Here is a 115,343-nt window from a genome sequence, read left to right as displayed (position 1 = left end):
CGGGTAATCATACGTTTGCGTTCAAACTCACGTATTTTTTCCATGTATTGCTGTAAACCTTGTTTAGTTAGCACACTACGACGTCCATCAAGCACTTGAGCACCGAACTCATCCGCCAACTTACGTGCAGCGTTGTGCATCATATTGAACACTTGATGAGGGTCGCCCTCAATGGGCAGGATCATAAACAAAGAAACACCCTGCGTGTTGAACGTTTCAAGACTATCAATATCGAAAATTCCAGGCTTAAACATATTAGCCAAGCTAAATAATACCGGCCCTTTACCATTTGAATTGACATGACGATGAAAAATATCTTGGTCACCAAACTTAAAGCCAAGCGTTAATAACATTGGCAACAAGGCCGCGCCAGCTATTGGGTCTTCCTCGGGGGCTTTCACGTTGAGTACGAGTACTTCTTGCTCAACTTGCTCAGAAGCGCCGCCATTTTGGGTGCGGCTGCCAGAAGCAGTTTGCATACTGTTATCTTGGCTGTCTGTACTGGCACTTTCTGCGCTTCCTGCATTGGCTGCACTATCGTCAAAATCGATACGCATTTGATCATCGCCAAATTTAGGCTCTTGGCGCTTACGAGAAATAGGTTTGCTGCGCTTTCCTTTCATAAAGCGCTTAGCTTGTTCACCTAGGCCGCTGGCAATAACGACTTCAGCACCTTCGCTTGCCTGATTTTGGGTCTCTTTGTGGCCTGTTTGCGCAGTATTACCCGACACAGATTGTGTTGCCGGTGAGTCCAAACTGAAATCATCAATTTCTGGTGAGTTGTGTTCAGGCGTTGGTTGGCTATTGCCCGCTTCAGGAGACACTGGTGTACTGTCTACCGCACTATAACTTACAGAAGGCTTGTTGGTAGCGGCAGTTTCAACTTCGCTAGCAGGTTCATCATCGCCTTCTCGTAATAGAAACCCTGGCGGTTCTGGGAATGCATCTGAACTAAATCCATCATCTTCACTGGCAGGGGCGGAACTGCTTTGAAGGTGTGGCTTTGGATTAGACACCACCGAACCATAAAGCTTAGGTTTATCGGCTACCTTTTCTTTGGGTGTATTAGTGTCGGAAGCGGAATCTTCAGCGCTCGCTCCACTACTCGCGGCATTAGCTTCTTTCTGCGTAGAATCGGCTAAAGGATCACTCGTTTCATTGTAAGGCGATGTTTTATCCGATGTATTATTAACATCATGCTTAACACCTACATCGCTAACATCGCTATCATCGGTGCTATCGCTACCATAAAAACTTTTTGCTTTAGAGGTACTCGCCGCAGTGTGATTGTCATGGCTAGATGCATCACCTAGGTCTTGTTCATCGCTTGCATCGAAACTGTCTTGCGAATTTTCTTGAGCATTGCCAGAACTCACCACGCGAACCTGGCCAATACCTAATTCATCAAATCCTTCTGATTGCGACCCTTCTTCCTCGCCAGTATCTGCCCACTGACGGGGTTCAACCCGAGGTTTACTGCTCGGCTTACCGTTTTTGCGAATTTTCCAAATACCGTGCGCAAGTACTGCAATTATAAAGCAGGTACCTGCAAACAATAGTGATAGACGTAATTCATCTTCCATTTAGCTTCGTCGCCCTTTGTTATGCTTCTGCGAAAGCCATTGCTTGTTCAACATCAACCGCTACCATCCTAGACACACCAGGTTCTGCCATGGTAACACCAGTTAAATGACTTGCCATTTCCATCGCAATCTTATTGTGGGTGATATAAATAAACTGTACCGTTTGCGACATTTCTGAAACCAAGTTACAAAAACGCCCAACGTTAGCATCATCCAATGGTGCATCAACTTCATCCAGCAAACAAAATGGTGCTGGATTAAGCCTAAATATCGCAAATACCAATGATAAAGCGGTTAACGCTTTTTCTCCACCGCTTAAAAGGTGAATTGTGCTATTTTTCTTACCAGGAGGGCGCGCCATGATAGTCACCCCAGTTTCTAGCAAGTCATCGTCGGTTAAGGCTAAATAAGCAGAGCCTCCTCCAAACACTTTTGGAAACAGGGTTTTCAAATCTTGGTTCACTTGCTCAAACGTAGTAGAAAAACGGGTACGGGTTTCTTTATCTATTTTACGTATCGCGCTTTGCAATGTTTCCAATGCATCGGTCAAATCATGGTATTGAGTATCAAGGTGTAACTTTCGTTCCGATTGGGTTTCGAATTCTTCTACCGCTGCCAAATTCACCGCCCCCAAGCGAGATAAACTTCCTTGCGTGCTTTCAAGTTCTTTCTGCCATTTTGTTTCATCTGCCTCGTCTGGCAATGTTTCGAGAATAGATTTTAGCGACAACTTGCTATCTTCTAATTGCTCCAAAATGGCAGTAGCACGCACTTTAAACCCTTCAATCTCGATATTTAGCTTTTCGATGTTGCTCGTGCGCTCTTGAATATCTTTCGCCAACGCCTGTTGACCTTTTTCAGACTCACGCAGCATTTGCTCTATTTCATCATGCTTAGATTGGTACTCGGAACGCTTGCTTTCAAGTTCACTTTTTTGTGTAAGCAGTTCTTGTAATTGAACTTTTTGAACCGCCTGTGGCGCTGACAAGTCTGTAAGCTCTTTGCTTAGCGTATCCCGTCTCGATTGATAATCGGTGAGCTGCTGTTGGTTACGCGTTACCTGTTGTGCATATAAATTTTGATGACTTTCCAATTGCTGTACTTTTAATGCCATCTCATGAGCCTGATGTGTTAACGACTCTACCTTGCTGCGAAGTTGCGCCACCTTATTATCAAATTGTTCTCGGTTATTTTGCGCTTCGCTAACGCGCGCTTCGTATTCCGATAACTGCGCTTCATGAATTTCAAGCTGTCCGGATAAAGTAACGAGCTGCGCTTCTTCTTTACTTAACATGACGTTTTGCTTGCTTAATTCGTCTTTAAGTTTTGCGCTTCGCGCCGCTAATTGTTCGTTTTGCATCACCAACACAGACATAGCATTGGTATGCTGAACTAGGGTATTTTTAAGGTTCTCATAAGTGAGTTTGGCATGGTCACTTTGCTCGGCATTACGACTAACCAGCACGTTAGCTTCTTCTACTTTTGCCTGGGCTAATGCTATATTGTCTTCAATGTGGTTAAGCGTTTCACTTAATTCAGCCAGCTTTGATGCTCTATGTAACACGCTGTTTTCAACTTCCCCGCCCCGCACTACCCAATCTTTAGCACACCACAGACCTTCTTCTGAAAGTACGGACATTGTGTTTTCAATGGTGCTGACCATATTCACTGCATCAGCGTTGGTTTCACACAATAGAATATGATTGAACGCTTCTGGTACCCGTTCGCTTGGTAAAGCGGCAGCCAAGGTGTTGGGTTGTTTTACATCGGTGAAAGCTGATTGGGCAAACACCCGCTCCCCCATGGGTAAAAGCGGTATATGATTAACTAAGTCGTTTATTTCAAGAGAACTGGCAATATAAGGTTGATGCCAATAGCGCAATACGGTTTCCACACAGTCATTCAAATTTTCTGGCACATTCAACTGCTGCCACAACAATTGTAAGTCGCTATGCACCTCGGCATAGCCAGTAGCAGCATCATCTTGCAGTGCTGATAGTGCTGCAATGGTAGATTGCAAAGATTGTCGTTCGCCATCTAGCTCTCTATGCATTGTTTCTACTTGTGCTAGGGCTTGCTGACTGCCTTTAAGGGCTTCTTTGGTGTCATTGTATTGTTCCAATGCCTCGCTTACCTGGACTTCGGCTTCATCAATTTGCGCGTTCAACATCGATATACGATCGGTAATATCATCGGTGTCGAGCTGGCTAAGCTCATCGTTCAGTTCACTGATACGCTGCGAAGTACGAAGCTGCATGTTCATCGTTGACTGAATTTGACTATGACAGGTTTGCACTTCTTGCTTTAAGCGATGATAGATTTGTTCGTGCTCGCGGCTTTGTGCACTGAAGTCACGGCGTTCTTGCTCGGCATCATTAAACATGTCTTTGGCTTGTGCCAAAGCTTCATCATTCAATGCTTGCTGGGGTAACAAGGTGTCTAAACCCGATTTAGACGTGGCTAACGCTTGATTAGCTTCTTCTAACCCAGCGACCAACAAGTTCGTTTGCTCGTTCAAGGTGACGAGTTCGGCCTCAATCTGTTGTTTGCGCTGCTGACTATGTAATTCGTTTTGTTCAATGCGAGTAATCGCATTACTGGTGGTAAATAGCTGCTGCTGTACATCGTCTGCAGCTTGTTTGTTTTGCGCCAGTTGCTCTTTGTAGGTGAGCATGCCCGCTTCATCGCCATGTTGCCGTAACACTAATGCATCAAGTGCTTGCTGGTGACCTTGCAGCGTCTGCTTTAAGTTTTCAGTTTGTTCGCTATTTTTTAAAAAACGAATACCCGCTAATTGCCCCTTGAGTTCACGCACTTTCTCACGCAACATTTTATAACGGGTTGCAGCCGCGGCTTGGCGCTGAAGCTTTTCAAGTTGTTGACCAAGTTCATCACGCACATCATTTAACCGCGCTAGGTTATCTTGCGTGTGGCGAATACGATTTTCAGTTTCCCGCCTTCTTTCTTTGTACTTGGAAATACCGGCCGCTTCTTCGATGAAAACTCGCAGCTCTTGCGGCTTAGATTCTATTAGCCGAGAAATCATACCTTGTTCAATAATGGCGTAAGAGCGAGGCCCCAACCCTGTACCCAAAAACAGATCGGTTACATCACGACGACGACACTTAGTGCCGTTTAAAAAATAGGTAGATTGGGCATCGCGGGTGACTAATCGTCTTACTGATAATTCGCTGTAGGTGGCATATTCGCCACCAATTCGCCCTGCACTGTTATCAAAAAACAACTCAACACTGCACTGCCCCACAGGTTTACGTGCGCTAGAGCCGTTGAAGATAACGTCGGTCATGGCATCGCCTCGTAAGTTCTTAGCAGAACTTTCCCCTAGTACCCATCGTACGGCATCGATTACATTCGACTTTCCGCACCCATTTGGGCCGACAACAGCAGTCATTTCACTAGGAAAAGGAATTGTGGTTGGGTCTACAAAGGACTTGAAGCCCGCTAGTTTGATCTTTTTTAAACGCACAACAATACCTTACGCACTAACGCTACGTAACAAGATGCGCCCCGTTGATATGGGTTAAATGTTATAAAAGAAATATTTAGCGTATTGGCTAAGTGCATTAGGAAGCACATTTTTTTGGTTTTTATTATGCTTGGACTTTACCAAATCTAACAGCTTGTAACAATTACCATTTCGTTTGCGTTAGGGTGTTACGTATAATGAGTAAATAATTTTGTTTTAGTAAAAGTTTTTGTAGCAGTTTTAGTAAAACCATCGTAGTAAAACCGAGCAGTGGAGTAATGATGAGTTCGCGAAGTGGTATACATTATTTTTTTGAAGGGTTTTCATTAATCAAAACTAAAGGCTTAAAACGCTTTGTTTTTGTTCCTTTGGCTATCAACATTCTGCTTTTTTCCGCCGCTTTCTATTTTCTATTTGGCCAAATTGAATACGGCATAAGCTATGTGATAAACCTAGTACCTGAATGGCTGGGTTGGATTAAAACGGCAGTAAATTTCTTTTTATGGCCGTTAGCGGTGTTAAGTGTACTGCTTATATTTGCCCTGATATTTGGCACACTTGCAAACTGGATTGCTGCGCCTTTTAATGGTGTATTATCAGAAAAAGTTGAGCGGCACTTAACTGGGCAAGCGATGGGTGACGATGGATTACTCGACCTTGTAAAAGACATTCCTCGTACCTTAGGTCGAGAATTCACAAAACTCTTCTGGTATATCCCTCGTGCCATAGGCTTTTTAATACTGTTTATATTTGTGCCTGTGTTCGGGCAAATTCTGTGGTTCTTATTTTCAGCTTGGATGATGGCAATCCAATATTGCGATTACCCTTACGATAACCACAAAATTGACTTCAAACGCATGCAAAATCACCTGTCGCAGCATAAAGGCAAATCGATGTCCTTTGGCATTATGGTGAATATCTTTTCACTTATTCCCGTGGTGAACTTTATCGTTATGCCAGTCGCCATCTGTGGCGCTACATCAATGTGGGTTAGTGAACTACGTGACGAAGCATTAACGAACCGGGTTTAATACTCTATTCTTCAGTATTGGTTTTAGCGTCTGTATTAGTATCGGTAGTGGTAGCAGCATCTGCTGCCTCCCCCGCATTTATTTCACCACTCGCCTTGTGGCTTTCGTAGGCCGCAAGCCATTGCCCGGCCTCTTGGGGTTGTCCGCTTTTATGAAAAGCCTGAAACAGGTTCATTGAAATAGGTCGCTGCGCCGCGGGATTTGCTAACTGGTCTTGCCACAAAGACAAGTATAAATCGGGTATGACTCCACTATCATGGTGTTCCATAAACGTGATAACACGGCTAGGTTTGTAGCTGGTGACGTTTATTGCACCACAGGTTTTGGCAGTCCCTACCCGTAAAGGTAAAAACGCTTCTTTGGCTTTGGTTTCCCAGTGATTTACGGTGTTTTGAGGATGATAAGCAATAGCACCGTCCATAGTAAGATTAGGCGGAGCAAATGTATTTAACCCTTCGTTAGAGCAGTATCGCCTTGCGGCGTTGCGTGACAACGCATATTCGTCAATAAAACCAGCGAAGTGCGCCAGTTCGTGTACCATCACCGAGTAAGCATCGCTTATATCTAAGTACATCACCCCATTTTGAACATTAGCTTTGCCCTGCTCCGATACCACGATGGCATGGGTAACATCTCGAGCCTTAACAATTGGCGCCAGTGGCTTCACGTTGCAGGCAAGATTACCTTGCCCTTGAAAATTAGCGTTACAATCGAGCACATTATTTTCAAGCCATAACGGCGGCGCAATACATAGTGGAAGTTCACTCAACCGCTCATCGCTCACATAGTCTTTATATAACTTATCAGCACGAGCAATCGTGGCCAATGAGGTAGCGACAAGTTGTATTCGCTGATGGCACATTGTATTTGATTGCCATGAATATTGAGACACAGCAGTAGGTGTTGTTGGCCTATACCGTTTAATAACAGATGCTATCTGCTGCGCTAATTTATGACCTTCCTTAGCGGCGCGCTGAATAAATACCTTGGCGTCGTCACGATTATTTTCATCCCACAATAATCTGCCGTACTTAAAAGCACTTTGCATATCATCCATGGCCGTTTTCTGAAGCCAAGGTTTTGCTAATTCTGGTTGAGCGTGTAACAGATACCAATCAGCGAGTGCAGCTTGAGCAGGCATATAGCCTTGTTCAGCCGCTCTAATTAACCATTTCTCTCGTTTTTCTGGGTTCTCAGTCGCCATGGCAAAGGCGAGTTGCGCTTCGGCGACATTACCAAGGGCAGCTAAACGAACCAGCCGATCTGAAGCGGCCTCCTCACCTAGTAATTGGTATAACGCCCATGCTGCGTCAGCATTATTAATTGAGGCTAACTGCTCAAGCCAATATTGGGCATTATTTTTAGTTGCTACATTGATAAGAAGGTGTTGTGCTTCTTCGCTGGCATTGTCGTTGCCCTGACTTGTACCAGATTGTTCATGATTTTGCGCCGCAAGCCATAGCAGCGCGTAAACGCTTTGCTTTAACGGCCGAGCTTTATTTGACGAAAGTGGGTTACTCGCGGGAGCGCTAGCAGTTGAATCAGCGCTGGCTGAATTAGAGCTAAGTGGATCAGAACCGGCTTGTTCGGGTGCCAATGCATCAGATAAATCAGGCTCGGTTGAAAGAGGCTCGGCTAAGAGGAATTGCTTATCGTAAGCATGTATTGCCGAGGTAGCATTACGCACTAACTGCTGCGTGTAACGGCCACTGTCGCCCGCTATCAGCAACAGCGCTATTATCGCTAATGTTAATCCACGCATTGTCTAGACGCTGTTACTCTTCAGCGTCTGACGAACGTTGACGAAGACGGTTAAGCTCCATTCGAGCGTAACGATGTTCAACATAATCAAAGACGTTGGTGCTCAGCGCCAACTTAAAATAGTTAGAAGCGATACCATTGTTGCCATCTTGGCTATGGTACTTGCCTAAATAAAAGTACGCTTCACACAGCCTATCGGTTAATGCTTTTTGACTCTTTACACCGTCAAGTAGCGAATTAAGCACTGCGTTTTCATCAACCACGCCTAAAAATAAATCGGTTAGTGTGGTGGCCCAGTGTTCATTATTTAATTCTGGGCGAATAGCCGCTAAATAAGCCTGACCTTCTTCTGGCGATAAATCGTAATGGGCAAAATACGCCCACAAGGCACGAAACGGGTCAGAATTATCCTTTTGTAAAAACCAGCCTAAATCTTCTATAGCCAATTCCGATCTACCGCCGTAATACAATGCAATGCCACGGTTTAAAAAGGCGAAGTCATATTCAGGGTTAATTTCCAGCGTAGAATCGAAAGAATCGTAGGCTTGAATAAAATCACTTTGCTGAATGTAATGAATACCCATTGAATTGTAGGCTTCTGCAAAATCCGGCTTAAGGTTAATGGCCTGACTGTAATCAAACTGTGCTAATCCACCTAACCCGACGCTGTCGTATAGCATTCCACGCTGTAGGTGAAGTTCTGCTTTGTCTTCATCAGACAAGGCGCTGCTACCCAAAATTTGATTGTAACGGGCAATAGCCATTTCAGAGCGAGGATTAACTGGCGCTGGCTCTGCTAACAGTAAATTACCCATTTGTGGTTGGCGAGAAACTTCTGGAGTTTGTGCACAACCGCCTAAAATACCAACAAATATGAAAAAAAAGATGAGACTAACGTTTCGACGCATGGTAAAAAAGCATTCTTAAGTAAGAAAAACATCCCGCGTTACAGATGCGTAAGCGGCTTTATATGCCGCCAACTTTCTCGCATTTAGTGTAAAAAGTAAAGTTATAAGTCGGGAGAATGTAGGTAGTTATGGATAATAAAAAGATAAAAAAGCTAATAGAACAAGCACAAGAAGTTCAACAACACTCGCACTCACCTTATTCTGATTTTAAAGTGGGTGCAGCTGTACTTACCGAGTCAGGTGATATTTTTGCAGGCTGTAATGTCGAAAGTGCCGCTTACCCCCTTAGCCAATGTGCTGAAGCCAGCGCCATTGGAAATATGGTTAGCCACGGCCATAAACGCATTCATTCTATTGTGGTGGCGAGTCAAAATGACGAATTTTGCTTTCCTTGCGGAGGCTGTCGACAAAAAATTGCAGAATTTGCGCCAGACGATACCCCTGTGGTGATGGTCACTAAATCGGGTAAAACCCACGAAACCACCATTGGTGAATTGCTGCCTAATGCGTTTAGAGCGCACGATTTAGGCAAGTAGGTAGGTTTAGGCTTGATATTTAAGTATAAGATCTTACGCGGTTATTTTACATTTTATAAACCCGCGTAAGGCTTACGCTTTTCACCCGCGATATTCTATGTTTCTTTCCCCCTTTTTATTTTTATGCATTGCTTAATTCACGCTCAACCCAAGTGCTTTTTTAATGACTAGATCTTATCAGCACATTTTCGGCGCAGCAGAACGAGTAATCTTTAAGATCAGTCCATTTTGATTGAAGGCTAATGCTACTTGATCACCAATTTCAATGCCTGTGGCAATACGCTGGTGCGCTCTCATACTCGCGACAAGATTATCAGATAGGGTTATTTGCTTTGACGAGCAATCTACTAACGTCCATTGATTATTGATGTTCGTCAGTGTCGCTACGCTTGTTCTTACTGCATTCAACGTGGCCAACTGTTGTTCGTAAGCTCTACTATAAGCCTTATATTTTTTGCTGTAATCGTTACTATCTACATCGGCTATTTCATCGGTAAAACCGTGTACTTCAAATTCAACATCTATAGTGGCAATATCTACAGTATTGCTTACCTGGCTTTTAAAATCATAAATACCTACCAATATCACCAATACAAAAGCGGCCGCACCAAATGCAAACCAGTCTTTATGCCAACCGCCTAGAAGTTGCCAAAAGCGTGAGCCTTGGCCAAAACGTGAATATTCATGGTGTTTTGCATTATTTATCACGTTACGTTTTATGCGACTTGGCACTTTGCGTTGGTTTTTACTGTGCTGATATGCCTGACGGAAGTGTTCATTTTCGTCGTTCATGATTGTGACTCCAATGCTTTTTTAAGCTTTTCCCTTGCATAACGAAGACGTGTTTTGACTGTCTCGTGAGGGACACAACAAATTGTACTTATCTCGTGTACGCTGAACCCTTCTTGCTGCAAGGAAAATGCTTCTTTCTGCTCGAAGGGTAACCGCTTTAATAGTTGGTGAAAGTCCGGTACCTCATCTAACGGATTACTATCAGACACCAAGCTTTCAACCTGATTACAATGGTTACTTTGTTGATATTGTTTTCTAAGTTCATCTAGCAGGGTGTTGCGCCCAAGGGTGAAAAGCCAGCCCAGAAATTTTCCTTCCTGGCGATACAAGTGCTTTTTTTCTATTACCTTTAGCCACGTTTTTTGAGTTATATCTGCCGCCATATCTGCGTTACTCAACACCAGCAAATAGTAATACAATGCATTGCTATATTGATCGTATAAACGAGATAACGCTTTAGGTTCCCCCGTACGCGCATATCGTTCCATTAAGCTTTCATCGCTTAAGGGTGCACTGAACCAATCTTTTACCGATATCAGCAGCCCTGCTCTGGCATAACTCATACGCGCTCCCTTATTCACCTTGAAGAACTAAGTAAAAACCAATCAAAACATGCTATTGACGAGCGGATTCAAAACGAAAATCTAATACAACAAACATATCATGTTGAGCCACTGGCACACCATTTTCTATTTTTGGTTTATATTTCCATTTTGACAAGGCTCTACGGGCTGCACGGTCGAACACACGCTTGGGCTCGGCGCTAATAATATGAATATCTTGTACCGTACCATTTGACGCTACCGTAAAACCTAATTTCACCCACCCTTCTATACCATCTCGCAATGCCTCTTGGGGAAAAGAGGGATCTACTCGAAATTGCGGAGAAGCCTGCATATCCTTTTGTCCACTTTGAAAATTAGGATTTATATTCACCGTATTGTTGGTAAATTGAGGGGTAAACTTAAACGTTGTATCGGTGTCATTGGGCGTAGGATCTGCTTTGGGTATTTCCATAGGCGGCTGCGCTACAGGCTTCTCCATGGGTTTTATAGGCGTACGTACAATCACTTTAGGATCGTCCAACGTCAGTACAATCGGCCCAACAGTTTGATATTCCGTCACTTTACCCCCAACCTGATCGTTCTCTATCAATTTAGCCATAACGGCAAACAAAGCAAAGGTGATAACTACACTCATTGCTATGTAAATAAGGGGCTTAACGCTGAAGGGGCGAAGTACATCATGTTCTGTAAATGCGTTCATATTGCTCTCCTGTTTTCTTACATAACGAAACAAAATGGCAATAGGGGTGATTTATTTTTACGGCTAGATTAAAACTGCATGCGGGCAACCACTGGTATGACCATTCAGATTGATAAATTGACTCTTCGTCATCTGCTAATACTATATTCAGTCTCGTAGACCGGTGAAACCTAAGCAGCGTGCGCTTATCATAGAGCTCGTTTAAATAAGCACGTATTAATGAGCCTGTATCGATGAGCCAGTATCGATAAGCTCGGCTAAAAAGATACGAAAACGATAAAGCGGCCTACTAACGTTTCCCCCAAATGAATTTTGTTGCGTTGAATGTTCGTTTAAAAGCCTAACGCGTTTTTAAGCACATTTTGCGCACTATATATGGAATATAACTACCCATGACCACTAAAACTCAAGCGTTATTTACCCCTTTCGAACATAAAGGGCTTTCGGTAGACAACAGAATTGTAATGGCACCGATGACTCGTGAATTTTCTCCTGAAGGTATTCCTACCACAGAGGTTGCTGATTACTATCGCCGCCGCGCTGAAGGTGGAACAGGATTAATTATCACAGAAGGCACTACGGTAAACGATCCGGTAGCTAATATGAGCCATCGCATTCCTGTTTTTCACGGTGACAAGGCGCTTGCCGGTTGGGAAGAAACGGTAAAGGCCGTGCACAGTGTTGGTGGTATAATTATGCCTCAGCTTTGGCACGTAGGAATGGCTCGTGTTGCTGAAAAAGCCCCTTTCCCGGAACTGCCTAGTGCAGGGCCTTCAGGCTTATTTAAGCCTGGTAAGCAAGGCGCAGAGCCAATGACTCAACAACATATTGAGTCTGTAATCGGTGCTTTCGCAACCGCTGCGGCAGATGCTAAACGCATTGGTTTTGATGGTATTGAAATTCACGGGGCACACGGCTATTTGATTGACCAGTTTTTCTGGAGCGGCACTAACGAGCGCACCGATGATTGGGGTGGCAGCATGGCGAACCGTGGTCGCTTTGCGGTAGAAATTATTAAAGCGATCCGCGCCGCTACGTCGCCTGACTTCCCCATTGTGCTGCGTTATTCACAATGGAAACAACAAGATTACACAGCGCGCCTCGCGGAAACACCGCAATTACTTGAAGAATTTTTAGCCCCGCTTAGTGATGCAGGTGTAGACATATTCCATTGTTCACAGCGCCGTTACTGGGAAAATGAATTCGAAGGTAGCGATTTAAACCTAGCAGGATGGACGAAAAAGCTTACTGGCAAGCCAACAATTACCGTAGGCTCAGTAGGTCTTAACGATGATTTCTTTGGTGCCTTCACCGGGAAAGGTTCGAACACGCGTGCTATCGATGATTTGATTGAACGTTTAGAAAAAGGCGAGTTTGATTTGGTAGCCGTAGGCCGCGCCCTACTCCAAGATGCCAATTGGGCAAATAAAATCAAAAACAACCAGCTTGATGAATTAGAGGAATTCTCAGGGAAAGCCCTCGCGTCGCTTACATAAGCAGTTATACAAGCTCGTGCATAGGCAGTTCCATAGGCATTTATATTAATGCTTGTGGAACCTTTGCACGTTCACTCAATAAATTCGCTAATGATCTGGCTAACTTGCTTACTAAAATGTTTGCAAACGCACATGGGATTATTTGAGTGGCAACATCCAGAATGGCTGACAACACTACGCTCATCATTGACCGTACAACCAAGCAGTAATCTTCACTATGACACAACCCATGCCGTCTAATAAGTTAGCTAAAAATACACTGCTATTAGCCGCAGCTGCCATTGGATTTGCGCAAACCGTTCTGTTCGCAATTTTAGCACCGCTAGGTAGAGAAATTGGCCTAATAGAAGTGCAAATTGGCGCCATTATTTCTTGCTCGTCTCTCACATTATTTTTAATCAGCCCTTTGTGGGGGCGTGCTAGCGATCGCTGGGGTAGACGAATAGTACTCTTAATAGGATTGTTTGGTTATTCTGCGGGTACTTTGGTTTTCGCGGGTGTATTCCAAGCTGCACTATTAGGCCTGCTAGCTCCTTTAGCAGCGCTTGTCTTACTTATCATTACGCGAGTGGGCAATGCCACGGTAATGGCTGCTGTATCGCCTTCAGCAAGTGCCTACATGGCAGATATCACTACGGTAGAAGAGCGAGTAAAGGGGATGGGCGCGCTAGGCGCTGCAACCAATATTGGCTCAATTTTGGGGCCTGCCATTGGTGGGTTGTTGGCCAGTATAAGTTTACTTACGCCGCTTTATTTTTCTGTGGGTGTAACCGTTGCCGTCGCGGTATTAGCCATGTACTCTTTGCCCGTATTGCCTAAGCCTACACATACTTCAGCACCCAAGAAGCTTAAATACACTGATCCTAGAATATTCCCATTAATAGTAGCAGGCGTATTGTTGTTTATGGGCTTTGCCATCGTTCAGCAAACTATAGCCTTTCGGTTTCAAGACACCTTCGGACTAAACAGCACCGATACCGCCAAAATTGTAGGCTTCAGTTTAATGATTTCTGCCGCATCTGCGTTGTTGGTTCAAATGCTGGTTATTCCTCGATTAAAGCTTCGCCCTTTCACCTTATTACGGCTCTCAATGCCCATCATGATGATAGCGTTTGCTATCTTAGCTTCTGGTGAAACTAAACTTCAATTTATGTCAGCCATGTGCGTATTGGGTTTGGGGTTAGGCATAGCGGGGCCAGGGTTTATGGCTGGGGTATCGGTAGCGGTATCATCAGATGAACAAGGTGCGGTAGCAGGCATCGCTGGCGCCTGCCCGCCTTTGGGGTTCGCAGTAGGCCCGCTTTTAGGCTCATATCTTTATGCTATAGATGCCTCACTGCCCTACTGGTTTTCGTTCAGCTGTTATTTATTGGTGTTTTTCTTTACGCTAAAATTTAAAACACGCCATTAAAAAATAGTGAATGCCATTAAGTGGGCTCGCTGCTTGCTGCTATTTGTGAATTATCATGGTGAATTATATTGGTGACTTTCTACTTAAATCGTTTTACTAACGTCTATGTAAGGCTCTCAATAAACTGCAGCGTTGCTAAACAGGCGCTATTTTCTGACCACAATCTCTTCGGCTTCTGTTACCGTTTTTGCGTCGGCCCGTTCAATAACTTTAAGTAATGTAGTTTGAATAGTTTCATCGGTTCTTGCATCAGTCTTGCTGGCAAACTTCTGCTTTTGTGGAGCAACGCCTTCTTCGGCAATAAATCCCATCACTACTTCGTTTGCGCAATCAGGCGTTTCGCCATAATACGTTAAAGTAATTTGTGGGTAGCCTTGAAATCCTTTCTTTACCCTTTTAGCAATGCGTTTTGTCGATTTATCTAAATTCATAATAGCTCTGGTAGGTCATTGTTCTAATGTTCAAAGCATTACATGTAACCTGTTCAATGTCGCAGGTTATTTACTTATAAATACCTAATTCACGGTAACTGGCATAACTGTTGGCTATTAAAAGTGGGTTATTATGAACAAGAAAGCTGATACAACGACGGCAAGACCCACCAATGCACACCATGCATTACTGTGCTGATTACTACTACGGCCACCAAAATTTCGGCCTTCACTTTCCCGTCCGTTCTCACTTTCTGAGCGCCGTAGATTATTTTGTTTTGGGTATCCGCCAAACGTGACCGCTTTGCAAATAGGCCAACCTACCCAATAGCAAACTGTCCAAAAAAACAATTCAATAATTAGGTAACCAGCTGCCCTGAAGAGACCTTTGGCTACTTCCCCTACAATAACTTCTTCCATCATCATTCCCACGTGTATGTGACGCAGTTTGAGCCGCTTATAGATGCTTCTAGGTGAATTGAAAGCGACACGCCCGGTGCAATTAGCTTAAAAGCAGAATAGACAATAACTGCTTTGCTGACAAAGAGTGAGGTGTAACGAGATATGTTGCGTGCCTTTCTAGGTGTAGTCTTTCTAGGCGTAGTCTTTCTAGGCGTAATCTAGAAGCTCAGAAATGGGCGTATAAGTTGGTGCTACTAAATTGCGCTAAACGAAAGCTTTAGCGGGCATGCTTCGTTAATCCAAGGTTATGTTTTTGACGTTTTCACATCGTTTTTTAGTACCAGTACGATTAGCAATATAATTGCTAACGGCGGCACGAGTGCAGAAAAGAACGCTACGACTGCGGTAAGATTAGGCGATCGGGTTTTTCGCTTCCCTAAGTAATAGCCAAGCGCAGCCATGAGTAAAGCAAATACAACAATAACTTGCCCAAACAATGTCGCATTAATATTCATAACAAGCGTTCCATTTTATCATCTTGGTAAAATCAACCTTAGCGGAGGCGATGGACGTCTTACCATCGCCTTTACGTAAAGTTGAATATTTTTACACGAGGAGCTAAACGATAAAGAAGCGAGTGAAAGTGTAGTTTAGTTAACGTTAATGCTGCCTTTATCTATCTGTTGTACTGCGGTGTATGGAATAACAATAGTGTCAGCCACAATAGAAAACGCTGCATCAATAACAAAGAAAGGGACATTCCCAAACGTAGAACCGATATTTTCACGTCGGCTTGGTTCACCGTTTAACAAACATATATTGTATGAAAAACCACTATATACACGAGGTATTTCTTCGCAGTAACTTTTCTTACCTTGATGTTCAATTTGAACATGGTTGTTGTCAGGAGAAATTGTTTTCACAGTCGCACAAGAGCAACATGCTAAAGATAAGATGACGAGAGGTAAAACTTTCATATACTACTAATTCCATTTATTAAGTAAGCATTATCAAACTAATGCTGATTTCATCAAGAGTTTCATTGATCAACGGTTTTATCCATCAACGGTACCATTCATCAGCGATTCCATCCAACAACGGGTCCATTGTTCACCGATACTATTAATCACCGATCACAGTAGCGAACGGTAATGAGGGGTATCATTGCCCGGCCCAATACCCGATTAAGATACCCGACTAAAATTCACGACAAAGGCATGAGCCATACTTATTGTCTTATGTTACCACCGCCTGAAGTTCATACTCAAATTCAATGTAGATTTATATTTGAATGGGTGTGAATTTAAATCAAACATTCAAAATGTTTGATAAAGGTCAAATTGTTCAATAAATAAACGGCGTATTCTATTGGTGTGATAGCATCTTTTATTGAGCGAGCATCAAGTGACACATTCAACCAAAGAACAAATAGATGCGATGCATGTTGGCGTTATTGTGGCGGTAAGAGGGAGTATTGTTGATATCCGTTTTACTAATCAACTGCCAGACATCCACACCATCATTTACGCTAATGACGGTAAAATAACGTTAGAAGTGGCTTCTCAACTCTCGGCAGAAAAAGTACGCACTATTGCGCTAACACCTACCCAGGGTTTAGCTCGCGGTATGGTAGTGAAAAGTTCACAAGGCCCGTTAAAAGTGCCCGTTGGTCCTTCAATACTCACCAGAATGTTCAATGTGTTTGGTGAAGCTATTGATGGCAAACCCTTTATTAATAACACAGAGCGGCGCAGCGTTCATCAATCCCCTCCTCCCCTTGTTAGTATTTCCAGCCAGCTACAGATATTTGAAACCGGCATCAAAATCGTTGATGTTCTGTGTCCGCTTGAGCGAGGCGGAAAAGCGGGTCTATTTGGTGGCGCTGGCGTGGGCAAAACCGTTTTGCTTACCGAAATGATCCACAACATGGTAAGCCACCAACAAGGCGTAAGTATATTTTGCGGTATAGGCGAACGCTGCAGAGAAGGTGAAGAGCTTTATCGCGAGATGAAACAGGCTGGAGTGTTAGACAACATGGTTATGCTATTCGGGCAAATGAACGAACCTCCTGGAAGCCGCTTTAGAATAGGTCACAGCGCGCTAACCATGGCTGAGTACTTTCGTGATGACGAAAAGAAAGATGTGCTATTACTCATCGACAACATATTTCGATTTATTCAAGCGGGTTCTGAAGTGTCTGGCCTAATGGGCCAAATGCCATCACGAATGGGTTACCAACCCACCCTCGGCACTGAATTATCAAGTTTAGAAGAACGTATCGCCAATACACAAAACGGTGCCATTACGTCTATTCAAGCAGTCTATGTACCTGCTGATGACTTTACCGATCCAGCAGCGGTGCATACTTTTTCTCACCTATCAGCAACCTTAGTACTATCACGCAAACGCGCTAGTGAAGGCTTTTATCCTGCCGTCGATCCGTTGCAGTCAAGTTCAAAACTAGCTACGCCTAATGTGGTTGGTGATAGACATTATCAAGTAGCACAACAGGTTCGTCATATTCTCGCCCAGTACAACGAATTAAAAGACATCATTGCCATGTTGGGGTTAGAACAGTTATCTAAAAAAGACCGAAATGTTGTGGCAAGAGCCCGTCGATTAGAGCGCTTTTTTACTCAACCATTTTTCACTACCGAGCAATTTACTGGCATGCAAGGAAAGTTCGTGACTATCGAACAAGCATTAGAAGGTTGCGAACGCATTTTAAGCGGTGAATTTGACGAGCATCCCGAAAGCGCGTTGTACATGATTGGCGATATTAATGACGCGATTAGCGGTCATAAAGCACCTAAAACAGCATCAGATGAGGCACATCATGCAGGTTAATATTCTTTTACCCAATCAAATATTTGCCCAGCTTTCAGGCATCAGCAATCTGATTGTTGAAACCCCTTCAGGAAGTTTTGGCATTCTGCCTCACCGTTTAGATTGTATCACCCCATTGGTGCCCGGAATTTTAACTTATCAATGTAATAACCAAGCGCCTCAATTTGTTGCTATTGATCAAGGGGTGTTAGTGAAAACGGGAAAGCAAGTCTCTATTTCCGTTAGAAGAGCAATAAGTGGGCAATCCCTTGAAACTTTGCAGCAGGCGGTTACCCAAGAATTTATTCATCTGGATGAAGAGCAACAAGCCCTGCGGGCTGTGTTAGCTAAGTTGGAAACCGGGTTTCTTAAACAATTTTCGTCACTGTCTAAGCAGTAGCTTAATGGATAAACCAACTGTCAATGCTAAAAACACTACACCGCGCCGCTCACACAGCATGTCTCATCATGTAAATAAGAAGGTGGCATTAAAGTTACATGCTAAGCGCCATAAACACCCAGGCGTATGGTTTGGGTTGGGATTAATGGGGGTTGTGGGTTGGTCTGTGGCACTTCCCACGCTGTTGGGTATTGCATTAGGCATTTGGCTTGACGCCAGTATTAGTGATTCTCGCGCTTATACGCTTATATTTTTGCTGGCAGGGTTAACGTTAGGCTGCTTTATTGCGTGGAATTGGGTTAGCAAAGAGTATGCAGCAATGCATAGCCCTACCGTCAACATGAAGGCCAACACTAAAGCTCCCACTAAGGCAAACACTGTGCCCAAAACGAAAACAAGTAAAGAAAACGAATAAGGAGCTACTTAGCAATGATACCCATCGACAATTTAAGTTTAACCTCACTTATTTTGCCTTTTCTAATAGGCACAATGCTAGGTTGCTGTTTTTTCTATGCCCTGTGGTTTACCGTAAAAAAAGGCATGAATGCCACGCATCCAGCGCTATGGTTCTTAAGTAGCTTATTGCTACGCATGGGGACGGCAATCAGTGTTTTTTACTGGGTGGGTAATAATGATATTTGGCGTCTATCAGCCTGCTTGGCGGGTTTTGTGATAGGCAGAATATTAATGACTAAAATCACTAATAACGCCAATCCTACCGGCGCAGAGAAAGGAGCGCTACATCATGCACCTTAGCCCGGATGAAATTATTTATTGGCAATATGGCGTAATTAAAATGAGCGCTACGCTTGTTTTTACGTGGGTCATTATGGCGATACTGGTGGTTAGCGCCTATTTTATCACTCGTAACCTCAATAAAAAGAATCACCGCTCACGCTGGCAAAATGCCTTAGAAATAATAGTCATCACCATCAATGACCAAATTTCAGATGCAGGCTTAGATAAGCCGCGACGCTACATGGGGTTTCTGGGCACATTGTTTTTGTTCATTGCAATGGCAAATCTACTGACTATTTTCCCTGGATTTGAGCCGCCTAGTAGCTCCTTATCCACCACCCTTGCGCTGGCTTTTTGTGTATTTGTATCTGTGCCTTTTTACGGAATAAAAAACAAAGGGGTGAAACAATATCTACTTTCTTACACGGAACCCACGTATTTCATGTTGCCCTTCAATATTGTAGGCGAGTTGTCACGCACCCTAGCCCTTGCCGTACGCTTGTTTGGAAACATGATGAGTGGCGCCATGATCTTAGCCATTCTACTGGTTATTTCGCCGCTAATTTTTCCTGTTGTTATGTCACTGCTTGGCCTGCTAACCGGTATGGTTCAAGCCTATATCTTTTTTGTATTGGCATCGGTTTACATTGCCGCTGCCAGCACGGTTAGTGCGAAAGCCTCCCTTACCCTAACGCCACCACAACAAAAGGCAGAATAATGGACAGTCTTACGTTAATAGCAATTTGCTCAATTATCACCGCAGGTCTTACCATAGGTATTGGTGTGCTGGGGCCATCGCTTGCAGAAGGAAAAGCAGTTGCCAGTGCGCTAAACGCGCTTGCCCAACAGCCCGATGCGTCCCCCACCATTACCCGTACTTTATTTGTAGGGCTCGCCATGATTGAGTCAACTGCTATCTATTGCTTTGTAGTCTCAATGATTGTGTTATTCAGTAACCCGTTTTGGAATTATTTTATTGCCCAAAATGGAGGCTAAACCATGCCTATCGATTGGTTTACTGTTATTGCACAAATTATCAATTTTTTGATATTAGTGTGGCTGCTTAAGCGCTTTTTATACCGGCCTATTCTTGATGGCATTGATGCCCGTGAACATAAAATTGCTAGTGTTCTATCTAATGCCGAGACCCAAAAGAAACACGCAGAGAACCTTGAAGCTCAATATAAAGAAAAACTAACCAATATAGATGCTGAACGTTCAACCATTATTGAATTAGCCAAAGCAGAAGCACACAAAGCAACCTTAGCCGCCTTACAAGATGCAAAAGCACAAGCAGATGCATTATCAATAAAACGCACCAATGCGCTGAATACTGAAATTCAAATGTTACAAAACGAAGTGATTGATAAAAGCGTGAAAGAAGTGTTTGCCCTTAGTCGTAAGGTAATAAGTGAACTCGCAGACCTACAACTTCAAGATAAAATGTTCGACAAGCTTTTATCGCACCTTAAGGCCCTTAACGAAGCGCAACACCATGAGTTATGCCTAGCTATCAAAAAAAACCAAGGGCAAGCCACAGTACGTAGTATCGCCCCTTTATCACAACCACAATGTGAGCACCTAAAAGCATGTTTAGAAGACATACTAACTGACCAACCCTCCCAACGGGCTACGGAACAGACTGGCGGCGATAGCCTGACTATAACCCTCAACTTAGAGGTAGACCCTCAGTTAATTGCGGGTTTAGCACTTAGCTTTGGCGGTTGGAAACTCAGTTGGAGCGCTAATGAATTGTTGAGTGCATTGCAGTACGAGGTAGCGCTGTCTATTGATGCTCAGTATGAAGAAAATCGCGCAAATATGCCCGCCGACAACGAACACCATTCGTTAAGCGCTAACCGTTAAGGTCATAACATGAACGACGCTAACAACAATGCCTTAAAAAAACGCTATCAATATGTGTTCAATCAACTTGAGTATATTCGAGAATCGCATATTCCGGATGTCAGCTTACAAGAGATGGGCACCGTTGAAAGCGTATCCGCTGGCATTGCTATTGTGTCAGGCTTATTCGGGGCTGGCTTTGAAGAATTACTGCTTTTTCCAAACGATATTTACGGTATAGCATTTAATATTGATGAGCATGAGATTGGCGTCATTATGCTAGGTGACTACACTGCGCTGCATGCGGGTGATGAAGTTAAACGCACCGGCCGCGTAATGGATATAGCCGTGGGCAACGGGCTGATAGGCAGAGTTATCGATCCATTAGGCAATGCGCTAGACGCTAAAGGTAATATTGTTACTCGGGAGCGGTTTCCTATTGAACGACCTGCGCCAGACATTATGTCACGTTCCCCTGTTACAGAGCCTTTACAAACCGGGGTAAAAGCATTGGATGCTTTATTACCCATTGGTCGTGGCCAACGTGAATTAATTTTGGGCGACCGTCAAACGGGCAAAACAGCAATAGCTATCGACACTATTTTAAATCAAAAAGACAAAAACGTACTTTGCGTTTATTGCGCCATAGGTCAAAAGTCGGCGTCTGTAGCCAAAACCATCACTACATTACAACGCAACAGTGCCATGGAATACACGGTGGTTATGGTCACAGAAGGAAATGATCCCCCCGGGCTCGATTACATTGCACCTTATGCGGCAACCAGTATTGCTGAGTATTTCACGCAACAAGGTAAAGATGTTCTTATTGTTTACGATGACTTAACGCAGCATGCTCGCTCTTATCGTGAACTATCATTACTCCTTCGCAGACCACCTGGACGAGAAGCCTTTCCTGGAGATATTTTTTATCTGCATTCACGGCTTCTAGAGCGATCCACACACTTAAACGAAGCACTAGGTGGCGGCTCACTCACCGCCCTGCCTATCATTGAAACTGAAGAGCAAAATATGTCGGCTTATATACCGACTAATTTAATCTCTATTACTGATGGGCAAATATACTTATCGCCTACGTTGTTTTCTCTTGGTGTGCTACCCGCAATAGATGTAGGGAAATCGGTATCTCGTGTTGGCGGCAAAGCACAGAAACCAGCGTTTAGAAAGGTTTCAGGTGCCCTAAAGTTAGCGTATGCCCAATTCGAAGAACTAGAAACCTTTGCACGCTTTGGTGCACGACTAGACTCCGATAGTCTTTTGGCTATTGAACACGGGCTACGCATTCGAGCTTGTATGAAACAAGCGGAATCTCATCCCTTTTCAGTAGCCGCACAAATTGCCATTTTACTCGCCCTAACAAAGGGGTTACTTGACACCATTCCACTTAACGTAATTGATAGCGCGCAAGATTCAATCATTGATGGGCTTGGTACGCTAGCCCCAGCATTGTATGAAAAATTAGCGTCAGCACAGCCATTATCCGATGAAGAAAGCGACACTGTAATGACGATGATAAAGACAAAACTGGCAAGTGTGGCATCAACAGCAGATACTAAAACGACAACTGGCACGGAGCGCTGACGTGGGAGCTACTATGGCAGAGCCAATGAGTAAACCAAACTACAGCGCTAGAATGGGCGAGTTAATATGGGCGAGCTAACATGGAAGAGCTAACATGGGAGAGCTAAGCAGCGGTTTACAACGCAAAATTAATAGCGCCACCGACTTGAAATCGGTGGTGAGAACCATGAAGGCCATGGCAGCAGCGAATATTAGCCAGTATGAAACGGCGGTGTCAGCACTTGATGATTATTACAAAACTGTACAGCTCGGATTAGTAGCTTATTTTCATAGTAATCAGATAAATAGCAAAGCAGTAAACTATTCAACAGTGAACAAAACAACGTCTTTAGGCAAGGTAGGGTTCATCGCCATTGGTTCTGATCAGGGACTAGTCGGTAAATTCAACGATGCCTTGGTTTCTCATCTGCTAAACACTATGAAGTCGCTGCCAGGCGAAAAGCGGGTGTGGGCTATTGGTGAACGTATTCAAACTCACTTAAGTAGTTTGAAGATACCTCTAGAGCAGCCATTTGCGCTCCCTAATTCAATTAATGCAGTAACAGGGTTGGTCACTTCATTGCTGCAAGAAATAGAAGCACTACAGCAAACAAATGAACTATGTGCACTACACATTGTATTTAATCGTAGTTTACCCAACGCAAAATACGAGACATGTACTCAGAAGGTATTGCCGCTTGATAGCGAATGGCAACAAAAGCTAACAGTAACGCGTTGGCCTTCCCGCTGTTTACCTCAGTTGCTTACTGATACAAAGAGAACGTTTAGTGCGTTAATTGGCGAGTATTTATTTACTACCTTGTATAAAGCATGCACTGAATCATTGGCCAGTGAAAACGCAAGTAGATTAACGGCCATGCAACGAGCCGAAAAAAACATAGAAGAACTTCAAACCGAACTTTCCCGACAATTTCACCGCCAACGGCAGCAAGGCATTGATGAAGAGCTTTCCGATTTAGTAAGCGGATTTGAAGCCCTGTCGTTTAAGCCAAGTGTGAAAGCCCGGCCATAAAATTCCCTAAGACACGTCCGGTCGCTTTGTTAATGCCACTTTAAGTTCATCTAAGTAGCCTTCAAAAGGCTTCCACTGCTGCATACCCGTTTTATATATAGGCTGGCGTACTTGTTCTGAACTGGGGGTTTTAATTACCCTTTTGGTTTCATAGAAAGACAAACAAGCAGGTTCAAATGGCAAGCCACAATAATCAAGAATACGATGTACCTGACCTTCTAAATCTTCAAGCACATCTTCGTGCTGCACGGTAAGGATGTGGTCGGGCAATACGGTATGCCAGTGGTTCATTAGCTTCTCATAAGCGCAATAATAACGGCCAATATCATCTAATGAATAGCTAAACTCCTGCCCTTCCCCGAATAGCTGCTTAAAGCCACTAAAACAACAATCCATGGGGTCACGTCTAGCATCAATAATCTTTGTGTTGGGCAAAATGCGTTTAATAAGCCCAATATGCACAAAGTTATTCGGCATTTTATCAATAAAGAAAGGAGCTGATTGACGATAAGCCTGGGTTTGCGCCATGTATTTTTCGCCAAGGGCAATGCACGCTTCATCAGATAAATCGGCAAGATTATACGGGTACGTTTTCTTTTGATTACTTAAACTAGAGGCAATGCCTAAAATATCATGTAGCTCCATGGTGCCATCTATCATAGAGTGAGACGCCAAAATTTGCTCTAGCAACGTAGAGCCCGCCCTTGGCAAGCCGACAATAAAAATAGGATCTGGTGCATCACAACCACTAAATTCACTCATTAATTCGGCATCGCAGGCCAATGCTTGCGCTTCAAGTGCCGCTTCTGTGCGGGTAATGTCGAATCGATGCGTGCGCTTTTTAAGGCTGTTACCTTTGGCATAATAGTCAAACGCTTTGTCGGCCTGCTTGGCATCTTCAAAGCCTTTCCCTAGTGCAAAGCAAAGGTGAATTCTGTCGTCTAGCTTTGTCGTTTCTAACGCTTCTTGAAGTTGCATAACCGCCAAGGCGTTATCATCAAATCGATAAGTTTTTGTGTTGGCTAGGCTCCAATACGCATCGCCGAAATCAGGTGCGAACGCGGCGGCTTTTTCATAAGAAGCAATGGCCTCTTTCACGTCTCCCTTCGCTTTTAACGCATGACCCAGGGCTACCCACAGTGCGGGGCGATCTTGTTTATCGGCCAGTAAGCTATGGTAAATACCAATCGCTTCTTCCAACTCACCAACCCCCACTAACGCGTGGGCCAAGCTAACTTTTATGGAAAAGCTTTCTGGCTGTTGCGCTAAGCGTGCTTGTGCAACTTTAGCGGCTTGCGGAAATTTACCTAGTTTTGCCAGTAGCCCTTGATAAGCCGCTTGGGCTTTATCGTTTTCAGGGTAAAGTGCAACACAGCTTTCTAGTAAAAATTCAGCGTCGTGATACACCTTTAGCTGCACGCCTAACTCTGCCAGTAGCATCATGGCTTCAGGGTGATGTTTGTTTTTGGCTAAAAACTGACGACAGACCTGCTCTGCTTTATGCAATTGACCTTCGTGCATAAGGTCGTGTGCGCCAAGCAAGGGTTTGGGCAAGCTTTGCAGGAAACTGATGTGCTGCTGCGCTAATAGAAGGGCTTGGGGTTGATTGTCACGCTTGTATATCGCTTCAAGTTGCTGCCATGCAGCTAATAACGCTGGATTAAAACGGGTTGCTTGATAAAAAGCATTGGCGGCTTCGCTGTGGGCATTGTCACGAACATAGCAGTAGCCCAACTCTTGAAAGCCTCTACCATAATCAGGGAACAAACCGACTAACTGTGAAAGCGTAGTAATAGCATTTTTGATATTTCCGGATAGTCGGTACGCCACTGCCATGACATACATGGCTTCGCGGGTTGCATCTTCGCTGGGTTTAGCATCAAGAAACTGCTTACTCTGCGCAATAACATGCTGATGATTAGACTGCATCAAACTTTGTTTTAACGCAGAAAGGGTTTGTTGTTCTTGTGAATTCATAAATACAGCATGCCTAAAAACATAAAAAAACGGCATACCCTAAGGAATGCCGTTTTAGGTAGGTGTAACATGTTACATCAAACTCAAATTACACCAAAGTCAGATTACACCCAATGGGCTTAGTAGTAATCGTAAGAGAAACGAACACCAATAGTGCGTGGACGATTCGTTACTACCTTAGGTGTAAACTGCTGAGTATCAATATTTAATATCGCGCTTTCATCAAACACGTTATCAACATAAAGCTCGGCTTTCCAAACATCGTTAGTCACACCAACGGCTAGGTTAGCTAGCATGTAAGACTCTTGTACGTAACGGCCACCTTCAAATACGTCACCGTTAGAGTCGGCATAGGTTACCCCTTCGTAAACATCAGCATGCTTTTCAATTTTAAGGCCAGAACCTGTGCCGTAAATAAGTTGCGTTGCATCTTCCATTACGTAAGCGTCCATTACCATGCCAGCATAACGGTCACCCGTGTAGCTTACAGAGCCGTTAACATAACCACGCTTGTCACCTTCTAGCTCGAAGAAATAACGCGCGTTAATGTTACCCGAGAAGCCTGCAGAGTAAGGCAGTTCAGAACCTACACCCGCGGCAATACCTTCAAGCTCAGAATTTACGCTAGTTAATTCAGTACTTAGCAAACTGAATGCAGCGTTAATGACTAAATCGTCTGTGGCTAACCACGTAATATCAGCATCTAAACCTTGAATCTCTGCATCACCAACGTTGTCGGTAAAGACTAAGAAAGAGATGTTAGTTGGGTCGAAACGTGACGTTTGTAAATCAGTAATTTCAGAGTAATACGCTGTAGCGTTTACACGCAGAATACCGTCTAAGAAGTCACCCTTCACACCTAGCTCGTAGTTATCGAGGGTATCTGTGGTTGAATACACTGGAATACGGAAGTTTTCAAATGCGCCACTTTGGTTTTTCGCCAAACCACCACCAACACGGTTAGTTACTGGCGGACGGAAACCTTCTGAATAGTTAGCAAACAATAGAACATCATCGTTTACCTTCCAATCTAATGAGAACTTGAAGATAGTATCGTCAACGGTAAGTACACCATCGCTACCTAACAAATCAGTTTCTAGCTGGCCACTGGCAATAGCAGCATTTACTGCATCTGGATCTAAACCAACTGCGGCTAACTCATCTGGGTCAAGTGAACCAAAGGCTTGTACACGACGGGTTACATCTACTGTTGTAGTAGAACCTGTGTACTTATCATCAATTTGATACCAACGGGCACCAACACTCGCGGTTAGTGAATCAGTAATGTCGTATTCAAACTGACCAAATACGGCAATTTGTTCAACGGTATGAGTAATATCGTTAACAAAGCTGATTTCAGATGGGAACGGTCCGCCATCGCTATTAATGCCATCAGTACCTACTAGGGTTTTTTGTAGGTTATTGAAGCCGTATTGTGTTAGCTCACCATCGGTATTGGCAATTTTGAACTGCCCTACTGTTGCTACTTCTTGGTCATCATAGAACAAACCAGCTGTTACACGCCAAGGCGTATCCATGGTAGTTACAAAACGAAGCTCGTGAGTTGAACGCGTTGTCGTTGTGTCTTCTCTAAAATACTTAGTAGGATCTAGACAGCGCTGATCTTCAGCTTCAACACCCGACTCATAGTGGTTACACACGTAATACGCGGCGAAAGCACCACCATTGGTGTAGCCTGTGTAATCAGCTAATGTATCGATTTCACGATCTAAATAACCACCTGTGTACACAAGGTCTAGTTTTTCTAAACGACCTTCTAGTGTCCACGTCGTTAAGCCGAACTCATCTTTGTTTTCTTCTTGAGCAAAACGAATAGCTGAACTTTCGCCTTCTAGAGTTGGGTCGTAAGCAAATACACCTTCTGTATCTAACGTTTGTTGGGTGTGCTGAACTAGCAAATCCCAATCATCGTTAAATTCATACAACAAACCAAAACGAGCACCTGTGTACAACGCATCGTTGAAGTCATCTTCTACTAATGCATCATTCTGAGGCGATACTACAGAGGCTTCTTCATTCGAGTTAACGCCAGGGCTAGTTACACGATTAGCGTCCATAGCAACAGGATCGGCAAGTGGGCCACCAGAAATACGGTCGATAACTACCGCACTGCCAATGTATCCACCTTCACCTGGCACGTTCATTACGTTATCAATCCAGCCGCCCTGCTTATCGTTATACGCCGCAACGCGGAAACCAAGCTTATCGGTAAGTGGCATATTGAAGTAAGCCGTTACCGAGTTACTCATTTCACCGCCTTTGGTGAAACCAATGTTGGTATCAAAACCAGCACCAAAACTGTTTAAATCGGGTTTATTCGTGATCAAACGAATTGTACCTGCCTGAGAGCTTGCACCGAACAAAGTACCTTGTGGCCCAGGTAACACTTCAACACGCGCAACATCAGTGGCGTAAACGTCTAGGTTACGGCCAGCCATGGATACCGGTTGTTCATCTACATAGAAAGCAACAGACGGCTGTAATGCTTGAACTGAAGATAACATGATGTTTGATTGGGTAGTTGCCGCGCCACGAATATAAATTTCGTTTTGGCCCGGGCCTGTGCCCTGAAACACTACGTTCGGAAGGAATTCAACGTAGTCTTGAAAATTATCAATGCCTAAATTTTCGAGTGCTTTTCCACTAAGTGCAGTAACGGCGACAGGTACATTTTGGATAGATTCGGCGCGTTTAGTGGCAGTAACTTCTATGGTTTCGAGTTTCGCTGGCGCTTCAGATTCTTGAGCGAGCAACGGTGTAGATGCCAATGCAGCGACAATTGCACAGCTAAGCTGAGTTTTACGCATAATGTGTGTTTTCCCTATTAGGTGATTTTTTATTCTTTGAGCTGTGTTTACTTAAAACACTTATCAAAAATAACTTATCTATTAACCCACAATCCAAGATTAATTTCTACTCTAACTATTATTTATTCACTTATACTTTAGTTATCCCCCGTTCTATAACGTGTAATTATAAAAGCGCCAATCAGTTAAAGAATCAGCTCTAATAATTACAATCAAAGTTTATAAAAGTTGTTCCATGCTGTATATTTCTGCGTATTAACTCTAAGTCGACAGATAAGAGAAAGGACTAGTACTAGCGTGAGCGAAACTGAGAACACATCACCTTTAAATAAACCCGTGTTTTACACGTCTTCTATAATCATAGCTTGCCTGCTCATTTTTGCAGCAGCTTTGCCTGAAACTGCAGATTCACTTTTCAAAACGATTCAAGCAGTCATAGTGACAAACGGCAGTTGGTTCTATGTACTGACTGTTGCCATTGTATTGTTATTTGTGGTTTATCTGGGCATGTCTCGCTATGGCGATATAAAACTAGGCCCCGACCACGCCTTACCAGAATTTAAGTTCACTACTTGGCTATCTATGCTTTTTGCTGCGGGTATGGGTATTGGACTTATGTTTTTTGGCGTCGCCGAGCCCCTAATGCACTTTTTAGCCCCACCGACGGCGCAAGCTGAGAGTATTGATGCTGTGCGCGAAGCAATGAAAACGACCTTTTTCCATTGGGGTGTGCATGCTTGGGCAATTTATGCTGTGGTGGCTTTAATATTGGCCTATTTTGCGTATCGACAGAACTTACCGCTAACCTTACGTTCTGCCCTGTACCCGTTAATTGGTGACAGAATTTACGGATGGCCAGGCCATGTTGTCGATATTTTTGCCGTTACCTCTACCGTGTTTGGTGTTTCAACATCACTAGGGTTAGGCGCATCACAAGTTAATGCAGGCTTTAATTACTTATTCGGCTTACCTTCAAATACCACTGTTCAAATAATAATTATGGCAGCGGTTATCGGCTTAGCCGTCATCTCTGTAGCAACAGGACTAGATAAAGGTATTCGTATTCTGTCTGAAACCAATATGGTTTTAGCCATTTTACTGCTTCTTATTGTTCTAGTATTGGGCCCAACCGTATTTTTACTACAAGCCTATATGCAAAATACGGGGGCGTACTTATCTGATTTAGTTAGAAATACGTTCAACTTATTTGCCTATGATAAAACCGATTGGATTGGTGGCTGGACCATCTTCTACTGGGGCTGGTGGTTAGCCTGGGCACCTTTCGTAGGCTTGTTTATTGCGCGTATATCATACGGCCGTACTATTCGAGAATTTATCTTGGGTGTGTTACTCATCCCATCTGCCTTCACGCTTTTCTGGATGACTGTATTTGGTAATGGTGCTATCGACCAAGTACTAGTGCATGGTAAGGACATATTAGCCACCATGGTCAACGAGGATAGTGCTGTCGCGCTATTTGTATTCTTAGAGCAGTTCCCGTTCTCATCGATATTAAGCTTTATTGCCGTAATAATGGTAATCGTGTTCTTTGTAACATCGTGCGATTCTGGGGCAATGGTAGTAGACATGCTATGTTCGCATGGTCGAAACGACACACCGTTGTGGCAGCGAATTTACTGGGCTGTTGGTGTAGGTGTGATAAGTGCGGTTTTACTTTATGCGGGTGGTTTGGGGGCACTTCAAACCATGACAATTGCCTCGGCGTTGCCCTTTGCAATCGTGTTACTCATAGCGATAGCGGGGCTATTGAAAGCGCTACGGGTTGAAGCCTATAAGCGTGAAAGTTTACAAGTGCTTGCCGGAACGCCGCAGCATAATGACGGTGATAAAAACTGGAAAGACCGATTAGAAAACATAGTGACCTTTCCCGATGAAGCGGCAGTTAGGCGCTATTTACAGAAAATTGTGAAACCCGCAATGACTGAAGTTGGGAAAGAGTTCGAAACACAGCAATTTGAAATCGTGATTGATGAAACCGAAGAGGCGTTAATGTTAACCGTCACTATGGGAAGCGATCCTGATTTTGTATACGCAGTGTACCCTTCGGTTACTCATCAGCCAGAATTTGGCCCGAGTGACATGCCAGAGGTAGACGAAGGCGAAAAGCCCACGTACTATCGCGCAGAAGTTCATTTAAGTGAAGGTGGTCAAAACTACGACATTATGGGATGGTCGAAGATCTCAGTTATTAATGACGTTATTGATCAATTTCAAAAGCATCAACACTTTATCCATTTGCTTAACTAGTTTGGGTGAGGGTTGCAGATTTATTAGGAATAAAATGCGAAAAGAAGAAGAATTGTTAGTTGCTCTACGGCGCGTGATCCGCGCCGTAGACCTACGCAGCAAGCAATTGAGCAAGCATGTTGGGCTAACAGGCCCACAATTATTGGTAATGCAAAATATTCAAGAGAAGCCGGGTATTATGGTGCGAGAAATCGCTGAAAACATAAACCTGAGCCCTGCGACCATTACCAATATTCTTGATCGCCTAGAAGGCAGAGATTTAGCAACCCGTATTCGAAGTACACAGGATAAGCGCAAAGTTGGCGTATTCCTTACTGAGAAAGGAAAGGTAGCAGTTGTGAATGCTCCTCGCCCACTTCAAGAACACTTTGTGGAACGTTTTTCGCAGCTTAAAGAATGGGAGCAAAGCCAAATGGTTGCTACTGTTCAGCGAATTGCGAGCATGATGGATGCAGAAGATATTGACGCATCACCATTTCTTGAGCTTGGTAGTATTTCGGAAAAACCTAACTAAAATCGTTAATAGGTTATTTCGCTTAAGCACATTTGCGATAAACAAAAACAAAACAGCCGGCATATGCCGGCTGTTTTTATTTGTACTCACGGAAACATTTAAAACCTTTAGTGCCCATACCCTCAGTTTCCAACCAAGGGTTGTGACTAACGCTTTAGTCAGTATTTTTATCCGCAGCTTTCAGAGGATTAACCCTGCCGCCAGTCACTTTATCGGCGCGGCCTTCTTCTTTGGCTTTTTCAGCGCGGCGTTTTCTAATTTCTTTCGGGTCGGCAATAAGTGGGCGGTAAATTTCTATTCTGTCGCCATCTTTGACCGTGTCGCGCAATTTAACCACGCGGCTCCAAATGCCTACTTTGGTGCTCGATAAATCGATATCTGGGTATTCATTTAACAGATTTGAAGCTTGAATCACCTCTTCTACGGTTGCCCCCTCTTCTATCGACACATCAACCAAAGACTGCTTAGTAGGAAGTGCATAAGCCACTTCAATATGCATTAAGCCTTCACTCACGCGTAAACACTCCTAGCACGTTCAGTGAACGCAACAACCATATTCGCTGCCAAGTTATTGAAGATTTTGCCAAACGCCATTTCTACTAACTTATTGGTAAATTCAAATTCAAGGTTTAACTCTATTTTACAGGCTTCGTCAGATAACGCTGAAAACGTCCAACCGCCGGTTAAATAGCGAAACGGCCCATCGACAAGCTGCATATCAATACGCTTACCTGGTTCAAGTTCGTTATGGGTAGTGAACCACTGCTTAATGCCTGCTTTTGCCACTAACAATGAGGCTTTCATGTTTTCACCAGATGCTTCTAAAACCTTGCTGTCTCGACAACCTGGTAAGAACTGCGGGTAAGCCGCAACATCATTTACCAAGTCGAACATAGCCTGGGCGCTGTGTGCTACCAATGCACTGCGTTGTATACTCGCCATGTACTTCACTATATAAATACCGAAAGGCGCATTATACCATAGAAAAAATACCACAGAAAAAACCCTTCTCTCGTCTTCGCTTTTCCCGTTTCGCCCCCACATCGTTATGTAAGGTCACAATACCTTTTTGCACTAATTAATATTAGTAAATGAACTAATAAATATTGCTATAGGTATACAGACATTCTTACGACAATCAGTATAATAGCGAGCATGAAAAAGAATAAAGCCAACAAAAACACCACCGGTACCATCGCGCAAAATAAAAAAGCGCGCCACGACTATTTCCTAGAGGACAAATTTGAAGCAGGTATTCAGCTTCAAGGCTGGGAAATAAAAAGTATCCGCTCAGGTAAAGTTAACATTTCCGATTGCTATGTGATTATTCAAAATGCCGAAGCTTATTTGGTAGGTTGTCGCATAAGCCCGTTAAACCAAGCATCTACTCACGTTGTGTGTGAACCCGAACGTGCGCGTAAATTGTTATTGAAAAAGCGCGAACTAGACCGACTAATGGGTGCAAGAGACAGACAAGGTTACTCTATTGTAGCCACGGCCATGTATTGGAAGAAATGCTGGGTTAAGTTAGAAATCAATCTTGCCAAAGGTAAGCATGAGCGAGACAAACGAGACTCATTGAAAGATCAAGACTGGCAACGTCAGAAAGAAAGAATGATGAAACACAGCGTTTAACGCTGTGTTTTTCTTTTAACTGCCCCTCTATCTATTGGATTAGTTATTGGGCTAGTTATTGGGCTAGTTATTGGGCTATTTACTGGACTCGTTGCTGGGCTGGTCTGCACTAACATTACTTGCACTAGCTGAACTAGCGGTAACATTTTTGTCATTACTGCTTTCTTGACTAGTAAGCTGAACACTACCATTTTTAGCATTAACATCACGCTTAGTCATCGACTTGCGATGCATCATATCAAGTACCAAGCTCCACAATGGCGAAGGCGAACGCAGAGTTGTTAAGTTATTACCTAAACGCCTTAACTGACGGCGAACCATAGCCATGTTTGCTAAACTTGCTAATGACTTATCTTTCCACGTACAGTGCGGAATAACACCCGAATAACGCCATTCTTGCTGCCACTTCTTGGCTAAATCAGGCGTAATGGCCAACGCACTGGCTAACCCCACCAAAGAACAACCTTGCTGAATCACTTTTTCAGCAACTTCAGCCCGCTTTATACCACCTGTTGTCATTAACGGAATATCGGTTTTAGTTTCAAGGCTGTGTGCAAATTCTAAAAAGTAAGCTTCACGAGCAAGAGTAGTATCGTCGCGAGTTTGCCCTTGCATGGCCGGTGCTTCGTAACTACCGCCTGACAATTCCACCACATCAACACCTAGCGCCTCTAAACGGCGTACCACTTCACAGGCATCATCAAAACTAAACCCGTTACGCTGAAAATCAGCAGAATTAAGTTTAACCATAACAATAAAGCCACTTGGGCATACCGCGCGAATTTGGCTAACAATATTAATCAGTAAACGAGCACGATTAATAATGGAACCGCCCCACTCGTCTTGTCGCTGATTGGTTAGTGGCGATAAAAATTGGGTGAGTAGATAACCATGGGCCGCGTGAATTTCAACGCCATCAAAACCCGCTTTTTGCGCTTGCACTGCCGTTTCAACAAAGCGTTTACACACATCGTGAATGTCTTGGCAGGTCATTTCTTTTGGAACGGCAAACAATTTTGAGTGTTTACCCATCTTAAGAGGTACAGCTGAGGGCGCGATGGCTTTACCCTGCATGGCTTTAAATACCTGACGACCAGGGTGATTAATTTGCATCACCGCTAGCGCGCCATTGGATTTGATAATTTTAGCCCAGCGCTCGAACGGCTCTAAGGGGGAGTTTTTATCTAGTACAACACCGCCTGGGCCTGTCATCGACTCGCGATCGACCATCACGTTACCCGTAATAACCATGCCCAAGTTTCCATGCGCCCAGTACCGATAAAGCGTATACAGCGCACTACCAGGAAGACTGCCCGCACTCGACATGTTCTCTTCCATCGCCGCTTTTACGAGACGATTACGTACCACTACCCCGCAAGGTAAGGTATAAGGGGTATATATTATTGAGTCTGAAGGCATTGGCACATCAATTGTAATTTTAAGCCGGTACACTTTAATGGTTATCGCCGATAAATGCATCTTTTGAAAGCAAAATATAAAGAAATCATTTAACCGCAAGCAAGTTATGTTATACTGCGCTTTCACACTCGGGGCTGATTAGGATTCGACAGGATCTTGGAAGCCGGAGGTGCATGCAGAGGTGCGGCTGGCCTCTTAAAAAAGCCGCATACAAATAGTCGCAAACGACGAAAACTACGCACTAGCCGCTTAATAACCGGTATAGGCCCTTCCACCACAGCTTTGTTTGCTAGCGTGGATTCGGAAGGTCATCCAAGCAAACTAGCGAGGGAAACTCTCCTGAGGTTGAACCGCGAAATAGTATCGGGACAGCTACCAAGAACCCTGTTTGTCGGGGTCTAAAGTAGTTAAAGAAAAGACAAACTAAGCATGTAGTACCAAAGGTAGACATTTTCTGGACGCGGGTTCAAATCCCGCCAGCTCCACCAATTCCAGATGCGGTCTAGAACCTTCTAGACCGCTCTATCCCTCTAATAACGCTGCTTCCAGCGAATCATCACTTTCTACTAATTCGGTCTCTCAGGGTCTAAATAGGGCTCAAAAGTGTCGTGAATCTGTACTCGACTGTCGCGAGACTGTCACCTGCCCTAATGAATTGACAAGTGGTATTGGTACACGTGAATGTCACCTTTTTCGCAAAAAAATATTCGATTTCATATCCCCTCTTGCTTATGACGCTGCGCATAAGTACCTCAAGCTTTCTAAACAACATGACTATGTACAAGCCAACCGCTTCCTTTCCAGCCTAAATAAACACCTTCACTTAGCAGATCTAAACCTAACTTCTGACATCAAAGAACTCAAAGCCTTTGCTAAATCGAAAGCTATGGAATGCTTGCGCGATACCGCCGATTTAAGTGAAGCCCACGCACTCTGTCTATGCAAAGCCAAACTACTTAAATACAACATCAGTCTTCCTGACGACATTTCAGCCACTGAGGGCATTATTCAAGCGCGTTCAGAGAAATTTTGGTTCAACAAGCTGAAACGAATTGCCAGCCAAAAAGTAGAAGAAATACGTCGACAGTTAGATTTAGTGAATCAGAAAAAAAGTGCTTATTGCAGTAGTGACCGATTGCGCCAATTTAAGTGGGAAAAAGAGCAAGCCCTTGAGTTTATGAAATCTAAATGGTTCTGCAGTGCTGATGGTGAGTTTATTTCTATGCTGGATGCTTATCAGGCAAACGTATCTAATCCTGAAGTAAGAAGAGCCGAATTGATGGTTCGAATAAAGGGAACGGAAGAGTATTCTAAACTGCTAAACCATGTGGGGTGCTTTTGTACCATCACCACACCATCCAAGTTCCATTCACACTACCAATCGGGTAAGCCGAACCCTAAATATTTAAATTATTCTGTTAAAGATGCTAATGAGTATCTTAATGCCCAATGGCGCAAAGCTAGAGCACAGTTCCATCGCGAAGGAATAGAAGTGTTCGGCTTGCGTGTTGTTGAGCCACACCATGACGGCACACCACATTGGCATTTATTGCTATTCACACCGCCAGAACAGTTGGCACGTGTAACAAGCATTTTAAGGCATTATGCAATGGAAGATGATGCCGACGAATCCGGCGCGGACAAAAATAGATTCAAAGCAGAGCCAATAGATCCTGAAAAGGGTTCAGCGCAAGACTATATCGCTAAATACATTTGTAAAAATATTGATGGTGAATTTCTAGATACCGACAACTACGGCAACGATGCGAAACAGTCTGCATCAAAAATCACTGCTTGGGCATCACTATACAATATAAGGCAGTTTCAATTTTTAGGGCTGCCTTCGGTTACGTTATGGCGACAGTTAAGAAAGTTAGAATTAGAAAGTAGTGACACACCATTAGGAAAGCTTCAAAAAGCGGCAGATGAATCTGATTGGCTTTCTTATTTAATTATGATGGGTGGCGCAAACGTGAAGCGTATAGAACGCCCTTTCTCCCTCGAGTATGAAAATCAAATTAAAACGCAGTATCAACATTGTGAATTAAGCACCCTTTCAAAACACGCTTACAACCAAAAGCCAAAACACATCCGTTTCACTGAAGGCACATACGCTATACCAGATAAAAACTGGCAGCTCTTTTCGTCACCCGCTGAACGAGTTGACAGCCCGCCCTCCCAACGGGAAGGACGGGCTGTCGACGAAGGCTCAGGGGGTAGCCGAAGGCGACTGGGGATTTCCCGTGAGGGGAAAGCCCCAAAAGCCGAAGGCATCTTGGACTTGTGTAAATAACTGTACTGAACAAAACAAACTAGAGACAAATATGAAAATTGGTAGAAATGATAAATGCCCATGTGGGAGCAACAAGAAATACAAGCATTGCTGCGCTAATAAAAATGTTACTCGGGAAAGCAGTACTCCGCTATCTATGTCAGAGCAGCAATTTCTCGGTTATTCACGAGAACGCTTGCCCGAAGAGTCACCATTTGATTTATCTACAGATGGCCTCTGCTGTTTAGTAATGACATTAGATAGCCGAAAAGCAAATACACTGAATGAAATGCATAACACTGACGCCTTTATTAGCGGCATGGTTATCGTTACTTCTGGTGAATGCTCTAATGTGCAAATGGCTGGACCGTTCGGTTCATTAGATGAGGCTTTTGAATATTCACGTATCGAGCATGGCGCTATCAGATTCCACAGCAAACCCGAATTCATATAAACCGCAACGCATTATTCATAATGATCTTTAAAAATACGGTCTTGTTTTTAACGAAGGAATGTTCCCTCCTTCGTTATATGGTCAAAAGAAAACACATGTTCTGACGGTGCCACCCTGCACTTTCCAACGAACCTATTATGAAACTCTCTGCTCTTTTCAATTAGTAGGTCTTCCCCACAAACTGAGCATTTCGCTTCAATCGTAACTGCTTTCATGCATATAGGTGCGTTAGTTTGTCCTGTCGCGTTAATCGTTAGTAGCTTATTTTTTGCTAATTTTTTAGACCAAAATGCAGGATATGTCGTTATCCCTTTATTAAGTAACTCGTGCAGCGTCTTGAAAATGATACCTGCAACTATGCCAAAAATAACCACACATGTATTAGTCGTCTTGCTGCCCCACTCTACCAATCCAATAAGCGTGTAGAGTGTTAGTACAATCGACGTCAGTAAACCTATTGCAACTAATATAAGCTTTCTTGGAGTTAGAATCAGATTGGAAAAAGGTTTAGCCCATGGCAATGCATCATCAATATGTGTGACGACGTACCGCACCTTTAGGGCATTTGAATTTCCTGTACCAGTCGATTTCACAGAACCAGTGCGAATTCTCCACTTCGTAGGAATGCCACCTTTCGAATTCACGCGCTCTAGTCTAAGTGGGCTTAAATTTTTTTCTGTAAGTAATGCGTTCAATGAAGATGTTTGAGCAAAAAGCTTTGAGAGTTTTTCTTCATGCCCTTTCATCCAGCGTCTTGCTTTCTCTGAATCGTCTTGCCCATTCATAGACTTATATATTTCTGCAGCAGTAAAGTAAAAATGGGATTCATCAGCCGCATTTTGTCGAATCAATCGATGAGTTTGTTCTATTAGAAAAGCCCCAATTTCTTCACCAACTATGTTCGGTAGGTGAACACTAAAAAACTGCAACGCTACGTCTAACGACTTCTCTAGATCTTCAACATCCTGTTTTTCAACAACTTCCATATTTTCACTACCCGTATGTAACCCGTATGCCCCCTGTTTTAGCAGACCAATCAAGACCAATCTAGTACTTCGTTTATACGGGAGTACAAATTTATGAGCGGATTAGTAACAACAGACAAACTTTCTGAAATGACAGGATATTCAAAAGAAGCAATTCGAATGAAGGTGAAAAAAGGTGTTTGGATAAAACAGCGGCATTATCTAAAAGCGCCTGATGGCAGATTGATTTTTATCGTTGAAATGATTTACCAATGGATGAAAGGAGAATAACAAAATGAGTGTTAAAGCTGTAAACGGCGGATATGTAATAGACTTCACTCTTAACCATGAAAGATTCAGAGAAACGATACCCGCCCCACATAATAAAACCGCTGCAAAAAGAATTGAGGAACAAGAAGCTATTTACAAGATGGCGATTTCACTAAACGACAAAGCAATTGCGAGTCGCTTTCCCAACAGCAAGATAATGCAAAAAGCTTTTGATAATGGCTGTACTTACACTATTCACGATTATTCAAACATTTGGTTTAAACAAAAGCAGCGAAACTGGTCACATACAACTATTCGGGGCTATACACAAAAATACAATTCATACATTAAGCCTAATTGGGGACACCTGATTTTAAATGAGTTTAAAGCTAGTATGTTTGATGAATGGGCATCTGAATGCTTACTCTCTGGTAAATCAATTAATGAAACTCGCAATGTGCTTAGTCAGATCTTCAAGCGTGCATACTTTGATGGTGTAATCGACTCAAATCCAGTCGAACGCATTGAAAGGTACAAACAAAAAATTAATGAACCAAAGCCCTTCAATAAGTCTGAGATCAAAAAAATACTTAATGCGTTACAGTCCCCCTATAAAGAGTTTTTTCAATTTGCATTTTATACAGGCTTGCGGACTGGTGAATTACTTGGACTTCGTTGGGAAGACGTTGATATAGAAAAACGTTTGGCACACATACGGGTTAATATTACTTCTGGAAAAGAGAAAGTACCTAAAACTGCTGGAAGCATTCGAACTATAGAATTGCACTGCTTGGCATTACAGGCTCTTACATCAATAGAATCATCAAAGTTCTTTAATTCGAAAAGAGTATTTATTGACCCAAAGACTATGAAAGAGTACAAATATGCTGACGGGTTACGTAAATACACTTGGAAACCTGCTCTTAAAAAGCTAAATATTCCTTATCGTTACCCTTACCAATGTAGGCATACTTATGCATCAATGATGCTATCATCTGGCAAAAATCCTATGTGGGTTGCAAAGCAAATGGGTCATGCTGATTGGGGAATGATTCGAAAAGTTTATGGAAGATGGATAAACGAGTCTTAGTTATTTAGTCGTATTTCTTGTACGATTCGGCACAAGAACACAACAAATTCTTTGCAACTATTTTTTAGTTGCACTATTATCACATGGAACCGATGCGAGTACGGAAGTGGGAAGTCAAGACAAATTCAAGATTTACATACAAAGAATACCGGTACCGAGCGACTGCAGATTTTCTAAACTCAGTAGCTTTTTACAAAATCTCGGTTTTACATTACACAATAGAGGGAAAACCAGCGGGAGTAGGATTATTTTCTTCGATGAATCAATGAATAAAATTATCCTTCATAAGCCGCACGGCAGTGATCCCGTTTGTCAAAGTGCACTTAATGATGTTGTACAGAAGTTGAAAGAATATGGATATTTGTAGAGGTGCGATATGAACGTTTTAGATTATAAAGGGTACATAGGCTCAATAGAAACGTGTCTTCATAAGAAAAATCTTTATGGGAAAATATTATATATTAACGATCTAGTTACCTTTTCAGGTGATACAGTATTGGAACTAGAAGCAGAGTTTAAAAGTGCTGTTGATGATTATTTGATAATTTGTGAAGAATTAGGAGCTGAACCAGATAAAACATTTAAAGGTTCACTCAATGTTCGGCTTGGTAATGACTTGCACAGGCAGGTTGCTTATCAATCCGAAAGGATGGGCATTAAAATTAATGACTTTATCAAAAAAGCCTGCGAGGAAAAATTGATAACTAGAGATGTGATCAATTTGAATGTTACGCACATCACAAGGACTTCTACTACTCAAGACGTAGTATTTGGAGAAGAAGCTACCTTTAGTTATGCTAATAAATCAATCTCAGCCAAGAATGTTGATTATGATTCAAAGGACTGCCATTAACTAATGAACATTCAATTAGATTTACTGAGATCAAAGCTCTTACATTCATCATTCGATGATAAAAGATTAGATGTCTCTAACAAAAAAGGCTTAGTTAAAAGTTCTTTAGCAATTAATTTTGAAGAAATCGATACTACTGAAGACTCGGAAAATAATGTGATCGAATTACATTTTGAGTCTAAATCCGAATTAACTGGATTTGTTGGTCATGATTTAGAAGACTCAGAGATTGCGTTCTCCTTAACTCTCGAGGCAGTTTCTTCATTCACTGTTGATATAACTTCTGTTTCAAAGGATGTAGAGAATACTGTTCAATCCTTAGTTGAAACCGACTATGTCAGATATCTAGTTATGGCGGCATGTAAGCAATTTCACATTGAACAGGCGGGACAATTGTTAAGGTCAACTAAGTTTAGTAGTGTACCGGCTCAATATTCTGGTGACATTAGCAGTGACGAGAGTTAGCTAAGCAATTGAAATCATGAAAATAGTTACGGGTTCAAATCCCGCCAGCTCCACCAATTCAACATCTAAAGACGTCCTAGGGCGTCTTTTTTTGTGTCCGTACCAACGTAAAATCAATAACTTGGCGTATTTTAACGTTCAATAGCTTCCCTTAGCTTCTTTGATCTTTAGGTACACCATTGGGTACACAACGCAAACTAGAGGAAATTGGTGTACCCATTATGGCAAAAGTTACTACACGGCTATCTGATTGCGCTCTTTAGTCTTTGGCAGATAAAAGCCCCTAGCTTGTTCAATGGGGATTTGGTGGAATTCGTAGAGTAAGATCTCTTGCAACACACCAAATGAATGTATGTTCCCGAAAAAAGTATTACGTTTCTGTCCTTTTGGGCTTTAGTTTCCACGGGCAAATTCTTCGCCCTCGTTGCCGTTGCCCCATTATTGACCGTAGATAGCCACGAGGGAGAAGGTAAGTGTGACATCAGATGACGTTATTCCTTTAAATTCTTAGAAAAACTGAGTAGCAGAAAAAGTAACTGACTTTTTATTGTTTTACCAACATTACTAGCAAAGAGATTTCATCAAGTGCCTATGTAAGAAGTGGAGCTAGATATTGGAACATTCAGCACTTGACCGATAAAACTAAGCTATCTGTGGCGCTAGCAATAGAAATATGATGCATTCCTAGCATATAATACCTTTCCTAATAAGAATTCATTGCTTAATGCGAATACCGGTTTATCTCTAGGTTTCCTTTGGCTCAAAACATCCCTACTACACCAAGTTGCTGTATCGAACGTTAACGTAAATACGTTAATTGCTTTCTATCGCGCAATTTCTTACAACGTATTTGTGATTGCTGAGGCTTACATTATTCCTCACCATCAAATTTTAAGGTATTTATGTCTGCATCACCTTCAAACCCAAGCGCCGTAGTTTGGCCTATCTTCGTAATGGCGCTGGGCACATTTGTTTTAGGGCTTACAGAGTTTTCATCTATGTCGATGTTACCTCTTATCGCCGAAACTTATGCTGTCACGCCATCAATGGCCGGCAATGTAATAAGCGGCTATGCCATTGGTGTGGTCATTGGCGCGCCGTCGTTTATGTTACTGACTAACAAGACCAACAGACGCACTTCTCTGATCATCTTTGCAGCAATGATTTGTATAGCTAATGGCTTAAGTGCTATCGCCTCTAGCTTGCCAGAGTTGGTGTTTTATCGTGTATTGTCTGGTTTGCCCCACGGCGCTTATTTTGGTACTGCGTTATTGATTGCCGCTAGTATGGCTCCTGCTGGTAAACGCGCCAGCTATATGTCGATGGTGTTTGCTGGTTTAACTATTGCCACTATTGTCGGTGTGCCCATGGCAACCCTGATAGGGCAAAATATGAGTTGGCGAGTGTGTATGGCGCTAGTCGCGGCCCTTGCGCTCATCACCATCGCACTTATTTATATGTTCGTGCCTAGCAGCCCAGTCACCACGCCAACGAACTTACGGGAAGAGTTTGGCGTGCTTAAGAACAAACTCGTATGGTCAATTTCAGGCATCATATTTGTTGGCTTTGGTGGTGTGTTTTGTATTTATACCTACCTTGCCGATACCATATTAAACGTGACTAACTCGCCAGAAGTAACCATTTCGATTGCCATGATGATGTTTGGTATTGGTACCACTATCGGTAATTGGTTTATTAGTAAACTGGCTGACAAATCTCCTCTTCGTACCACAGGTATTGCGTTGCTATGCAGTGTTGGGGTGTCTGTTATATATGTGTTTGCGGCAAGTAATATTTGGTGGCTTTACCTTACGGTATTTCTGCTTGGTGCAAGCGTGGGCTTAGCCGCCGTTATTCAGTCGATGTTGTTAGATGTTTCACCCACGGGGCATGCAATGATAGGTGCGCTTGTGCAGTGCGCATTTAATACGGCAAATGCTATTGGCCCAATGCTGGGCGGCGCACTATTGGCATCGGGCGCTAGTTTCAACGAAACAGGCTATGTATCGGCTATGCTTTTCTTTGGTGGGTTTATCATGTGGGCGCTTAGTTATCTGCAACTGCGTAAACGCAATCCTGCCCTTGCTGCTAGCTAAGTTATGTAATAGTGGGGTATTTTAGGCGCATAAAGTGCCTTTTGACTCCCCACACATCTATAATACTCACTTGCTTCACTAAATACGAAAACCCAAACCTAAAAGGTTCGGGGCTTATTGTTTACGTCGCTAAAACCTAGACGCTTTTGCATTATTAAAATTGGTGTATAATTGAAGCTATAACGCACCAAATTATAGTTTTTTATATGGCTAATCGTCAAAGTATCAGTATTAATGAACCCAATGCAGAGTGGCTCAAGTTTCAGGTTGAAAGCCAAGAGTATGCAAGCCACAGTGAAGTGATTAATGATCTTATACGGCAGCGACGTAAAGAAGAAGAGGCCGATTTAATTCGCACTAGAGCATTACTGATTCAAGCCGAACAAAGAATTGAAAAAGAAGGCTACAGCAAGCTTAGCATTGAAGACATAAAACAAGCTGCTCTTAATAAGAAAGGCTAACCGTGGCTAAGTACAAGCTATCGCCAGATGCTGCGGACGATATTGAACGTCTATTTCTTTTTGGTATTGACCGATTTGGAGTCAATCAGGCTACCAAGTACTTAAGCGGATTAGAAATTCGTCTGGATCAGATAGCACATACACCGGCCACCTACCCGAAAGTCTCTCACATTCGTCCAGGATATCGCAGAAGTGTGTACGGTGTGCACACAATTTATTTTCGTACAATTGAAAGTTGCAACCAAATAGAAATTAGCCGAGTGATTGGTCGCGAGCATTTAGAAGACCTTTAGGGGCAGTCGTTTTTATCAGCTTTTCTATTAATTAACGAATAAGAACTGAAGAAATGAGGTCAGAATACCTTTACTAGCAAAAGCACTCTGACCCCACTTTCAATATCAACTACTAAAACTGGCTCTCATCAACCAACTCAAGCCAAATGGGATTGGTATAGGCTTTACGGCCTTCGTTGTCTTCTACCACTAACGCTACCCAGCCCGAAACTTGTGGAACTTCAAAGCTAACGGAGTCGTGATCCCCAGTAAGCGTTTTATCTTCAAGCACTACGCTGTTCCCGGCACTTTGCGTATCGGTAGCAGTGGCAGCGCTATCACTACCAATCAACTGCACCGACTTAAGCCCATTTACCGCCACCAAATCGAAAGTAATCGTTCGCGCTTGTGCCTTTGCTAGCTTCAACGTATCGCCAAACATTACGTTTTTAGGGTAAATCACAGGGCCAAAAGATACGTATGAATGGCCATCCTTTGCAGCCTGTGCAAAGGCCTTAGCTGTCGGTTTACTGCCGGTATACACAAACAACCGATTTAAACCACTGGTTTGGTTTAACACATCGTGAGTGTCTGATCCCGCGGTAAAATAGTAGGGTAACCCTTCATTCCAAAACTGATGCGCTTTATTAATAGTTGGCTCGTTATTCACCACGGCATTTAACTCAAATAAATCTATGCTAGGGTTAAAGCCGCCCGGCGCTGTGCCTTTATCTAAACTGCTTAAATAGCCATAAGGTATGTAGGGGTGATTTGACGCAATAACGGTAGCGCCCATACGCCGCACATCTTCAATAATGGTATGTATATCATCTACACCTGGATCGACCGTTAATTGCGCGCCACTATCGATAGGAAATGCGTTGAAATGACCCCAAGACGGCGACACTTCAATAGACGGTATAAAGGGCACATCGCGTGCATCGGCTAGAGTTTGAATGGTGTCGTTATTTTTAGTGGAATCATGATCACTTACAAATAACACGTTTAACCCAGCGGCTAGTTGAGAACGCACCAGATTTGTCGGGTTTGTTGACCCTTCTAATACATCGGCATGATGGTGCAGGTCGCCTGCGTACCAACCGTATTTCGTAGGGTACGTTTTTACATCAATAGCACTTGCTAAAGTCGTGGTTTCATTTGCATTAACGCTTGCCGAAATCAAAGTTCTTTTAGCGTTAAAGCCCGCGCCATGTGAAACGCTTAATTCGTATTCCCCTGGTGCCAAACCAAATACGGCGTTGCCAATATTATCAAGGTCGGTGAAGAAGGCTCGTGCCCCTAAATATTCGATGAGTGGTTGATTGCCCTGCTCTATTTTAATTTTTGCATCTATGGGCTGCTGACTTTTTGCGTCGGTAATATTAAGGCTTATTTTACCCGGGGCGCGTAGCGCATCGAATGAGAGTTTCTGAGTCACGTTCTCTTCAACGGTAATCAGTCGCGTTTTACTGTCTGAATGTTGTTTGCCCGTAGCGTAAACTTCATAGTCGCCTACCGGCAGCGTGAAATCCACATTCTTGCCGTTCCCCATGGCCCACATATAAGGCACACCATTTTGTGACACTACAATGGCGGCTTGTTCAACGGCTTGCCCTTCCTGTGTACTTACGTGCGCTGCTATTGTTCCACTTTTAAGCGCCTTTCGCTTTATTTCGGCACTCACAACGGGCGCTAAGTTACCACGGGGCAATACCTGATAATCACCCGAAAAAGTCATACTTTGTGAAGGACTAAGTGTATGTGCCGCGTATAAATCACGCGACTGATTTTTAGTTTCACGCATATAAGGGGCGTGCAATGCAACCGCCCATTCTTCGTCATAACCCACGAAACGGTCTGATAACCATACATTTTCAGATGATTTTTCGGTAGTGTGGCTACGAGGAACAGCAAATTTGTATCCGGAATCTGGCCATAAGGTGTAGCCTGAAAGCGCGTCAATATCGCTATCACCTTTATTGGTCATTGTGGTTTCAACATGAATAAGATCTGAGCCCTCAGAAAGGCTGTACGTTGTGCTTATTTCAGTTTCGCCAAAGTCTCTTTTAATATTCACGACCGCTTCTTGAGCAGTATCTTTAAGAATATCTATTTTAGTGTAGGTATTAGGCCAGCTTGACCAATTATTTGGGATGAAATCGGCAAACGCAACGCGGTCGTTACTAAGCGTGCCATCCTCTTTCACATTGGCAATGTCAACTATACAGCCTCTTGCTACGCCCCACGGCGGCGCTGAATCTACTGCAATAGCGAATGCGAGTTGATCGTTTTGAATGGTTAAATCTTCGTTGGAAATAGCATTCCCATGTGGAATAGCCGTTTTCCCTTTTGTGATACTAACCGAGGCATGACTTGCATGTGATAAAAGACTCCCCGATACCAGTAATGAAATACCCAATAATGCAGGACTTAGCGTCGAAAACTTCATGAAAACACCTTATGTGGTAATACAAGTCGTTTGAGTGAATGGCGCATGAAAAAGACAGCAATAGCGCGTTAGTACGTAAACCATGCGAAAATATTTAAGAATAAAGCCGCAGCCAGTAAGCCTGGTTGCGGCTTTATTATTTTTATTCTAAAGCGCTATTGAATAGCGCTTTTACACCTCTTGAATTACATCGCAACGCGCACGTTGAAAGAAGCGATGCGAGGGGCACCAATCCATCCAGCGTTTGCAGCAATAGAACCAAGGTAATCTTCATCGAACACATTGTTTACAGTAAAGCTTAGCTCTACGCTATCAATGCTACCGCCAATGTCGTAAGCCGTTTTACCTAAATACAGGTCGCTTACAATGTAAGAGTCAGTTTCTTGTGTATTAGCTTGGTCTAAGAAACGCTCACCAACATATTTTGTGCTAAAGCCAGCGTAAAAATCACCTTTGGTGTAATCAAAACTAACCACAGCCATATCTTCTGGCGAACCTATCACGGTATTACCGCTTACGCCTTCGTCAGTATAAGTCGAGTCGTTTTTAGTATATGAAACATAGATGCCTAATGAATCGGTAATGCTGTAATCAATTGATGCTTCAATACCATCAGATTCAATACCACCGTCATTGATGTAGCCGCCTGCAGCAGATTCTAAGAAATCGATACCATTCACGTCTTCGTTACTTACAAAGGTAATGCGGTTTTCAAATTCAATCGTGTAATACGTTAAGCTTGCGTTGAATCCAGGCGTTGAATAACGCAAACCGAAATCGATATTGTCTGCGGTTTCTGGCTCTACCGTACTGATATCAGTGTCGTCACGCTCTAATACCGCATCTTTAACCGCTGCAAAGTTCTCTGCATATCCACCGAAAAGCTCTAAACCGTTAACCGGTAATGGTGCAACGAAACCAGCAGAAATAAGTACATCTGAGTCAGACGATATATCTAAGTTATTTTCAGGGGTAAATTGGTCTTCTTTAGACACATCAACGTTAAACTGCTTTGCCCCTAAACGAATTTTCGCAAACCCTGCATCAAGTTCGTTTTCAACATAGTACATAAGGGTTTCAACAGGAAACTCTCGGTCGTACTGAATCCAATAAGGGGTGTTTTCGTAGCGAGCGCTTGTTGAAGCATCAATGGTTTTGTGCCAATCGCGGTATTCGTCACGCTGATAATCTTCATACCAAAAACCACCACGAACTACGTTGTCCATATCGGCAATGGTTGTGTTCCATACGAAGTCACCGTTAATGCCGTAGCGCTTTTTGTTATAATGTGTATGACGGTTAGAGCTAACTGCAATAGCGCCTTGCTCATAGCAATTTGGATCAACTTCAGCGCCACCACCACCGTAAGGTGAACTGATTGAACTGACACAGTTATCAATAGGTGAAAGGGCTTCACCAGCACTATTAACAAAATAGATTAGGCCTAGGGTGCTGCCGCCGTTTACGGTGCTTGAAGTATTTAATTCAGAGTTTGCATTACCCGCGCCGTCATCAGTTACATCGGCAATATAGTATGGGTTCCACTTACCAGTACCTTCGTTTTCGTGATAATAAACGTTAGTACTAAAATCAACACTTCCCACTGAGAAATCGGCTTTTAGATAGGTGAAGAAGTTCTCACGCTCGGTAACCCACCCTTCGCGAAACACCTGATCTTGATAAGGAATACCAGACCACGTATCAGTTAGTCCATCCCATTCAGGGTTTTGAGCATACTGGGCTAACCCATAAACACGTTGATAGGTGTATTCTTGTGCATCGTCGTAACTCACGTAGCCAGTAAGGTCTACTTCACCAACTGTACTAATGATTTTACCTTCTAAATGGTCACGGGTATTAGTCACTGACCCATCCATGTAATCATCATTTTGCTGAGTAGATAACGAAATCCATGCAAACGTATCTGGAGCAATCTCGCCGGTATCGTAACGAACATACACTTTATTGGCGTTGTATTCTGCAAATGTAGTACTTACTGTTAATTGCTCATCCAGCGCAGGTCTAATGGTAGTAAAATCCATTGTTCCACCAAGAGCTTCATTCGAACGAGAGCTAATGTCAGCGGTACCCTGTGAAACAACAGTGCCACGTAAGTTTTCGGTATCAATATATCGGCTGGCTTTAGTACCACCACCGTAGTTAGAGTTACCGTTGGCAATGCCATCAACGGTCATCCCAATTTGCTGAGAGTCAAGGTTAACCTGAAAACCACGAATTGAAATCGTAGTAGACCATTCATCAGAACCAAACGGGTCGCCTTCAGTTACCAATACACCTGGCAAATTGTCTATAAGTGCCAATGCGCTAGTCATCGGGGTTTGTTGCTTTTTCATTTCTGTTGAAGTTGCACTGTTAGCGTATGAAACATTACGCCCAGTTACTAATATTGATTCAACATCTTTGTCTTCTTCAGCTGCTTGCGTTTCTGCTTCTTGAGCTAGCGCATGCATTGACGTTAATGACGTCGCTGCAAGTACAGATAAAGCGATTAAGCTTCGTTTTTTTGGCACATAAGTGTTCATAAAACTCCCGTTGTGTGTTGTGTTTTATTTTCTGTTATTAGATAGATAGTGATGTTTTTATTTGAGGCTCTTACGGCCCTGAATCTATTTTTGTAAAATCGATTTCGTTGTCTTCAGGAGAACTATCGATATTTTTTACGGTTTTTGGTTTACGGTACAGCATGAAAAATGCGCAGCTGAAAAACAGGCCGATGACTAATGCACCTACCCACTGAATTTGTAAAAACTCTAATTTAAACAGCAGAGTTAGTAAGGAAAGCATGGCTACATTCATAGCAATGTACTTAACCCTTCCGAAGCGCTTCACCGTTAAATTTAAATTGTCTGTATACAAGCGAATAAGCGAATCTAACGAGTTAATAACAAATACAATTCCTACAAAGGCCATCGCAAAGTTCTTCAAACCAGTGGTGGGTATGCCAGCTTCGTGATATTGATAAATAACGCTAAACCACACCGCAATAGGTATTGAAGGGAATATCAGCATGGCGCCTAGCACTTGATAGGTGCGTAAACCTCCTACAAAACGCGAAGTGAACTGCCCAATCATGATGCTCCATGCGAACCACCAAAATAAGTAAAACTCGTGGTATTCGTTTAGCGGCAACACGAAGTGTTCAATGTTTCCAAAGTAACTGCCTATGAGTTCCAAATTATGTGTAAATGCGGCAATTTGGCTGTCACTTCCCAAAAAGGCGCCCGCCCACATGAAGCCAATTAACGCGATAAATAACCACGTTGTAGAGATACTCAGTAACCGTACATATTTAATGTCGGTACTGGAGTAAACCGCAAAACAGATAGCCGCGAACACGACGAAATAGAAAGTAGGTATGATGGACTCGCCATCGCCGATAGCGGGTAAATACCAGGGTAAATTCGACAGTAGTAAAAATGCGGTAAAGGCGCAGGTACCAATAATGACCACGTTATTAATGAATTTAACCAGTGGTATTTCGAAGAACTTAACCTTGGGCTCTACCACGCAAAAATAAAAACAGGTAAGAAAGTAAAAGCCCCATATTAGAAAGCCCCAATAGCCAAACTCAATGGCAATAGGGTTAGTAAAGGCGTATTCAGGGTTCGCTGCTATGTTTGCATAGCCACCGAACTCGGTAAGCGGAAACATGATTAGGCCAACGTCTAGGCCCGAGGTAAATAGAATGGCGATAAAAGTGAAAAGCCTAACCGGGGTGACACCGATACACTTCACATTTCCCCATTTAACAAGAATAACCACAATGGCTAATAGGGTGAAAATGATCCCAGCATTAAGCCATAAGGTCATTACTACCTCCCCAAAACAATCGATAATGCTTCATCTTTCTTCCTGTTGTTATATTTTTCATACGTACCAAAAATGCCTTTTTGGTACGTGTAGGCCGCTCAGATTAAATCGTTGAATTACGCTGAACCGTTTCCCAATTATTTGATGTAGCAACGTTAACCGGTGAATGTGCTAGCGCAGGCTTGCCCAGTATTAAATCAGCCGCTTTTTCTGCCACCATAATGGTAGGCGCGTTTAAGTTGCCATTAGGTACTGTTGGGAAAATTGAAGAATCCACAACACGTAGGCTCTCAATACCATGTACTTGCGTATTGGAATTCACTACTGCCATGGCATCTTCACCCATTTTGCACGAGCAAGACGGGTGATAAGCGCTTTCAACCGCTTGGCGCACGAAGGCGTCAATTTCTTCATCGGTTTGAATATGCTTACCAGGTTGAATTTCATCTTCTCGGTAGTCGTCAAACGCGCTTTGTTCAATGATTTCACGGGTTAAACGCACGCAGGCACGAAAGCCTTCAATGTCGTCTTGATGCTGCAAGTAGTTAAATTGAATTTTGGGTGCGTCGGTAGGATTAGCCGTTTTAATAGTAACGGCACCGCGGCTTTTAGGCTTGTTGTGACCAACATGCACCTGAAAACCATGGCCATCAAAGGCACTGAGCCCGTCGTAACGCATGGCCGCTGGTAAGAAGTGATACTGAATATCTGGCCATTCAACACCAGGCTTCGAGCGAATAAACGCGCAAGACTCAAAATGGTTGGTGGCGCCTAACCCTTTGCGGGTAAGCATCCAACGTGCACCAATTAGTCCTTTTGAAATCAGCCCTAATTTACCGTTAAGCGTAATAGGCTGTTTGCACTTATATTGAAAGTAAAACTCCAAGTGATCTTGTAGGTTCTGCCCTACCCCTGGCAAATGGTGCTTAACGTCAACGCCTGCTGCTTTAAGCGTTTCGCTGTCGCCAATGCCAGAAAGTTGTAAAAGGTGTGGCGAGCCAATAGAACCGGCACTTAACACCACCTCTTTATTGGCTTTTGCGGTAACACGTTTACCGTTTACGCTGTACTGCACACCCACCGCTTTTTTACCTTCAAGTATGACTTTTTCAGCCAGGGCACCGGTAACAAGCGTTAGGTTTTTCCGCGATTTAACCGGGTCTAGGTATTCACGGCTAGCCGAACTGCGCACGCCGTCTTTCACGGTCATGTGCATTGGACCAAAGCCTTCCTGCTGGGCGGCGTTATAATCAGCCGTTGTAGCGTAGCCCGCTTCCTTTCCCGCTTCTATAAAGGCGGTGTATAAAGGGTTGGCCATTTCGTTGCCATTGTTAACCCCTAAAGGGCCCTTTCCACCACGGTAGTCATCATTACCTAAATAAAATGACTCGGCTTTTTGAAAATAAGGTAAACAAGCTTGGTAGTTCCAGCCTTGGGCGCCGTGTTCTTCCCACTCATCGAAATCTTTTGCATGGCCGCGAACGTACACCATACCGTTAATTGATGAGGAACCACCCAATACCTTACCTCGTGGGCAATGCATTTTGCGGTTATCTAGAAACGGCTCTTCTTCGGTGTGGAACTGCCATGCATATTTGTCGGTATTCATGGGAATAGATAACGCCGTGGGCATTTTAATAAAAATGCTTTTATCACTGCCGCCGGTTTCTAGCAAAAGCACGTTATTATTTGCGTCTTCTGATAGTCGGTTAGCCAACACACACCCTGCAGAGCCAGCACCCACTATGATGTAATCATATGCTTGCTTACTCATTAAAACGGGCTCTCTATGTCGGTCATGCCCACATATACAGATTTGGTCTGGGTGTAGTGATCTAGCGTTTCAATTCCATTTTCGCGGCCAATACCAGACTGCTTATAGCCGCCCACTGGCATTTCAGCCGGTGAATTACCATAGCTGTTTATCCAACAAATACCGGCTTGCAGCTTATGGATAACGCGATGTGCCCGTTTAATATCTTTGGTAAACACACCTGCAGCCAAACCTAAGTGGGTATTGTTAGCACGCTGAATAACATCGGCTTCGTCTTCAAACACCAACACACTCATGACTGGGCCAAAGATTTCTTCTTTAACAATAGTCATTTCGTCGGTGCAATCGGTGAATACAGTAGGTGCTACAAAGTAGCCGTTTGGCGCTGATTCAGGGTTAAGCGTTGTACCGCCCGTTAGCACGGTAGCGCCTTCTTCAACACCTTTATTGATGTAGCTCATCACTAAGTCTTGGTGATTTTTAGAAATAAGTGCGCCTAAATTCACGTTTGGATCGAGCGGGTCGCCAGCCACTATGTTTTGTTCTGTACGGGTTTTAAGTTCGTCAATAAAGGCTTGGTATACCGATTTATGCACGTAAACCCGTGTACAGTTTGTGCAAACTTCACCTTGGGTATAAAAGTTACCCAGCATGGCTGCGCTTACTGCTTGCGATACGTCGGCGTCTTCAAACACCAACAATGGCGATTTACCACCAAGTTCCATGGTGACGTCTTTTAATGAACCGGCTGCATTCGCCACTACTTTTTTGCCTGTACCGACTTCGCCAGTAAAAGACACTTTTTCAATATCTGGGTGTTGGGTTAACCATTGGCCAACTTCTGCTGCACCTTGTACAACATTGAACACGCCAGCGGGTACGCCCGCTTCAAAGAAAATTTCAGCAAGTTTAATAGCACCTAATGGTGTTTCTTCTGAAGGTTTAAATAGTAAGGCGTTACCTGCCGCTAAGGCTGGGCCAGACTTCCAACATGCAATTTGTAATGGGTAGTTCCAGGCACCAATACCTGCACAAATGCCAAGTGGCTCTTTACGTGTATAGTAGAAGTCGTCGCCTACCATCTGCTGTTGACCTACTTGCGTAGGAGCAAGGCCAGCAAAGTACTCAATGACATCAGCACCGGTTACAACGTCTACACACTCGGCTTCTTGCCAAGGTTTACCGGTATCTAGCACTTCAATTTTAGCCAGCTCATCATTTCGTTCACGAAGTAACGCTACCGCTTTTAATAGAATACGGCTGCGCTCAACCGGTGTCATAGCAGACCAAATAGCAAAGCCTTCTTTTGCGCTTGCTATTGCCGCTTGTTGTACCGCTTCGTCTGCCACTTCAACATGGTAAATAACGTCGTCGGTAGCAGGGTTTTTAACCGCAAACGTCTCACCACTGCTATTAGCAATGAACTTGCCGTGAATAAAATTTTGATAAACTGGAGTCGTCACATTAAACCTATTTTGATAACTATCAGCAGCTTAGAACCCACTGATATTGTTCAAATTTACTTCGTCAGGCGTGCTTACCGCTTCACGCAGGCCTGATCGCTCGAAATAACACACATACCGCTTAATTAACGTCTTGAATCCGTTATTTATGCTTAAAACGTTTACAAACAGCGTTTTCACTAACGCCTACAAATGCTTTGCAACCGTTATACAGCGGCTAACTGAAAGATAGATTAAAGAAGCCCCTCTATTGTGTATTGAAGACTAAAAAAGAAATCTAACTCTATCTGAGAAATGTGTATTTTTTATTAATTGATCGTTCAATAAAAATAAATACTAAGGGATTAACACTAATAATTCAACGTTGACAAAGGCTGAATTTATTTAAAAATGATTTGAGCTAAATCTAAGGCGCTTTGTTTGAACCCAAACACAAAGGTTAAAATGCGCACAATACGCTGTTTTATTAGCTTAATTCTTTCGATTTAGATTTATTTATATACAATTTAAAGGGGTAGTTATCATGGCCTTCGAGAACATTCGCTTTTTAGAATTACCGATTAGATTGAACACGAACAATTCCTTACACTAAGTACCAGCCTATAAGAAGATTACAAAACAACCAGAAAAATCCGAAGAAGTTAGTCTTATTTCATAAGAGTATTTCATAAGTGGACAGACAGAATTGTTTAGTTCGAATGGTTTCAACGTGTAGTAGCGTGCTATCAGTGGCGATATTAGTGCAATTTAATTCGTAGTATTCTTCGTAACAAAACCAAAATAGTGCATACTTTCGTAAGAAGCGGTAACACAGTGATGAATAAGGCGAAAATTACCTAAGTGCACAAAATTAAACTCACGCAAGATGAAAACCTGTCTTTTAGAGTCGATTATCAGCTATTACCGAGTGATCATCAGCGTCTCGACCTGTTTTTTTCACTGCCTGATGAAATGGGTATTAGCTCGAAGACCCTTACCGAAGAACAGTATTTTCACCACAGTATTCAAAACCACAGCGCCTATTATTCAGATCAGTTGCATGTTCCTTTGGTTCGAAGCCGCTTTATCAGTCAGAAAAAAGGCGAGCAAAGTGATTACCGCTTAAATTTAAACTTATACTCGTATCAAATCCGTACCGCACTCGACACAGACGTTAAGCAAACGCTGAAGATTAAAGATAGCAAAACGTTTTATCCTCAAGCTATCGTGCTAGCAGAGCAAACCTCAGATCTGTTAAAAAAACTTAGGCGCTACACCCCTTCTGACGAAAAACTCCGGGCGTATTTTGAGAATGCCGATAATTATTTGAGTTGGCAGGTAGAGCAGTCTTTTTTAAAGCTATTATCCTCTGCCCCTAAAAGTAGCGATTATTCCAGTGAGCGGAAATTTCTTTTCGATTTTTGTAGACGAGAAAGTCAGTACCGCGCAGATAATCAGTACAATTCGCAGATTACGTTAGATGACCCAAACCGCATTACGAACAAAATGCGGCTATTACAGCGTTTAATTGAATACGGTGTGGTATTTCAAAAGAAAACGAAAAGCCTTAATACTTATTTAAACCGCTTGGTTAAAGGTACGGTAACCGCTGTGATCATGGCTGCAGTGATGGTTTTAGTGCTAAACGCTCGTACTAATTTCACTGAGGTGACGGTGGCCTTCGTAGGTATTCTGGGGGTTATTTATGGGCTACGGGAAATCTTTAAAGAAGACATTACGCGGGTAATTTGGAGGCGTATTCAAAAAGGTTTACCGAAGTGGAAAATTATTTATAGCCACAGCGTAAATAAAAGCAGAATAGCCACCCAAACTATTTGGCTTGAATACATTCGTAATAGAGATTTACCTAAGCAGGTTGATAGACTGTATCAAACCCGTAGGCAGCAAAACAAACAAGCCGCTCAGCTGTTACATTTTCGTAGTGACACTCGCGTAAATGCGAAAAGCTTCTTGCCAGGTTACGATGATATACAACAGCGTATTTATTTTAACCTCACCCCTTTTGTTCGCTTTCTCAAAAAAGGCGAAGGTAGGCTGTATTCGCTAGAAAACAATAAAATTACTAAGCAGGCTGTAGAGCGACGCTATCAAATAAATGTAGTGCTCATGCATACTGACAAGCAAAAGCACCAGCAAGTACAGCGATTTAAGATAACCCTAAACCGCTCTACTATTATCAATATTGAAGCGCTGGAAGTACGTGAAGCAGATTAACCTATTACCAATCGCCCACTATTAATCAGCCCTGCGATTAACCCTATAAAACCAAGAATAAGACCACCGTAAAGACCTAGCATGTTAGAAACATTCATTGATTGCTCATATTGAATGTTTTCCCCTTTGAGCTGTCCGTGCTGTTCATACTTTATATCGGAAGATGGCGTATTTAGTTTCTGCGAAGTCGAGTAAATAATCTGATGAGCCCGCTTTGTTAAAATTGCGATACCTGCACCAAACCCGCAGTAGGTTAACAATGGAATTATAAATCCAGTAGACAATTCATAAGAGGCCGCAAATAGCATACCCCAAACAAAAATCCACACTAAGGTGTAATTACGCACCCGCTTAAGTTTTTTCTTATCAGGCTCATGTTTCATGTGACGTTCGGCTAACTTATGTGATGCAATTACCGCTACCATGGCAACAAGCGCACCTAACATAGCGCCACTAAATACCCACAACACTTTACTCCAAAGACTGTTAAATACACCGCCTTTAGAAGCACTTCCCGTAGCCCCTACGGCTACCGCCGCAGTTGCAGATTTAGGGTTAGCTAATAAGGTTAGCGTCATTGAAGTAAATGTGACCGTAGGCGTTGTGGCAATAATAATGCGACTGAATTTGTCCAGCGTTAGGGTTTTAAGCATGGCTCGTGCTCGCGAAAGCTTTTTTCTTACTGCAGCATCAGAAATATCAAGTAATTGCGCGACATGTTTTGTAGAACATTGCTCTCGATAATATAACAACACCACTTCTCTACTATCCGATGGCAGTTCATCTATAAGGGCTGCGATTATTTTCTTTGTTTGCTCGTCTGATATCTTAGTTTCCAGCGCATCGTCACTTTTACAGAAACTTGCCAGTATATTTTCGCCCTCATCACCTTTTATCGATTTCGAAACTTTATTGTCTCGTAGATAATTAATGGCCATATAACGCGCCATTTGGCGTACCCAAGGCATAAAGCTTTTGGGGTTGGTCAAAGTAGATAGATTTTGCCAACAGTTAATAAATACTTTTTGCGCTACGTCTTCGCTAGCATCCATGTCTTTTACAATACCAAGCGCAATTGCACTTACCGTATTTTTGCTTGCATTAATTAAGCGCTCAAAAGCTTTAATATCTCCACTTTGCGCGGCAATGACATCTGAAGAATACACATCCATGCGCTTACTCCTTTCCTATAAACTGTGTTGTCTGTTGCAGTAACCATGGCAAATCATCGTACATAATAAAATGACGAGATTGTGTGTTCATCACCACTTTTGCTTGCTTAGCATTGGCAAATTGTTCTGTGTATAACTGTTTAACCATCTCTTTACTGTCATTATCACTAAACCCGCCACTGGCTCCGAGAAATAGTATAGGAGTATTACTGGAGGTTATAGCCGACCGTAAGTCGGATGTCATCAAGTCTGCCATTATTTGCCCCACTGTCTCTGGGTGCGAACTTGATGCCATAGACAGCACTTTAGCTTGGTTCAATTCGCTGGTCGTTTGAACGTGGATACCTTGACGTGTATACGCGCTTAACTGCTCTTGATTCATATTAGCGTACTGTGATTTAACGCTCATTGCATAAGGTTCTGCCTGTGCTGCTGTGACCTTATTACTACGAGTAAAAATAGGGGTAATAAAAGGCAGGCCATCTACTGAGACCACTTTACTTACTCTTTCTGGTAGCGCAAGTGCAAGCTGGTAAGCAATATGACCTCCCATGCTATGTCCAACGACTATCACATTATTTAAGTTATTATTTTCAATATACGATACCAGCGCAGCGGTAATTTTTGATAACCGATTATTTGGATAAACTTTGTTGTCCGCAAAACCCGCCACTTGGGCAAAGTGGCTTCGATATTGCCCCTTATAGTAACTACCAAGCTCGTGGGATAACTCTGACCAAACTGAAGCGTTAGACATTAAGCCAGGTATAAATAACACGTTTAGTTCATCATGTTTGATAGGCTTGTTGGAACTGCTGTCATTATTCCTGCTTATGGTTTGAGTACTAGGGGTTTGAGTGCTGGGGACTTGCGTCTTGGCGCTATCAATTTGTTCGTAAACGGTGACAGGTACAGTGGCTAACGCAGAGGTATCTTCTGCGTGTAGGGTCGCTGAATTAATTAACAATATGGCGGCAGAAAATAGCGTAATTAAGTTTAAAAATTTCATGGTTTCACTCCTCTTTAATCTATAGTCACGCGCTGCAGCAAAAGTGTGACAACAATTTTTCGGAGTAAATTAAAAAAAGTAATAGTATTGGCTATTATTTGTTAATTGATAACGCCACTAAAAAAATAGCACCACTTATTAGGCTAAACCACCAAACAAGTGATATCGCCAGCGAAGGCGTAGCATTAACCGCGACTATTAAAGACCCTACCACCAATAGCCAACCACTTATACGCAGGCCATTTTGAATAAATTTTTTGCCATCAACCTTACGCGTATGGCGTTTTTTATTTTCATACAACCACCCTACTAGTTTGAAATGTTTGTTGCTCGCTAATGCAAGTAAACCAATACCAAGTACCACTAAAATAGTTACCGTTAACATGTCTAACTACTCTTTTTTTGTTTCTAGGTTATCTTGATTACACGTTGCGCCACTTAAAGAGGAGGCGGACAAACGAACTCTTAGCCAATACGCTAGTGCTGAAAAAAACAGCGCCGCATAATACAAACCCTAGAAAGAAACTTAAGTAAGTAATGTCTGCGGTACCAACGGCACCTTTTATTCTTTCAAAAGGCATACATATTCCAACCACTGCTAGACTTATAAAGCTTACGACAGCAACCAATGTCTGTTCAAACCACGCGTTTTTTGCAGGCCTAAAAATGACGTGTACCAAGCAGTATAGCCAAGCAACAAAAAACGCACTAATTTCCATGTTAGCTCGGTTTAAGGTGTCGGCAGGGATAAGCCGGTTAGCAAGCAAAAAAACGGGCGTTGCAATGGCCATTCCCATAATGGAAGCGATGTTGCCCTTTTCCATAATGTGTAACGATAAGGGAATACGCTTTTGTCCTTTACTAAGGTTTGTACGCCGCTGATTAACCCAAATAATTAACCCCGACGCTATAAGCACGCAGCTCAATACACCTAAGCCAAAGAGTAACCATCTTAAGCCAGTGGTAGCAAAGTTCGCTTGGTGTAACCCATACATTATTCGCCTGAAAGTGGCGGGTGCACTTTCATCTTCATAGCCTTCAAGAGGCGTTGCAGTATAACTTGAATAAACAAGTCGGTCGGCGCGGTTCGAAACCGTTAGGCTTTTAGTGCGTTCAATAATAAAGCGGCTATTTTCGTTACCCGGCGCTTCTACCGTGATTCGCTTAATCGCGTGTGGCTCTTGCCATTGTGCTTTTAAGCTAGTCAGTATGGCTGAGTACGCTATCGATTTGCTTAGCATATATTCAGAGGCGCCTGCTGCCGAGCTTTTTACCGAGTTTGCTGCCGTACTTGTACTATTAGTAAGTGGTGGAAGCGATGGGATGATTGCTTTATTTACGCCCCGCTCGCCTTGTTCAAAATGCATATTTGCCGAAAAAGGCGTGTACATAATGGCGTAAATCATAATGGCACTTATACAAATCATTAAGCAAAAAGGTAGCGTTACAATGCCGACTAATGCATGAAGATCGGAAGTCCATTTTGATATCTTGCCTTTGCGTAAGGTAAAAAAGTCTTTGAAGAAACGCCTATGAGTATAAATTCCACTGAAAAGAGTAAGCAGCATAGCCATAGCGGCTATTCCGGCGATATAGCGGCCGCCGTAACCTCTAAGCTGCAAGGTATAGTGGAAATTCCTGAAGAACAATCCCCCTTTGGTGTCGGTTGTTGACCCAAGAAGCGTAGCGTCTTTGTTAAAACTCACCGTATGACGTGTTTTTCCCTCACGCCACTGAACATACCAATGTTGCTCTCGGGCGGTAGGTAGGTAAATTCGCCATGAACTAGCGTTTTTGGCATGATGTTGTAAGTAGTTTAACGATTGTTCTATCTGGAATCGCTGACTCTCTTGCGCCACCTTTGTCTTGGTCTGCGTATTGGTTTGCGTATAGCTCGCCTCGTCTACCACAATATTTCGGTCAAACCCATCGCCTACAATAACCTGCCGCTCTGGCATCATCCAATACGTAATTTCTGGGGTAAAGTAACTTAGCGTACCCGTTACGAAAATAACGAACAACAACCAGCCAGAAATAATGCCTAAGTAGGTATGAAGCCAAATCATTGTTTTTCTGAATGTTGTTTTCACAATACCTCTACCAAGGGCAAAAATAGCACGGCTAACGCGATAATCAGAGTACAGCTAATCAGCCATCTCACAATGTTCGATACCGCGAAACTAGAAATAAATAGAATAAAAAAAGCGACATAACTCATCATGCTAGCAGTGAGCACAGCTACGCCTTTGTTGATATGCAATAAATGCACGAAAGAATAGGTTAAGTAAATGGATAACAGTGCGGATAACGCATAGCCGCCAATGATGGCGACTATGCTACGCAGTATAATAGCTACGTTTTTATTCAAGCGGTTTAATACCTGTCTTACTATAAATGCCTAGGATTAAAAGCGGTACGCAACCGTTAACTTGGCATTTCGTTCTTCACCAGGAAGACCACCAAGGTACATAGCGCTACTATAGTAATCGGTATTATCAAGGTTTTTGATATTTAGCTGAACATCCCAGTCGTCAGACACATAGCTAATTGCAGCATCCCATACTGTGTATGAATCTACGAAGGCATAGTAAATACCAAACGCAGATGCTGAAATAGTACGCTCATCTTCATAAGACACACCCACACTGAATTTAACGGGTGCAGGTAATGCGCTGAATGAATGGCTGTAGGTCAACCACGTACTTGCCGTTTTTTCGGCAATACCTTTGGTTTGTTCTTCATCAGTACTACTAGCAAAATTACCCGGTTCCGTTACTGGCTCTTGGTACGTAGCATTAGTGTTAAGCGCCCATTGCTCATTAATGTCGAAGTTAATATCAATTTCAACACCGGTAGTACGCTCTTGCTCATCGTAGTAGAACTCTGGTACATCAATGTTGTAAGCAGGGTCGTCAATATTGTCTTCATACAATGGGTTAGTGTATTGCAGGTTCGTTCTTGCGGTATCGAACACTACGATTGAACCAAGTAACTGTTCAGATAACGCGGTAAAGCGTAACCCTAAATCCCACGAGATTGACTCTGAGTCAGGGCGGTTATCTTCTTCGCTCAGTGAACCTAAAACACTGTAAGCGGTTCTACCTTTTGAATGGTTTATAAAGGTAGAGATATTCGGTGTTACTTTGTAGGTTAAGCCTAAGTTGTAAGTGAAACCATCATCGTCGGCATCGTACTCTAGGTTACCATCGCTATATTGGTTCAAATAGGTTTGTTTAACCGCACCATAAGCACCGCCGAAACGACCTGTTAGGTATTCATTAAAGTACAACACTTCTTGAAAACTTACGCCCCAGCTAGATACGTCTTTTTCATACTTGCTGCGAAGCGATGGGTTGTAATCATCGAACGTACCCGTTGGCCAGTTTGGATTACGAATATCTAAAATGTAAGGCACTGCATCACTTCGAGTATCGTCAGCATCCCAAATAGACCACTGCGCGTAGGACATTTCGTGATCTTCGTAGTTCGCGCTAAACAGATGCTCACCTTCAACGCTGCCAGCCGACCACGTATTCGTAACATCAATAAAGTATTGCCATACTTTTTCGTCAGCCACAATGTTTCGGTATTCCTGTCTACGAGCGGCAAACGGGTACAACACATCGTCAATAACTAACGGCGCACGTGGCTCCAAGTTGATTACATCTGTACGTTCTGTATACACATAGTTGTATGCACTGGTTTGGCGAATATAGTCAGTCTCGTATGTACGGTATTGTAATTGCTGAGTCAGTGACCAGTTATCCGCTAAGTTCACATCTTGGCGTATTTTGATACGAAACTCTTTGCCTTCGTTTGGCTCTGACAATGGTGAAATAAGGCTAGTATCACCTAAATCATAGGGTTGAACACCATCTGTAGAGGTTAGCGAAGCTGCAAGCTCTGCTATTTGCTCATCGGTTAGTTGCAATCCACCGCTATCTACGTCGCCATTAACTAAATCTGACGCGGTAACACTACCAGCCTCAGCATCTAATAAAGTTAAATCGATTAAGCGTACCGGATGACCGATAGAGTCAATCTGCACTGCATCGTCGATATATGCAGCGGAAATTAAAAATTTGTTGTCGGGAGAATAGTCATATCGCAATGAAGTATAAAGCTCGCTTCGTTCATCACTAAGTCCACGATAGCCGTCTGATTGTTCATGATTAGCCACTACGCGATAAGCCAATGAGTCATTAATGGCGTTTGTTGCATCAAACATTAGTGAGTAACTGTCCCAACTACCTAACGATGCTTCTATCTCGTATCGCTCTTCAAACTGTGGCTTTTTCTCAATAAGGTTGATAATCCCGCCTGCTTCACCCATACCGTAAAGACCCGTTGCAGGGCCTTTTAACACTTCAATGCTTTCTACATTAGTCATTGAACGTGTTGGGTTGTAGCTATTACCTAAATCTGCACCAGCATAAATACCATCGTAGGTGTAATTTACACCTAAGCCACGAATAGCAAGGTTATCGCCTACCCCGTAGTTATTGCCATCTTGGGTTAAACCACTAATGTTACGAATACTTTCTTGTAGCGTGTCGACGCCTTGTTCTTTTAATAATGTTCCATCAACCAATACTACAGCGGCAGGCGTTTCCATCAAACTCATGTTCGACTTAGTAGCCGTACCAGATTCTAATATCAATCTGTTGTGACGACCGTAAACGGTAATGATATCTAGGTTTTCGTCCGTTACAGCTTGTTCTTGTTGTGCTTCTTCACCACTTTGCTCTAAGGACGTAAAATCCTGAGATTGAACAGCTTGGGCCGAGATTGCAGTGGTATAAAAAAGGGAGAAAATCGCAGTAGCTGCGCTAACTTTGGTTGTGTGTGTGAAGTCTATGTGCATTGTGTGTCCGCTTTATTAATTGCAAATGATAATCACTTTCATTATCAGGTGCGCATGGTATTTAAACACACTATTAAGTTCAACTAAATTTACACAAAATCCTTATTTTACTACTCCCTCTACTTGTAACTAATCAGTATTTGGCGAATACAAGCGAGGCTAGTCGGCATTTGGCCATTCAGATTCATCAAGTATACCTTTGGAAATCAACGCCTTTCTAAGCGTATTTATTTTCATCTTGAGTTCATCACGGATTAAACGAATTGCAGGCGTGATAAGTTGACGGCTAGGTAGCACTAGCCACATTTCAGTAAGCGGTACGTGATAAGCAGGCATAACCCGCTGAAGGCGCCCCGCCAGTAAATCCTCTGCAATATCAATAACTGACTTCTTTGCGATACCCACCCCATCAACACACCACCGGCGCACAATGTCGCCATCGTTCACTGCGCGGTTACTTTTTACTTTAACTTTGAATTTCTCTTTACCTTTCTCTTTACCTTCCTCTCCACCTTTGTATAGATCCCAACCGTCGTGGGTTAGCTCGTACAATTTGTAAAGCAATGCATTGTGATTTGCTAATTCTTCGGGGCTAGTAGGTTCTCCATACTTTTCAATATAGCGTGGCGAAGCACAAATAAAGTGTGGAATATTACAAATTTTGAACCCATACATATTGAGCTCTTGAACCGCGCTTTTGGTCATGGCTCTTAGCGCAATGTCTACCCCGTCGCGGTAGAAATCCACACGACTGTCACTTACCTGCAACCTAACAGATACGTCTTCGTGTTCCGCCATAATATCGTTTAGCAAAACCCGCATTAGGTTACGTCCCATCTCCGAAGACATGGCCATTTTCACTTCGCCGTTAATGTCTTGCTGCTCTTCACTGATACGCATAACACCTTGTTGAAGCAAGTCTAGTGCTTGCTGACATAAGGGTAGAAAACGCTCACCTTCGGGCGATAACCGTATTTTGCGGGTAGTTCGCACAAACAGTTGAGTGCCAACGTCTTGCTCTAACCGCTTTAAAGCTACGCTTGCGGCAGAGGAACTTATGTCTAGCTGGTTCGCTGCAGCAGTTATTGAATGCAGTTCTGCCACCTTGAGCAATACTTGCAAGTCTTCTATCTTCATAACATCTTCTTTTTTTGTTAGTAGAATTTAGTTTTATTAACGCTATGGTGGTGTAACTACAATGGCATAAACTTTAGCCAGGTTCATTTTATTATAGCTAAAATCGAATCAATATCTTCAAGCACGGCAACTATTATCCACGTTTTAGCGAAAGTGTATTGGCGATTTGCCCATTTATCCACCGCCTTTCTGCACATAAAATACACCCAAGCAATCAAGTTAAAGGGTTTAAAAATGAAATTCACAATTAAAGCAACAACACTCGCATTTGCATTATCTAGCGCAGTGGCACTTTCAACATCATTTACAAGTACAACAGCGTTTGCCGCAGAAACAGCATCTAGGGTCGTAGCAGCAGATGATATTGAATGGGGTTACCTTAACCCTCTTCGTGGTGATAAGAGCCCAGGCGCAGCAGACCTTTGGGGAGACCGCACTAAAAATACCGCAACTGGTATGCTGGTACGCTTTAACAAAGGTTTTGAATCTCCACCGCATATTCATAATATTACGTATCGCGGCATCGTGATTGAAGGTGCTATGCACAATGACGATCCTACTGCAGGTAAAATGTGGATGCCTGCTGGTTCTTTTTGGACCCAACCTGCTGGCGAAGATCACACCACAGCAGCAAACGGTAGCGCCAATTTAATCTATTTAGAAATTGATTCTGGGCCTTATTTAGTACAACCATCTAGTGAGCATTTTGATAATGGTGAACGCCCGCTAAACCTGCATAAAGACAATATTGTGTGGCTTAACGATAGCGAATTGCACGATGTAAGTGCACCAGGTGTGTCATCTACCTACGTGTGGGGCAGCGCCGCCGATATGAACGGCTCAATGGTGAAGCTACCCGTCGGTTTTAACGGCTCTATAAGTACTGATGCTAGTGAGTTCCGTGCTGTGGTAATAGCAGGCGAAGTTAAATATCAATCTGAAGATGTTAGTTCACCTATCACCTTAAGCGCAGGAAGCTATGTAGAGTCGACAGGCGCATTTGAACATCAAATTGTTAATGAAGGTAAAGGCGAAGCAACTATTTATATTCGTACTGATAGCGATTACCAAGTGCGCTAGCATTATATATTTACAATAACCTATTGATATTTATAAATTAGCTTTCTGTTATTTAATGAATGCCTCTAGTAAGCAATACTAAAAATCTGTTGATTACTAGAGGTTGATTAAACAAAAAAGTAAATCCGAACGCTTGCTTAACACGCTGAGAGGAAATTTATTCTTTAGGCTTGCGGAGATTAAAGCTTGCCCATATACATACGTGTAGTAAGCCCCACTGCAATAGTAATTACTACGCTAGTTAATGTGCCCAACAATACATATTCCGTTAGTTTTTTGTCTTCGCTTTTGGTTAGATCGCCAAATCTAAAGATAGATTTAGCAGCAAGTAAGAAACCTATAGCGGCAAATTGATTTATTAACACAAAGGTAAGAATAAGAAGGCGCTCTAAATAACCAATTCGTTGCCCAGCCATGGCCAGAGTATTTTGGATAGGAAGCTGAACTAACGTGGACGAGTTGTGTGGTTTAGCATCTTCATCAAGCTCTTTAGTCCAAGGCGAAAGAAGCTGCTTAATAAATATGGAGGTGGGCTTCAAAATAATCATATAAGCCAATAGCACTGCCAAATGATGATGGTTAATCATTAGAACTTGCTTAAATAGCTGCCCAAGCTGGTTGGTCAGCAGTGCCCACAAAATTACAATAGCCCCAATATGCGCGGCCTGATCAATTGCGAAAGCCAAGGTACTAGGCCCCGCGTAAGACTTTACTGCATCGATAATAAAATGGCTTATCAACACCCCACCTGCAACCAAAAGTAGCGGCCCAACGTCAATGCTATCTAAGCCAGCTTCTTTTGATGCAACTGCGGTTAGTACGGATAGAGTTACCAATGCCGTTAATGCCAACACACCATGTAATAAAGAGTGGAGATACAATGCTGGCGATTTCAGGTGTTTGCTATTTCGGCTCTCTACCCACCTGCTTGGCTGAAAATAAAAATCTCCAAGCAAATGGGCAACTAACAGCCCTATCACTATGCTAAGTTGCTCCATGCTTACCGCTCCGTTTTAACTTCCGTTGCCATATAACGTAAATAATCACCCACTAAGTGGTACTGACTGGCATTTAAAATACGCGTAATATTGCTGCGAGTTTTCCCTAGTGCGCTTGCTATTTGCTCATGTCCTTTATCTTTTGCACTAATATAAGCTAGTAGGGTTTCTGACTGAGTCTGAGTTAGCGAAGTAATATGACTATCGACAAATGCAGTCATTAAGGATGCGTGTTTGTTGAAGTCTTCATCATCACTGATAAACACTAAATACTGAGACTTGAGATTATCTAGCGCCCTGCCCGAACGCACAAATGCACTTCCGGTTCCCGTTTTCACTTGGCCTTCGGTAACGCTCACTTCGCCAAGCGCTACGCTAATACGTACATCCGTAGATGGGGTACACGCCTTTAACGCTAACCTCACGCATATGGCAGCTTGCATCGCCAGTTTAGGTGTACAAATGACAGCCTGAAAGGCATCACCACGAAATAGGTCGTATTGCCCACCATGACACGACGTTTGCGCTTTAAGTTCACGGGTTAGGACTTTTAGCACATGAGTTAAATCGGCGTCGCTCAAATGCTGCGAATTCGCAATATCACCGGTGATAACCGCTGCATATTTTTTTGTGTTTTCCATCGCTTCCTCTTTTAATGAGAGTAGCTCTTAAGTTGGGATTCACCCTAATGAATAAATAGACTGCCTGTATTTTTATACAGATGCAATATTATAATCTCCTTCGCTGGGTTACTAAGAATGTTACCGTAAATAAACCCTTTTACAAAAGTGATTAAAAACAGTCACTTTAAGCAAAGTTACCATAAACAGTCACAAGTTGACATTTTTTATTCACGAAGCTCATTCAAACTCCTTTAAAATCATCTAATAGCGTACTGTGACCAGACAATTCTGCTCTATTCACATAGATACTAACCGAACAGAAAGCATCCTATTCGCTAGTTCTCACACTAACCCATGTTTGCAAAAGTAGAATGATTACTCTACCATGACAATACAAAGGTAGAGCAGTCATTCTACCCTTAATGGCTATACCCACAAAAATGGCTATACCGACAAAAATAGCTATACCGAGAGAAACCTGTACCGAAAAAGTCTATATCTGAAAAAACTTGCTATTGGAAGCGATGATGACACCCGACGAACGAAAGAATGACATTGCAGCCCGATTAGAAACTGCGTTTAGTACTAATGGTTTTACCCAGCCCAATATCGCCATGTTAAAAACGCAAACCGGCACGACGCTAAAAACCCTATACAAATATTTTCCATCTAAAGAGGATATGATTATTGGCGCTCTCACCCATAGGCATCAGCGTTATTTATCCTTCCTAGCCACAGACTGCCCAGACAATCTCACGAATGCGGTCAAACATGTGTTTGCTCGCCTAGCCTTATGGCTTAAACAATACGCGCCTAACGGATGCATGTCGTTGCAAGCCCTCTCTAGCTATCCAGATTATGATCGAGTAACAACTGCTGTAAATACTCACAAGGCCGATGTTCGCCAGTGGCTTTTAGCACTAACCAATAACAGCTCAATGGCTCATTCACTTTTCATATTACATGAGGGTATGTCGGCAGCTTGGCCCACCATGGGCGAAGAAGCTTTAGCTACAACCCAAGAAATGCTCAACAAACTACTTCTCGAACACGATTTAACGTAAAGGAGATTTTTTATGTCACAACTTCCCACTCAAATGAAAGGGGTAGTACTTACCCACCATGGCGACCTTGATGCGTTAAGTATTCGTAGCGATATCCTGTACCGGTTCCTGGCGCAACTGATGTTGTTATTAAGGTAGCCGCGGCTGGGGTAAATAACACCGATATTAATACCCGAAACGGCTGGTATACAAAGGGCGACGTTGATGATGATGTTGAATCTTGGAACGGCGCGCCTTTCGCACTGCCTCGAATTCAAGGTGCAGACGTATGCGGATATATTGTTGCAGTGGGCAGTGATGTAGACACCGCTCGCATAGGTGAGCGAGTTATTATTGAGCCCTGCTTAACTGAAGTCGATGGCGTTGAATTAAGTGCGCCTTGGTATTTTGGCTCTGAATGTGATGGAGGTTTTGCCGAATACACAAAAGTAGCCGAAAAACACGCTCTTGCAGTGAACACTAGCATGTCCGATACCGAACTTGCGTCTTTTCCCTGCTCCTATTCTACTGCTGAAAATATGCTTCACCGCGCTAATGTTGTGGAAGGAGATCGTGTACTCATCACCGGCGCATCAGGCGGCGTAGGCTCTGCTGCGGTACAATTGGCTAAAGCACGAGGTGCAACGGTCGTTGCCATCACCAGCGAGTCTAAGCAAGAAGCGTTAAGAACGCTTGGCGCAGATGACACACTAACTCGAGATTGCAACTGGTTAGCGTACGCTAAAGATAAGCCATTCGATGTAGTCATAGACTTAGTTGCAGGTCCGCGATGGCCAGAGCTACTAGATATGATGAAACCATTTGGCCGTTATGCTGTTTCGGGTGCAATTGCTGGGCACACCGTACCACTCGATGTTCGAACGCTATACTTAAAAGATTTACAACTACTGGGATGCACTGTGCTATCAGAAGGTGTATTTGCCAACCTAGTTAAGCGTATAGAAAAAGGGGATATCTCGGCGCTTGTGTCAAAAACGTATCCTATCGACGAAATTAAACAGGCCCAGATAGACTTCGAACAGAAAGCGCATATTGGCAAGCTTGTACTGACGTTTTAACGCAGTACAACCTCCTGCGCTTCCCATACATCAACACGGTTACGCCCTAACGATTTAGCAAGGTAAAGTGCAGCATCGGCTTGCTTTATAAATTCATTAGGGCAAACCGGATGGTCAAATGCCATAGTAGCAACGCCCAAGCTTGCTGTTAGACGATTATTATAGGCTGATAATTTAAATGGTATTGCCGCTTGCTCTATATTCCTACGAATGCGTTCCGCCACTTTTAATGCAGCGCTTAAGTTTGTGGAAGGCATAATGACAGCAAACTCCTCTCCACCATAACGGGCCACCGCGTCATCATTCCCTATACAGGTTTTCTTAATTATTTCTGCCACGCTAATGAGTGCATCATCGCCCGCCACGTGCCCATAGCAATCATTATAATTTTTGAAATGATCTACATCTATAAACAGTAAGCTAAGTGGGGTTTTACTAAGAACGCTTCTTTCAATATCCCGTTGTAATGTATCGTCAAACAACCTTCTATTCGCAATGCCGGTCAGGCCATCAATATTGGCTAACTTAGCTAATTTTGCATTCGCTTCAATGAGTTCTTGCTGCGCTTTATAAAGTGCCCGTTCGTTATGAGCATTTTGCAGCGTGTTAGCCAACATTTGTGCTATACGCTGTAAGTACTTAACGTCATGATTCTTCCACGTGTACGGGCTGCCCGTAATATCGCAGCCGATAAAACCAAAAATACCATTATCCAATACAATAGAAGCACACAAAATAGAGCAAATATTTTCCCGCTCAAATTCTTCTTTTTCCCCTTTTGCTTCTTGGGGTAAATTAGCCACGTTGTTTACCTTAAAAAGTCCATCTTGTTTAAGTTTCCTTTCAAAATAAGGCATGGTATTCATTGGCAATGCTTGAAGGTCGTCTTTATAAGGTGTAACCCCAGCTGCAACCCATTCGTGACTGTTACAGGCAAATTTTTCATTGTTAAAAAATTCGAACAAATAGCAGCGATCTAAGTCACAAAACTCACCGAATGCACCTAAGATCCCTTCAATGAGATTGTCAGTTTTATCGCTTGTAGCGTTGATGAGTTGAGATGAGAAAGTAGAGAGTAAGCCATTAAAGGTAATGTGTTTCCCTACGGGAGAAGCCTCTTCCGGCGCGATAAATAAACTATTCTGCACCGCCCTTGCGTTGATAACTACCAAGCTAACGTTATCAAAAGTGATTATTGAGCTTTCAAGGAAAAACTGAATTCCCCGTTCCCGAGATTGGATCCTTACACACTGGCAAAGATGTATGGTTTCCTCCGCAATTGCAAAAGGATGATAACTGCCTAAAAGCTCGTCTTTTGTAATAGGATCGAAGAAGCGTAAACCGTTTGCAAAATCTTCAGATACACGAGCCTGGCCGAACTGACGAGCCAACGCAATACTCACGTCAAATTTCGATGCCCCAATGGGTTTAAATAGCAAACACGTAGGCAACTGACGGAGTAACTCTATGCCTTCAATTGGCTTCACATAAAATCCTTATGGGAAGTAAATTTATCAACTATTACTGTAGTACATATTATAAAAAAGTGCCTTTTATCGCTCTCGTATCGCATTACATTAACTATTTCAGCTTTTTTCAATTTTGGAATACGGTGTAAACCATAATTCAAAACGCACGTAATAAAAAACAACAACTGTTTTTCACCACAGTATCTTTCCTTAGGACACGAGGTAATTTATGGATGCGTCAATTAGTGGGCTTTTGGATAAGCTCGTTGACGAGAGTGATAACGAAAAGCAAAGTGCTGGCGAGATTATTGCTCGCTTCGAAAATAGAGGATTTGGGCCGCTATTACTCATCCCCTCTCTTATTGCATTGCTTCCTACCGGCGCAATCCCAGGGGTTCCCTCTATTTGCGGTATCACGCTATTTTTAATTTGCATTCAAGTCGCTATTGGCAGAAATGCGCCTTGGCTACCTAATAAAATCACAAAGCAGGAAATTGACCAAAAAAAACTAGAAAACGCGGTAGAGCGCGCCAAACCTTACGTAAAGAAAACCGAAAAGTTACTAAAGCCCCGCATAACCGCTTTATCCAACACGCCGGGTAAAAATATAGTAGCAGGTTACTGCGCTTTGGCCTCGTTGTGCATGATTCCGTTAGAGGTAATACCGTTCGCTGTCGCACTCCCAGCCCTAGGACTAACACTAACCGCTATAGGAATGACCAATAGGGATGGCGCATTTATCAGCTTGGGCATGATACTTCAGCTAGGAACCCTTTATTTAGTTTTGAAAGTATCCGGATTAATCTAAGTAAAATTGATTTAAGCAGGCGATGCTACATGGTCATTTTAAATACTTACGCTACAGCGTGTGGCTATTATTAAACGGCATTTTTAATAGCGCGACTATGCCTGCATTTTTATTCGATGCAGGATAATCTTTTTGCCCTATAGCGATGTCTTCATCCCGTCTTGTGGCGCGGCTTTTAAAACTACCAAATATTTTATCCCACCACGATACGCTAAAGCCAAAGTTAGTATTAGACTCATCTTTTAATTGACTATGGTGAATACGATGAAGGCGCTGAGTAATGATAAACAGACCCAGTCTGTCATCCCACTTTTGAGGGAGGCGAATATTAGCATGATTAAACAAGGCAAAACCGTTTAACCCAACTTCAAAAATAACTATCGCAATAGCAGGAACACCAAAAGCGACTACTACTAACGCTTTAATGAAAAGACTCATCACAATTTCTATTGGATGAAAGCGAAGCCCTGTGGTGGTATCAACGTGACTATCGGCGTGGTGCATTTTGTGAATACGCCAAAGCAGTGGAATTTTGTGAAATAACCTATGCTGCCAATAAATTACCATGTCTAACAGCAGCACACATAATCCAATCGCTAACCAATTGTTTATGATTACTATGTTAAACACACCAATACCTTCATTTTGTGCCCACATCGACACACCGACTAAACTGGCAGGTAGCACCACTCTAGAACAAAGCGCGCCTAACACCACCATACTAAGGTTGCCCTTCCACCGACTTAATCTGCCTAGCGAAGATTGTCTAGCCGGTAACCATGCTTCTAATAAAGCCATTAACGCGAATATGCCCAAGAACATACTTATTCGAATGAACCCAGCGTTATCCACGATTACTCCTCTTCTCTATTACAATAATCATCGATACCTTCTACTGATTTAAGGGTTATAAAACCACTGTAAATCCGAGTCACTATGGTTATTGCACACGCCGCAGCAAATACGTAAGCAAGTACCGGGAAATAACTAGGCCAAATACAAAACGCCAAGAATAAAAGTATCGTTTCAGTACCTTCGGTTAGCCCCTGCATGTAATAAAAACTCTTGTTCTTAAATTGGGGCTTTTCTATATTAAATTTTTCTGCGGCTACGGCAAATGCTAAAAAGCTACTGCCCGTTCCTACAAACGCAGCCATTAGCACTAGCGCAGGTACGCCCCATTCACTAGGGTTTGCTATACCAAACGCTAACGGAACCGCAGCGTAAAACAAAAAGTCTAAACAGATATCTAAAAAGCCACCTGCACTACTGCTACTTTGCTGGAAGCGGGCAAGTTCGCCGTCAATACCATCAAGCACCCGGTTGGCTACAATACAAATAAACGCCATTACCCACCAGCCATTCACGATGGCAGGCACCGAGAGCAAACCAATCACAAAGCCAACCACGGTGACCTGATTTGGCGTAACGCACGCTTTACTCAGCGCCACAATCATGGGCCTTAAAAGGGGTTTAATAAAAGGCGTAACTTTCGCATCTAGCATGTTTCAATCTCTATTAGTTGTCCCTGGGCGGCGTTAGCATCTTCAACGTCGTGGGTAACTAACAAGGTAGGTAATCCACGGGCTTTCAACTGCTCAAATACCCACTTGCGCATTTGACCTTTTGTAGCAGCATCTAGTTTGCTGAAAGGCTCATCGAGCAGTACAACACGAGGAGCTGCTGCCAAGGTACGTAACAAAGCTATACGCGCCTGCTGCCCCCCAGATAACGTTTGTACAGGGCGATGTTGTAGCTCGCTAAGCCCTACTTGCGCTAGCATGTCGCTTACTTGCTTTTCTCGTTGTTTTTTTGAAAGCTTAGGTTCAGAAGCCCCCTTATCTAACAAGGCGCTTTTGGGCGAGAGCGCAAACGCAATATTTTGCCCCACCGTCATGTGTTCAAATAGTAAAGGATCTTGATATAACACCCCTACGCCACGTTTGTGCGCCGGCGTATCATTAATGCAAATATCGTTGATATTAATACTGCCGGTCATAGAAAAAGGCGCAGTTAACGAACCCGCAACGACGTTCAATAAAGTAGATTTCCCTGAACCACTTGGCCCCATAATAGAAAGTACTTCGCCTGCATTAACCACCGCGTTTACATTAAGCAAGATGTCGGTATGTCGAAACAAACTCACCTTATCTAATTTCAAGGTCATAATTTCGACTTCCTCGGTCGTAGAAGCGTGTAGCGCCCCATAGGGTTAAAGCAAATTGTGGGTAGCCACCACGCCAACACGAAACCAACTAGCGGCATAAATATTTGTACCAGCACGTACACGGCCGTTAATCGAACGCTACTGCCAGACGCCGCTGCCACTGCTTCTGTAGTAACAGTGGCAATGCGCCCACCGGTACTTAACACTGTGGGTAAATATTGACTAAAACTAATCGCCACCCCTAATGCAAAAGCTACCAGCAACGGCGCAAACAGTAACGGCAGCTTTATATGAACAAAAACCTGCCAAGGTGATTTTCCCATTCCGTAGGCTACCTGAATATATCGCGGCTCAAATTTACGATAGGCCACTGCCAGAGAAATAAACACATAAGGCAGTACATATACAAGGTGGCTAATAAATAGATGAAGCCAAACCGCATCATTAAAATAGGTGAGTTGGAACCATACCAAACCGTATAAAAATGCCACGCCAGGTACTAGTAGAGGCAAAAATAAGGTACTCGCTAATACCCCGCCTACCCAACGGTTAAAATATTCAGAACGTTTGTTATCTTGCCTATTTAACGCCTCGGCTTCTAAAGCCAAGGTCGCAATTAGCACAGAAAATGCGCTTACAAAAGTCGCCAGTAGTACTGTGTTTTTAACCGGTTCTGCTAGCGCACTAAGCGTGGTTTTCCAATGCAATAAGGTAAAGCCTTCAGGGAGTAATGTGGGAAACGTCCAAAAGGTAGCAACCGACCACAAAGTGGTACTTATTATTATCGACAGCGCTAGCAGTGAATAACTTGCCACCACTGAATAGGCTACAAAAGAGGCGAACATTTGCCCTGTGTAACGAGAGCCATTGGTATAAAAACGGCCTTGAACTCGCTCAATTATATTTTCACCTATTAACCATATACCAATAGCAATCAGCGTAACGACAACTTGCAGCAACGCAGCAGCCGATGCCTGAAAACGCATAGATAAATCCACATGATTGAACCACTGCACCACAGCAACGGCTAATGTAGGAGGGTTATTAGGCCCTAACAATAAAGGTATTTCCACATTCGCTGTAGCATAGGCAAGTACGGCCAATAAGGGCAATCTAACTTGTGAGTACACTACCGGAAAAATCGCTTTAAAAAACACAGTTACCGGAGCATAACCAAGCGCGGTAGCACTATTAAAATAGCCATCAAACTTTCGCTTCACCTGGGGTTGCGACAACACACTTACCGCTATTAAAAATACGAAAGGCAATTCTTTCAACGCTAACGCAACAATGATGGATATACCGAATCTATCGTAAGGAAATTCCCACGAAGGCGGCAACACGTTCTGTGTGTTCGACAAGTTTTCAGCACCACTTGAGAAAACAGACACTGCATTACTAACCACAGAGGCTAACAAGCCAGAGGGCGAAAGCACAAATAGCAGCGCAATAGCCGCAGCAGCATGCGGTAACACTAGCAATGGGCTTAACCAACTTTGAAGCCTATTTAGATAGGAAGAGCGGTAGAACACCGACAATAACAAAAACGCGCTGGCTACCGATAACGCGGTAGCGATTAAGCCCGTTAACAAAGAAAGCAATGTCATATTAACAATGCTTTCTAGGGCAAATAGATGTTTAAAAACCCCAAGATTAAAGTCGAACGCATTAAGTGCTGGAAAATATCCAAAAGCGGGCAATACCACGCCAACAAGCCCAGCAAATACAGGTACGCTTAGCAATGCAATGAGCAATACACGCACGCTCTGCGTTATGTGTTGAAATACCGCCATTAGAAGCGCTCACCGTATCGCAGAAACCAAGCCTGCCTCAGAGCGTCAGTCCAGCTGCTATGAGGTTCAGCAAATAGCGGCACTGCTTTTTGTGTATCCAATGCTGCCGTATGTTTCGCCGCAGGTTTAAATAGCGCCTTTTCAGAAGCAGATAGCATCGAAAAATCGAGCACTGAATCGTCGCCCCACACCGCCAATTGCTGCTTTTTCGCTTGTGCTTGCGGCGACAATAAGAAATTCACCACCTGTTTTGCGGCGGTGACGCTTTCAGTGTTATAGGTAATGCCAATGAAGTGCACATTCGCCAAACTGCCATCCTCCATGGCGTATGTGCGTATACTTTCGGGCAAATCAAAGCGGTTTACCGCGCTGGGGATCTCTGCCGCAGTAAACGAAAATGCCAATAGTAATTCACCGGTTCCCATCAGTCGCTGAAGCTGTGAGGCTTGACGCACCATGTATTCCCCCTGCTTGTACATCAGCGGGTGTAGTTCATCTAGGTAGCGCCACAAAGCTTGGGTTATGTGGGCTAATGCAGTTTTAGTAACGGGTTGATACAGGAGGTCACGGTCTTTTTCATTCAGTGCAATAGCGGCGTATTTTAAAAAGCTGATCCCCAAGTAGTCGTTGGGTAAGGGATAGGTAAAGCGTCCCACATGGTCCTTTGCAAAGCGTAAAAGTTCGGGAAGATTAAGCGGTGGCTGTTGTACAAATCGGCTATTGTAATAAAACACCATAGACGCTTTACCCCACGGTGCTTCTTGCCCGTGGGTAGGAATGCCAAAGTCGGTGATCATGGCTGGGTTTCGTGATGGGTTCGTTAATGCAAAGTTGGGAAGGCTGTTTACCCAGTCTTCAAGTAACAAACCATTGCGCTGCATGGCTGCAAAATTTTCACCATTAATCCAAATTAAATTAACGCTACCTTGGCTATCGTTTCCTGCTGCTTTTTCGGCTAATACGCGTGATACCGCATCGCTAGTATCGGCTAACTTCACATGATTCAGCGTAATATTATACTGCGTGTGAACCTGCTCGCTTACCCACTGAATATACCCGTTAACTTGCGCACTTCCGCCCCATGCATGAAACTGCACCACAGGCGATCGCACAGAGTTTTGATCTGATACTTCGTTCTGCTGGGCCTGCGCCGGCATAAAAAAAATACTTACGCCAAGCATAAAAAATAGTCGTGTACGCACCAGCGCGACGCTTAAAAAATAGCTAAACACCAAAAAAAATGAATTACTCTTGGTCATTCAACGCCCAGTTGTAATCCAAAAATTCAATTTCTGTACTTTCTGAAGCGATTTTCTTAGTATCAGTTTCGCTTAGTGGAGTGCCATCTTTTTCTGACAATGCCCCGCTGTAGTGAGTTAAGAACCCTCTTAAGCTTGTTGAGTCACCCCATTGCACTTCAAAGTCTTCTTTATACCAACTGAAAATTTTCGAAATATGAAGGGTATTGCCATCGTAATAATTGCGGCTATTGTCAGATAAAAAACGAACGGTCTGCTGCTCTAATTGCTCATCTAACTTATCGCCCACATAGGCTTCTTCACGTAATGCAGGACAACCAATACTTGCGCAGTTTACGGCGAAGTGAATGCGAGGTTCGTTGTACACTCCCTTTTCACGAATGAGATTGTGTTCTATATCGTCAAGCGTACGCTTTTCACCTAACAGTGGTGCAAAAGCTTGCTTCCAAGGTGATGAAAAGAAACCACCAATGTCACGAATAGAGGTTAAATCAGGGTATCGGGTTAATATTAAATCGATGGTATACGCATTGTACGCATTAATTAAAAACGCCAACTGCGTGTTTTTATCCCACTGATTAAACGTATCTTTCGACACTGCAGATAAACTTTTCAGATAAGCAGTAAGTTCTGTTTGCGCCGATTTAAAACCCGCATAATCAACTTCTGTGCTCGTGCCTTTAATTTCTACTCCATCACGCGTAGTAACAGGGTTAATAGGCGCAACATATTTCGTTAGCATTGCTGAAAATGCTTCATGTAGAGAAGCTTCAGCATGAGCTACCACCGGCGTCGCCAGTAGTAACGCGCCCATTACCATTGATGCTAATCTTGGCGCTAGAGTTGGCGCTAGAGTTGCCCCTAACGCTGCCGCTAAGCCTGACTTTTTAAGCTTTATAACATGCATAGAAAACATAATATTTACTCGCTTATTAACCACGACGCCACGTGTGGAATTTTTCCACATAGCTTAGTAACTTTTCTGGTGTGTTAGCGCGCTTCCATGTACCAGCAGTGTTTTTGGCACCCTCGGCCCACGTTGGGTAAGCGTGAATAGTGCCAAGTAATTTGTTAAGCCCCAAATCGTGCTTCATGGCTAATACAAATTCCGCGAGCAAATCACCAGCGTGTTCAGACACAATGGTTACCCCTAAAATTTTATCTTTACCCGGCGGAGTAAGTACTTTTATAAAACCTTTTCTAGCACTTTCAGCAATGGCTCTATCAAGTTCTTCAAACTCGTAGCGAGTTACCTCCACCTCTATACCTTGGTCAGCGGCATCGGTTTCGCTTAACCCTACCCGCGCTACTTCAGGGTCGATGAAGGTAGTCCAAGGAATAACACGGTAATCAACTTTGAATTTTTTAAAGATACCAAATAAAGCATTTACCGCAGCATACCAAGCGTGATGCGATGCAACATGGGTAAACTGATACGGCCCAACTACATCACCTGCCGCATAAATGTTAGGCATTAAGGTTTGTAGGTATTCATCGGTTTCAATAGTGCGGTCAAATTGAATGCCTAACTCTTCTAACCCAAAACCGTTAAGGCGTGCTTTACGCCCTACCGCTACAATCACTTCATCGTATTCGATAGCGCTTTCTTTGCCGTCTTTCGCGACTACTAGGGTTTTGACACCGTCTTTATTTTCAAAACGAAGGGCGTCGTGGCTGGTTAACACGTTTACGCCACTATCGCGAAGCACGGTTTCTGAAAATTCAGCGACTTCTTTGTCTTCACGGCCCATAAGCTGTGGTGCTCGCTCAACTTGGGTGACATCACTGCCCAAGCGCGCAAAGGCTTGTGCTAGTTCGCAGCCAATCGGACCGCCACCTAATACAATCATTCGTTTTGGCGTTTCTTCTAGCTCAGCAAAACGGCTCCATAGCGTATCAGAAGTTACGTAGCCACTCTCTTCAATACCTGGCAATGGTGGTACAAACGGGCTTGCGCCTGTAGCCACTACAATGCTTTTGGTCGTTAAGGTTTGCATGCCGCCATCGTTTTGCTTAATTTCCACCGTCCAAGGGTCGATGATTTTTGCGTAGCCTTTTACTACATCCACACCCAAACTGGTGTAGCGCTCTACACTGTCTACCGGCGCGATAGTAGCAATAACGTTATGTACACGCTGCATCACTGTTTTAAAAGACATAGTAGGTTCAACACTGTGCAAACCATAGTTTTCAGCTTGACGCATCTGGTTGGCTACTTTTGCAGTTTTGATGAGAGCTTTACTTGGCACGCAACCATAGTTCAAACAGTCACCGCCCATTTCACCGGCTTCCACTAGCGTAACTTTTGCTTTTACCGCTGCGGCAATATAACTGGTCACTAAGCCACCCGCACCTGCGCCAATAACGATAAGGTTTCTATCGAATTTAGCGGGCTTTTTATAGCCTTTGTAAACACGGCGACGCTCAACAAACGCCACAATGGCTTTAGCAATCCACGGGAATATACCGAGTAATACAAACGATAGAATAAGGCCTGGCGATACAATGCCCGATAAGCTGTCTATCTGCGCAAGCTGGGTACCAGCATTTACATATACGATGGTTCCCGCCAACATGCCTAACTGACTTACCCAGTAGAATGTCCACGTTTTAATTGATGTTAAGCCCATCAACAAATTAATCAGGAAGAACGGAAACACTGGCACTAAGCGCAATGTAAACAGGTAAAAAGCGCCTTGTTTTTCAACGCCTTCGTCAATCTTTTTAAGCTTTTCACCAAAACGCTTTCTTACGGTATCGCGTAAAATAAAGCGTGCCACTAAGAAGGCTAAGGTAGCGCCTACACTTGATGCAAACGATACAATGATAAAACCCTGTACTAGTCCAAATAAGGCACCCGCGGCTAAGGTAAGAATGGCGGCACCGGGCAACGACAAGGCCGTTACTGCTACATAAATAGCGAAGAAGACCCCAATGCTTACCAATGGATTTTCTTCAATTTGTTGTGTAAAGGTATCTAATGAGCCTTTCAAACCGTCAAGGGTAAGATAGGTATTCAAATCGAAGTAAAAAAAGCCAAAAACGGCAGCCACCAATACGGCGATAAGTGCAATTTTCTTAAACATAAACTATTCCTTAATTGCGCTTAAAACGCGTATTGCATAGTGAACTGAACGTGACGAGGTGTATTGGGCATGGCCAGGGTAGCGCCAAAGTAACCACCTTCAAACACAGGCTGCCAGTTTTCTTCGTCAGTAATATTAATAACATCAACACGAAGCCGCATATCATCAGTAACCTCATAATCGGCATTTACATCAATATTGATTTGATCCCGAATAAATACAGTTTGTAGGAAATCTAGTGGGAACGACTTGGTGTACAAGGCTGATGCACCAACTTGTAAGTCATCGGTAAGTTGCCAGCCAGCATTTAATGACACGATTTGCGATGGAATGCCCTGCACTAATGAGTCAGACGGAGCAAACGCAGCAAAAGACGGCGAACCAACGCCATTGCCTTCAATAATGTCTGGTCGACTATCGTCAAAAGCATCGGCCACTTGTGCAGTATCTTGAAACGCCGCTGAATCATCGAAGCGCGCATCCAAATAACTGTACGCCGCATTTACCCACACATCTTGCCCTTGGTAGAAAACTTGCAGCTCTGCGCCTTTGGTTTTCACACCACTGTTGCTGCCATCGCGGTTACGTAAACTACGAGTTTGGTCAAATACCGACACTTCACCATACCAATGACTATCAGGAGAATACTTAAGCCCTACTTCGTAAAGGGTATTTTCAGTGGCAAAATTTAGCGGGTTAATTTCGTTGGCACTGGTAAGTGTAGTACCCCCTGCCATGCTATTGGATGTGGCATCATTCTCTGACCACGCCACATAAGCATTAAGTGATTCTGTTAGCTTGTACACCGCACTGAGTTGTACGCTTTCAAGTATATCGTTATAAGTGTCAGAAGCGGCGGTAACACCTTCAGGAGCAAGGGGATCGCGCGCTTCTACATCGTAATAGTCGAATCTAACACCGGCAATGGTTGAAAACGATTCTGTCCACTGTGAACGCTGCTGCAATGCAAGGCCCGTTTGTAAGGTGGTTGAATCCGTGGTGTCGGATAAATTGTAATCCCCTACACCATCGCCATCTATATCGTACTGGGCACCAGGTGATACAAATACGCCGGGACGAAGCTCAACCAATCGTGCTTTTTGTGCATCGGTTAAGGGTATTTCTCGGTTACTTAACGGGCCGGTTAAATCTACAGGGCTGTCAGCTTCAGTCGTAAACTGGCTGTAACCTAATACATCGTTGTAACGTAACGCCAAACCAAATGTGGTGGTTTGCTTATCGTTCCAAACCACGTCTAATTCAGTGCGATTCTCGAACGCATCGGCACCATCAATAATTTCTACAAAGCTATTTTGAGCAATTTCTTCACGGGTTAGGTGTTGATAATAGGTCATGTTACGTAGCACAAGGCTATCTGAAAATTGATGGGTTAAATTGCTGCGCAGTACAGTAGTTTCAGCACCATTAATATCATCAGGGTGGGTATACACCTGACTTCGGGGAATAACCACTTCACCGGTTGGTGAGATAATAGCGCCCGCTCTAGGTACGGTACTGCCATTCGCTTGTACGCCTTGGCCCGTTATATAAAGGTTGTTATCAATCAGGTTTTGCGTGGGGCGATTAATACCTGCAATGTCAGGATATTCGGCATCGTAATACTCTGCACTTACGTCCCATGTTGTGGCATCGCTCGGTGTATATCGGTACGCAATAAACAGGTTTTTGTTTTCACGCTCGGCATAGTCGAAAAAGCTGCCATGATCTAGCCACTCAACGCTGACTCTCACCCCACTTTTGCCTTCTTCAATGGCGGTACCATAATCAAGCTGCGCCGAGTATTGATCCCAACGACCAGCGCGCAACGTGATATTCCCTTCGCTATCTGCAGTAGGCGCAGTTTTGGTTTGCAGATTCACAAAGCCACCATTTCGCTGCGTGCTGCCAAACAGCACGGGCGATGGCCCTTTCACTACATCTAGTTGTTCAACACTATTGAATGAAACCGGTAAACCAAAACCATTGTTACCTGATTGGCGGCGTATACCATCTTGAAATAGCTCGCCCAATTGCCCACGTATACTTGGCAAACTAGGGGTACCAAAACCGCTAGATGCATAAGCGTTAGGCGCAGCTTTTACAATATCGTGTAAGGTATTGATGTTTAATGCATCCATAGCTTCAGCCGACAAAGACGTTACCGCTCGGGGCGTATCAGCTGCCGACATGCCAGCGCCAAATAATCCACTTAACGTATTGTCGCCAGGGTTTAACGGGTTTAGCACTTGCTGATTTCCAGTCACCTCAACGACTTCTATATCTTTTTTTATGTCATTTTTGTCGATGGTATCAAGCGTGTCAGCTTGCTGAGCTTGCAGCCCTTGGCTTACAGATAGAGCCAGTGCACTGATGGCAAGCCCAATATTATTTCTCATTCGTATTTTTACCTTACAAGATTGCTTACTCGACAAGACCGACACCCGGCTAAAAATATTTCATAAGCATTTTTATTTTTTTCTATGAAAGTTTTTGAAATTTAATATGAAAACCCCCGTTCTTTATCGCTACACAAATAAATAGGAGTTAAAATGCAATCTCAACAAACCACTGATATTTCCCATCGCCTCAGTTGGTCTCTACTCGCCCTTCGTGTTTCTGTTTTCATTGTTATGTTCGTGTGGACATTAGACAAATTCGTTAACCCTGCACATAGCGCAAAGATATTTGAACATTTTTATTCAATTGGTGGCGTACCAGAAACAGCCGTATACATTTTAGGTGCATTTCAGTTGGCACTGGTTCTTGCTTTCGTTGCCGGTATCGCAAAGCGTTACACCTACGGTTTAATTTTCTTACTTCACGGCGGGTCAACCTTGTCGTCATTTCCGCAATACTTTGATGCCTTCAACAACATGTTGTTTTTCGCTGCATGGCCAATGTGGGCGGCGTGTTTTGCCCTTTATTTATTAAGAGATGCAGATACTCGTTTTGCGTTAGGCAAATAGAGTATATCCAGCAGCTTAAACGCCGCCGGTATCTTAGATAAAATCTTAGATAAATATTTACTTATATATAGCAGGTTTAGTTCATTTTGGCAGTAGTATAAAGCTGCTGCCATTCTGTTTCTTCCACCGGCATTATCGATAACCTACCGCCCTTTTTAACCAAACCTATTTCTGTAATGTTAGGCATTGCCTTAATAACAGATAGCGGCAATACACTTTCAAACTTTTCAACAAACTTTACATCGACCCGAAACCACCGCGGATTTTCACGCGTAGATTTGGGGTCGTAGTAATTGGATTCAGGGTTGAACTGGGTTTCATCTGGGTAACCTGCCTTTACTACTTCTGCTACCCCGGCGATACCGACTATTTTGCAACTCGAATGATAGATGAAAACCTGATCGCCAACGGCGACCTTATCGCGCAAAAAGTTTCTTGCTTGGTAGTTACGCACCCCGTCCCAAGGTTCTGTTTGGTCAGGCCGTGAATTTAAATCATCAATGCTGAATGCATCGGGTTCTGTCTTAAATAACCAGTAAGCCATACATTTTCTCGTTATTATCGTAATTGATATAGCAATGCAGTATAACAAAGGCGGTGAATTTAACGACAGCGCTATACCTTGGTTGCTGAGTACTGGTATAATAGGTGTTCGGTCTACAATGTTTATATTCGCTTTAAGCAATTTCATACTCGCCTATGGCTATTTATTCTGGCTCTTGGCTATTTATGGCTCTTGGCAGTTTTGTATTTGCGATTAGCAATATGAACGATGATGTACTGACCTACTTAATTCTTTTTTTCTCTGCTATATGTGAATCTTATGCAAGCCACCATTAAGGCCGATCGCGGTCTATTTTCTTATCCTAAATATTGGCCGCACTGCCTTGGTACTGCGCCGTTTCTTCCCATGTCTAAAGAGGAAATGGATACCCTAGGATGGGACAGCTGTGACGTTATCTTAGTGACTGGTGATGCGTACGTAGATCACCCAAGCTTTGGTATGGCAGTTATTGGCCGTGTACTTGAAGCCCACGGTTTTCGTGTAGGTATCATTTCTCAGCCCGATTGGACGAGCAAAGACGCCTTCATGACCCTTGGTAAGCCAAATTTATACTTCGGTGTTACAGCGGGTAACATGGATTCCATGATCAACCGCTATACGGCAGATAAAAAACTTCGTCACGACGACGCTTATACAGCAGGTAATGTTGGCGGCAAACGCCCAGATCGCGCGGTTACCGTATACGCACAACGATGCCGTGAAGCGTTTAAAGGCACGCCTGTTATTGCCGGCGGTATTGAAGCTAGCTTGCGCCGTATCGCCCATTACGATTATTGGAGCGAAAAAGTACGTCGTTCTGTATTGTTCGACTCCAAAGCTGACATGCTCTTTTTCGGTAATGCCGAGCGCCCATTGGTTGAAGTTACCCACCGCTTAGCGGCGGGTGAAACTATTGATGAAATGCGCGATATACGCGGCACCGCTATTATCGTGAAAGAAGCACTACCTGAGTGGCAAGGGGTTGATTCAACCTCGTTAGATCGCCCCGGTAAAATCGAGCCTATCTCAAGCCCTTATCAAATGGAGCCTGAGTGCGACTCGCAAGATAAAGATAATGCAAACAGCGAAGCGCCTGAAGCCGCGCCCGTCGTGATACAGCCTCCGGAACGCCGCAAGCCTTGGGAAAATGTATACGTTAAGCTACCGGCGTACGAAACAGTAAAAGATAACAAAGTCTTGTATGCCCACACGTCACGTATTTTACACCAAGAAACCAACCCTGGTTGTGCTCGTGCATTAATGCAGCGCCATGGCGACAGACATATTTGGATAAACCCACCCGCCATGCCTTTGGAAACTGAGGAAATGGACGCGGTATTCGACCTTCCTTATCAGCGTGTGCCTCACCCTGTGTATGGCGATGCCACTATACCCGCTTACGATATGATTAAGTTCAGTATCAATATTATGCGCGGGTGTTACGGCGGTTGTACTTTCTGTTCTATTACAGAGCATGAAGGGCGAATTATTCAAAGCCGCTCTGAAGACTCGATTATTCGTGAAATTGAAGAAATTCGCGATACCGTACCTGGGTTTACCGGTGTTATTTCAGACTTAGGTGGCCCTACGGCAAATATGTATCGTTTGCGCTGTAAGAGCCCTAAAGCCGAAGCCACGTGTCGTCGTCCATCTTGTGTATATCCGAGTATTTGTGCGCATATGGATACCGATCATAAGCCGACCATCGATTTATATCGTCGTGCTCGTGAATTGCCCGGCGTGAAGAAAGTGCTTATCGCTTCTGGTGTTCGTTACGACTTGGCGGTAGAAGATCCTGAGTACGTAAAAGAGTTAGCGCTACATCACGTTGGCGGCTATTTGAAGATAGCCCCAGAGCACACCGAAGACGGCCCATTATCTAAAATGATGAAGCCGGGTATGGGCAGCTATTACCACTTTAAAGAGTTGTTCGATAAATATTCGCAAGAAGCGGGTAAGAAACAATATCTTATTCCGTACTTTATTGCCTCGCACCCAGGCACCACAGACGACGATATGTTGAATTTGGCGATTTGGCTGAAAGAGAATAAGTTTAAGCTTGATCAAGTGCAGAACTTCTATCCTTCACCAATGGCGACGGCAACGACTATGTACCACACCGAAGTGAATTCACTTCGCAAGGTAACAAAAGACAGTGAAGATGTGCCTTCGGCTAAAGGTGAAATACACCGACGCTTACACAAAGCTATGCTTCGATATCACGATCCTAAGAACTTCGCGCAAATTCGTGAAGCCCTTAAGCGTATGGGCCGCGAAGATTTAATAGGCCGTGGCGCACAGCACTTAGTACCGCCTGAAACCGCAGATGAAAAACGTCAAAAAGCAGTAAAAGGCAGAAATGGCGAACGTGGATTAACTAAGCACACGGGTTTACCGCCAAATTTCCAACGGAAAGGCCGTGGTAAAAACAACACTGCTGGCGCTTCTAGCGAAAATAGAGGTGGGAATAAAACTGAGAACAGAAACGGCGGTAAAAGCGGCGGGCAAAATCGTGGACAGAACACGCCAAGCTCACAGCGAAGAGGGAAACCAACAGCAAAACGCTAGTTTCCCCTATCGCTTTATACTAACGATTTGTTAGTTATTTTTTGTAAGCACTTTTTGTAGGCACAGCAATACCTTTGCTGTGCCACTTAAATACCACAAACACTAAATCGATATCACCGGTATTTTTCACCCCGTGTTCATCCCAAGGGGCTGCGTATAGCATGTCGCCGGTATTAGCCTTAAACACTTCACCTTCAACGCTCCACTCCCCACTTCCCTGAGTCACCAATAGAAACTCTTCGTCACTATGTTCGTGAGGTGGGTGTATTTCTACACCGGGCTTAATAACTGCCATACCCGCTAATGATTGGCTAGTACCAAAGGTTTCATCATTGTGATAGCTATAGAATATCCAACCCTCGCCTTCATCAATGGCTGCTTTGGCCTGTGGGATTACCTGTGTTTTGAAACTGTCGCCAGAAATCACTTTGCCAGTGTCATTCTTATTAACCGCAAAAGTATCTGGGGCATAAGCAATAGAAAAACTGCCAAAAACACCTAAAATAACGGTTAACATTATAGGTAAATTACGCTTCATTCATCCTCTCCCTTTGGTAAATTTGCTTTTTCAACCACCGCCACAGACGACGCAGTTAGGCTGCTAATGTATAGCATATCTGCCGTTTCTAACACCCCTGTTGTCAGTGGATAATTTCCACTTGGATCTTGTAAGTCATTTGTCACCTTGCCTTGTTTATTTAATTTTATTACATGGCCGTAGGCTTTTGCTTTGGGGCGCAATGATGCAGGCAAGCGCTGTACTACTTTACGCAAAAATGGAGAGTTTGATAAATCGTCTAACGAGGCGGAACGCGGTGAAGCAAACCCTACCCAGTAGCCACCGTCGGGTGCTGTGGCAATATTATCGGGAAAGCCGGGTAAGTTATCGATGAACACATCTACCAAACCTGTTTTGGGCCCAGCAATGAAGTAACGTAACACTCGGTAGCTACCAGTTTCGTTCACCAAAACATATTGCTGGTTATGGCTGATAGCAACCCCATTGGCAAAGACTAACCCATCCATTAAAACAGTAGTGACGTTGGTATTTGGATTGTACGCGAGTAATCGGCCATTACCTTTGTGCTCTAAAATTTCTAACAAGCTGCCGCTAAGTGTTCCGCCATAGGCTTTTGCACTAAATTTAGTGGTGGCGTCAGAAAAATATATCATGCCATTTTCTGCCACATCTACATCGTCAGCGTACACAATGGGCGTGCCATCAACAGCATCAGTTAGCAAGGTAATGACACCTGATGGCGAAACAGAAAGTAACCCCAGGTAAGCATCTGCCACAATAAGATTATCGCTGGCATCGAACTCCAACCCAAGCGGCCTCCCGCCCGTGTTAACCCAAGGTGTAAAATGGGTATCGTTGGGTGCTAATAGCATGATAGTGCCAGAATGCGTGGCCGTGGCGATAGTGCCATCACTTCGCAGAGCAAAATCTTCTGGGCCGTATTCTCTTTTTATTGTGGTGGCTTCTTTATGGCTCAAGGCTGTTAATTCGCCTAAGGCTATAGCATGGGCGAAGGATAGCTTATCATTGACGTGATGAACGCCGCTATAGCCTTTATCTTTTGGTGTATTCCATGCGTCCGGTTCAACCGGTACAGGCCAAAGTAGTAAATACCCCATCACGGCTATCAAAGCACTTATGACTAAAATTCGCATGCGCTACCCTTATTAATTCCATCTAAAAATGTATAACTGTAGCAATAGCATGTTCCCAACCTGGGGTTAAATTCAGATTGGTGATTATTCAATATGGTTGAAAGCTATAGGCAGTTAAAACACGACCAATCAATGCCCACTAAGTAGGTAAATGGATGTTTAATAAAAAGAACAAGTGATCGCGTTAAGGCGAAGTCAAAGATGACTGTGGAGATGGAGTCGGAAGTGGAGATAAAGGTAAAAGAAACGAAATGTAGACACAAAAAAGCGCGGCTTTCACATTTTGGTTATTTAACCTAAGTAAAAGCCACGCTGTATTAGTTAACGCTACCAATGCAGTCGTGTTTGTACAGTATATTAAGCCATTGGCGATTGCGTTTCAGTCGATACTGATGCGCTCTTGTCGCCATTACCATCTATATTGTGCGTTGTTGTTTGATTTTCTTTTTGAAAATTCGACAGTAGAGTTTCACGCTTAAGTAAAGTGTTACCTCGTAAAATACTCCATACAACATTAATCAGCATGGGTATGTTTAATTGCAACGATGCCACCGAAAGTGCATGTTCTCCGTTCACAGCGCTATAAATAAATAGAAGCAATAACACACTGATACCTGAAATTATCAGCCACACTGGTTTGGTAAGCCGCTTTATGGCCACCGTAAGTGCTACATTTAACACCATTAGTCCCCAAAATACTGCAATTAACGAACCTGAAAAGAACATATCTGCTATTGCCGTGAACGCCAATGCACTCACACTGCCCCACACCGTGCAATACCACAAACGCGTGGCCAACACAGGATGCGCTTTTTTAGATAACCACACTTCCATTCCCGATACGCACAGCATGGATAGCATGATACCCAAAACAAAATACAGTACTTTACTCGGTATTCCTGCAAAGTCGCCAAAGTGAAGGCGATAAACAGCCCACAACAATTGCTTACCCCATGCGCCATCGTCGTAACCGGCAGTGCCTAAATAATTACCTGCGGTATCAAATCGATATGCTTCACCGTATATCATTCGCCCAGGTACTTGTGCATAAATTTCAATGAACTGTTCAGGTTTGTTCACCTCGTGAACAGTCACAAATATAAGCGGGTTTTCTGGGGCTATGGTTTCCATTTGCGCGATGGCTTTACCTATCGCTGGTTTACCTTCTTGCGCTTCAATGACTGGGTCGGGGGTAAATACTTGGTTTATTACCGCATCCCTGTCACCGCCATAATTTAATTGTGCCACTAGCACCAGTACGATACCGGCTAAACCAAAATAGGTTCCTGTTATTGCAATGACTAAATGAAATGGTGATGCCCAAAGGCCAAAGCGATTGTGCAAATCAATTTGGCTTTGTTGACCATTGCCGCCTCTTCTAAGTTTAAACGCATCTTTCGCTATACGCTTATGGGCGATAACTCCTGTGAAGATAAGGGTACATATTATGGCGCCTAAGGCACTCACCAGTATCATCCCCCAGCTATGCGGTAAGTTGAGGTACAAATGTAAATCCACCAACATTTGGGTGAAGGCTACATTTTCTTTTTCAAGCAAATTACCTTGTTCATCTGCAAAGTATGCGGCGTGGTCGTTCTCTACTACCAACCTTGGAATACCTGATGTAGGGAGCACCACAAATAGATGATCTGTTTCTTCGGGATGCTTAGTTAAAAAGCTGTCCATCGCCTTTTCTACTGCCCCATCCTCGACGGATTCAAACTCGGGAATATGCGGTTGTTCCCACCGTTCAAATTCTAAATGGAATACGGCGATAGTGCCTGACAGGCAGACCAAAAAAAGGAGTACGCTTAAAAATACGCCAACCCAGCTATGTGCATTTAGGGCTGATTGTTTTGTCGCTTTGTTCATTTTAATTCCTAAATTGGCATTGCCATCAGTATTGCTACACTTACTGCTGTTGCTACAAGATAGCCGCCAACCGTTTTAATTTTTTTCGATGTAGCTAGGTAGTGGTAAACTGCAAGCCCCCAAATGATGGGTGATATCACCATACAGGTAGCTAACTGCCCTGTTATATCCATCGGTAATAATGCACAAATCGCTAGTGATGCAACAACGCTAAATACCAGTAACAGCAGCAAAACTACGATGTAGTGCAAAGCATGCTGAATTGATGTGCGAGGAGAAAAGTCTAGTTTTCTGGGCTGGGGGATTTGAAGCGGTACAGCCATGTGAGACTGATTCATTGCAATAAACGGCCACACCAAAAGGCCGGGCAAACATAACGCGTATAGTACTCCAAACTCCCAACCCACAGAGAGTGACCAGGCTATAGAAGATAGAAGCCAAACGCCTATCCCCACATACAGCATAGGGCCAGTTTGACGCCGCCAACTTTGATAGACTGCCGCTATAGAGGCTAGAGAAAGGCCGCTTGCGGCAAATAACATGAACATAACTTACCTTTATATATTTTTATTGGTGCTGAAATGTTTAAACGCTCGGCAAGCGAAAAATAGCCGTCACCCGGCAGGTTTAATGCTTAGCCTTGTAAGGTTTTATTACGCGTTTTCTGATCAACTGATGTTATGTATAAATTACCAAAAAACAGCGGCTAATGAAAACAATAATTATTCCTATTTGATATTTTATTGAGGATAAATAGCGCGAAATTCTCTTCATAAAAAAGGCCGACTTACGTGAGTAAGTCGGCCTTATGTATTGCGCTAATTATTAGAAATAATAATTAGGCAGCTTGTGTTTCTTCGTCCATCTCTATGACTTCGTGGCTTAGCAAGTATTCAAATGCTGCTAATGACGCTTTTGCACCCTCGCCCATTGAAATAACGATTTGCTTGTAAGGTACTGTTGTAACATCACCGGCTGCAAATATACCTGGTGCAGACGTGTTGCACTTAGTATCGATAACGATTTCACCGTACTTACTCATGTCAACCACGCCTTCCATGAATTGACTGTTTGGTACTAGGCCAATCTGTACGAACACACCCGAAAGCGGGAGAGTATGGAGTTCTGTAGTATTGCGATCTTGATACTCGATAGCATTAACTTTTCCATTCTCAGCAGTGATTTGATGCGTCGCTGCGTTTCTGATAATCGTGATATTTTCACGTTTTTCAGCTTGGTCAATCAGTACTTGGTCAGCTTTAAGTTCTGGCATGAATTCAAATACCGTTACCGATTTAACAATACCCGCTAAATCAAGTGCCGCTTCAATACCCGAGTTGCCACCTCCAATAACTGCAACGTCTTTACCTTTAAAGAAAGGACCATCGCAGTGTGGGCAGTACGCCACGCCATTACCTACGTTTTCTTTCTCACCTGGCACACCAAGTTCTCTCCAACGTGCGCCTGTTGCAACAATAATTGAACGAGTACGAATTTGCTCGCCAGACGATAACGTAATAGTTTTAACATTACCTTGTTCTACAGAATCAACACGAACGTGCTCTTTAAGCGTAATATCATAATCGTTCATGTGTTCCATTAAGTTACCTACTAGCTCAGGGCCGGTAGTTTTAGATACCGAGATAAGGTTCTCAATACCCATTGTATCTTTCACTTGACCACCGAAACGATCGGCAACCACAGTCACTTTTAAACCTTTACGTGCGCTGTATATCGCTGATGCCACGCCCGCTGGACCACCACCAATTACGGTAACGTCTTGTAGCGGTAACGACTCACCCTTGTTCGCCTCTTTTAGCGAAGGGTCACGTTCGATAAGTTTATCGATAAGAACCGATGCATCGACCTTACCATTAGCGAATAGCTCACCATTTAGGTAAACGCTTGGAACGCCCTGAATATCACGTTCTGCTACTACGTTTTGATACAATCCACCGTCAATCATTTCAGACGTAATGTTTGGATTAAGTAGTGCAAATTGGTTAAGCGCTTGAACGACTTCTGGGCAGTTATGGCAGCTTAAGCTGATAAATACTTCAAAGTTAAGTTCTTCTTTAACGCCTTTAACAATCGCTTTTACGCTGTCATCAATTTTAAGCTCGGTACCTGATGCGTGAAGCATACCTAAGATAAGCGAGTTAAATTCGTGACCGCCAGGAATACCAGAAAAGCGAATGCCTGTATCTTCACCATCAGCCTCTAGTAAAAAGCTGATTGAGCTGCGTAAAACACCGTTAGTGTCGCGCTCTTCAAGGCTTAGTTTGTCACTTACACCAGCAATGTCGGACAGAAACGACACAAGCTCTTCACGCTTGCTGTGTTCACCGGTCTGTACGACGAAGGTTACGTTTTTCTGCATTGACTCAGCATAGCCTTTCAACGCTTGTAAAATTTCTTTAGTTAACACGGTAGTCTGCCTTATTTTCGACACGCCGATCCCCGCCAACCATTTTTCAGGCTAACAATATAAGCAGGAATTGGAAATTAATTAGATAGGGAGTGGAGACCCACTCCCATACTTACTTATAAATTACTTATAAGCGCTAAGCGGTTGCTTAGATTTTGCCTACTAGGTCAAGAGAAGGAGCTAGTGTAGCTTCGCCTTCTTTCCATTTAGCTGGGCAAACTTCACCTGGGTGAGAAGCAACGTACTGAGCAGCTTTGATTTTGCGAACTAGGTCGTCTGCATCACGGCCGATACCTTCAGAAGTGATTTCCATCGCTTGAACGATACCTTCTGGGTCAACAACAAATGTTGCACGGTCAGCAAGACCCATAGTTTCACGCATACAATCGAAGTTGCGAGTGATTTCACCAGTAGGGTCGCCAATCATTGCAAACTTGATTTTGTTGATAGTGTCAGACGAATCGTGCCACGCTTTGTGAGTGAAGTGAGTATCAGTAGATACTGAGAATACTTCTACGCCACGAGACTGAAGCTCTTCGTACTTATCAGCAATGTCGCCAAGCTCAGTTGGGCATACAAAAGTGAAATCTGCTGGATAGAAAACAAATACTGCCCACTTACCGCTGATATCTTCGCTGCTTACTTCGATGAACTCGCCGTCTTTAAATGCTTGTGCTTTGAACGGTTTGATAGCAGTGTTAATTAATGCCATGTTTACTTTCTCCATTAAGTGAATAAATTTTGTATTGTTAGTAAAGTCCTAACCAATACAAATAGTACGAAATATTACAAAGCCCAGTGCAACCAACCAGAATCGGTTTTGGTTAAACTCGACTTCGTTGAAACTGGTGATAAGAATAGCGCGGTTTTTTTAAAAAAACTAATTGGTATTTTTGAATGTTTCAATCAAATTTACCAATCAATAATATAAATTAATCGCAAAAATCCCGAACAAGCGAAATTTCTCACATTCCACCTCCCCACGCAAGCCTCGCATTCAAAAACCAATAAAGGTAATGTTAACGCCATCATTGTTACAACGGCATTGCAGTTATGGATCGCGCGAAATTTCTTAATCAAGAAATTGCTAAAATTGATGGCACCCGACCTTCTCCCCACTTAGCTAAACATTTAAAAATGGCCTTAAGCCCGTTTGTATTTTACCGCGGTAGCGCACAACTATTTTATGCAGACCTAGCAAATCGCCACTTACCAGTGCCAGAGGCATGCTTTTCGATGTCACTGACCAGTGTAATGGGTGATTGCCATACGTCTAATTTTGGTTTTCTCACTGAGGAAGGCTCACACGGCGACACCGTTATTTTTACGCCGAACGATTTTGACGATGCCTGTGTTGGCTATGCACATTGGGATATTCTTCGCTATCTTACTTCACTGTCTCTGGTAGAAGCTCATTGCAAAGGTATTTCTGAAGGCCGCTTTTTGATAGACATGCCAGACCCGTTAAAACCTGCAGTAGACCCCCACCAGGTTAAACATGCTCAATCTCTTTTCATTCAAGAGTACGTTGCAACATGCCAACGCGTAACTGAAGATGCGACGGTTATCAATGAAGCAATGGAACAAGAGCCTGATGGAAAATTGAAAAAATTCTATCGCAAAGCATTGGAACGTTCGTCTTGCGGTGAAAAGTTCGAATCTAAAAGTGCGCTAGCTAAAGCGGTTCATTTAACGCAGGATGGCCTAAAATTTAAACACATCACCGATAAATACACGCCGCTGAGCCCAGCAGAACATCAGCAGGTGTTAACGGCATTCGCACCCTATATGGATGATGACATTGTTGATATCACCAGCAGGGAAAATGCCGGAACCGGTTCGGTAAATATGCGCCGTTTCTATTTCTTAGTTGGCCCCAAAAAACCGCATAACGCTGAAAGTTTTCGTTATTGCCATATTGTTGAGGTAAAACAACAGCGCAAAGCCGCGCCCTTATTCTACTTCGATAATGTGTGTCCGGTGAATCGATTGAACCCTGCTCATTTAACCGCACGGAGCCAACGACGAATGCAGCGCCGTCCAGATTTATTGCTAGATGAAGTTATTTGGGATAATGCACACTGGTTAATTCGCTCACGCCACCACGCCAAAGTAGGATTAGATCCCCATGATATTGGTATGGGAAATAAAGCGCGAAATGGAGACTTTGGTTATTTCGCTAAACTGTGCGGCTACACCCTTGCGTTAGCCCATTGTCGTGGTGACAGGCGAAGTACACGGTTTGCGAAAAGCGCCGTAAAAGCGTTAAACCACCATACAAATAGTGCGCTAATCAGTAGTGCTAATCATTATGCAAAGCAAGTTATTGATGATCACACTTGGTTTTGCGATACGCTAAAAAATACTTAATGTGGGGGTTTATCGTCTAGCGATAAGAAGCGTGCACTGAAGAATTTTTTGTCTTTGTAGTGTTATTTATAGATGCAAAAAGCCTTTTATGACGAGCCAATGTCATAAATAACTTTATTTGAATAGACTAAGACGCTGATTTATATATACATATTAAAAATAAACTTGAATAACGTTAAGTCATTCCTGCGTTGACATTATAGTTATAGGCTAGGTCTAGCAATAACAAAGAGGGTCTGCTTTGACAGACCTAATAATAAAAGACCTAAGAGGGAAACAACCAGTGAAAACTCCATTGTCACTTATAACAGCAGGTATTCTTACTGCATTTTCGGCCAATGCCAGCGACTTAGTTATCAGCGGTGTTGTTGATGCGTCACTTACCGGCGGCCTTCCTAAAGCTGTTGAACTTTACGTTGTAAACGATATTCCAGATTTATCGGTCTACGGGCTTGGCTCAGCCAACAATGGCGGCGGCACTGATGGCGTAGAATTTACTTTCCCAGCAGATAGCGCCTCAGCGGGTAGTTATATTTACGTAGCATCTGAAATTGATGGTTTTACTGAGTTTTTCGGTTATGCACCAGACTACGATACTTCGGCCATGGGTATTAATGGCGATGATGCGGTAGAGCTTTTCGAAAACGAAGCCGTTGTTGATACTTTCGGTGACATTAATGTTGATGGTAACGGCACAGCATGGGAATACCTAGACGGTTGGGCTTACCGAAAAGATGGTTCAGTCGCTAATGGCGGGACTTTCTCGTCTGACAACTGGACTTACAGTGGCGTTGACGCATTAGATGATACCGCGACCAATGCGGCTGCAACAACTCCCTTCCCTGAAGGTACTTTTAGTACTGAAGGCGGCGGTGATGATGAAGTTCCACCAGAAGAGCCCGTTATTGAGCTAGGCGTTTGTGCTGATGCAGCAACCCTTATTAGTACCATTCAAGGGAGCGGCGATGCTTCAGAAGAAGTTGGTAACAGCCATATTGTTGAAGCCATCGTTACTGGCATGGGTGCGGGCGGTTTCTTCTTACAAGAAGAAACAGTGGATAGCGATGGTGATGATGCCACTTCTGAAGGTATTTTCGTTAACGGTAGCACTACTATTGCGGTAGGTAACGTTGCTCGCCTATACGGTGAAGTAGTTGAAAACTACGGCATGACTACGCTTAACTTAGACAGCGATGTGACTGCACTTGATTGTGGCGCAAGCGATGACGTATTGATGACGACTATCGATATGCCTTACGATTATTCTCTTGAGCCATTTGAAGGCATGCTAGCTTCTGTTGTTGATGCAACGGTAACTAGCACAAACGATTTGTGGCGTTACGGCGAAATTCAAGTAAGTGACAGCGTTAAACGCCAGCCTAGCGACGTAGCAGCACCACTTTCAGACGCATACGTTGAAGCAGTTGCAGCCTCAGAAGCCAGCTTACTTAAAATCGAAGATAACAGCAGTGCTAGTTACCCAGACAGCATTAACTACTTCCCTACCTTTAGCTACGCAAATGCTATTCGTATTGGTGATACTGTGTCTGCAAGCGGCCCGCTAAACTATAGCTTCGGTGCGTTTAGAATTAACCCTACCGAAGTGATTACAGTAACTTCTACTCGCGAAGCGAACCCAGTGGTAACTGAAGGTAACTTATCAATTGCTACCTTCAACGTTCTGAACTACTTCAATGGCGAAGTAGATGCAAACGGCGATGTAACCTTCGATTTCGATGCAAACCGTGGCGCTGAAGACGAAACTGAATTCGCTTTACAAGAAGCACGTATCGTTGAAGCCATTGTAGGCTTAAACGCTGACGTGGTTGGCTTAATGGAAATTGAAAACGACGGTTTTGGCGATGACAGCGCTATCGTTAGCCTAGTCGCTGCTGTTAATGCAGAACTTGCCGATACCGAACAGTACTCATTCATCAGCACTGCTGATAGCACAGCAATTGGTACTGATGCAATTACTGTTGGTTTGTTATACCGCGCAACTATTGTAACGCCTGAAGGTGATGCACAAGTAGTAGACATGCCAATGCAGCAAATTGATGAAGACAGCGTTGCACAAATGCGCCCTTCTTTAATTCAATCGTTTGCCCACATTGAAAGCGGTAAAACCTTTGCTGTTGCCGTTAACCACTTTAAATCGAAAGGTTCAGAGTGTGGTGAAGATCTTGCTGAAGCAGTCAGTGAAACGGATACCATCCAAGGTAGCTGTAATGCACTTCGTGTATCTGCTGCTATTACACTAGGTGAAGCATTAAGCGATGAAAGCTTACCTGAGCGTATTTTAGTATTAGGTGACTTGAACTCGTACAGTGCTGAAGATCCGGTTGCAGTACTTACCGACTACACCGCTGAAACCCAAGGTTACACGGTAATGACCGCAGCAAATACAGGTATGGACGATGGTGCCTCTGTAGAAGTAACGGCTAATTATGGTTACGTAAATCTTGCAGAAGAGTTTGATGCTGAAGGTTACTCTTACTGGTTCTACGGTACAGAGCAAGTGGGCAGCTTAGACCATGTGCTAGCAAGTGAAACCATGCTTGCTGATGCGGTAGATGGAGCACATTGGAGTATTAACTCTCCTGAAGTTTACCAATTCCAGTATGATCAAGCGCTGACCTATTACGCTGATGAAGACGGCTATGCATTTACTGATGTAGGTCCATTCCGCAGCTCAGATCACGACCCGTTCATTGCAACCTTCAACTTAGAAGCAGAATTTCCAGATGATGGTGACGATGTAGTTGAAGTTGATAACGATTCTGGTGGTTCTATGGGCTTCATTTTAGCACTAATGGCGGGTGTGCTAACCTTTCGCCGCCGTTCAGCTAAGTAAATTCATCAAAAATAACCCCCGTAAATAAATGCTGGCGGTTTAAAACTAAAAAAGGGATGGTTTAAAAACCATCCCTTTTTTATATCTGCTTTATATCCGAGTATTATTTAGTTTGTGCAGGCAAACTATACAGAGCAAGCCTCACTGTCTAATGTATTCATTTATGCTGTAGGGTGACCAAGAACGCCCAAGGCTTCCTTATCGTTAGGCGCTTCTACCTCAAGCCCTAACTTATCAATATACTGATCGCGCTTGTCTGCTTGTGAAGCTGATAACTTTTCGTTAGTTAACATGCGTGCTGCCAGTGTAACCACTTCCAGTTGCTCATCATTCAATGGTTGGGTGCTGTGCAGTTGAAGCAACACCTTCATTAAACTCAATGCAATTTGTTTGTCTTTAGGCGAAATAGTAAGTGCTTGTCGCAAGTTATTGTAAGCAGGCTGCAACCGGTTCTCTTTATAGTGCACCGTAGCCATGTTCTTCAATTCTTTAGTCGTGAACTGTATCTCTGTGCGTTCAATAGACTCTTGCTTGAGATATTCATCGACGACTTGCGAAGAAAAGGTATCACCCTCAATTTGCGTTTTAAGCTTTTCTAAAATACTGATGCACTGCTCACGCATGCCTAGCTCATGAAAAGCTTTCATTTTGTCTAGGTTATCTTCCATCGATTGCCCAGTGGTATGCACTGAACTGGCGTTCATGATTTCCTCAGCCGACTTCTTTTGATTTCGAAGGCACAACATACGCGCTTTAATAACATCAATTTGGTCGCCAAGTTGGATTTGAACCCCTTTTTGCTGACTGATCTCTTCCAAGTCATTTTGCGCACGTTGTATGTATCTATCACCTTCCCCAGCGCCAAGGCTAGTGGCTAAATCGATGGTAGAACGAATTACATTTAAAGAAAGCTCAGGTGAATCATGAATAGAATTTTTGGCAAACTTCGCCATATTTTGAACCGCAGACAACTGACCTACTTTGTCGTGGTTGAGCCTGGCCAAATCCCACAATCGCTTATTACGTTCAATATTACGAGGTGCTAACTTACTCGCTTGTTTCATTTGTTCGTAAGCCAACTCGAACTGCTCTTTTTCAATAAAGTACTGTGCTAGCAAGTCGTAGGTTAAAAATCGAGTGTCTGGGCGTAGTAATAAGTCTTCAACCAAGAGTTGAGCTTCTTCTAGCTCATCCTGACGCAATAACGAACGGGCTAAGCCAATATGCACCCACGCATGATCCATGGTTTGCAGTAGTTCTCGGTAGTAATTTTCAGACGTTTCATAGTCACGCAGTTGCAGCAAACATTCGCCAATTAGGCGCCTAATTCTGGGGTGATAGTCGGATAATGACATGTCTTTTAATTGGCGCTCTGCATAGTACATCGCAGTAGAATAGTCGCCAACCTTCATACAATGCAGCATTTTATGAAGCTTATAGCGTATCTGGAGTAAGTAATTTAAACGAGACTCGATACTGCTTGGCTTCAACGGTTTCACCCAGAAATCGTCAGGCTGCAACTCAACAATACAATTAACCAATTCTGGTGATGTTTCGGCACTTAGAAAGATAACCGTAGTGGTGTCATTGATATGATTTAAGTGCTTTAGCTCTTCGAATAAATGAAAGCCGTCTTTGTCGTGACTCACATTGAATGCAAGCAGCACGAAATCAAAACGCTTTTCTTCACACAAACGAATAGCGTGAAAGGCATTAAATGCACTCACAACATGTTTGATACCAATAGCATGCAACGCAGAGGCTACTACATCGTGCACTAAACCCTGGTTGTCGATAACCAGAACGCGCAAATCCTCTTTTGAGGTGGGAGCAGGAATTTTTTCCAACATTCAACCAATCACTTTTTTTTCTTGTCCCTAAGACTTATCGTAGTTACCACATCTGTTAAATGGAGGGTTTAACTATCTACGATATTATAAGCCAATAACCTACTGTTGGGGTTTAACAGTAACTGCATTACTTGGGAATTATACTTTTGACTTATAGTTTCGATACTAGCATTAGAAGCAAGGGTTTAGCCATAGGTGAATTACTTTGGTGGATCAATATTTTCATTAATACTGGTATTTAACCTAAACCACCCCGCAACTGAATGCCGCTCACGTTTTGCGGTGAGTACCTCGTGCGGAAATACCTCACTAAGAAAAATGGCGATAGTGCCTTTTTCAGGTAACACTCTCACGCCAATGTCATCTTGTTCACTAGCATATAATACTAACTCGCCACCCTCTGTAGCTTGCCAATCATCATTTAAATAGGTCACCACCGATAGCATTCTATTGCTTTCACCTTTGAAAGCATCGAGATGACGTTTGTAAAAATTACCGGGGGCGTAACAGGCAAAGTGGCTCTCGAACGAAAATAACCCCATGAATAAATGGCGATTAATATAGAGCCTTAACGCTTCACACCATTCTAGCCACAACTGCCCTTCTGAAGAGGTGCCGTCTATCCAACATATCTCATCGCTTCTTACTTTTTCGTGGTGTTGAAATTGTTGAGCCCGACCAATCCCCGCGCGCCGATATGCTTGCTTGGACAATGTATCTTGGCAGGCGACCAATGCATCTATAACAAACTCTGGCACGCCTAACGGCCTAATACTAAAGCCCTTTTCTTGTAAATCGCTGACAATATTACTGAAATAATTTTCATCAAAAACATAAAGGGGTGAAGGTAAATCTAACGAGAAACGTTCCATGATTAATTTTGACTTTATACGGCGTTAGCACGAGTAATTGGATGCGGATTTATACGCTTAAGTTACTCACACAGCAAGCTTTAAATGCACAATTAACGAACAATAAATGAAAGCCTAACCTCTTGATTATAACGCATTGGTTTTAATAGGAATAAAACTTGCTTTAAAACCTAGATGACACAAGCATTAATACCGTTAGCCCCACGGAAATAATTATGCTCAAATATGGAAAACAACCACTGGTGGTAAAGGCATGAGTCAGGATCAAACAGTCATTGAAGAAACCGAACATCATTTAGCGCTGCGTAATTTGCGCCTAGATGACTATAACGACGTTAAAGCGTTAATGGATAACGTGTATGCAAACGTTGGAGGAGCTTGGCCTTACAATAACTTTAAGGCACAAGTCACCACGTTCCCCGAAGGTCAAATATGTATTGAAGACAAAGGAAAGGTGGTGGCGTTCGCTATCTCAGTCATTGTGGATTACGACCAATTCGGCGATAAACACAGCTACGATGAAATTACTGGCGATGCTTATCTTACTACTCACGATCCAAATGGAGACGTATTGTATGGTGTTGAAGTCATCGTTTGCCCCGACTATCGAGGGCTAAGACTAGGCCGTCGTTTGTACGAGGCGCGCAAAGAGTTATGTAGAAACCTGAACTTGAAGTCAATAATGGCTGGCGGGCGCATTCCTACTTATAAAAATTATGCGAAAGAACTGTCTCCCTATGAATACATTGAACAAGTAAAATCTAAAGACATTTACGATCCTATTCTCACTTTTCAGCTATCAAATGGTTTTGAAGTAAAACAGGTCCTCAGTGCCTATTTGCCTGAGGATGAAGCCTCGAAAGGCTATGCCACGCTACTGCAATGGCACAACATCTATTATGAGCCTAATAATCCATCGCTTATAACTGGTCGCAAGTCGAGCGCCCGTATCGGATGTATTCAATGGCAAATGCGTTACTTCAACAATGTGGAAGAACTCCTTCAGCAAGTTGAATATTTCGTAGACGCGTTATCGGATTATTCCTGCGATGTGGCATTGTTTCCTGAATTTTTTAACGCACCTTTAATGGGGCTGAGCCCGTCTGATACTTCAATTGATGCTATATGGCACTTAGCCACCTATACCGATGAAATTCTGACTTCCATTTCGCACCTTGCTGTGTCGTACAATATCACTATTATTGCGGGCTCTATGCCTGTGGTAGAAGAAGATGAGCTATACAACGTTAGCTATATTTGTAAGCGCGATGGCACCATAGAAAGTCAGTACAAACTACACCTTACCCCACACGAAAAGAAAGATTGGATAATGAAAGGCGGTAATAGCCTTAAAGTGTTCGATACAGATTTCGGGAAAATCGGGGTACTGATATGTTACGACGTAGAATTTCCTGAACTTGCACGGTTGCTGTCTGAGCAAGAAATGCAGATTCTATTTGTTCCTTTTTGGACAGATACCAAGAACGGCTATCTACGGGTTAGACGTTGTGCCCAAGCCCGCGCCATTGAAAATGAATGTTATGTGGCTATAGCAGGCAGTGTGGGTAATTTACCCAAAGTAGACAATGTTGATATTCAATACGGTCAAACTGCGGTGTTTTCACCTAGCGACTTTGCATTCCCCCACGATGCTATTGTGTCAGAAACCACACCAAATACGGAAATGACGCTGATCGTAGACCTAGATTTAGATAAACTGACTAAACTTCAAAATGAAGGTTCTGTTAGGAATTATCTAGATCGTCGTCGCGATTTGTATCGTGTAGAATGGTTTGACAGCGATACGTAATCGCCATTGGTATTTATAATTAATTCAATATAATATCGATGTTATTATGCGCTAACAATGATATTTCGGTTACTGCGCCTACATCTAGGTAGGCAGCAGCTAACCCAATGCTTTAACAAGAGAAAATAGAGAACTTATGGCAAATAATTCGAATAATGATGATTTTCCAACTATTCGTTTAGATGATGAAGATCGTCGCGATTATCAAAAAAAGCGTCAGCCTACGCCAACTAAAGCGCCTTCGAATTCCTCATCGCCTACCAGCCCCTCTCCTAAAACCCCAGAAAAAAGCAGTGGTGGCGGTAATGGTCTCTGGGTATTCCTTATCGCACTTATTGCGCTTGGTGCCTGTGGCGGATGTTATTACTTGTACACATTGGTAGAACAACAAAAAGTAGTCGCTTCTCAAGCTGAAAAACGCATTCTTGAATTAGAGAAAAAGCTTTCTGCTACTGGTGAAGAAATGGGTGAGTCGACTGTTGCATTGCAGGTTAAAGTAAATGAACTGGCCAGTAAGACCAATGATTTGTGGGAACAGATGGACAAACTTTGGGCTTCAGCGTGGCGCCGCAATCAAAAAGAAATTGCTGACTTGGGTGATAGAGTGGGTAATGTTCAAACTGCGCTTCAGGGCAACATTAAGAAGGTTGCCGATGATGTGACTAGCCAGCAGAGCCAAGTTGGCTCAGTGAAAAATCAGTTGGCTTCTTTGGCTGATGAAATTCTAGCCTTGAATGTTCAACTAGAACAAGTCTCTGGCGATAAACGCAGCAGCGAACAACAAGTACGCAACTTGTCTGACAAATTATCGGTGTTAGAGCAGCGTAACAGTTCCCTTTCTGGGCGCATTACCAGCCTTGAAAATGAGTTAAGAGAGATAGCCACCAAAGTAGTTTCACGAAGCACAACGAGTTCTACAAACTCTGCGCCTTCATCTACAGCGAGCGTATCTGAAGGCTAATTAATCTTAGCCTCAAATTTGAATGTATTTTGAAAGGAGCCTATCAGCTAATGCCAGTCAGCTTAACTGACTGGCATTAGCCTATCAGCTCCTTTTTTTTGCGCTGACGTTATTCACCTTAAGTAGCATATATTCTGTTTCTCTTCGATGCTATAAACATTATATAAGTGGGCAGCATTGTGTTGCTATTTTCAGGCTATTTTTTTGCTCAAGTTAGAACAGGCTACTACTATGATTTTTCAATCCAGTGCTAATCATATTATCGACAACAATAACGTAAACGTTATTGGATCAGGCACAAAAACACTTATGCTTGCACATGGATTTGGTTGTGACCAAAACATGTGGAAGTACCTTACCCCCTATCTTGAGCAAAAATACAAAATCGTGCTGTTTGACTATTTGGGTTGTGGAAAATCTAATGTTAGTGCTTTTGATAAATCTCGGTATGAAGAATTAGAAGGATATGCACAAGATGTTATCGATATTTGTGAAGCGCTTGAGTTAACCGAGGTCACGTTTATTGGGCATTCAGTGAGCGGCATTATTGGCTACCTCGCTTCAGTTATCGCCCCGCAACATTTCTCAAATTTTGTATTAATATGCCCTTCTCCTTGTTTTCTGAATTTACCGCCAGACTACTTTGGTGGTTTCGAAAAAGAAGACTTGGAAGAGCTTATTAACCTAATGGACAAAAACTACATTGGATGGGCGAGTTACCTTGCGCCATTAGTGATGGGGGGAGAGAACGACCCCACTTTAGTAAAAGAATTGGAAAGCAGCTTTTGTTCTACCGACCCTAAATATGCGAAACCTTTTGCAAAGGCCACCTTCTTTTCCGATTATAGAAATGTCCTTCCGACAATTTCTTTTCCCTCTCTTATTCTGCAAAGTCGCAGCGACTCATTAGCAGCAGTCGAAGTGGGGAAATATATGCATGAAAAAACACCTTTGTCATCGCTTGAAGTGATTGATGCTCACGGCCATTGTTTGCATATGACGAACCCAGTCACTATTGCAGAAAAAATAGAGCAGTTTGTCTCTTGAATGAGGAACTGCTCGACCTTTTTCCAAGTTTACTTTTAGTGTCGGATTTACGATCCGGAAGTATCGATTACTGCAATAAAGATGCACTGGAATTTCTCGGATCTTCACGAGAAGATATGGCGGGAAGTAACGTTTCCAGTATTATTTCGCGGGCGAGTTTAATTTTTTTTGAAAGCTATGTGAGACCGTCATTACTCGATACGGGTAGATTTTCGGAACTTCAAATGACGTTGGTTACTGCGCAGCAAGAACGGTTACCTGTGCTGGCAAATGTTACACTGCATGGCGAACAACTCTACTGGTCTATGCATTCAGCTAAAAGCCGTGACAAGCTTTATCAAGAGCTAATAGAAGTAAGAGACAGTTTGGAATTAAAAACCGACGAGCTAACACTACTTTCCCGTCTCGACCCGCTTACCAACTTACTCAATCGTCGTGCTGCCTCGGCAGATATTCGTAAGCTACTCGATCAGGTAAATCGAAAATTCGTTCCTGTGTCCTTCTTACTCATTGATATAGATTTCTTTAAAAACATTAATGATAAGCACGGTCACGATGTGGGCGATGAGGTTATTGTTTTACTATCAAAAACATTGAAATCTGCCACACGAAAAACTGACGTTGTTGCCCGCTGGGGCGGCGAAGAATTTCTGATAGTGTTATATAACTCAACTCAGGACAATGCCCGACTCTATTGTAAGTATTTGCATGAAAGGATTGCAGAATTACGTTACTCGCGAGCAGATAGAATTACGGTAAGTATTGGCGTGACGCAAATACCCATGTCTCAACATGACACTGTCTTGCAGGTTGAAACGCTAATTAAAGAAGCCGATGACGCACTTTACCAGGCAAAAGATGACGGCCGAAATCGCACTATCTTCCACACAGACAAACACGCCAAAATCTAGGCACTAACACTAGGCATTCTACTAGGTATAAACACTAAGTATTCCACCCGGTATTACCACTAGAACGACTAATACCAATCAATCATGATATGCTGCGCTTTCAGCATTCTCTATACGTGCTTTGGTTGAGGGATGAGATTGAAACCAGCTATTTTCAGCGCCCTGCTGGTCAGTTTCGTTCGATAGTTTACGCATTACGTCCGCAAAGTCAGCGGTATCTCGGTGCATTAATTTTAATTTCGAAATAGCAAAGTTGTCAGCTTGCCATTCATGCTTTTGTGAGTATTGGTTTTGTACAACACTAGAACCTATTCCCATAAAAGCTTCAATTGCTCCGCTTAAATCGCCGAAAAAGTAACTTATCGCCAGGGTGGCAAATAAAGACTCGGCCACCATTTGCATGGAATGGTTTTGCGCCACATGGCCAATTTCGTGTAACAATATGGCGTCAAGTAATGCTTGGTCACCATCTACCAGTGCAACCAAATCATCGGTAAACACGATGGTACCGTCGGGTAGCGCAAAGGCATTGGGGCCAATGAGCTCGGAATTTCTGAAATGTACCCGAATATCATTCTCAGTACCGGGTTCGCTAACTTGCTCTACAACGGCGTTGAACCCCATCATTAACTGCTCACGTTGCCAATCGGGTAGCGTGCTAGGCTCCAGCATAGAATAATCTAATGCACTCAACGTATGCTGTGAAGCTACGGTTTTAATGGAATATGGTATTTGGTCAGCAAATTTAACGGCCGCCCATGGCATACCCTGTACAAAAATAACGTAGAGTAAAAGTGGTACTAATAAAACACTCGCGATTAACCAAGGCTTTTTCGTTTCCATTTGAGAGATACGACTACCTGCCCCACCATCTAACCACTGATTTAACAGTGGTGATGGAGTACAAACCAGTAAGCGAGCATTAGGTAAGATGATTTCTCGAGGCAAGTTGCCCAGTTTCGACTTCGCATTAACTTCAGATTGCTGAAACCTTAGCGGCTCAGTGCTTTCACTTCTGCCAACGCCGGCACTTTCACCATTTTCAGCAATATCGCTCGCGTCTATTTCTAGACGGCTTGTTGTCACACATTGCTCATCCTTAACACGCTTGTCACCATTTAATAAACGAATGATCAATGTATTGTTTTCAATATTCGCGATAACTGATGTTACCGCTGAATCTTTTGATTGATATAACTGCCCGTGTATCACTAGGCTAGCCTAATGCGACATCAACATCGAACAACGTAGCCGCTTCTTCAGCTGTAGCGCCCACAGAACCGGTGTTAACGGATGTAACGCTATCAATACCTGATAACACAGTGACCTCAGTTGCATTAGCAAAGAAATGAGCACTGCGAATTTTCGCCCATGGGATAGCGAACCCTAAGGAAAGAACAATAGCAATAACGTTAGTGGTTCTAAGCCATACCAAAGGCATTACACCCACATTAGAATTAAACTGCGCCACGTTTGGTATTTCACTATTTTCATAAATATGATTGCGAATAAGGGCGGTATAAAAGCTAGATGAAATGGCAAAAGCAATAAGGTACATGCCGAGCAGAGCGAGCATCACTAAAGGTGCGCCGTTTTCTAATGTTTCAATAAGGCTACTAAAGCCAAAACCCATTACACTAGCACCAACGATAAACACTGCCACGACTATACCCACAGCGCCAAGTGACGCAAGATAATAAGATCCCGTGCTCAATTTCGTAGTAAATCTGATGTCACCGAAAGCAGATTCGTCAACTAGGTATTCGTCTATCTTCTTAAGCGCCCATGGCAACATTAAGTACAAGGTAAACATGCTAACGATAGGCAATACTACGAAAACCACAAACGCGCCACCAAAGCCACCATTGAATTTAAATCGAACATTTCGATAGCCCGTCATACGCATACTGAAACGTTGACCTAGCACTATCATAAAGGGCGTGAGTAGCATTAAAGCCAACACCATGACTGCGCCTGCAATAGGACTTACTGCACTTAAAATGAAATAACTAGCAAATAAACACACCGCAATAATACGGCCTTTTAAAATTTGTAATGGATTCGCTAGATAGGAAAACCGATGACCATCAATATCAGTATTTCCATAAAAATATCGATTGGTTCTTACTTTTGCCCACGCAGAATAGATACCCAGTGTCACAATACTAAGCAATAGGTTCACAATCCAAATAGAAAAGAATTCTGACGCTTTACCATGAAAGGAAACCTTTCCCTTTCTTAAAACTCGTGCGGTAGCTACTGGGGAGGTAGCTATTGTGGACGAAGCTTCTGTGGATGAAGCTTCTGGTAATTCAAACTTCACAATTCGCTCTTCTAACTCTTGCGCCCGTTCTGGGTGCTCAATTTCATCAATTGTGGCGCGAGCTTGCTTCAATTCTTCCAATGAATACGTTGAGTAATCAATATTTGATGACATACATCCCTCTTATTATTAATCATTTCCATATGCTTAAAGCATTACCAATGCTAAACATACGCAACATTTACTATGGAGGCAATGTTTTACAGGCATAAAAAAAGCACCCTAGGGTGCTTTTTTCATTAAAAACTTAAGCTTATCGACGTAGGCCAAGACGCTTAATTAGGTCAAGATAACGCTCAGCGTTCTTGCCTTTAAGGTAGTCTAGAAGCTTACGACGCTGGCTAACCATACGTAGAAGACCGCGACGTGAGTGGTGGTCTTTCTTATGATCAGCAAAATGGCCTTGAAGCTTGTTGATGTTGTGAGTTAACAACGCAACTTGAACTTCAGGTGAACCAGTATCACCTTCTTTTACGCCATAATCAGCAATGATTGTTGCAGTTTCGTCTTTAGTTAGTGACATAACATTCTCCTAAATTATGTCCGGCCGATCACTAATTCAGCCAGACGGAATGAAGCGCGTATTATAATGACAGCGCGCGAGTTAGCAAGGGAAAGTGTAAACTTTATTGGTTGTACACAACCCGTCTTTTTGGATTCACAAAAATATCGCCATTAGACCCCACTTGGTCTTTTGGATCTTGAACGCCTTCACCTACGCCTAAAAACAAACCTTGTTCGTTTTCACCAAAATAAACTCGGTAAGGCTGGCCGACAACTAATGCTTCGCTACAAGTGCCTTTAACACTTTGACCATTATCGAAACGCTGTTTTTCAGCATCGTTAATGCAGACCAAAGGCAGTCTACTGACCGCGGTGTCCATAGGTATCATAAAAGCATCAAGTGCAGCAAAGTCGCCCTCATCTAATGCTTCTTGAGTAGCAATTAGCGTATCAAGAGATACCATTTTATCCGTTGGGTAATCGGCTACTTCAGTACGGTGCAATCGTGTGACGTAAGCGCCGCACTCAAGGATTTGACCAATATCGTCTACTAACGACCGAATATAAGTGCCTTTACTGCATTTAACGCGCATATCCACTTCTGGCAACGCAATTCGCGTGACTTCAAGTTCAAATATTTCGATGTCTCTGGCTTCACGCTCAACTGTTATCCCCTGACGAGCATAGTGATAAAGAGGCTTACCTTGGTGTTTTAGCGCCGAAAACATGGAAGGCACTTGTTTGCTCTTCCCTAAGAATTGCAAACACGTGTTTCGAACCGTTTCTTCATCCACCGTCACCGGCTTTTCTTCAACGACTTCACCATCTGCGTCAGAGGTAGTAGTACGAATACCTAAGGTTGCGGTCACTTCATAGGTTTTCTCTGCGTCTAATAGGAACTGAGAAAACTTCGTAGCTTCGCCTAAGCATAAAGGCAGCATACCGCTGGCTAAAGGGTCTAGCGCGCCCGTATGACCACCTTTTGAAGCTTTGAACAACCAACGTACCTTTTGAAGAAGTTGGTTTGAAGAACCGCCTAATGGCTTATCTAGCAATACTATGCCGTTAATATCACGGCCTTTACGACGCCTTGCCATTTATTCCTTCTCTTCTGACTCGTCGGTATCTCGCTTCGCGTCGTCTGCCGCAACGGTTTGCGATACCAAGTTAGAAATGCGCATACCTTCAATAATTGATTTATCTTCAAAGAAGTGAAGGTGTGGCACAGAGCGCATGCGTAAGCGCTTAGCCAAAATACTACGAATAAACGGCTGAAACTCGGCCAGCTGTTTTATTTGTCTTTTGCCTTCTTCTTCTGTGCTGTTATAGATAGTCACATAAATTTTAGCGTGGGCTAAATCTCGTGTTACATCTACATCAGACACAGTAATAAGCGGCATATCGCCTACACGGTGTTTGTATTCATTTTGCAGAATGCTAGCCACTTCTTTATGAACTTGCTGCGACACTCTGTCGGTACGTGAAAATTCACGAGCCATAACTTTCTCCTGTCTTTAAATCAGCGATTGTTGCCAGTCACTCAGGCTCTTAGAAGCTAAGCCGCTTTAAGGTATAACCTTTTAAAGCTTAGTCTATAAACAACCTAGTCTCATTTTGAAAAGTGACAGACAAAAACGGGGGCTTGTGCCCCCGCTTTATTTATACTGATTTAGTTAGGCAATTAGATTTCGCGTTTAACTTCAACGATTTCGAAGACTTCGATTTGGTCTCCAACTTTTACGTCGTTGTAGTTCTTAACGCCGATACCACATTCCATACCGTTACGTACATCTTGTACGTCATCTTTGAAGCGACGAAGAGATTCTAGTTCACCTTCATAGATTACTACGTTTTCACGAAGTACACGGATTGGATTGCTACGCTTAACCACACCTTCTGTAACCATACAACCAGCGATAGCACCAAGTTTAGGCGATTTAAATACATCACGCACTTCAGCCAGACCAATAATTTCTTGTCTGAACTCTGGCGCAAGCATGCCGCTCATTGCTGCTTTCACTTCGTCAATTAGGCTATAGATAACGCTGTAGTAGCGTAAATCAATTTCTTCAGCTTCTAGTACGCGACGTGCAGTTGCATCGGCACGAACGTTAAAGCCAAGTACGATAGCGCCAGAAGCTGCTGCCAATGTCGCATCAGTTTCAGTGATTCCACCTACGCCGCTACCCACAATGTTCACTTTAACTTCTGCCGTTGATAGTTTAATCAACGATTCAGCAATTGCTTCAACAGAACCTTGTACGTCAGCTTTAAGTACGATGTTAAGTTCGCTAACGTCACCTGCTTCCATGTTCGCAAACATGTTTTCAAGCTTGGCTTTTTGCTGACGAGCTAGTTTAAGCTCACGCTTCTTCTGATGACGTTTAGCCGCTACTTCACGGGCTTTACGCTCATCTTTAACTACCGCAGCATCTTCACCAGCTACTGGAACACCAGATAAACCTAGTACTTCAACAGGGGTAGAAGGACCAGCTAGCTTGAGCTCTTGACCATGCTCATCGCGCATTGCACGAACACGTCCGTACTCTTCGCCACATAGCAGGATATCACCAGCTTTCAGCTCACCTTCTTGGATAAGTACTGAAGCTACTGGACCACGACCTTTATCAAGACGTGATTCAATAACGATACCGCGACCAGGACCTTTAGCTACTGCTTGTAGGTCAAGTAATTCAGCTTGAAGGTTAATGGCTTCTAAAAGACCATCAACACCCATACCGGTTTTAGCAGAAACGTTACAGAACTGGTGCTCACCGCCCCACTCTTCTGAAATAACTTCAAGTTGAGAAAGCTCAGTTTTAACACGATCTGGATCGGCTGACTCTTTATCCATCTTGTTCACGGCAATGATTAACGGTACACCAGCTGCTCGAGCATGTTGAACCGCTTCTTTCGTTTGTGGCATCACGCCATCATCTGCCGCAACAACCAAGATAACGATATCGGTAGCTGTTGCTCCACGAGCACGCATTGCAGTAAACGCGGCGTGTCCAGGCGTATCTAAGAAGGTGATTTCGCCATTATCAGTTTGTACTTTGTAAGCACCGATATGCTGTGTAATACCACCCGCTTCACCGTCAGCCACTTTCGCGCGACGAATGTAATCAAGTAGTGACGTTTTACCGTGGTCAACGTGACCCATGATGGTAACTACAGGTGCACGTGAAGTTTTATCACCGCCTGTGCCATCATCAGCTAACAATTCTTCTTCAAGCGCGTTGTCGTTAACCAGTTCAAATTTGTGACCCATTTCTTCAACAACAAGTACTGCTGTGTCTTGGTCAAGAACTTGGTTAATTGTTGCCATCTCACCCATTTTCATCATGGTTTTGATAACTTCGTTCGACTTAATCGCTAACTTGCTAGCAAGTTCGCCAACAGTGATAGTTTCACCAAGCTTAACGATACGCTCTACAGGTTGAGCTGGCTTGTTGAAGCCTTGCTTCAAGTGCTCACCTGCATTTCGCTTAGACTTTCTGCGACGACGTGAAGAACGCTCAACTTGCGCGTCTTGCTCGTCTTCTGCTTCTTGCGCATAGCGATTTGAATGTAAATGCACTTCTTCAGCTTCCGCTTTCTTACGAGCTTCAGCTTCTTCTTTCCAACGACGCTCGTTTTCTTCTGCTAATTTACGCGCTTCATCAGCGGCTTTCTTAGCATCTTCTTCAAGCTTCTTCTGTGCTTCTTCTTCCTGAGCCTTACGAAGACGTTCTTCTTCAAGACGAGCAGCTTCTTGAGCCGCTTTTTCTTCAGCAGACATTTCAGGCTCATCTTTCTTACGTGCTTCAGCCTCTTTCTTCGCTTGTTCAGCACGACGAGCACGTTCTTCTTCAGCAGCCTTTCTTGACTCTTCCGCTTTACGTGCTTTTTCTTCAGCAGCTTGTTTTGCTTCAGCAGCAGCTTTTTCTTCTGCTTCACGTTTCAAACGTGCTTCTTCGGCTAACTTCGCTTCTTCTTCAGCTATGCGTTGTTGCTCTTCAGCATCAGTACGCTTAACGTAAGTACGCTTTTTACGTACTTCTACTTTAACTTCTTTAGACTTGCCTACGCTAATAGTACTGGTTGTCTTGCGTTTAAGTGTCATGCGCTGTGGCTCGGACGCGCTACCGTGTTGCTTACTTAAATGATCCAACAGTTTCTTTTTCTCTTCTTCAGTAACCTGAGCGCCGGCATTCTTTGTAATACCCGCGTCTTTAAACTGGCCAACCAATCGGTCAACGGTCGTACCAATGTCGCTGGCGAGCTTTTCAATAGATACATCTGCCATTACGTATTATTCCCCCTGTTGACCTTTACTCTTCATTGAACCAAACGATATTACGTGCTGCCATAATCAGCGCACCCGCAGTAGCTTCGTCTAGTTCATCAATATCACTAATTTCATCTGTGCCTTGCTCGGCCAGTTCTTCAAGGTCGGTAATGCCGCGGCTGGCCAACACATAGGCCACGTGCTTACTCATTCCTTCAAGGCCTAGTAAGGCTTCGGTAGGCTCTGCGCCTTCAAGCGATTCTTCGTTTGCTAATGCACGGGTCGTAAGGAATGCACGTGCACGATTACGCAATTCTTCAACGGTATCTTCATCAAGTCCGTCGATGGCAAGAAGCTCGCTTGCTGGCACGTATGCCACTTCTTCCAAGGTGGTGAAACCTTCATCAACTAACATAGCAGCAAACTCTTCGTCTACATCTAGGCCAGCGGTAAAGATGTTCAATACCTTCGCGTTTTCTTCTTCATGTTTCTTGTTCAGATCTTCTACTGTCATCACGTTCAGTTCCCAACCAGTTAACTGGCTAGCAAGGCGAACGTTTTGACCGCTACGACCGATTGCCTGAGCAAGGTTGTCAGCTTCTACTGCTACATCCATCATGTGACTGTCTTCGTCCACAACAATAGAGGCAACTTCTGCAGGGGCCATGGCGTTAATAACAAACTGTGCAGAGTTTTCATCCCACAATACGATATCAACACGCTCACCACCCAATTCGCCCGATACTGCTTGTACGCGTGAACCACGCATACCCACACACGCACCAACTGGATCTAAGCGTTTGTCGTTAGTTTTAACGGCAATTTTTGCACGGGAACCCGGATCACGAGCCGCCGCTTTAATTTCTAGTGTTTCTTCAGCAATTTCCGGTACTTCAAGTCTGAATAGCTCTACAAGCATGTCAGGGTGAGTACGGCTGATAAACAATTGAGCGCCACGTGCTTCAGGGCGAATTACATATAGTAAGCCGCGAACACGGTCGCCTGGTCTGAACGTTTCACGAGGAAGCATATCGTCACGGTAGATAACACCTTCGGCGTTATTACCTAAATCGATAATAATATTGTCGCGGTTTACTTTCTTAACCGTACCGGTTACCAACTCGCCGACTTTATCTTCGTATTCTGCAATCATTTGCGCGCGTTCAGCTTCACGTACTTTTTGTACGATAACTTGTTTCGCGGTCTGCGTAGTTATGCGGTCAAATTTGATAGATTCAATCTGATCTTCCACATAATCGCCTAATTGAAGCTCAGGCTCTTCTACTTGTGCAGCAGAAAGGGTGATTTCTGCGAACGGGTTCTCTTGTTCCTGATTATCAGGAATAATTAACCAACGACGGAATGTGTCGAAGTCGCCAGAGGTTCTGTCGATACTTACTCGTACTTCAATATCGCCTTCATTTTTCTTTTTGGTGGCACTGGCTATTGCAAATTCCAGCGCTTCAAAAATCTTCTCTCTAGGCACTTGTTTTTCATTTGAAACGGCTTCCGCCACTAACAAAATTTCTTTATTCATTTTAGCCTCACTCAAGCTTTCGTCGATGAAAGCATTGCTGTTCCGTTATTCGAATGTGGGAACAACGTTACCTTTTTCGATATTCGCCACAGCTAACTGGAACTGCTGGCCATCCACTTCAATACTGACTACGCCATTGTCGCAAGCCAATACTTTGCCTATAAAGTTACGTCTGTCGTCCATCGGCATAGATAAACGAACCTGAACAACTTCACCTACAGAATCAACATAATGCTTTTCTTTGAAAAGCGGTCTATCCATACCTGGTGAAGATACTTCTAGGTTGTACTCTGTGCTAATTGGGTCTTCAACATCCAATATCGCACTCACTTGATGACTTACATCTGCACAATTATCTACGGAGATACCGTTTTCATGATCAATAAAAACGCGAAGAATTGAATGTTTCCCCGCTCGTACAAATTCGATCCCAACCAATTCAAACCCCAAAGCTTCTACACCTGGGTTAAGCATTTCGGTTAGTTTCTCTTCAAGTTTTGCCAATGCAAACCTCCAAAAACGAAAAAAGGGCCTTAAGCCCACCTGTCATCACCTAGCTCAGCTAGGCTGACTCCAGGGTCTAATACAACAAAAAGCCCCGGACTAGCGGGGCTTTTATTAAAATTCTGAACCCAAATTTGTCAAAAAGACAAATGCAAACACATGGGTAAAAAACACCGGTAGGTGATAGTTTGCTGAGAATGGAAGCGTTACTTTCCTAAACACTGAGGGAGCCCGCTACCATCACTTAATAAGCGCATTATACTGATTGACGTCACATTAAGCAACAACACTCGACTATTAGTTAGTAGCCCATGATTTATAGCACAGACTCTATTAGTCTTTGTCTAGTCTTCGTCTTTCCACTTTTCTTTTATTTCTAATATCTGCGGTAATTTTGCCATCAGCAAATCAATTAGCGCCGGATCGAAATGCTTGCCCTTCTGACTTTCCATAAAGGCTAATGTTTTGTCTACGCTCCATGGCTCTTTATAAGGCCGTTTGCTGGTAAGCGCATCGAATACATCTGCCACGGCACAAATTCTTCCCTCAATAGGAATATCTTCACCTGCTAGTCCGTTCGGGTAGCCACTACCATCCCATTTTTCATGATGAGTCAGTGATACCGACTTGGCTACCACCAACAATGCAGAATCGCATTCCCCTAAAATTTCAGCACCAATTTCAGGGTGGGTCTTCATTATTGCAAACTCTTCGTCTGTCAATTTACCCGGCTTCAACATGATACTATCGGAAATACCAATTTTACCTATATCGTGCATAGGCGCTGCGTGCAGTAATATTTCAGCTTGTTCATCACTAAACCCGTAAGCGAGTGCCAATTCTTTTGAGTAATGACTCATGCGTAATACGTGCATGCCGGTTTCGTTGTCTTTATATTCAGCTGCACGGCCTAAGCGCTGTACCACTTGCAATCGAGTACGCATAAGTTCATCAGACTGCACTAACGACAAATGGGTTTTAACTCTGGCTTTTACCACCGGTGGTGAAATGGGTTTAGTAATATAATCAACTGCCCCAACCTCAAAACCCTCTGCTTCATCGTGCTCATCATTTAACGCAGTAACGAATATAACTGGAATATGACGTGTATCGTCTTGACCTTTTAATATTCTAAATACCTCGAAGCCTGTAAGTCCTGGCATCATAATATCTAGCAAAATAAGTTGAGGTTGACGCTGCGAGGTTAATTTAATCGCCTCTTCACCGTTCTTGGCAAAAATGAGTTGGTAGTCTGCAGCTAACAGTTGCTTTAAGACTCTTAAATTTACTGGCTCATCATCAACCAGTAACAAGGTAGGCTTTTCAATAGTTCTAAGCATTATTGCGTTTCAGTCTCTGTGGCCAACGTATCAATAAGCTCGACGAGCTGCGCTTCGGCACGTTCGAACTCAAAATCATCAATATCCATAATAATGGAGGCTATGGTGTCTTTGTATTCACCACCAGCAAGCGCTTTAACTTCTTGTAATTCATCTTCATCAAGCATGTTCTGCTCAACACTCTGTTTCAGTTTAGTTAGGTGCTCTAACAACACAGTGTAGTTAACATCTTGCTTAACGTGCACCGTTTTGGTCTCGTGAGTGCCTTGAAGCCATGTAATCACTTCATTGAATGATTTTTTAAGTATTTGTACTGTTGAAATATCTAATTCACCAGCATGTGCATTTTTCTCAATATCTCGGCAAACTGACATCAGAGGGTTTAAACATAGGTTTCCGGCAACGCCTTTAATGCCGTGAGCCAGCGATGCTGTTTTTGCTGCATCGTTATCGAGAATTGCTGTACTTATTTGCGCAATTTTGGCTTCGTTTTCACGGGTAAATCGCGCCACTTCGTTGCGATGGGTTTGTGCGTCACCCCAAAGCATAATTGCTCGATTTACGTCTACCACTTTACTTAATTTAGGTTTTTCTGATTTATCATTATTAACAACTAATGTGGCTGATTCATCAATTTCTTTGCCCAGCACCCGTGCCATCTCTCGAGTAAGTACGGGGTAATCAATAGGCTTATTCGCAAAGCCATCCATTCCCGCATCGGTTGCGGCATGTCTATCCTGAACTAACACACTGGCTGTTAACGCGATAATTGGCATCGGAGGTAGGCCATGCTCAACCTCATATTTTCGTCTTAGTATTGATGCTTCTAGGCCATCTAATACCGGCATTTGCAAATCCATCAACACCAATTCAATACCGGGGATATTCATTTTTTCCAGTGCTTCTTGGCCATCGCGCGCTACTTCGACGGTATGCCCAGAACGCGATAATAACAAAGACAACAAATCAATATTTTGAGCGATATCATCCACGATAAGAATATGCATTGGTGGCAATTGGACAGGTTTGCCTTCTTCCATTGCCATAGGGGCTTTTGCTGGCACAAGCGGTAAGCGGAAGGTAAAAGTACTACCAACGCCAAGCTCGCTTTGCGCACAAATGTTTCCGCCCATCAATTCAACAAGCTGTTTAGAGATAGTTGTGCCTAAACCTGTGCCGCCATACTTTCTACTCATTGACGCGTCAGCTTGGGCGAATGCGTCGAATACACGATTGACCTGCTCGCTATTCATGCCAATACCCGAGTCTTTTACTTTAAAGTAGACAAAAGAGCTGTCACTGGATACTTCTAACACCACACTGCCATCGCCAGTGAATTTAACAGCATTACCAATTAAGTTATTAAGCACCTGCCTAATACGCTCTGGAACACCATTGTAGGCCTCGCGAACTTCGCTCCCCACTTGTACTTCTAATGAAATTCTCTTGCGCTTGGC

At 43.3% G+C, this 115,343-nt stretch carries 96 protein-coding genes, 1 other RNA gene and 1 pseudogene (2 of these 98 cut by a window edge); 39 read left to right on the top strand and 59 right to left on the bottom strand.

Annotated elements, in window-relative coordinates; genetic code table 11:
* Together zipA and smc are read right to left on the bottom strand one after the other, a co-directional pair.
* On the bottom strand, nt 1-1,583 hold the 5' portion of the coding sequence (zipA, locus tag AAC006_RS00780; RefSeq protein ID WP_339890458.1) for a cell division protein ZipA. Its footprint begins 7 nt before the window's first position; 1,583 of the gene's 1,590 nt are visible here — the first part of the coding sequence; its start codon is at nt 1,581-1,583; its stop codon lies off the left edge, out of view.
* A gap of 19 nt (nt 1,584-1,602) precedes the next feature.
* Nucleotides 1,603-5,070, bottom strand: coding sequence for a chromosome segregation protein SMC (gene smc / locus AAC006_RS00775; RefSeq protein WP_339890455.1), 3,468 nt, complete (start codon nt 5,068-5,070; stop codon nt 1,603-1,605).
* A 281-nt stretch (nt 5,071-5,351) separates the two neighbouring features.
* Between smc and cysZ the strand changes: the two genes are divergently transcribed.
* Nucleotides 5,352-6,101 carry a sulfate transporter CysZ gene (cysZ, locus tag AAC006_RS00770; RefSeq protein WP_208804908.1) on the top strand — a complete coding sequence of 250 codons (750 nt, stop codon included), beginning with the start codon at nt 5,352-5,354 and terminating at the stop codon, nt 6,099-6,101.
* Nucleotides 6,102-6,105: 4 nt separating this feature from the next.
* Here the strand turns inward: cysZ and AAC006_RS00765 are convergent, their stop codons facing one another.
* Both AAC006_RS00765 and nlpI read right to left on the bottom strand, forming a co-directional pair.
* Nucleotides 6,106-7,863 carry a sel1 repeat family protein gene (locus AAC006_RS00765; RefSeq protein WP_244360228.1) on the bottom strand — a complete coding sequence of 586 codons (1,758 nt, stop codon included), beginning with the start codon at nt 7,861-7,863 and terminating at the stop codon, nt 6,106-6,108.
* A 13-nt stretch (nt 7,864-7,876) separates the two neighbouring features.
* Nucleotides 7,877-8,770: a lipoprotein NlpI gene (gene nlpI, locus AAC006_RS00760; protein WP_126872348.1), complete on the bottom strand. Its 894-nt coding sequence runs from the start codon at nt 8,768-8,770 to the stop codon at nt 7,877-7,879.
* 128 nt (nt 8,771-8,898) lie between these two features.
* On the opposite strand from nlpI, the gene cdd reads away from it, so the two are divergent.
* Nucleotides 8,899-9,306, top strand: coding sequence for a cytidine deaminase (gene cdd / locus AAC006_RS00755; RefSeq protein WP_013783903.1), 408 nt, complete (start codon nt 8,899-8,901; stop codon nt 9,304-9,306).
* 177 nt (nt 9,307-9,483) lie between these two features.
* On the opposite strand, the gene AAC006_RS00750 is transcribed toward cdd, so the two are convergent.
* Genes AAC006_RS00750 through AAC006_RS00740 form a run of 3 tightly spaced genes read right to left on the bottom strand, consistent with a single transcriptional unit; the run spans nt 9,484 to nt 11,364 of the window.
* Entirely contained in the window at nt 9,484-10,098 is a 615-nt protein-coding gene (locus AAC006_RS00750) for a hypothetical protein (protein ID WP_339890453.1), read from the bottom strand.
* Nucleotides 10,095-10,661 carry a sigma-70 family RNA polymerase sigma factor gene (locus AAC006_RS00745; RefSeq protein ID WP_339890452.1) on the bottom strand — a complete coding sequence of 189 codons (567 nt, stop codon included), beginning with the start codon at nt 10,659-10,661 and terminating at the stop codon, nt 10,095-10,097. Before AAC006_RS00745 ends, AAC006_RS00750 begins: the two co-directional genes overlap by 4 nt.
* A gap of 52 nt (nt 10,662-10,713) precedes the next feature.
* Nucleotides 10,714-11,364: a TonB family protein gene (locus AAC006_RS00740; protein WP_338456205.1), complete on the bottom strand. Its 651-nt coding sequence runs from the start codon at nt 11,362-11,364 to the stop codon at nt 10,714-10,716.
* 392 nt (nt 11,365-11,756) lie between these two features.
* On the opposite strand from AAC006_RS00740, the gene AAC006_RS00735 reads away from it, so the two are divergent.
* A complete protein-coding gene (locus AAC006_RS00735; RefSeq protein ID WP_339890451.1) occupies nt 11,757-12,860 on the top strand; it encodes an NADH:flavin oxidoreductase in 1,104 nt (367 codons plus the stop codon).
* A gap of 217 nt (nt 12,861-13,077) precedes the next feature.
* On the top strand, nt 13,078-14,271 hold the full coding sequence (locus AAC006_RS00730; RefSeq protein ID WP_013783898.1) for an MFS transporter: 1,194 nt from the start codon (nt 13,078-13,080) through the stop codon (nt 14,269-14,271).
* 146 nt (nt 14,272-14,417) lie between these two features.
* On the opposite strand, the gene AAC006_RS00725 is transcribed toward AAC006_RS00730, so the two are convergent.
* From AAC006_RS00725 to AAC006_RS00710, 4 genes are all read right to left on the bottom strand, one after another.
* Nucleotides 14,418-14,702 (bottom strand): hypothetical protein, encoded by a 285-nt coding sequence (locus AAC006_RS00725; protein WP_126872352.1) that lies wholly within the window; start codon nt 14,700-14,702, stop codon nt 14,418-14,420.
* Between the two features lie 117 nt (nt 14,703-14,819).
* Nucleotides 14,820-15,122: a hypothetical protein gene (locus AAC006_RS00720; RefSeq protein WP_013783896.1), complete on the bottom strand. Its 303-nt coding sequence runs from the start codon at nt 15,120-15,122 to the stop codon at nt 14,820-14,822.
* 287 nt (nt 15,123-15,409) lie between these two features.
* Nucleotides 15,410-15,619 carry a hypothetical protein gene (locus tag AAC006_RS00715; RefSeq protein WP_126872353.1) on the bottom strand — a complete coding sequence of 70 codons (210 nt, stop codon included), beginning with the start codon at nt 15,617-15,619 and terminating at the stop codon, nt 15,410-15,412.
* Between the two features lie 135 nt (nt 15,620-15,754).
* Nucleotides 15,755-16,027 (bottom strand): YceK/YidQ family lipoprotein, encoded by a 273-nt coding sequence (locus AAC006_RS00710; RefSeq protein WP_339349728.1) that lies wholly within the window; start codon nt 16,025-16,027, stop codon nt 15,755-15,757.
* 514 nt (nt 16,028-16,541) lie between these two features.
* Here AAC006_RS00710 and atpD point away from each other — a divergent pair.
* The 9 genes from atpD to AAC006_RS00665 all read left to right on the top strand — a co-directional run bounded on the left by atpD (nt 16,542) and on the right by AAC006_RS00665 (nt 23,524).
* Nucleotides 16,542-17,951 carry a F0F1 ATP synthase subunit beta gene (gene atpD, locus AAC006_RS00705; protein ID WP_041452513.1) on the top strand — a complete coding sequence of 470 codons (1,410 nt, stop codon included), beginning with the start codon at nt 16,542-16,544 and terminating at the stop codon, nt 17,949-17,951.
* Nucleotides 17,941-18,330 carry a F0F1 ATP synthase subunit epsilon gene (locus AAC006_RS00700; protein WP_013783892.1) on the top strand — a complete coding sequence of 130 codons (390 nt, stop codon included), beginning with the start codon at nt 17,941-17,943 and terminating at the stop codon, nt 18,328-18,330. The genes atpD and AAC006_RS00700 overlap by 11 nt, the downstream gene beginning before the upstream one ends.
* 4 nt (nt 18,331-18,334) lie before the next feature.
* A complete protein-coding gene (locus AAC006_RS00695; protein ID WP_013783891.1) occupies nt 18,335-18,745 on the top strand; it encodes an AtpZ/AtpI family protein in 411 nt (136 codons plus the stop codon).
* A gap of 14 nt (nt 18,746-18,759) precedes the next feature.
* The gene (locus AAC006_RS00690; RefSeq protein ID WP_013783890.1) at nt 18,760-19,086 is read left to right on the top strand and encodes an ATP synthase subunit I; all 327 of its coding nucleotides are present in this window, start codon (nt 18,760-18,762) and stop codon (nt 19,084-19,086) included.
* Nucleotides 19,076-19,786: a F0F1 ATP synthase subunit A gene (locus tag AAC006_RS00685; RefSeq protein WP_288389019.1), complete on the top strand. Its 711-nt coding sequence runs from the start codon at nt 19,076-19,078 to the stop codon at nt 19,784-19,786. Before AAC006_RS00690 ends, AAC006_RS00685 begins: the two co-directional genes overlap by 11 nt.
* Entirely contained in the window at nt 19,786-20,064 is a 279-nt protein-coding gene (locus AAC006_RS00680) for a F0F1 ATP synthase subunit C (protein WP_013783888.1), read from the top strand. Before AAC006_RS00685 ends, AAC006_RS00680 begins: the two co-directional genes overlap by 1 nt.
* 3 nt (nt 20,065-20,067) lie before the next feature.
* Complete coding sequence (locus AAC006_RS00675) at nt 20,068-20,934, top strand: F0F1 ATP synthase subunit B (protein WP_339890447.1); 867 nt, start codon at nt 20,068-20,070, stop codon at nt 20,932-20,934.
* Between the two features lie 9 nt (nt 20,935-20,943).
* Nucleotides 20,944-22,512 (top strand): alternate F1F0 ATPase, F1 subunit alpha, encoded by a 1,569-nt coding sequence (locus tag AAC006_RS00670; RefSeq protein ID WP_013783886.1) that lies wholly within the window; start codon nt 20,944-20,946, stop codon nt 22,510-22,512.
* A gap of 94 nt (nt 22,513-22,606) precedes the next feature.
* A complete protein-coding gene (locus tag AAC006_RS00665; protein WP_013783885.1) occupies nt 22,607-23,524 on the top strand; it encodes a F0F1 ATP synthase subunit gamma in 918 nt (305 codons plus the stop codon).
* Nucleotides 23,525-23,530: 6 nt separating this feature from the next.
* Here AAC006_RS00665 and AAC006_RS00660 read toward each other — a convergent pair whose 3' ends face one another.
* Nucleotides 23,531-25,501, bottom strand: coding sequence for a tetratricopeptide repeat-containing sulfotransferase family protein (locus AAC006_RS00660; RefSeq protein WP_126872356.1), 1,971 nt, complete (start codon nt 25,499-25,501; stop codon nt 23,531-23,533).
* 119 nt (nt 25,502-25,620) lie between these two features.
* Nucleotides 25,621-28,329, bottom strand: a complete 2,709-nt coding sequence (locus AAC006_RS00655; protein WP_126872357.1) for a TonB-dependent receptor — start codon at nt 28,327-28,329, stop codon at nt 25,621-25,623.
* Nucleotides 28,330-28,626: 297 nt separating this feature from the next.
* Between AAC006_RS00655 and betT the strand changes: the two genes are divergently transcribed.
* Nucleotides 28,627-30,597, top strand: a complete 1,971-nt coding sequence (gene betT, locus AAC006_RS00650) for a choline BCCT transporter BetT (protein WP_126872358.1) — start codon at nt 28,627-28,629, stop codon at nt 30,595-30,597.
* A 34-nt stretch (nt 30,598-30,631) separates the two neighbouring features.
* Nucleotides 30,632-31,111: a MarR family transcriptional regulator gene (locus tag AAC006_RS00645; protein WP_057791558.1), complete on the top strand. Its 480-nt coding sequence runs from the start codon at nt 30,632-30,634 to the stop codon at nt 31,109-31,111.
* Nucleotides 31,112-31,265: 154 nt separating this feature from the next.
* Here the strand turns inward: AAC006_RS00645 and AAC006_RS00640 are convergent, their stop codons facing one another.
* Entirely contained in the window at nt 31,266-31,625 is a 360-nt protein-coding gene (locus AAC006_RS00640) for an RnfH family protein (protein WP_126872359.1), read from the bottom strand.
* The gene (locus tag AAC006_RS00635; protein ID WP_013783879.1) at nt 31,622-32,053 is read right to left on the bottom strand and encodes a type II toxin-antitoxin system RatA family toxin; all 432 of its coding nucleotides are present in this window, start codon (nt 32,051-32,053) and stop codon (nt 31,622-31,624) included. The genes AAC006_RS00640 and AAC006_RS00635 overlap by 4 nt, the downstream gene beginning before the upstream one ends.
* Before the next feature lie 213 nt (nt 32,054-32,266).
* Here AAC006_RS00635 and smpB point away from each other — a divergent pair, with 213 nt between their 5' ends.
* Nucleotides 32,267-32,746 (top strand): SsrA-binding protein SmpB, encoded by a 480-nt coding sequence (smpB, locus tag AAC006_RS00630; protein WP_013783878.1) that lies wholly within the window; start codon nt 32,267-32,269, stop codon nt 32,744-32,746.
* Nucleotides 32,747-32,821: 75 nt separating this feature from the next.
* Here the strand turns inward: smpB and AAC006_RS00625 are convergent, their stop codons facing one another.
* Nucleotides 32,822-34,165, bottom strand: coding sequence for an NADH:flavin oxidoreductase/NADH oxidase family protein (locus AAC006_RS00625; protein ID WP_339890444.1), 1,344 nt, complete (start codon nt 34,163-34,165; stop codon nt 32,822-32,824).
* 130 nt (nt 34,166-34,295) lie between these two features.
* On the opposite strand from AAC006_RS00625, the gene ssrA reads away from it, so the two are divergent.
* The 3 genes from ssrA to AAC006_RS00610 all read left to right on the top strand — a co-directional run bounded on the left by ssrA (nt 34,296) and on the right by AAC006_RS00610 (nt 36,891).
* Nucleotides 34,296-34,653, top strand: a transfer-messenger RNA (tmRNA) gene (gene ssrA / locus AAC006_RS00620).
* A gap of 167 nt (nt 34,654-34,820) precedes the next feature.
* Complete coding sequence (locus AAC006_RS00615) at nt 34,821-36,458, top strand: replication endonuclease (RefSeq protein WP_339890442.1); 1,638 nt, start codon at nt 34,821-34,823, stop codon at nt 36,456-36,458.
* Between the two features lie 31 nt (nt 36,459-36,489).
* The gene (locus AAC006_RS00610; RefSeq protein WP_083820139.1) at nt 36,490-36,891 is read left to right on the top strand and encodes an SEC-C metal-binding domain-containing protein; all 402 of its coding nucleotides are present in this window, start codon (nt 36,490-36,492) and stop codon (nt 36,889-36,891) included.
* A gap of 47 nt (nt 36,892-36,938) precedes the next feature.
* Here AAC006_RS00610 and AAC006_RS00605 read toward each other — a convergent pair whose 3' ends face one another.
* Entirely contained in the window at nt 36,939-37,877 is a 939-nt protein-coding gene (locus AAC006_RS00605) for a hypothetical protein (protein ID WP_126872362.1), read from the bottom strand.
* Nucleotides 37,878-37,970: 93 nt separating this feature from the next.
* On the opposite strand from AAC006_RS00605, the gene AAC006_RS00600 reads away from it, so the two are divergent.
* From AAC006_RS00600 to AAC006_RS00570, 7 genes are all read left to right on the top strand, one after another.
* Nucleotides 37,971-38,147 (top strand): hypothetical protein, encoded by a 177-nt coding sequence (locus AAC006_RS00600; RefSeq protein ID WP_013783873.1) that lies wholly within the window; start codon nt 37,971-37,973, stop codon nt 38,145-38,147.
* A 4-nt stretch (nt 38,148-38,151) separates the two neighbouring features.
* Nucleotides 38,152-39,216 (top strand): site-specific integrase, encoded by a 1,065-nt coding sequence (locus tag AAC006_RS00595; protein ID WP_013783872.1) that lies wholly within the window; start codon nt 38,152-38,154, stop codon nt 39,214-39,216.
* A 376-nt stretch (nt 39,217-39,592) separates the two neighbouring features.
* Entirely contained in the window at nt 39,593-40,069 is a 477-nt protein-coding gene (locus AAC006_RS00590; RefSeq protein WP_013783871.1) for a type II toxin-antitoxin system HicB family antitoxin, read from the top strand.
* Between the two features lie 3 nt (nt 40,070-40,072).
* Nucleotides 40,073-40,534, top strand: coding sequence for a hypothetical protein (locus AAC006_RS00585; RefSeq protein WP_013783870.1), 462 nt, complete (start codon nt 40,073-40,075; stop codon nt 40,532-40,534).
* Between the two features lie 902 nt (nt 40,535-41,436).
* Nucleotides 41,437-42,630 (top strand): MFS transporter, encoded by a 1,194-nt coding sequence (locus tag AAC006_RS00580; protein WP_339890439.1) that lies wholly within the window; start codon nt 41,437-41,439, stop codon nt 42,628-42,630.
* Nucleotides 42,631-42,836: 206 nt separating this feature from the next.
* A complete protein-coding gene (locus tag AAC006_RS00575) occupies nt 42,837-43,091 on the top strand; it encodes a hypothetical protein (RefSeq protein WP_013783866.1) in 255 nt (84 codons plus the stop codon).
* A 2-nt stretch (nt 43,092-43,093) separates the two neighbouring features.
* Nucleotides 43,094-43,384 carry a type II toxin-antitoxin system RelE/ParE family toxin gene (locus AAC006_RS00570; protein WP_013783865.1) on the top strand — a complete coding sequence of 97 codons (291 nt, stop codon included), beginning with the start codon at nt 43,094-43,096 and terminating at the stop codon, nt 43,382-43,384.
* 112 nt (nt 43,385-43,496) lie between these two features.
* Here the strand turns inward: AAC006_RS00570 and AAC006_RS00565 are convergent, their stop codons facing one another.
* The 5 genes from AAC006_RS00565 to betB all read right to left on the bottom strand — a co-directional run bounded on the left by AAC006_RS00565 (nt 43,497) and on the right by betB (nt 52,880).
* On the bottom strand, nt 43,497-45,812 hold the full coding sequence (locus AAC006_RS00565) for a CehA/McbA family metallohydrolase (protein WP_339890437.1): 2,316 nt from the start codon (nt 45,810-45,812) through the stop codon (nt 43,497-43,499).
* 185 nt (nt 45,813-45,997) lie between these two features.
* The gene (locus AAC006_RS00560; RefSeq protein ID WP_339890436.1) at nt 45,998-48,355 is read right to left on the bottom strand and encodes a TonB-dependent receptor; all 2,358 of its coding nucleotides are present in this window, start codon (nt 48,353-48,355) and stop codon (nt 45,998-46,000) included.
* 70 nt (nt 48,356-48,425) lie between these two features.
* The gene (locus tag AAC006_RS00555) at nt 48,426-49,643 is read right to left on the bottom strand and encodes a BCCT family transporter (protein WP_126872366.1); all 1,218 of its coding nucleotides are present in this window, start codon (nt 49,641-49,643) and stop codon (nt 48,426-48,428) included.
* A gap of 103 nt (nt 49,644-49,746) precedes the next feature.
* Entirely contained in the window at nt 49,747-51,417 is a 1,671-nt protein-coding gene (gene betA, locus AAC006_RS00550) for a choline dehydrogenase (RefSeq protein WP_126872367.1), read from the bottom strand.
* Nucleotides 51,417-52,880 (bottom strand): betaine-aldehyde dehydrogenase, encoded by a 1,464-nt coding sequence (betB, locus tag AAC006_RS00545; RefSeq protein WP_013783860.1) that lies wholly within the window; start codon nt 52,878-52,880, stop codon nt 51,417-51,419. The genes betA and betB overlap by 1 nt, the downstream gene beginning before the upstream one ends.
* 840 nt (nt 52,881-53,720) lie before the next feature.
* Here betB and AAC006_RS00540 point away from each other — a divergent pair.
* The gene (locus AAC006_RS00540; protein ID WP_126872368.1) at nt 53,721-55,094 is read left to right on the top strand and encodes a hypothetical protein; all 1,374 of its coding nucleotides are present in this window, start codon (nt 53,721-53,723) and stop codon (nt 55,092-55,094) included.
* Here the strand turns inward: AAC006_RS00540 and AAC006_RS00535 are convergent.
* The 7 genes from AAC006_RS00535 to AAC006_RS00505 all read right to left on the bottom strand — a co-directional run bounded on the left by AAC006_RS00535 (nt 55,091) and on the right by AAC006_RS00505 (nt 63,276).
* Nucleotides 55,091-56,266 (bottom strand): sigma-70 family RNA polymerase sigma factor, encoded by a 1,176-nt coding sequence (locus AAC006_RS00535; protein WP_013783858.1) that lies wholly within the window; start codon nt 56,264-56,266, stop codon nt 55,091-55,093. The genes AAC006_RS00540 and AAC006_RS00535 overlap by 4 nt on opposite strands.
* Nucleotides 56,267-56,270: 4 nt before the next feature.
* On the bottom strand, nt 56,271-57,275 hold the full coding sequence (locus tag AAC006_RS00530; protein ID WP_126872369.1) for an alpha/beta hydrolase: 1,005 nt from the start codon (nt 57,273-57,275) through the stop codon (nt 56,271-56,273).
* A 94-nt stretch (nt 57,276-57,369) separates the two neighbouring features.
* Nucleotides 57,370-57,660 (bottom strand): DUF3325 family protein, encoded by a 291-nt coding sequence (locus tag AAC006_RS00525; protein WP_013783856.1) that lies wholly within the window; start codon nt 57,658-57,660, stop codon nt 57,370-57,372.
* 37 nt (nt 57,661-57,697) lie between these two features.
* Nucleotides 57,698-59,365: a PepSY-associated TM helix domain-containing protein gene (locus AAC006_RS00520; protein WP_339890434.1), complete on the bottom strand. Its 1,668-nt coding sequence runs from the start codon at nt 59,363-59,365 to the stop codon at nt 57,698-57,700.
* Nucleotides 59,362-59,643 carry a hypothetical protein gene (locus AAC006_RS00515; protein WP_013783854.1) on the bottom strand — a complete coding sequence of 94 codons (282 nt, stop codon included), beginning with the start codon at nt 59,641-59,643 and terminating at the stop codon, nt 59,362-59,364. The genes AAC006_RS00520 and AAC006_RS00515 overlap by 4 nt, the downstream gene beginning before the upstream one ends.
* A 36-nt stretch (nt 59,644-59,679) precedes the next feature.
* Nucleotides 59,680-62,139, bottom strand: a complete 2,460-nt coding sequence (locus AAC006_RS00510) for a TonB-dependent receptor (RefSeq protein ID WP_126872371.1) — start codon at nt 62,137-62,139, stop codon at nt 59,680-59,682.
* 159 nt (nt 62,140-62,298) lie between these two features.
* Entirely contained in the window at nt 62,299-63,276 is a 978-nt protein-coding gene (locus AAC006_RS00505) for a LysR family transcriptional regulator (RefSeq protein ID WP_126872372.1), read from the bottom strand.
* A gap of 234 nt (nt 63,277-63,510) precedes the next feature.
* On the opposite strand from AAC006_RS00505, the gene AAC006_RS00500 reads away from it, so the two are divergent.
* On the top strand, nt 63,511-64,356 hold the full coding sequence (locus AAC006_RS00500) for a DUF4437 domain-containing protein (protein ID WP_126872373.1): 846 nt from the start codon (nt 63,511-63,513) through the stop codon (nt 64,354-64,356).
* Between the two features lie 179 nt (nt 64,357-64,535).
* On the opposite strand, the gene AAC006_RS00495 is transcribed toward AAC006_RS00500, so the two are convergent.
* Together AAC006_RS00495 and AAC006_RS00490 are read right to left on the bottom strand one after the other, a co-directional pair.
* Complete coding sequence (locus tag AAC006_RS00495) at nt 64,536-65,354, bottom strand: DUF3307 domain-containing protein (RefSeq protein ID WP_126872374.1); 819 nt, start codon at nt 65,352-65,354, stop codon at nt 64,536-64,538.
* A gap of 2 nt (nt 65,355-65,356) precedes the next feature.
* Nucleotides 65,357-65,995, bottom strand: coding sequence for a hypothetical protein (locus AAC006_RS00490; RefSeq protein ID WP_013783850.1), 639 nt, complete (start codon nt 65,993-65,995; stop codon nt 65,357-65,359).
* 506 nt (nt 65,996-66,501) lie between these two features.
* On the opposite strand from AAC006_RS00490, the gene AAC006_RS00485 reads away from it, so the two are divergent.
* Nucleotides 66,502-67,041, top strand: a complete 540-nt coding sequence (locus AAC006_RS00485; protein WP_260563456.1) for a TetR/AcrR family transcriptional regulator — start codon at nt 66,502-66,504, stop codon at nt 67,039-67,041.
* Nucleotides 67,042-67,053: 12 nt separating this feature from the next.
* Nucleotides 67,054-68,099: pseudogene (locus tag AAC006_RS00480) on the top strand (alcohol dehydrogenase family protein).
* On the opposite strand, the gene AAC006_RS00475 reads toward AAC006_RS00480, so the two are convergent.
* The gene (locus AAC006_RS00475) at nt 68,096-69,586 is read right to left on the bottom strand and encodes a diguanylate cyclase (RefSeq protein ID WP_126872375.1); all 1,491 of its coding nucleotides are present in this window, start codon (nt 69,584-69,586) and stop codon (nt 68,096-68,098) included. The pseudogene AAC006_RS00480 and the gene AAC006_RS00475 sit on opposite strands and share 4 nt — an antisense overlap.
* A 211-nt stretch (nt 69,587-69,797) precedes the next feature.
* On the opposite strand from AAC006_RS00475, the gene AAC006_RS00470 reads away from it, so the two are divergent.
* Nucleotides 69,798-70,376 carry an exopolysaccharide biosynthesis protein gene (locus AAC006_RS00470; protein WP_339890431.1) on the top strand — a complete coding sequence of 193 codons (579 nt, stop codon included), beginning with the start codon at nt 69,798-69,800 and terminating at the stop codon, nt 70,374-70,376.
* Nucleotides 70,377-70,427: 51 nt separating this feature from the next.
* Here the strand turns inward: AAC006_RS00470 and AAC006_RS00465 are convergent, their stop codons facing one another.
* The 8 genes from AAC006_RS00465 to AAC006_RS00430 form a co-directional block, all read right to left on the bottom strand.
* Nucleotides 70,428-71,228, bottom strand: coding sequence for a sterol desaturase family protein (locus tag AAC006_RS00465; protein WP_013783845.1), 801 nt, complete (start codon nt 71,226-71,228; stop codon nt 70,428-70,430).
* 2 nt (nt 71,229-71,230) lie between these two features.
* Nucleotides 71,231-71,881, bottom strand: a complete 651-nt coding sequence (locus AAC006_RS00460; RefSeq protein WP_013783844.1) for a CDP-alcohol phosphatidyltransferase family protein — start codon at nt 71,879-71,881, stop codon at nt 71,231-71,233.
* The gene (locus AAC006_RS00455; protein WP_339890430.1) at nt 71,875-72,543 is read right to left on the bottom strand and encodes an ATP-binding cassette domain-containing protein; all 669 of its coding nucleotides are present in this window, start codon (nt 72,541-72,543) and stop codon (nt 71,875-71,877) included. The genes AAC006_RS00460 and AAC006_RS00455 overlap by 7 nt, the downstream gene beginning before the upstream one ends.
* Nucleotides 72,540-74,336 carry an ABC transporter permease subunit gene (locus AAC006_RS00450; protein WP_126872377.1) on the bottom strand — a complete coding sequence of 599 codons (1,797 nt, stop codon included), beginning with the start codon at nt 74,334-74,336 and terminating at the stop codon, nt 72,540-72,542. The genes AAC006_RS00455 and AAC006_RS00450 overlap by 4 nt, the downstream gene beginning before the upstream one ends.
* Nucleotides 74,336-75,493 carry an ABC transporter substrate-binding protein gene (locus AAC006_RS00445; RefSeq protein WP_244360234.1) on the bottom strand — a complete coding sequence of 386 codons (1,158 nt, stop codon included), beginning with the start codon at nt 75,491-75,493 and terminating at the stop codon, nt 74,336-74,338. The genes AAC006_RS00450 and AAC006_RS00445 overlap by 1 nt, the downstream gene beginning before the upstream one ends.
* Before the next feature lie 88 nt (nt 75,494-75,581).
* Nucleotides 75,582-76,415 carry a DUF547 domain-containing protein gene (locus AAC006_RS00440; protein WP_260563461.1) on the bottom strand — a complete coding sequence of 278 codons (834 nt, stop codon included), beginning with the start codon at nt 76,413-76,415 and terminating at the stop codon, nt 75,582-75,584.
* A 112-nt stretch (nt 76,416-76,527) separates the two neighbouring features.
* Nucleotides 76,528-78,681 (bottom strand): FAD-dependent oxidoreductase, encoded by a 2,154-nt coding sequence (locus tag AAC006_RS00435; RefSeq protein ID WP_339890428.1) that lies wholly within the window; start codon nt 78,679-78,681, stop codon nt 76,528-76,530.
* Between the two features lie 20 nt (nt 78,682-78,701).
* Nucleotides 78,702-81,077 (bottom strand): TonB-dependent receptor, encoded by a 2,376-nt coding sequence (locus tag AAC006_RS00430; protein WP_339890427.1) that lies wholly within the window; start codon nt 81,075-81,077, stop codon nt 78,702-78,704.
* A 153-nt stretch (nt 81,078-81,230) separates the two neighbouring features.
* Here AAC006_RS00430 and AAC006_RS00425 point away from each other — a divergent pair, with 153 nt between their 5' ends.
* Nucleotides 81,231-81,647: a DoxX family membrane protein gene (locus AAC006_RS00425; RefSeq protein WP_013783837.1), complete on the top strand. Its 417-nt coding sequence runs from the start codon at nt 81,231-81,233 to the stop codon at nt 81,645-81,647.
* Nucleotides 81,648-81,723: 76 nt separating this feature from the next.
* On the opposite strand, the gene AAC006_RS00420 is transcribed toward AAC006_RS00425, so the two are convergent.
* Nucleotides 81,724-82,191, bottom strand: coding sequence for an EVE domain-containing protein (locus AAC006_RS00420; protein ID WP_339890426.1), 468 nt, complete (start codon nt 82,189-82,191; stop codon nt 81,724-81,726).
* Between the two features lie 279 nt (nt 82,192-82,470).
* Here AAC006_RS00420 and AAC006_RS00415 point away from each other — a divergent pair, with 279 nt between their 5' ends.
* On the top strand, nt 82,471-84,759 hold the full coding sequence (locus AAC006_RS00415) for a YgiQ family radical SAM protein (RefSeq protein WP_339890424.1): 2,289 nt from the start codon (nt 82,471-82,473) through the stop codon (nt 84,757-84,759).
* A gap of 34 nt (nt 84,760-84,793) precedes the next feature.
* Here AAC006_RS00415 and AAC006_RS00410 read toward each other — a convergent pair whose 3' ends face one another.
* The 6 genes from AAC006_RS00410 to ahpC all read right to left on the bottom strand — a co-directional run bounded on the left by AAC006_RS00410 (nt 84,794) and on the right by ahpC (nt 91,445).
* Nucleotides 84,794-85,297 carry a cupin domain-containing protein gene (locus tag AAC006_RS00410; protein WP_013783833.1) on the bottom strand — a complete coding sequence of 168 codons (504 nt, stop codon included), beginning with the start codon at nt 85,295-85,297 and terminating at the stop codon, nt 84,794-84,796.
* Complete coding sequence (locus tag AAC006_RS00405; RefSeq protein WP_339350593.1) at nt 85,294-86,433, bottom strand: SMP-30/gluconolactonase/LRE family protein; 1,140 nt, start codon at nt 86,431-86,433, stop codon at nt 85,294-85,296. The genes AAC006_RS00410 and AAC006_RS00405 overlap by 4 nt, the downstream gene beginning before the upstream one ends.
* 357 nt (nt 86,434-86,790) lie before the next feature.
* Nucleotides 86,791-88,305, bottom strand: coding sequence for a PepSY-associated TM helix domain-containing protein (locus AAC006_RS00400; protein ID WP_339890422.1), 1,515 nt, complete (start codon nt 88,303-88,305; stop codon nt 86,791-86,793).
* Between the two features lie 8 nt (nt 88,306-88,313).
* A complete protein-coding gene (locus AAC006_RS00395) occupies nt 88,314-88,853 on the bottom strand; it encodes a hypothetical protein (RefSeq protein WP_244360237.1) in 540 nt (179 codons plus the stop codon).
* A 290-nt stretch (nt 88,854-89,143) separates the two neighbouring features.
* Nucleotides 89,144-90,733 (bottom strand): alkyl hydroperoxide reductase subunit F, encoded by a 1,590-nt coding sequence (gene ahpF, locus AAC006_RS00390; protein ID WP_339890420.1) that lies wholly within the window; start codon nt 90,731-90,733, stop codon nt 89,144-89,146.
* A gap of 148 nt (nt 90,734-90,881) precedes the next feature.
* Entirely contained in the window at nt 90,882-91,445 is a 564-nt protein-coding gene (gene ahpC, locus AAC006_RS00385; RefSeq protein WP_013783827.1) for an alkyl hydroperoxide reductase subunit C, read from the bottom strand.
* Nucleotides 91,446-91,786: 341 nt separating this feature from the next.
* Between ahpC and AAC006_RS00380 the strand changes: the two genes are divergently transcribed.
* Nucleotides 91,787-93,103, top strand: coding sequence for a DUF2252 family protein (locus AAC006_RS00380; RefSeq protein WP_288388891.1), 1,317 nt, complete (start codon nt 91,787-91,789; stop codon nt 93,101-93,103).
* Between the two features lie 283 nt (nt 93,104-93,386).
* Nucleotides 93,387-95,957, top strand: a complete 2,571-nt coding sequence (locus AAC006_RS00375; RefSeq protein WP_126872782.1) for an ExeM/NucH family extracellular endonuclease — start codon at nt 93,387-93,389, stop codon at nt 95,955-95,957.
* Nucleotides 95,958-96,118: 161 nt separating this feature from the next.
* On the opposite strand, the gene AAC006_RS00370 is transcribed toward AAC006_RS00375, so the two are convergent.
* Both AAC006_RS00370 and AAC006_RS00365 read right to left on the bottom strand, forming a co-directional pair.
* Entirely contained in the window at nt 96,119-97,807 is a 1,689-nt protein-coding gene (locus AAC006_RS00370) for a response regulator (RefSeq protein WP_126872781.1), read from the bottom strand.
* Between the two features lie 200 nt (nt 97,808-98,007).
* The gene (locus AAC006_RS00365; RefSeq protein WP_126872780.1) at nt 98,008-98,679 is read right to left on the bottom strand and encodes a 2OG-Fe(II) oxygenase; all 672 of its coding nucleotides are present in this window, start codon (nt 98,677-98,679) and stop codon (nt 98,008-98,010) included.
* A gap of 253 nt (nt 98,680-98,932) precedes the next feature.
* Between AAC006_RS00365 and AAC006_RS00360 the strand changes: the two genes are divergently transcribed.
* The 4 genes from AAC006_RS00360 (at nt 98,933) to AAC006_RS00345 (ending at nt 103,408) form a co-directional block, all read left to right on the top strand.
* The gene (locus AAC006_RS00360; RefSeq protein ID WP_057791465.1) at nt 98,933-100,489 is read left to right on the top strand and encodes a bifunctional GNAT family N-acetyltransferase/carbon-nitrogen hydrolase family protein; all 1,557 of its coding nucleotides are present in this window, start codon (nt 98,933-98,935) and stop codon (nt 100,487-100,489) included.
* A 136-nt stretch (nt 100,490-100,625) separates the two neighbouring features.
* Complete coding sequence (locus tag AAC006_RS00355) at nt 100,626-101,450, top strand: hypothetical protein (protein ID WP_126872779.1); 825 nt, start codon at nt 100,626-100,628, stop codon at nt 101,448-101,450.
* Between the two features lie 231 nt (nt 101,451-101,681).
* On the top strand, nt 101,682-102,497 hold the full coding sequence (locus AAC006_RS00350) for an alpha/beta hydrolase (protein ID WP_126872778.1): 816 nt from the start codon (nt 101,682-101,684) through the stop codon (nt 102,495-102,497).
* Between the two features lie 38 nt (nt 102,498-102,535).
* Nucleotides 102,536-103,408, top strand: coding sequence for a GGDEF domain-containing protein (locus AAC006_RS00345; RefSeq protein WP_126872777.1), 873 nt, complete (start codon nt 102,536-102,538; stop codon nt 103,406-103,408).
* A 78-nt stretch (nt 103,409-103,486) separates the two neighbouring features.
* Here the strand turns inward: AAC006_RS00345 and AAC006_RS00340 are convergent, their stop codons facing one another.
* The 10 genes from AAC006_RS00340 to AAC006_RS00295 all read right to left on the bottom strand — a co-directional run.
* Nucleotides 103,487-104,620, bottom strand: coding sequence for a M48 family metallopeptidase (locus AAC006_RS00340; protein WP_126872776.1), 1,134 nt, complete (start codon nt 104,618-104,620; stop codon nt 103,487-103,489).
* 4 nt (nt 104,621-104,624) lie between these two features.
* Nucleotides 104,625-105,845, bottom strand: a complete 1,221-nt coding sequence (locus tag AAC006_RS00335; protein ID WP_126872775.1) for a YjgN family protein — start codon at nt 105,843-105,845, stop codon at nt 104,625-104,627.
* 139 nt (nt 105,846-105,984) lie between these two features.
* On the bottom strand, nt 105,985-106,254 hold the full coding sequence (gene rpsO / locus AAC006_RS00330; protein WP_013783816.1) for a 30S ribosomal protein S15: 270 nt from the start codon (nt 106,252-106,254) through the stop codon (nt 105,985-105,987).
* Nucleotides 106,255-106,357: 103 nt separating this feature from the next.
* The gene (truB, locus tag AAC006_RS00325; protein ID WP_057791453.1) at nt 106,358-107,332 is read right to left on the bottom strand and encodes a tRNA pseudouridine(55) synthase TruB; all 975 of its coding nucleotides are present in this window, start codon (nt 107,330-107,332) and stop codon (nt 106,358-106,360) included.
* A complete protein-coding gene (gene rbfA, locus AAC006_RS00320; protein ID WP_013783814.1) occupies nt 107,333-107,734 on the bottom strand; it encodes a 30S ribosome-binding factor RbfA in 402 nt (133 codons plus the stop codon).
* Nucleotides 107,735-107,916: 182 nt separating this feature from the next.
* A complete protein-coding gene (gene infB, locus AAC006_RS00315) occupies nt 107,917-110,523 on the bottom strand; it encodes a translation initiation factor IF-2 (RefSeq protein ID WP_126872774.1) in 2,607 nt (868 codons plus the stop codon).
* A 25-nt stretch (nt 110,524-110,548) separates the two neighbouring features.
* The gene (gene nusA, locus AAC006_RS00310; RefSeq protein ID WP_126872773.1) at nt 110,549-112,042 is read right to left on the bottom strand and encodes a transcription termination factor NusA; all 1,494 of its coding nucleotides are present in this window, start codon (nt 112,040-112,042) and stop codon (nt 110,549-110,551) included.
* 45 nt (nt 112,043-112,087) lie between these two features.
* Nucleotides 112,088-112,546, bottom strand: coding sequence for a ribosome maturation factor RimP (gene rimP / locus AAC006_RS00305; protein WP_126872772.1), 459 nt, complete (start codon nt 112,544-112,546; stop codon nt 112,088-112,090).
* Between the two features lie 344 nt (nt 112,547-112,890).
* Nucleotides 112,891-113,886, bottom strand: a complete 996-nt coding sequence (locus tag AAC006_RS00300; RefSeq protein WP_126872771.1) for a two-component system response regulator — start codon at nt 113,884-113,886, stop codon at nt 112,891-112,893.
* Nucleotides 113,886-115,343, bottom strand: partial view of an MHYT domain-containing protein gene (locus AAC006_RS00295; RefSeq protein WP_339890416.1) — the final stretch only. It continues 1,872 nt past the right edge of the window; 1,458 of the gene's 3,330 nt are visible here — the last part of the coding sequence; its start codon lies off the right edge, out of view — the gene reads right to left on this strand; it ends in the stop codon at nt 113,886-113,888. Before AAC006_RS00295 ends, AAC006_RS00300 begins: the two co-directional genes overlap by 1 nt.

Source organism: uncultured Alteromonas sp., from assembly GCF_963976965.1.
Lineage (GTDB): Bacteria > Pseudomonadota > Gammaproteobacteria > Enterobacterales > Alteromonadaceae > Alteromonas > Alteromonas naphthalenivorans.
The sequence above is the reverse complement of the archived record's forward strand: the minus strand, read 5'-3'. Positions and strand labels throughout refer to the sequence as shown.

What these genes read in the sequence shown, in the direction of transcription:
- AAC006_RS00535 (WP_013783858.1), bottom strand. Translation starts at nt 56,266, where the DNA reads ATGGATGTGTATTCTTCAGATGTCATTGCCGCGCAAAGTGGAGATATT.
- AAC006_RS00455 (WP_339890430.1), bottom strand. Translation starts at nt 72,543, where the DNA reads ATGACCTTGAAATTAGATAAGGTGAGTTTGTTTCGACATACCGACATC.
- AAC006_RS00530 (WP_126872369.1), bottom strand. Translation starts at nt 57,275, where the DNA reads ATGAAATTTTTAAACTTAATTACGCTATTTTCTGCCGCCATATTGTTA.
- AAC006_RS00380 (WP_288388891.1), top strand. Translation starts at nt 91,787, where the DNA reads ATGGATCGCGCGAAATTTCTTAATCAAGAAATTGCTAAAATTGATGGC.
- AAC006_RS00400 (WP_339890422.1), bottom strand. Translation starts at nt 88,305, where the DNA reads ATGAACAAAGCGACAAAACAATCAGCCCTAAATGCACATAGCTGGGTT.
- AAC006_RS00435 (WP_339890428.1), bottom strand. Translation starts at nt 78,681, where the DNA reads ATGTTTAAGAAAATTGCACTTATCGCCGTATTGGTGGCTGCCGTTTTT.
- AAC006_RS00585 (WP_013783870.1), top strand. Translation starts at nt 40,073, where the DNA reads ATGAACATTCAATTAGATTTACTGAGATCAAAGCTCTTACATTCATCA.
- ahpC (WP_013783827.1), bottom strand. Translation starts at nt 91,445, where the DNA reads ATGGCATTAATTAACACTGCTATCAAACCGTTCAAAGCACAAGCATTT.
- AAC006_RS00450 (WP_126872377.1), bottom strand. Translation starts at nt 74,336, where the DNA reads ATGGCGGTATTTCAACACATAACGCAGAGCGTGCGTGTATTGCTCATT.
- AAC006_RS00685 (WP_288389019.1), top strand. Translation starts at nt 19,076, where the DNA reads ATGCACCTTAGCCCGGATGAAATTATTTATTGGCAATATGGCGTAATT.
- AAC006_RS00675 (WP_339890447.1), top strand. Translation starts at nt 20,068, where the DNA reads ATGCCTATCGATTGGTTTACTGTTATTGCACAAATTATCAATTTTTTG.
- AAC006_RS00595 (WP_013783872.1), top strand. Translation starts at nt 38,152, where the DNA reads ATGAGTGTTAAAGCTGTAAACGGCGGATATGTAATAGACTTCACTCTT.
- AAC006_RS00725 (WP_126872352.1), bottom strand. Translation starts at nt 14,702, where the DNA reads ATGAATTTAGATAAATCGACAAAACGCATTGCTAAAAGGGTAAAGAAA.
- AAC006_RS00555 (WP_126872366.1), bottom strand. Translation starts at nt 49,643, where the DNA reads ATGACCTTATGGCTTAATGCTGGGATCATTTTCACCCTATTAGCCATT.
- AAC006_RS00580 (WP_339890439.1), top strand. Translation starts at nt 41,437, where the DNA reads ATGTCTGCATCACCTTCAAACCCAAGCGCCGTAGTTTGGCCTATCTTC.
- AAC006_RS00745 (WP_339890452.1), bottom strand. Translation starts at nt 10,661, where the DNA reads ATGAGTTATGCCAGAGCAGGGCTGCTGATATCGGTAAAAGATTGGTTC.
- AAC006_RS00510 (WP_126872371.1), bottom strand. Translation starts at nt 62,139, where the DNA reads ATGCACATAGACTTCACACACACAACCAAAGTTAGCGCAGCTACTGCG.
- AAC006_RS00410 (WP_013783833.1), bottom strand. Translation starts at nt 85,297, where the DNA reads ATGAAGCGTAATTTACCTATAATGTTAACCGTTATTTTAGGTGTTTTT.
- AAC006_RS00415 (WP_339890424.1), top strand. Translation starts at nt 82,471, where the DNA reads ATGCAAGCCACCATTAAGGCCGATCGCGGTCTATTTTCTTATCCTAAA.
- AAC006_RS00680 (WP_013783888.1), top strand. Translation starts at nt 19,786, where the DNA reads ATGGACAGTCTTACGTTAATAGCAATTTGCTCAATTATCACCGCAGGT.
- AAC006_RS00505 (WP_126872372.1), bottom strand. Translation starts at nt 63,276, where the DNA reads ATGAAGATAGAAGACTTGCAAGTATTGCTCAAGGTGGCAGAACTGCAT.
- AAC006_RS00560 (WP_339890436.1), bottom strand. Translation starts at nt 48,355, where the DNA reads ATGAACACTTATGTGCCAAAAAAACGAAGCTTAATCGCTTTATCTGTA.
- AAC006_RS00635 (WP_013783879.1), bottom strand. Translation starts at nt 32,053, where the DNA reads ATGGCGAGTATACAACGCAGTGCATTGGTAGCACACAGCGCCCAGGCT.
- AAC006_RS00765 (WP_244360228.1), bottom strand. Translation starts at nt 7,863, where the DNA reads ATGCGTGGATTAACATTAGCGATAATAGCGCTGTTGCTGATAGCGGGC.
- AAC006_RS00365 (WP_126872780.1), bottom strand. Translation starts at nt 98,679, where the DNA reads ATGGAACGTTTCTCGTTAGATTTACCTTCACCCCTTTATGTTTTTGAT.
- nlpI (WP_126872348.1), bottom strand. Translation starts at nt 8,770, where the DNA reads ATGCGTCGAAACGTTAGTCTCATCTTTTTTTTCATATTTGTTGGTATT.
- AAC006_RS00430 (WP_339890427.1), bottom strand. Translation starts at nt 81,077, where the DNA reads ATGAGAAATAATATTGGGCTTGCCATCAGTGCACTGGCTCTATCTGTA.
- AAC006_RS00395 (WP_244360237.1), bottom strand. Translation starts at nt 88,853, where the DNA reads ATGTTCATGTTATTTGCCGCAAGCGGCCTTTCTCTAGCCTCTATAGCG.
- AAC006_RS00525 (WP_013783856.1), bottom strand. Translation starts at nt 57,660, where the DNA reads ATGTTAACGGTAACTATTTTAGTGGTACTTGGTATTGGTTTACTTGCA.
- AAC006_RS00735 (WP_339890451.1), top strand. Translation starts at nt 11,757, where the DNA reads ATGACCACTAAAACTCAAGCGTTATTTACCCCTTTCGAACATAAAGGG.
- infB (WP_126872774.1), bottom strand. Translation starts at nt 110,523, where the DNA reads ATGGCAGATGTATCTATTGAAAAGCTCGCCAGCGACATTGGTACGACC.
- AAC006_RS00575 (WP_013783866.1), top strand. Translation starts at nt 42,837, where the DNA reads ATGGCTAATCGTCAAAGTATCAGTATTAATGAACCCAATGCAGAGTGG.
- AAC006_RS00655 (WP_126872357.1), bottom strand. Translation starts at nt 28,329, where the DNA reads ATGCGTAAAACTCAGCTTAGCTGTGCAATTGTCGCTGCATTGGCATCT.
- AAC006_RS00405 (WP_339350593.1), bottom strand. Translation starts at nt 86,433, where the DNA reads ATGCGAATTTTAGTCATAAGTGCTTTGATAGCCGTGATGGGGTATTTA.
- AAC006_RS00605 (WP_126872362.1), bottom strand. Translation starts at nt 37,877, where the DNA reads ATGGAAGTTGTTGAAAAACAGGATGTTGAAGATCTAGAGAAGTCGTTA.
- rpsO (WP_013783816.1), bottom strand. Translation starts at nt 106,254, where the DNA reads ATGTCACTAACTAAAGACGAAACTGCAACAATCATTGCTGATTATGGC.
- AAC006_RS00600 (WP_013783873.1), top strand. Translation starts at nt 37,971, where the DNA reads ATGAGCGGATTAGTAACAACAGACAAACTTTCTGAAATGACAGGATAT.
- AAC006_RS00610 (WP_083820139.1), top strand. Translation starts at nt 36,490, where the DNA reads ATGAAAATTGGTAGAAATGATAAATGCCCATGTGGGAGCAACAAGAAA.
- cdd (WP_013783903.1), top strand. Translation starts at nt 8,899, where the DNA reads ATGGATAATAAAAAGATAAAAAAGCTAATAGAACAAGCACAAGAAGTT.
- atpD (WP_041452513.1), top strand. Translation starts at nt 16,542, where the DNA reads ATGCATGTTGGCGTTATTGTGGCGGTAAGAGGGAGTATTGTTGATATC.
- AAC006_RS00645 (WP_057791558.1), top strand. Translation starts at nt 30,632, where the DNA reads ATGCGAAAAGAAGAAGAATTGTTAGTTGCTCTACGGCGCGTGATCCGC.
- AAC006_RS00695 (WP_013783891.1), top strand. Translation starts at nt 18,335, where the DNA reads ATGGATAAACCAACTGTCAATGCTAAAAACACTACACCGCGCCGCTCA.
- AAC006_RS00720 (WP_013783896.1), bottom strand. Translation starts at nt 15,122, where the DNA reads ATGGAAGAAGTTATTGTAGGGGAAGTAGCCAAAGGTCTCTTCAGGGCA.
- AAC006_RS00700 (WP_013783892.1), top strand. Translation starts at nt 17,941, where the DNA reads ATGCAGGTTAATATTCTTTTACCCAATCAAATATTTGCCCAGCTTTCA.
- AAC006_RS00500 (WP_126872373.1), top strand. Translation starts at nt 63,511, where the DNA reads ATGAAATTCACAATTAAAGCAACAACACTCGCATTTGCATTATCTAGC.
- AAC006_RS00665 (WP_013783885.1), top strand. Translation starts at nt 22,607, where the DNA reads ATGGGAGAGCTAAGCAGCGGTTTACAACGCAAAATTAATAGCGCCACC.
- AAC006_RS00445 (WP_244360234.1), bottom strand. Translation starts at nt 75,493, where the DNA reads ATGCCGGCGCAGGCCCAGCAGAACGAAGTATCAGATCAAAACTCTGTG.
- AAC006_RS00355 (WP_126872779.1), top strand. Translation starts at nt 100,626, where the DNA reads ATGGCAAATAATTCGAATAATGATGATTTTCCAACTATTCGTTTAGAT.
- AAC006_RS00495 (WP_126872374.1), bottom strand. Translation starts at nt 65,354, where the DNA reads ATGGAGCAACTTAGCATAGTGATAGGGCTGTTAGTTGCCCATTTGCTT.
- AAC006_RS00300 (WP_126872771.1), bottom strand. Translation starts at nt 113,886, where the DNA reads ATGCTTAGAACTATTGAAAAGCCTACCTTGTTACTGGTTGATGATGAG.
- AAC006_RS00715 (WP_126872353.1), bottom strand. Translation starts at nt 15,619, where the DNA reads ATGAATATTAATGCGACATTGTTTGGGCAAGTTATTGTTGTATTTGCT.
- AAC006_RS00740 (WP_338456205.1), bottom strand. Translation starts at nt 11,364, where the DNA reads ATGAACGCATTTACAGAACATGATGTACTTCGCCCCTTCAGCGTTAAG.
- AAC006_RS00485 (WP_260563456.1), top strand. Translation starts at nt 66,502, where the DNA reads ATGATGACACCCGACGAACGAAAGAATGACATTGCAGCCCGATTAGAA.
- AAC006_RS00690 (WP_013783890.1), top strand. Translation starts at nt 18,760, where the DNA reads ATGATACCCATCGACAATTTAAGTTTAACCTCACTTATTTTGCCTTTT.
- cysZ (WP_208804908.1), top strand. Translation starts at nt 5,352, where the DNA reads ATGAGTTCGCGAAGTGGTATACATTATTTTTTTGAAGGGTTTTCATTA.
- AAC006_RS00425 (WP_013783837.1), top strand. Translation starts at nt 81,231, where the DNA reads ATGCAATCTCAACAAACCACTGATATTTCCCATCGCCTCAGTTGGTCT.
- AAC006_RS00565 (WP_339890437.1), bottom strand. Translation starts at nt 45,812, where the DNA reads ATGAAGTTTTCGACGCTAAGTCCTGCATTATTGGGTATTTCATTACTG.
- AAC006_RS00670 (WP_013783886.1), top strand. Translation starts at nt 20,944, where the DNA reads ATGAACGACGCTAACAACAATGCCTTAAAAAAACGCTATCAATATGTG.
- rbfA (WP_013783814.1), bottom strand. Translation starts at nt 107,734, where the DNA reads ATGGCTCGTGAATTTTCACGTACCGACAGAGTGTCGCAGCAAGTTCAT.
- AAC006_RS00625 (WP_339890444.1), bottom strand. Translation starts at nt 34,165, where the DNA reads ATGCCTTCAGACTCAATAATATATACCCCTTATACCTTACCTTGCGGG.
- AAC006_RS00440 (WP_260563461.1), bottom strand. Translation starts at nt 76,415, where the DNA reads ATGGTAATGGGCGCGTTACTACTGGCGACGCCGGTGGTAGCTCATGCT.
- AAC006_RS00460 (WP_013783844.1), bottom strand. Translation starts at nt 71,881, where the DNA reads ATGCTAGATGCGAAAGTTACGCCTTTTATTAAACCCCTTTTAAGGCCC.
- AAC006_RS00660 (WP_126872356.1), bottom strand. Translation starts at nt 25,501, where the DNA reads ATGAATTCACAAGAACAACAAACCCTTTCTGCGTTAAAACAAAGTTTG.
- smpB (WP_013783878.1), top strand. Translation starts at nt 32,267, where the DNA reads ATGAAAAAGAATAAAGCCAACAAAAACACCACCGGTACCATCGCGCAA.
- AAC006_RS00335 (WP_126872775.1), bottom strand. Translation starts at nt 105,845, where the DNA reads ATGTCATCAAATATTGATTACTCAACGTATTCATTGGAAGAATTGAAG.
- truB (WP_057791453.1), bottom strand. Translation starts at nt 107,332, where the DNA reads ATGGCAAGGCGTCGTAAAGGCCGTGATATTAACGGCATAGTATTGCTA.
- nusA (WP_126872773.1), bottom strand. Translation starts at nt 112,042, where the DNA reads ATGAATAAAGAAATTTTGTTAGTGGCGGAAGCCGTTTCAAATGAAAAA.
- AAC006_RS00350 (WP_126872778.1), top strand. Translation starts at nt 101,682, where the DNA reads ATGATTTTTCAATCCAGTGCTAATCATATTATCGACAACAATAACGTA.
- AAC006_RS00360 (WP_057791465.1), top strand. Translation starts at nt 98,933, where the DNA reads ATGAGTCAGGATCAAACAGTCATTGAAGAAACCGAACATCATTTAGCG.
- AAC006_RS00590 (WP_013783871.1), top strand. Translation starts at nt 39,593, where the DNA reads ATGAACGTTTTAGATTATAAAGGGTACATAGGCTCAATAGAAACGTGT.
- AAC006_RS00370 (WP_126872781.1), bottom strand. Translation starts at nt 97,807, where the DNA reads ATGTTGGAAAAAATTCCTGCTCCCACCTCAAAAGAGGATTTGCGCGTT.
- AAC006_RS00420 (WP_339890426.1), bottom strand. Translation starts at nt 82,191, where the DNA reads ATGGCTTACTGGTTATTTAAGACAGAACCCGATGCATTCAGCATTGAT.
- AAC006_RS00470 (WP_339890431.1), top strand. Translation starts at nt 69,798, where the DNA reads ATGGATGCGTCAATTAGTGGGCTTTTGGATAAGCTCGTTGACGAGAGT.
- betA (WP_126872367.1), bottom strand. Translation starts at nt 51,417, where the DNA reads ATGAGTAAGCAAGCATATGATTACATCATAGTGGGTGCTGGCTCTGCA.
- AAC006_RS00750 (WP_339890453.1), bottom strand. Translation starts at nt 10,098, where the DNA reads ATGAACGACGAAAATGAACACTTCCGTCAGGCATATCAGCACAGTAAA.
- AAC006_RS00490 (WP_013783850.1), bottom strand. Translation starts at nt 65,995, where the DNA reads ATGGAAAACACAAAAAAATATGCAGCGGTTATCACCGGTGATATTGCG.
- AAC006_RS00730 (WP_013783898.1), top strand. Translation starts at nt 13,078, where the DNA reads ATGACACAACCCATGCCGTCTAATAAGTTAGCTAAAAATACACTGCTA.